Consider the following 115,343-nt stretch of genomic DNA (forward strand, 5'->3'; position numbering starts at 1 on the left):
AGTGGTTTGATTGGAACGCATACGCCTACTCAACTGATGAATACAGAAACACAACCGGGCCAAGATATCGCCCGCAACTGAGGCCATCCTGCGTGATCATGGTAAACCACCAGTTAAACTTCTTCACTTCCATGAACAATTTGCGCGAAATGCGACAAAATGTTTGTCAAAATCGGATTCTTATCGATAACAACTGATTAATATTAGTTACCAAAAGATTGATCTTAACGAATAGTTACTATGCTTGCGGAGGGACGGTCCCAACGCAATATACTATTCAGATCACCCCGGCCCGGATCAGCGAACCATCAGCCGCCCCAGAGACGAAATGAGATCGCAAAGAAGTGAAAAGACACGACAAGCATCTCGATCCTCAGGGGATTTTTATGTGTGCGGGCGAAAATTTGCCCCAATCTTCACCATATTTTACGCGGCCTCCTTGCGGACTCTGGCGCAAATCCGCAAATCAGCTTAAAACAGAATCTGGGGCGCATGATTTGGGATTAAGCATCCCGAAATGGGACCATCACGGGATTGATGGGGTCGACTGGAACATGAGCAAACAGAAAGACAATCGAGACGGAACGCGTAGGAACGCCGACATCGTGGCTTTGGAAAAAGCCCGAAAGAAAGGTGCGCGACCGCTGGGTGACCTGATTGGATCATCATTGACACCGCTTTGCCGCAAGCAGGGCTTTGCGTCCGCCGACATCCTGCGCTATTGGGGCGAGATCGTTGGGCCGCAATTTGCCGATTGTACCGAACCTGACCGCATCCGTTGGCCACGACGGGGGGAAGGCGATGGTTTCAAGCCCGGTACCCTTGTTCTGCATTGCGAGGGCGCACAGTCCGTCTTTCTGCAGCATGAGCAGGCAACGATCATCCAGCGCGTCAACGCCTATTTCGGTTATCCGGCAATTGATCGCATCCAGATCCTGCAGCGCCCCATCAACACCAAGAAATCCAGCCGTCCAGCTCCGTTGCGGTCACTGACACGCAATGAGGCCCAGACACTCGAGCATCAGCTTGAAGGGGTCAATGATGATCGGATGGCTGCCGCCCTGCGCCGTTTTGGTGCTGCCGTCATGGCCAAGGGCTGACGACCAGGCAATCAAACTGACCATGAACAACGGCGCCCAAAGGCGCCTTTCACTTGTGAGAGTTGCTCAATGCATAGCTCGAGGCTGTTTTGGGGCAAGGCGTCAAAAATCGTTTCGGCAGCTTGATTTTTTGCCGATTCTCGATTTACTTTGTGCGATAACTAAATAAGAACCACTGTGTTGCCTGCAAATCACCCAAACAAAACATCCATGCCGAACAACGAGACGCGCCCAATGGCTGACAGCATTCACGACGATCCATCTGCCGGCCCTGCGCCTTTGAGCAAGCAAATGTGTTTTGCGCTCTATTCCGCTTCGCTCGCCTTAACGCAGATCTACAAACCTCTGCTGAAACCACTGGGACTGACCTATCCACAATATCTCATCATGCTGATCCTGTGGGAGAAGGACGGGCGGACACTTAAGGAAATTGGCACCATGCTCGGCCAAAAATCCGGCGCATTGACCCCGGTCCTCAAACGCATGGAGCAGGAGGGGTTTCTGGAGCGTGTGCGCGATGAGGCGGATGAACGGGCGTTGAACATCCGGCTCACCGATCATGGACGGGCGCTCAAGGCTCAAGCCGCGAATGTTGGCACCGGTGTGGTTGGCGCCTGTGGTGTTCCTTTTGATGGCTTGATGGATTTGCATGGCCAACTGATCGAGTTGCGGGACAATCTGATCAACTCCATTGATGCATCACAGGAGGCTTGAACCGCCTTTTTGTGCAGCAAAAGCCCGAATAATGCCCTTATTCTGAAAACGACACCCATTCTCAAAAGGAGTGGCCGAGAGCGCTGCCGAAATAGTTATCGCGATAACAAATGTGTGGATTACAGGTTGTTCAACCGGGTTGCGCAACATTTATGGGTTGAATTAATTATCGCGATAACTAAATATCCGGTTCAAGACAAGTAACCACCGAATGAAAGAGGAACGAATATGGGCATTCTCTACACCACCAAAGCGATGGCAACAGGCGGTCGTGAAGGCAACGCAAAGTCTGAAGACGGAAAACTGAACGTCACCCTGAGCACGCCAAAGGAAATGGGTGGAGACAATGGACCGGGTACCAACCCAGAACAATTGTTTGGTGCCGGGTATGCGGCATGTTTCCTCGGTGCAATGAAATTTGTCGCAGCACAGGAAAAACTGGCTCTTCCATCCGAACCCACGGTTGCGGCGACTGTAGGGATCGGTCCGAATGACAAGGGTGTTGGCTTTGCAATTGAGGTAGATTTGGAAATCGATCTGGGCGATCTGGAGCGCAACGAGGCCGTTGCACTGGTGGACAAGGCCCATCAGGTTTGTCCATATTCCAACGCGACCCGAGACAATATCCGCGTCGGTCTGACTGTGAAATAACCTATTAGGCAGCACTCGTTTGTCCCCACACGAGTTGCGCTCGAGGCGGCCCAATCAAATTGGGGCCGCCTTTTTTATGTCTGAAGACGCCAACCGATGAACAAAACGGCATCAATTGCCGCTGATGGAATAAAGACCAAGCATACCGTCATTGTCGCGCGAGAAGGATACTTCAACCCAGTATCGCCGGCCGATACAGGAAAACTCCCATCGCTCGATGAAGGACAATGCATCCAGAACATAGGCTGGTTGATTGATCGTCTCGGTACGCTTCTTGCGGATCAGATCAATCTTTTCGACAAAGGGTTGGGTGCATTGCCGTGGGCTGTGGGATTTGGCAATGGACTTCAACACGACCTGCTGAAAGGCGGGCAAGGCGTAGCTTTTCAAGAGCTTGTTGCTATCCAGCGGCACGGGTTCAATTTTCACGTCAGACCGTGCAGCATAGGCGCGCAACCAACGACGGGTGTCAAGGCGCTGGAAGCTGGCAATGATTTTCAGCAACTGGCTGTTGGATGCCATGGTGCAGAGCCGGTAATCACTGGTGTTTTTGGCCTGACGACTGAGCCACATGCGCACTTGACCGGCGGCAGCATCACTGGTCAGGCCCGGCGACAGTTTGGTGGCCCTGCTGGCAAGGCTGTTGATCAGAAACTCCCCGAACTGGGCGATCTGGCTTTGCCGTCTGGTAATCCGCTCATCTGCTGACGCAGTTGGGCAGCGCTTCAGCATTTCCGATGCCATCAGATAGTTTCGAATGAGAGGTCGGGGTGAACCGATCTCCGCAGCAGAAACACGCGTCGATGTGGCTGGCAGACAATGAAGAAGAAACAGGGCTAGGAGGGAGATTTGAACAAAAGTGGGCTTCATGAATTTCATCTACAGGTTAGTGCGTAACCTCTCATAAAACCGATGGTGTGTCTATAAGCGGATGATTATATTCAGCGCTTCCATATTTATGCTGCCCCAGCCATGGCATGGGCAGGGAATACACCTATATATGGGGCATTGTTACAACCTGAAAGTAATTGCCCATGTCTGAAACCACGCCTAAATCTGCCGTTTTCTGGGATAAGCTGGCGCGCCGTTATGCTGCCAGACCAATCTCCAATGTCGAGGCTTACGAGCAGACCTTGGATCGGGTGCGACACTATCTCTCAACGGATGCGTCTGTGCTCGAACTGGGCTGCGGCACCGGTTCCACCGCTTTGCTTCTGGCGAGTCATGTCGGGCAATATCGTGCCAGTGACATTTCCGGCGAAATGATTGCCATTGCCAATGAAAAGCTGGCACAGTCCGATCAGGCCAACCTAGAGTTCGTCAAGGCCGATCTCTACGCCGAAAGCCTCGATGAGCAAGCGCCCTATGACGCGCTTCTGGCCTTCAACGTCATTCATTTGTTCGAAGACACGCCGGACGCCCTAAAGCGCATCAATGGCTTGATCAAGCCGGACGGTTTGCTGATTTCCAAAACCGTTTGCCTGTCTGGACTGTATGGCTTGTTACGCATTCCCATCTTCTTCATGCAATTGTTTGGCAAGGCACCACCCGTCCGCTTCATCTCGGCCAAGCGCCTTGCGCGCATGATGCGGGAGGCCGGGTTCGAGATTGTCGAAGAAGGCAATTTTGCCAAGGTGAAGATGGCCCATTTCGTGGTGGCCCGGAAGGTGCGTTGAGCATAGTTGCGATAGACTGAAAATTACAAACATGTAACGAAAAGAAATTGCTTGAACCTTGCCCTTTCATCGCCAAAATGTGATTGAAAAGTAGGAACATACCAAGGACTGACGGGCTCTGGCTCGCTAAGATGCCCCAAACCCGGCTGACCCAGTCGCCAATGATTAGGAAGAGACAATGGCCCTGACGCGTAGAGATTTTCTTGTATCGGCATCGAAATTAAGCCTCGGCGTGGCTGCCCTTGGCAGCTTCGGCCTTGCCACCAGCCTGCCCGCCCATGCCCAGAGTGTCGATCTCGATGCCTTGATGGAAAAGGGCACACTCGACGATATCGTGCTTGGGCCGGAAGATGCGCCGGTGACTGTTATTGAGTATTTCTCGATGACTTGCGGTCATTGTGCAAACTTCCACAACACCACTTTCAAGCATTTGGAAGAGACCTACATCAAAGAAGGCAAGATGCGCTTCATCCTGCGCGAATTCCCTCTTGATCCGCTGGCCGCAGCCGGAGCCATGCTGGCCCGTTGCACGCCGGGCGACAATGCGGTTGCCATGATCGATGTGTTGCTTGGCAATCAGAGAATTTGGGCCTACTCGGATAATCCGGTCTCGAGCCTGTTCAACTTTGCCAGACAGGCAGGTTTTACACAGGACAGCTTCAATGCCTGTCTGACCGACCAAAAACTGCTGGACGATATTACAGCAGTGCGGGAACGTGGTACGAAGGAATTCGGAATCAATTCAACGCCAACCTTCTTTGTGAATGGCGAAAAGCATGTCGGAGCCCTGTCGAGTGAAGAGTTCGACAAAATTCTGGAGCCTCTGCTCACTTAGGTCCGGCAACTTACCCAGTCAAGCCGCTTCAAAGGCGTGCCCGCAGCATGATGTGCTTTGCGCGGCGCGCCTTTTTGTATCCGTGCCTGAGGGCCGGAGGCGTGCGCGATGAAATTCACCAAACTGCGCCTGTTGGGCTTCAAGTCCTTTGTGGAGCCGATGGACTTTCACATCGAGCCCGGGCTGACTGGCGTGGTCGGTCCCAATGGCTGTGGCAAGTCCAATCTGGTCGAAGCCCTGCGCTGGGTCATGGGCGAGAATAGCTACAAGAATATGCGCGCATCGGGCATGGATGACGTGATCTTTGCCGGTTCAACCAATCGGCCGGCCCGCAACACCGCGGAAGTCACCGTCTATCTCGACAACAGCACCCGCACCGCGCCCGCCGGCTTCAATGATGCCGATGATCTGGAAGTCTCCCGCCGCATCGAGCGCGAGTCAGGGTCCAACTACAAGATCAATGGCAAGGATGTCCGCGCCCGTGACGTGCAATTGCTGTTTGCCGACGCTTCCACCGGCGCCCGTTCCCCGTCGCTGGTCGGGCAGGGCCGCATTGGCGAGATCATCAGCCAGAAACCAACCCAGCGCCGTGGCCTCTTGGAAGAAGCGGCTGGCATTTCCGGTCTTCACAGCCGCCGCCACGAGGCTGAATTGCGCCTTAAGGCTGCCGAGAGCAACCTTGAACGGCTCGAAGACATCATGGCGCAGATATCGACCCAGCTTGAAGGCTTGAAGCGTCAGGCCCGACAGGCCAGCCGCTATCGCAATTTGTCGTCCGATATCCGGTCCATGGAAGCGACGCTTTACCATTTACGCTGGCGGGAGCTCTTGGACGAGGAGGAGGCCGCACGGCAGGACCTGCGCAAGGCGGATCTGAGCGTTGCCGAAGCCACCACCGCACAGGCCACAGCCGCCCGCGAAGAAGCCATCGTCAGTCACAAGCTGCCCGAGCTGCGTGATGCCCAAGCTGCCAAGGCTGCGGCGCTGCAGCGCTTGACCCTTGCTGCCCGAGAGCTGGATAGCGAAGAAACCCGGATCCGTGAAAAGCTCGCCGATCTTGGTCGGCGTGTTGAGCAATTGAAGGCGGACGAGCTGCGCGAGCGCCAGCTGGTCGAAGAAAATGCCGATCTGTTAAGGGCACTCGATGACGAAAAAGCCGAATTGATGGCAGAAGATGCCGAAAGCTCCGAGGTTGAACAAGAGGCCAAGGAGGCACAGGCCGCAGCAGAATATGAGCTGCAAGAGATTGAAACGACAGCCAGTGAGCTGACCACACGTCTGGCTGAAGCCGAAGGGCGCGCGCGCCAATTGCATCAGGCAACCGAGGCCGCCCGCGGCCGGGTGGCCCGTCTGGCCAGCCAGTCGGCCCAGACCGCGCGCGACTTGCAAAGGGTCAATGACGAACTCAACAACGACGATGGTCTGGAGCCACGCCGCGAAGAAGTGGAAGTGGCAATTGCGCAGCTTGAAACCTTGGAGCTGGCAGCCGAAACTGCCAGCAATGATGTTGCAAAGGCACGCGACGCGGAAACCGATGCAAGGCGGGCCCGTGCCGACGCAGAAGCCGCCTTCAACCGACTGGACACCGAGGCCCGTACTTTGGCCAAAGTGGTTCATGCGGGGCAGGACGATCGCTTTCCGCCGATTGTTGGCACTCTCAAGGTTGATGCAGGGTTCGAAGTGGCTCTGGCCGCTGCCTTGGGCGAAGATCTCGACGCACCCATTGACGCCAATGCGGCGCGTCATTGGGGGGAAATGGATCCTTTGGAAACCGATCCGTCCCTGCCGCATGATTTGCCCTCCTTGGCCAACCATGTCGAGGGGCCTGAGCGGCTCACGCGTCGCTTGCAGCAAATCGGTATCGTTGCAGCGGATCTCGGTGCAGGGTTGCAAGCACAGTTGGCTCCGGGGCAACGGCTGATCAGTCGGGAAGGGGACCTGTGGCGTTGGGACGGGCTGGTGATCAAGGCAGGCGCTCCCACGCCCGCCGCCCAGCGGCTCGAACAGCGCAACCGGCTGGAAGAAGTGGAAGCCAGTCTCAATCAGGCCGAAAGCAGGCTCGATGCCGCCCGTCAGGCTTTCCAGATCATGCGAGACGTCGCCGTCGACAAGGCCAAGGCGGAGCAGACCGCCCGCATGCAGGCACGGGACATGCAAAAACGCCTGTCGAACCTGAGGGACATGCTGGCCAAAGCCGAACGTGAGGCCAACCAGTTTTTGGCCCGCAAGGCCACTCTGGAAGCGACATTGGCCCGCTTGCAAGAAGAGGAAGAGGAAGCCCGCGCAGCGCTTTTGGAAGCGGAAGAGCAACAATCTGACCTGCCGGATTTTGACCATTTGAAACAGGAACGCGACGAAGCTCGCTTGCTTCAGAGTGAACAACGCAGTCATCTGGCAGAAGTGCGGGCTCACGCCCAAGGGCTGCGTCGGGAAGCCGAATTGCGCGAGCGTCGCCTGTCGGCCATTGCCCGTGAGCGCAGCAGCTGGGAAATGCGCGCCAAGAATGCCGATGCACAGATCGCCACATTGCGCCAACGTCTGGCCGACACTGAGGCCGAAATCGAGACCCTCAAGGACAATCCCGATGCCATCGACGAAAAGCGCCGTGCTCTTTTGTCAGAAATTTCCAAGGCTGAAGACGCCCAGAGACAAGCAAGCGATGTGTTGGCCACCGCAGAACGAGCCGCGATGGAAGCCGGTGTCGCTGCAAAACTGGCGATGGAAACACTGGGCAGTACGCGAGAAGCCCGCATCCGGGCCGATGAACGGGTCAAGGCAATTGAGGGGCGCAAACAAGAGCTGACGCGCCAGATTGCCGAAGCACTCGACTGTTCTCCCGCCGCCACCTTCGGTCTTGCGGGCCTGAAGAAGGATGCGCCCCTACCCACCATGCAGGCCGTAGAGGGCAAGCTGGACCGTCTGAAGAACGAACGAGAACGCCTTGGCGGCGTCAATCTGCGGGCCGATGAAGAGGCCAGTGAAATTGCCGACCAGCTCCAGACCATGGAGACCGAACGAGACGACCTGATCGAGGCAATCAAGAAACTGCGGACCGGTATTTTCAACCTCAATAGAGAAGCCCGCAGCCGCCTCCTTTCCTCATTCGATGTGGTCAATGAGCATTTCAAGGCGCTCTTCTCCAAGCTGTTTGGCGGCGGTCAGGCCGAGTTGCAACTGACCGACGCCGATGACCCCCTTGAGGCAGGCCTCGACATCATCGCCCGCCCTCCGGGCAAAAAGCCACAAACCATGACCCTGTTGTCCGGTGGAGAGCAGGCCCTGACGGCAATGGCGCTGATTTTTGCGGTGTTCCTGACCAATCCGGCCCCGATCTGCGTGCTCGATGAGGTCGATGCGCCGCTGGATGATGCCAATGTGGAGCGCTTCTGCACCTTGCTCGAAGAAATGCGGGCGCTGACCGAAACCCGTTTTGTCACCATCACGCACAATCCGATCACCATGGCCCGAATGGACCGGCTGTTTGGGGTGACCATGGCCGAACGGGGCATATCGCAGCTGGTCTCCGTTAGCCTTGAAGCAGCCGAGGAACTGATCGCGGAAGATGAACAAAAGGCCGCTGTCGCCACCATCCCACCCAATCATCCTTCGGTAGGTTCCTGATGATCATTCGCCCGGCCCGCCTAGACGAATTGTCCGCCCTGTCGGATCTTTGCTTAAGATCCAAGAGCCTGTGGGACTATGAACCCGCGTTTTTGGAAGGCTGCCGCACGCCTTTGACCATTCATCCTGCGGACCTCACAACGGATTATGTCATGGTGGCCGAAGAAGGAAACCTGATATTCGGAGTCGTCCAACTAGGCATCGAGGGGGACGAGGCGGAGCTTGAAAAGCTGTTTATTGATCCTCAGTCCGTGGGCAAGGGCGTGGGAAAAATGTTGCTCGAATGGGCAATGGACAAAGCCCGGAGCGCAGGCGCCAAGCGCATGATGCTCGCCTCGGATCCTTTTGCAGAGCCATTCTATCGCAAATATGGCGCGCAACAAATCGGAGCCGTTCCGTCCGAAGTGGACCCGGATCGCTCGCTTCCACAAATGGAAATTACGCTGTAGCTGTAACGCCAACCGTCACTCTCCACCCGCTTTCCAAGGCAAAAATCCTTTGCTTTGAAGGGGATTCCCACTAGTCTGAGGTCCCAATGAGAAAGACGGGAGAAACAAATGTCCGATCAGGTTGCCTTGACGCTTTACATTGCCAACAAAAACTACTCTTCCTGGTCCATGCGTCCCTGGATGGCGTTAAAGACCAAAGACATTCCCTTTACTGAGCATTTGTCGCCCTTTGATGAATCCACCGGGCATGCCCATTTCATTGAATTCTCCCCGACCAAGAAGGTGCCTGCCCTCAAGATCGAGCGCGCTGGCAAGGACCCCGTCACGATCTGTGAGAGCCTCGCCATCATCGAGGCTGTTGCCGACCTGTTCCCGCAAGCGGCGCTCTGGCCATCTGATCCGATTGAGCGTGCCAAGGCCCGCGCTTTTGCAACGGAAATGCATGGCGGTTTCTTCGGTCTGCGCGGGTCCTGCCCGATGAATATGCGACGTCCGGTCAAAGCGCTTGATCTCGATCCCTATAGTGCCGCCGCAGTGGTCAAGAATGTCGAACGGATCGAAGACATCTGGTCCGAATGCCTTAACGCTTCGGGCGGTCCGTTCCTGTTTGGTGCGTTTGGGGCTGTGGATGCGATGTTCGCTCCGGTCATCAACCGGTTCGAGATCTATGCTCTTAGTGACAGCACAGTCTTTCACGCCTACAAGAGCGCCATGAAAGCGCTGCCATCCTGGCAAGCGTGGGAAGCGGCAGCGCTTGAGGAAAGCTGGATAGTGGAGGAGGATGAGGCATGAGGGGTCTGGGGTATGCCGCACCCTCCTCCTAAGGGGATGACTGTGTCTGGGATGCGAAATACAGCACAGTCTGTCCCCAATCTGGTTGAAAATAGTGAGCCTGGAAAAGAGATTTCTCGGGCATCTGTCTTACTGGCCCTCGGCTTGCCTGTCGGCACGCAGCAGCAGAGTGGCAGAGACACAAAGCCAAGCCAAATCACTTGGCGTCAAACAATTGTGAGAGGGATGCTGAAGAGAGATCGAAGCCAGACCGGCTAGGTCAGCATGCGTGTTCCTGACAGGATTTTTTCGATCACCGCCAGCGTGCCATCGGTCAGGGCATAGTCAGAAAGCGCATCTGGAGACACCCATCGCACGTCCATGGCATCGTCTCCAGCCACGACAGGGGGCAACATTCCGTCGGCGTCGCGCACCGTGCAGAAGAAAACCGCAATGACAAAGTGCCGCTCACAGCGCCCACTGGCATCATGGCGAAGAATTTCGACAAGGTCGGCAACATAAAGCGGGTCAATCTGTAGGCCAGCCTCTTCCATCAGTTCCCGCTTGATCGATGCTGAAAGGGCCTCGCCTGTTTCAACCGCACCACCGGGCAGGCTCCAGACGCCAATTGCTGGTGGGTTGCCGCGCTGAGCCAGCAAAACATGGCCATTGTGCAGAACTAGGGCAGACACGCCCAAGAAGGGACGAGCCGGATAGGAGCGATCATTGGCCATGGTGGCGATTCCTCTCATCACTCCGGTGACGTATCAGGATCCGAGAGGATCCAGCAGCATCATCCGAAGAGACGATCAACCTCATCCTGAGCGGTTGGATGATCAATGGCCAGCATCCAGTCGGTCACCGTATCCGCATCATTGATCAGCGCGCTTGCACGGTCAATCAAGGGGCGAATTTCCGTAGAGGCGGAAAAGGCCAATGCTTCAAATGAGTCCATCGTTGGCGTGCCATCCGACGCGCTGATTTTCTCGATCAGAAGCAAAACCTTGGCGTCGATATCCGCGATCAAGTTTTCGAACCGTTCCCGAATGGTCAGGACAACCGAATCGTAGAGCGAAATCGCCAGCTGCTTTTCTTTGAAGGTGGATTGGGCGAAATAGTCGCAATAGGTCATGGGCCGCCAGGAAAAAAGATCCTCGGCGCAATCAGGCATATCCGGTAGCATTTCAATCAGCATCAGAACTTCATTGAAATGATTGAGATAATCCGTCGCAAGCAACGTCGTCGGATTGATGTTTGCCGCGCGAAGTGTTGCTTCATCAGGAAGGGGTGCTTGTTCTGACATACTGGGCCCGCCTTGACCGTCTGTTGATTGACAAGGTGCAATCAGCCCTAGACTAAAAGCGCAAGGTTTCCAAATGCTTGACGAGATGTCGAAAATTGCCGGAAAAGGTGAGCAAAGTCTCAACAACACCAACAGGCTGCAATGATCCTGCAATCAGAACAGCATAGTAACAACAAAAAGGGCCCCGAGAGAATGAACTCTCGGGGCCCCTAGAAACTTACGTTTCTAAATCCAAGCTAGGCTTAGATTAGAAGTCACGCTGCAGGCGGATTTTGCCTTCCCAGCTGTCGGTGGTTTTAGCGCCATCCTGGTCTTTGTAGAGAACAGCAGCTTTAACCGAGAAGTTTTTCACTGGGGTGTAGCCAACTTCAGCAGTGATCTGCCATTCTTCGTAATCGGTACCAGCAGCGCCGTCATATTCGCCGTAGCCAGCAGCGATCAAGCCGTAAGCGTTGTCAGCGAATGCATATTTCAACATACCGGAGACGGACCATGCATCGTTAACGGTACCGGAGAGAGCGTCAACGCCGCCAACCCACTCGGTGTAACCCAGAGCACCATCAGCATAAACAGCGTTCAATGCAGCGGTCAGAGCGTCGAATTTGCCGGTGATACCAGCAGCAATTGCCCAGCCGAGATCGGAGTCAATAGCAGCGTTGGTGTAGTTGATCTGACGAACAACACCACCCAAGGAAGCGGAACCCCAAGCCTGATCAACTTTGATGCGTGCAGCAAATGCAGGCATGGACTGACCAGCTTCGATACCACCAACAACAGCGGAAGCACCTTCTACGATTTCGTTTTCAATTGCGAAGTGTGCAGATACACCGTTGCCCAGATCAGCATTGTAGCCGATTGCGCCAACAGTCTGGTCACCAAGGTCGAAATCGCCGAGATACATGCCGCCAACGTGGTCAACTACAGAAGCAGAAGTGATGTAACCAGCATACATGCCACCGAGGGACAACCATGCTTTGTCGATAGCTACATAACGGCCAGCGCCCTGATCGGTTGCGCCTTCGAGTTCGATGTAGGAAACGAGGGTGCCGAGTTCGGTTTCTTCTTTAGCGGTAACGGTTACAACGCCACGAGCCCAAATGCTGAACTTGTCGTCAGCACGTGCAAAACGCTCGTTGAATTTAGCTTCTGCACGAACGTAACCGCCGATTTTCAGGCAGGTGTCGGTGCCTGGGATGAAGTGGTAACCAGCGCCGTATGCGTCACATACTTTAACGTAGTCTACTGGCTCAGCTACAGGCAGATCTGCAGCCATTGCAGGAGCTGCTACGAGAGCAGCTGCGGAACCAAGGATAAGGCTCTTGATGTTCATGTTTCTGACCTTCATTTGTCATAAAAACTTTTTTAGGGCAGTGACCAGTCCAGTCAGACATTTGCGTTCACTGCTTGCGACAAGGGAGACAATACTCGTTTCCCACGGAGTTGCAATCTTCTCCACCCTTTGCCCGGATCGCTTTGCATCGACTGTTGCACAAAAAACACAAAAATGCCTCTAACCCCCGGATTTCTGCCAATTCGTTACCGAATGGTTAATGGAATTTACCTATATGATCGCCTTGAACAAAAGGCGACATTCTTGCATCAAGGCCGATCCGAGGGCCTTCACAAGAACGAATCCGAGAAACTTATCTACTTGCCAGGTACGGAATCACCGACCGAAAACCGATATGGGTATGGTGCGAGTCGCAAAATGCGCGCGGAGTGAGGCATACGGCAGTGGCGTTTCCCCCAAGGACTGCCTGACAATAAAAAACCTGCCGTGGTGATACCAAGGCAGGTTTGTTGTCGATCTGTGGCAGAGGGCGGGGCGACGCAATAGAACTTAGTTTCAGAAAGGCCAAAGGCGTCTCAGTCCACCTTTTTTCTCTTCCTTTTGTTCTTCGGTCGCAAGCTTGTCCAGTTCCTGCTGCACTTCCGGGCCAACTTTCGTCACGCGTGTTGGCGGCTGGGTCAGATACTTCCGGCCTTTTGTATTCTCGCCATTCCTCTCCTTGATCAAGGCGAGGCGCTCTTTCACCTGACGACTATAGGCCTTCGCCTGAGCGGGCGAGACATGCGTGCTATAGTCGGGTTCCTCGATCTGATTGGCAAATTCTGTTGACGCGGGGTCATTCTTGAAGATTTGGTCGCGCTGTTCCTTTGGAAGCTTGCGGATTTCGGCAAGCAAGGCTTTGCGTTCCTGCTCTGTCATGTTGGTCAGGCGGTTGTGATAGAGTTTCCGCAGCTTGTCCGGATCCTGTGGCCAGTCAGTCGCAACACTGTTGGAGGCGGGTTGGCTTGTCTGTGGTGTCGGCATCGGTGCGCCTTCAGGCGGTAGAACCAGTCCTCCGCGTGCGGAATAGTCGATCGGCTCTTTCTTTTCTTCATCGCCGAGAATGCCAAAACCGGTGGTGACCGTTTTTAGCAGTTCTGCTTCCTGGCTTTTGCCTGTGCCATAAGTGGTGCCGCCAATGCTGGAGCATGCGGTTAAGGCGATGCTGACCGAGCCGATGATAGCCAGAGTCGCAAAACGAGACGCGACCGGAGCGGTCTGGTCGGCCGACGCTTCGGCAGCAGGAGCACTTGCGCTCTGTTTCTTCACATTCAACATGTCACACTCACTTTACACACGCGCTGGCGAAACCGTCCGGTCGGCAGCATTTCGTCTTGGCGCTTCAAAGGCAGCAATCCCGTCTTAACGGGACATTGAGCCATGCAATGAACCAAGTGTCGCTAGACATACTGCGCATTGATGCTTGAGATCAAGACTGCAATCCGCCTGATTCATCGGCGGATGGGTAGTCAGGGCCGATTCTGCCTGCACTTGGCTTGCTCGTCGTCACCAATCACGACTTTGCGGCATCAATGCGGCGATCACTTTCCCGCCGCTTTTTCCGCCTTGGCGCTGGGGCCAAAGAAGCTGTCATAGACCAGCAACAGCACACCGAGGACAATCCACACATCAGCCAGATTGAAGACATACCAGCTGAAGTCACCCCAGTAGAAGTGAAACAGATCAACCACCGCACCATGCATAATCCGGTCAAAGGCATTGCCAATGGCTCCGCCAAGGATCAGACCGGCTGCGGCAGCCGGCAGACCAAACTGCATCCGGCGGATCCAGGCAACCAGAAGGCCTGCAGCCAGAGCAGCGACCATGATCAGCACGATCTGTCCCAGCGGATCATCCTGTTGGAACAGGCCAAAGGACACCCCTTTATTCCAGGCGAGAATAAGATCGAAATAGGATGTCAGATGAATTGGGCCGTTATTGGCGACCTTGTTGTACAGATCAAATTCCAGCAACAGCCACAATTTCAAAGCCTGATCGGTGATCAGCCCAAAGGCGGCAACGGCAAAGCCGATAATTCGTGCAGACATAGCGCACTCCAATTGATACCTGATCGCAGCCGGGCCGCTAGGCCCGGCGCAGAATCGTCGGCCTGATCAGGCCGCTTCGATCTCACGCATGGCTGCCGCATCGCGCAGGCAAAGATCTGGATAGTCCGCATCGCTGCCGACTTCTGGCAGGATCTTCCAGCTGCGCTGACACTTTTTGCCTTCCGCAAGAGCTGGCACCACACCGACACCAGCCACCTCATCAATCGTGAAAGCACCCTCTGGTGCATTGCCCTCGATCAACTCGGCTTGAGATGTGATGGCGATTTCCGCAAGATCAATGCCATCCATTGCCGTCACAATGTCCTTGTCTGTGACATAGACCTTCGGAGCGGCCTCCAGCGAAGAACCGATGCGTTTTTCCTTGCGCTCGACTTCCAGCGCTCCGGTGACGACACGGCGCAGAGCTTTGATCTTGCTCCATTTCGCAGCCAGAGCTGCATCGTGCCAATCGGCAGACACATCCGGGAACTGGCGGAAATGCACCGAATCGGTGTCGGATGGGAAACGGCTGAGCCAGGTTTCTTCCATGGTGAATGGCAGGATTGGTGCCAGCCAACTGGTCAGATGCATGAACAGCTCGTGGATCACATAGAGCGAAGCCTTGCGGCGGGCCGAGCTTGGCGCATCACAATAAAGGGCATCTTTGCGCACGTCGAAATAGAAGGCCGACAGCTCGATGCCCATGAAATAGTTCAACTCATGCATGATCCGCTTGAAATCGAAATTGTCATAGGCAGAGCGCACCATGGCATCAAGCTCGTGGAGCCGATGCAGCATCAGCCGCTCCAGTTCCGGCATGTCAGAAAGCGCAACCGCTTCGCCATCATAGTGGGCCAGCGAGCCCAGCATCCAGCGGATGGTGTTGCGCATCTTGCGATAAGCATCGGCGCTGGTTTTGAGGATTTCCGGCCCGATGCGCTGATCGTCCGTATAATCGCAGGTCGCCACCCAAAGGCGCAGAATGTCAGCACCATATTGCTTGATGATGTCCTGAGGCGCGATGGTGTTGCCAAGGGACTTCGACATCTTGCGGCCATCTTCTGCCATGGTGAAGCCATGGGTCAGAACCGCGTCATACGGCGCGCGACCACGGGTGCCACAGCTTTCCAGCAAGGACGAATGGAACCAGCCGCGATGCTGGTCAGAGCCTTCCATATAAAGGTCGGCTGGCCATTTCAGATCTTCACGCTGCTCAAGGCAGAAAGCATGGGTCGAGCCAGAATCAAACCAGACGTCGAGAATGTCATCGACCTTGTCCCATTCGCTCGCATCATACTCATCAGCAAGGAAGCGTTCCTTTGCTCCTTCAGCGAACCAAGCATCAGCCCCTTCCACGAGGAAGGCATCAAAGATGCGCTGATTGACTTTCTCATCCTGCAAAACGACGGTTGGGTCGTCTTTCTTGATGAAAATGGTGATCGGCACACCCCATGCCCGCTGGCGGGAAATCACCCAGTCCGGGCGGGTTTCGATCATGGAACGCAAACGGGTCTGACCGGTGGCTGGCACAAAGCGGGTCGCGTCAATCGCATCAAGGGCCCGCTTGCGCAGGGTGTCGCCTTCATCATCGATATTGCGATCCATCGCGATGAACCATTGCGGCGTGTTGCGGAAAATCAGCGGGGCTTTGGAGCGCCAGCTATGCGGATAGGAATGTTTCACCTTGCCGCGCGCCAACAAAGCGCCGACTTCCACCAGCTTGTCGATCACTGCCGAGTTGGTGGTGCCTTCGCCGCCCTTGCGGTTGAGGATGTAAAGGCCCTGGAACAGGGTGACATGCGGATAATAAGAGCCATCCTCGGCCACCGTGTGCGGTACTTCTGGCGTACCGCATTCGGCAAAGCGCTCGCGGTTGGCGATGAAGACATCATAATCTTCTGCACCATGACCCGGAGCGGTATGGACAAAGCCCGTACCTGCATCGTCGGTGACATGGTCGCCATCAATCACCGGCACGTCAAAATCATAATAGCCTTCTGCGCCTTCCACCCCGTTGAACGGGTGGGCACATTCGGAAATCAGGCTTGGATCGACATCGAACTTGCGCTCATAGCCATCGACGCGGGCGGCCTTGAAGATGCTCTCTGCCAGCCCGTCGGCCACGATCAGTTTGTCGCCAACCTTGCCCCAATTGTCATCCGCCGCTTGCGTGACTTCATAAAGACCATAGGAAATGGATTTCGAATAGCAGATGGCGCGGTTGCCCGGGATCGTCCATGGGGTGGTGGTCCAGATAACGACATCCGCATCGAGCAGCGCATCCAACTGATCTTCGGCCACCGTGCCATGCACGCCGGTCACTGGGAAGCGCACCCAGATGGTGTGCGAGGTGTGATCCTGATATTCCACTTCGGCCTCGGCCAGAGCGGTTTTCTCGACGATCGACCACATGACGGGCTTGGAGCCCTGGAACAGCTGACCGGACATGGCGAACTTCATCAACTCGCCAGCAATGCGCGCTTCCGCGTCATAGCTCATGGTCAGGTAAGGGGTCTTGAAATCACCGATCACGCCAAGGCGTTTGAATTCTTCGGACTGGATACCAACCCACTCCTGCGCAAACTCACGGCATTCATTGCGGAATTCGTTGATCTCAACGGCGTCCTTGTTCTTGCCCTTCTTGCGATATTTCTCTTCGATCTTCCATTCGATCGGCAGACCGTGACAGTCCCAGCCCGGCACATAGTTGGAATCGTAGCCGCGCATCTGGAAGGAGCGGACAATGATGTCCTTGATGGTTTTGTTCAGCGCGTGGCCGATATGCAAGTTGCCGTTGGCATAGGGAGGGCCATCATGCAGCACATATTTCTCGCGGTCCTTGGACTGGTCGCGCAGCTTGCGGTAAAGGTCCATCTCGTCCCAACGGGCGGTGAGCTTGGGCTCATTCTTGGGCAGGCCTGCGCGCATCGGGAATTCGGTCTGGGGCAGGTAAAGCGTCTTGGAGTAATCGCGTGCTTCAGTCATTTTTCTTTCACTCTCGTGAATGGATTGCCGGGGGTCTCATTGTATGGGACCATCACTCTCTGTTTGTAAGGGGACGGTCAGGCCCGGCAAGGAAATTGGGTTCGTCATCTGATGAGTTGGGGATGAGGGCAGCAGGCGCGCGTGATAAACGCTCCGACCCTTCTATCAATCCCGGTCCCTCGCGGGCGCAAGGCAATGCGCCGATCACGCGAAGGCCGGGCCAGTAATTCGACTGGCGGTCTGGCCTATGGCAATCGGGGAGAGCGGCGGCGGGCACCGCAAACTGGCAAATTTCATTTCAAACAGCGTGCAAGGCGCACTTTTCATCAGCATCATGTCTGCCTTCCGGTTCGGGCGCGACATTAATTCAAGCCTTTGACGAGCACAAGCCCTCTCTTTTGGCCCTTATACCGCCTTCCCCCCCTTATTCCCACTCGCTGCGGCCATGCAAGGCTCAAAGGCAATTGCCAACCGACAAAAGGGCCTGTCATGACCGATCTTTTCGCACCCAATCCCTACACGATCCGCAATCACCGCCTGTTCCATTTGGGCAATCCGATCCGTTTTCTGCGCTCCCCCAACCAGTCTGCAGACTTTGCCCCCCGCGGCATCATTCTCCATGACACTGCCGGACGGTTGGAGAAGGGCCATGCGGTCAACTGGTTCCTGAAGGCCGAGGCCCGCGCCTCCGCCCATCTGACCATTGAGCGCGACGGCTCGGTCACCCAGCAAGTGGGCTTTGATCGCCGCGCCTGGCATACAGGCAAGAGCCACTATCGCGACATGGACAATGTCAATGCCTTCGCCTTCGGCATCGAACTGGTCAATGTCGGCAAATGCGTCAAGTTGCGTGACAGCCACCTGCAAAGCTGGTTCAAGGAGCGCTATCGCGATGGCGCCGATGGCCTGTCCTTTGCCTTTGCTTCCAGCAAGGCCCATGGCAAAGGCTGGTGGCTTGATTATACCGAGGCACAGTTGCGCACCCTCACTGCGCTCTGTCAGGTGCTGATTGCGCGCTATGATCTGTCATTTGTTGCAGGGCACTGGGAGATTTCGCCGGGTCGCAAGATCGATCCCAACCCGCTCTTCCCGCTGCAAAACCTGCGTACCACCTTGTTTGGAGAGAAAGACGATCAGGCCGGACCACTTCTGATGGCCGACGCCAATCTGCGCCGCTGGCCATCCTATCACGACAATATCATCAAGGTTCTGGCGAAAGGCGCGTCGATCCATATCATCCGCTCGGGCACCTACAATGCCCTCGGCCATCCGGAAATCTGGCATCTGGTCGAAGCCGATGGCCAGCAAGGCTGGCTTCACCATTCACTGGTCGATCTCGGTGGTTGATCCGTGGAGACAAGGCCTGAAGCAAGAAGGCGTGGCAGTTTTTCCCGCTGGCCACGCCTGCGCTTGCGCTAGAGCCAGAGACGCTGCTCCAGCTCGGACAGGGGAGGGACGGCAGACAGCAGACAACGAGCTTGGGCGCTGTCGCGGTCCATTTGCTGGACCAACGCATCAAGGCTGTCAAATTTTGCCTCTTCCCGCAGATGGCCAAACAGGATCACCTTGACCTCTTCGCCGTATAGATCATCGGAAAAATCAAACACATGGACTTCAAAAATACGCGGTCCGTTGTCAAACATCGGCCGCCGACCAAAGCTGGCAACGCCATTATGCATCTCGCCATTCTCTCGCACCAGTCGCACCGCATAGACACCCTCTCGCAGACGGCTATTGTCCGGTAGGGTCATGTTGGCGGTGGGATAGCCGAGTTTGCGGCCATTCTTGGCGCCATGAACGATGGTGCCGGTAAAGAAATGCCTGTAGCCAAGCAATCGGTTGGCGGTGTCAACCGCACCATCTTCCAGCGCCTGCCGAATCCGCGTTGAGGAGACCGCGTCCCCTGAACGATCGGCTTTCATGTCGACAATGGTAACGCCAAACTCCCGTGCCTTGCCAGCATCGCGCAGATAGTCAGGCGTGCCGGCCCTATCCTTGCCAAAATGGAAGTCATAACCGGAAATCACTTTCTTCGCAGCCAGCCCGTCGATCAGCATGTCTTCGATGAAGCGATCAGGGGATTGCTGCGAAAAGGCAGTTGTGAAGGCCAGTGAGACCATGCCGTCAAGACCGAGCGCCTTGGCCAGTTGGGCTTTTTCCGCGTGCGGTGTCAACCGGAAGACCGGATGGTCCGGGCGAAAGACCGAGCGCGGGTGCGGCTCGAAGGTCAGCATGATGGCTTTCAGGCCCGCATCGCGGGCTTCCAGCATGGCATCTTCCAACACTGCCTGATGGCCGCGATGCATGCCATCGAAATTGCCGATCGCCACGACTCCGCCGCGCAAAGCTTCAGGCAGCGGCTGCTGGGGATGCTGGAGATCGATGAAAGAAGGGGCTATGGCCATCATGCGGGCAAGGTCCGTCCTGCCGACTGTGTCGAAAAGGCTGTCGATTGAGTGGGATGACGGACAATTCGGCCATTGGCGGCCCGGACTCTCCATCCTGTTTCTGGCGGGACGTTGCCCAACTCGCAAGGCAACGTCAAGGGAGGACTTCTATTTAGGCGCTTTTCCACGCACATCAAGGCAGCCGATTGGGGAAAGCGCAGACTTGCTCATTCCGATGGGCTTTCAGGATCGCCTTGCTGGGTCTCCCCAGCGGTGGTGAGAACGATCCGCACCTTGCCACTGCTCTGGTAGGCGGCCTGACCGCTCGCCAGCACCTGTTCACCACGCGTCAGGCGCGCCGAATAGGCGCACAGACCCTGCGCACAGTTTCGGGCATCCGCATTGGCGGGGACCAGATCAAATGGCACATGCTTGGCACCGGGGGTGGGTAGCAATTCCTGCGCGACCAAAGTGCGCGAGCCATCCTGAAGCGAGAGATAGACCACGTCTCCCTGCGAAGCCGCAAACAACCATTGCACCTCGCCGGAAACCCGCGTGCCGCTCGGGAACATCGAGCCAACGCCCTCGGTTACGGTCTGACATGCCGACAGTCCCACGATCATCAGCAGGGAAAGCACTGGGAGAAATCTGGTGTTGAGCATGAAATCCTCTTGCGTCGGTTTGAAAATAAACTGGTCACTATGGGGTCTGGTCTTTCGATTAAAGCGCGGGTGAAACGCCACGTTCAACCCTGCGACAGCAACGTGCCAATGTCCAGTCACGCTGTCGTAAAGCAGCAAACTTTATGCCTGTACTTCTGTTGGCAACATGGATAGTGTGTCGGCTCAAGTTACAGTTCCGGTGCTGCCGGATTATGGCGCCCTTTGGCAGGCGAGCCGATTCACTTTGATGGATGGGACCTGTCGCCAAGCGTTTGGCCCCCAGATCACGCAGTCATTCCGGATCTTCAGTTCAATTGGTGATACATTATGCTCGACCAGTCCAATGGGCCTGAAGGGCAAGGGAAATCTGTCTTTGACGCATCCCTTGCTTACACGCCCGATGAAAAAGGCACCTATATATCTGTCGGCGCAGAGTTCCGCGCGACATTGGCGCTTGCCTGGCCGCTGGTTCTGACCCAAGTGGCCCAGTTTTCCCTGCAAACCACCGACGTCATCATGATGGGGTGGCTGGGGCGTGATCATCTGGCCAGCGGCTCGCTGGCCAGTGCCTTGATGCACCCCCTTCTGGTCTTCGGCATCGGGGCTGTGACCGCAGTTGCCCCGATGGTCGCTCAGGCGATTGGGGCCGACGATACGCCATCCATTCGCCGCACCGCCCGGCAGGGCATCTGGATTGCTTTCCTGATTGCGGTCTTGCTGATGATAATCCTGTTTCAGGGTGAGAAGATCTTTCTTCTCGCAGGGCAGGAACAGGACACCTCGGCCATGGCCCAGTCCTATCTCAATTATGCGGCCTTTGCCCTGTTTCCGGCGCTCGGCTTTCTGGCGATGCGCGGACTGGTGGCTGCCCACAGCGAAACCGCCGTCATTCTGTTGATCACCATTGTCAGCATTTTTGTCAATGCGGCGGGGAATTATGTGCTGATGTTCGGCCATTTCGGCTTTCCGCGCATGGAACTGGCTGGCGCTGGTTTGTCGACCTCCATCGTCAACAGCTTCGTCTTTGTTGCAATCCTGTTCTATGTCGCCAGAAAGAAGACCTACCGCCCCTATGATCTGTTTGCCCGTTTCTGGAAGCCCGACTGGCCGCGTTTTTGGGAAATGCTGCGCATCGGGATTCCAATCGGTCTGATGATCATGATTGAGGTGGGGCTGTTCGCTGCAGCAACCATGTTGATGGGATGGCTGGGTAAGGATGCGCTCGCCGCCCATACGGTCGCCATGCAATGTGCCGCCTTTGCCTTTATGGTGCCGCTTGGGCTCAGTCAGGCCACAACCATCCGGACCGGATTGTCCTATGGCCGCAAGTCCCGCCACGGCATCAAGGTTGCTGGCTGGGTGTCTATTGTCATGGGCACCGGCTTTATGGTCGGCACCTGCGCTCTGTTCCTGACCATGCCAACCTTCTTTATCGGTTTGTTCCTCGATCCGAATGAAGCGATCAATCTGGTGCCTTACGGCCTGGCGGTTACCTTTCTTGCTTATGCTGGCCTGTTCCAGATCGTCGATGGATTGCAAGCCATGACAGCAGGGGCGCTGCGTGGTTTGGGGGACACGCGTGGGCCGATGCTGATTGCCCTGTTTGGCTATTGGGGCTGTGGCTTCCCGATCGCCTATCTGCTCGGTTTCAAGTTTGGCTGGCAGGGTGAGGGGATCTGGGCCGGTTTGGCCATCGGACTGGCCGTGACCGGCATCATTCTGGCGTTCCGCTTTCAATACAGAGAAAGACTGGGACTGGTCAAATTCTGATGGTCAGCATTGGCTTCAACATAAAAGGCCCGAACAACCGGTTCGGGCCTTTTGCATAAGATATGAATGATCAGGTGTCGGTGTGCCTATGCGGCAAGGGGCTTTTTCGGCGCCAACACGGTTGCCTCACCGGTCAGCACCTCCACATCCCCCACCTTGGCCAGACAATCGAGAATGACGCGGCGACCACGCGGCACCAGCTCGCGGATGGTCACCGAGACGACCAGCTCGTCACCGGGACGAACGGGTGCCTTGAACTGCATGGACTGACCCAGATAAATCGTGCCGACACCCGGCAGCTGCATGCCCAACAGGGTGGAGACGAGGCTGGCGGTGAAAATCCCATGGGCAATGTTGCCTCCAAAGCGACTTGCTTCGCCAAAGGCTTTGTCCACATGGATTGGATTATAGTCGCCGGACAGGTCCGCGAACGAGGCGATGTCCCGCTCGGTCACAATCCGGGTCAGGCTGACACTTTGGCCAACAGACATATCCTCGAAATAGACGGTGGTTGCTGGCTGACTGGTTTCTTGCACTTTCATGGGTGCCCCTCCTTCTTTTTTCTTGTTTGGCGATGATCTCAACAGGGCAACAGGACCATGGATGACTGATTGCATGGTCAGCCTGCTTTTTTTTACAGCGCCGTTTGATTTGAGCTTAGGCAACAATAGGAAATGGTGCAATGCAACAAACTGTCAATAAAACCAAAAAAGAGCGCTTGCCAACCTGTTTCTTGGCAGAAACCCGCCGTCAGCGCATGTACGTAAAGACACGTATTCGCACCTGTGGGGCGAAGCGGTGAATAACATCGCTGAAACATGGTTAATCAAAATAAAGGTTATGAAAGACTAAACAAAACCCTACAGTTGAGTAAATATTTGAGCAATTTCAGCCTGTTTGACAGTATTTCGGGTCAATTTCGTATAATTTCTACTGACAGCACGAGAGGCCAGTTAACCGCTTTTTTAAATCCTTGAGCTAGTCTCCAATCTTGATCAGGGAGGCGATTGACCCTGATGACATCAAAGAGACCAACAGTCTGAAAAGTCGAAAAGTCCGCTATTAAAGGCGGCAAAGCAGTGTGAGTTTGGAGTAAATAAATGGCCCTCGATCTTTCAATGCCGGTACTGGTTGTCGACGACTATAAAACCATGATCCGGATCATCAAGAACCTGCTCAAGCAGCTGGGTTTCGAAGATGTAGATGATGCAGCAGATGGCACCGAAGCGCTTGCGAAAATGCAGGACCGTCGTTACGGCCTCGTGATTTCCGACTGGAACATGGAACCGATGACCGGCTATGAGCTGCTCAAACAGGTGCGCGCAAGCGACAGCCTGTCCAAGACCCCATTCATCATGGTCACGGCCGAGTCCAAGACCGAGAACGTAATCGCTGCGAAAAAGGCCGGTGTAAACAACTACATTGTGAAGCCATTCAACGCGGCAACGTTGAAAACCAAAATCGACGCTGTTTTCGACAACTAAGTCAAACCAGTGCGACATCGCATCAACGCCAGACTGTTGATGTGATCATGTCGCCATTTCGATTGGTTGGTCGGGCCAGGTGCCGGGCGATATGCCCGGCCCAACGCCCCGGACAGGACCAGACAGATCGGATGGACGGTAAGCGCGCAGTTGCAGACCCATTCAACACAAAAACGGCAAGCCATTTCGTACATATCCCGTGCGAAAAAAGAGCCGGTGTAGCTGTTGAATGCGAGATTGTGCGGCCGATAACGACGATAGTGTCTTGGGCGCCGGATAGGGTGAAGCCTTTTCGTCAGCAAGGGCTGACACGCAACAGACGAACCGACCTGTGAGGGCATAAAATGTCGAAGGCAAAACAAATCAGCGCGGACAAAGTTGCGCAACTGGTCGCCTTTCTTGAACAGAATAAGGGCGAGGACGTCTCCCTGACAGACATCATGTCTCTGGCAGAGGTCATGGCGGACAGTCTGGATTCCCATCTTAAGAGCATGGACGGCACGCTTTACAACGAGTTTTTGGCAATTGCCGCTGAGATTTCGAATATGAAAGACGAAATCGCGGCGCTTCGCCCAGCGCAAATGCGCCACAATGCCATCCCCGAAGCCGGCCGTGAGCTAGATGCTGTGGTCGAGGCGACGGAAAAGGCTACCAATGTCATCATGTCCTCGGCTGAGGAAATCATGTGCGCCGATCCCAGTGACTCAGATGCCTATCAGGCTCTGGTCAATGACAAGGTGATCGAGATCTTCGAAGCCTGCTCGTTTCAGGATATCACCGGTCAGCGCATCAGCAAGGTTGTCCATGCTTTGAATGTCATCGATGAGCGTGTGTCCACTTTTGTAGATCGCATGAAGATGCAGAATATCGATGGCGATGACTTTGAAGAAAGCGAGCATGATCGCCGCAAACGCGAGCTAATCCTGCATGGTCCGCAGCATGACGGCGAAGGTGTCAACCAGAACGACGTCGATGCGATGCTGGCCGATCTCGATTTCAACGCCAAGCCGAGCAAGTCAGAAGAGGCGACCGCTCAGGATCAGATCGACGCCCTGTTTGACTGAGTGTTGATCGGCGTAGCGATTATTCAGACAAAATGCCACTTGGAGCCGCGCTTTGCGCGGCTTTTTCGTGCTGGCCGGAAATCCCTCAGCCCGACAGGGACAAGCAACAGACCAAGAAAGACAACAAGCCGCATAGGACCCCATATGCGGCTTGCTCGTTCGGGATGACGGAATCAAATCACATGTTCGGATAGGTCGGCCCACCCGCGCCTTCCGGCACGGTCCACATGATGTTGCCATTCGGGTCCATGATGTCACCAGATAGGTCATGAGCGCTAGGCGCTCATGACAAACCTATCGGCAGGAATGCGTGTGACATCCTTACATGTTCGGATAGGTCGGCCCACCCGCGCCTTCCGGCACGGTCCACATGATGTTGCCATTCGGGTCCTTGATGTCACACGTCTTGCAGTGGACACAGTTCTGGGCGTTGATGACATAGTTGACCTTGGACGGATCCTGCTCGTCTTCAACCCATTCATAGACACCGGCCGGGCAGAAATTCTTCGACAGACCGGCATAGACATCATGCTCCGACGTCTTCTGCAGCTCCATATTGCCGACCACCAGATGGCAAGGTTGGTCTTCCTCATGATTGGTGCCGGACAGGAAAACCGAACTTAGACGATCAAAGGTCAGTTTGCCGTCCGGTTTTGGATAGTTGATCGGTCGGCATTTCTCGGCGGGCAGGGTGCTTTCCGCATCGGTTTTGCCATGTTTCATAGTGCCAAATGGCGAGAAGCCAAACAGGCTGTTGAGCCACATGTCGAGTCCCCCAAGGGAGACGCCGAACGTCAGGCCATATTTGGCCCACAAAGGCTTGACGTTGCGCACCTTGAACAGATCCTTGCCAATCGGTCCTTTGCGCCAGCCATCTTCATAGGCGGTCAATTCATCATGGCTGCGCCCTTCGGCTACAGCACCCATCAAAGCTTCAGCCACCTCGATGCCGGAATCCATTGCGTTGTGGATGCCCTTGATCCGCGGTACATTGACGAAGCCTGCCGAACAGCCGATCAGTGCGCCACCCGGGAAAGTCAGGCGCGGCACAGACTGGTAGCCACCCTCGGCAATACAGCGGGCACCATAGGATACGCGCGTGCCGCCTTCAAAAGTTTCGCGCACAGCCGGATGGGTCTTGAAGCGCTGGAACTCCTCAAATGGTGACAGATGTGGGTTCTTGTAGTTGAGATAGACCACGAAACCGACCACCACCTGATTGTTTTCAAGGTGATAGAGGAAGGAGCCTCCGCCCGTGCCTTCAGACAGAGGCCAGCCAAAGGTATGCTCGACCAGTCCTTCTTCATGCTTGGCCGGGTCGATTTCCCAGAGTTCCTTGATGCCGATGCCGAATTTCGGCACGTCGCAATCCTTGTCGAGGTCATATTTGGCAATCAGCTTCTTGGCCAGCGATCCGCGCACCCCTTCACCGATCAGGGTATATTTGCCCAGCAATTCCATGCCGCGCATGTAGGTGTCTTTCGGCTGGCCATCTTTGCCAACGCCCATATCGCCCGTGGCAACACCGCGCACGGCGCCATTCTCGTCAAAGAGCACTTCGGCAGCGGCAAAGCCGGGATAGATCTCGACGCCCATGGCTTCTGCCTTTTCGGCCAGCCAGCGGCACAGATTGCCCAGTGAAATGATATAATTGCCGTGATTGTTCATCAGTGGCGGCATCAGGAAGTTCGGCAGGCGGATCCCGCCAGCAGGTCCAAGCAAACGGAACGTGTCTTTTTTGACGGCAACTTTCAGCGGGCAGCTGTCATCTTCGCGCCAATCGGGGATCAGGCGGGTCAGGGCAACCGGGTCAATGACCGCTCCGGACAGGATGTGCGCACCGACCTCGGAGCCTTTTTCAAGCACGACGACGGAAACATCCTCGCCCTTCTCTTCAGCCAGTTGTTTGATTCGAATGGCCGCCGACAGGCCCGCAGGTCCGGCTCCGACGATCACAACGTCGAATTCCATGCTTTCGCGTTCGGGGAGTTCGTTCATATCTGCCATCTGCAGGTCCTCTTCGTTCTTGGGTCGAGCGTCTTGGCGCTTCATGCATTTTCAAGTTGGCCGATGGTCACTTGTTGCCCTATAAGATATGTCTAGCGGAAAACGAAGCCGGAATCCAAGTGCACAAAATGCTAAACACTGTCACATCTGCTCATGACCTCGCTGCCCTTATCGAATGGTATGGCGCCATGGGGGCTGATTGCGCCTTGGATGACCTGCCTCAGGATCGGTTCGAGGAAAGTCAGCGTCAGGCCCGTGAGCGAGCCTCTGCGCGCACCGCCAGGGCGGCTGCTTCCGACAACAGGGCAAATGCGTCTCCTTCCCAACCTGTTGGATCGACGCTTACGTCAAAGTCATCGTCAAATCAATCCCGTCCTTCGTTGAATGCACCGCAGCATGGCCAACAGGAGGGGCAGGCGCCAGCCTTCCTCAATCCCGGCAGTGCCTCTGTGGTGGAAGATGCGCGACAGATGGCAGCTCAGGCTCAGACCCTTGCCGATCTGCGACAGGCGCTGGCAACCTTTGAGGGCTGCAGCCTGAAACTATCTGCCAAATCACTGGTCTTTGGGGATGGCAATCCCGACGGTGAGGTGATGTTCATTGGCGAAGCGCCGGGTCGGGATGAGGATTTGCAAGGCATTCCCTTTGTTGGCCGGGCCGGGCAATTGCTCGACAAGATGATGACAGCGATCAAGCTTGACCGGTCCAATAGCTATATCACCAACATTTTGCCGTGGCGTCCCCCGGGGAACCGCAAGCCCAGCATCGATGAACAGGCGATGCTGCAGCCCTTCATTCATCGCCATATCGAACTGGTCAATCCCAAACTGCTGGTCTTCCTTGGGGGAACAGCGGCGCAGCAATTGCTCGACAGCAAAGAGGGCATTATGCGGCTGCGGGGCCGCTGGCGGACCTATACGGTGTCCGGGCGTGAAATCCCGGCCATGTCGACGCTTCATCCCGCCTTCCTGTTGCGGACTCCCGCTCAAAAACGGGCGGCATGGCAGGATCTGCTCGAAGTGGCCGCCAAACTCGACAGCTTGCGATAACCATCCGCTTCGCTCAGCGAAACAAAAAGCCGCTCCCCCGAAGGAGAGCGGCTCTAATGGCTTGTCTTTGTTGGACTGACTTAAGCAGCAGCAACATCATTGAGGAAGCCGGAAACCAGCTCTTGCAGATCGTCCGCTCGTGCCGACACGTCGCGTGCTGCAACCAGAACCATTTCGGAGGCTTGCAAATTGCTGGCCGCGGCATGGGTGACGCCGTCAATATTGTGGTTGACTTCATTGGCCCCATCGGCCGCACGCTGCACATTGTGGGAAATTTCGATGGTTGCCTGTCCTTGCTCCTCGACCGAAGAGGCAATCATCGTGGCAGCGGACCCGACATTCTGCATTGTGGTGGCAATCTCGCGAATGGCGTTGACTGCATGGTCGGTTTCCGATTGGATCCCAGAAATCTGCTGCGAAATGGCTTCAGTGGCTTTCGAGGTCTGATTGGCCAGCTCCTTCACTTCGGCAGCCACAACCGCAAATCCCTTGCCAGCATCGCCAGCGCGCGCCGCCTCGATGGTGGCATTGAGCGCCAGCAGGTTGGTCTGTTCAGCAATCGACTGGATCATGGTAACCACTTCACCCACCTGTTGCGCGGCATTGGCCAGACTAGCCACCTTGGCATCGGTTTCCGAAGCCGCATCAACGGCACTTTGAACAACCTGCGAGGTTTCCGAACTGCGCGCTCCGATCTCGGCGATGGAGTTGGACAATTGCTCAGCAGCTGCGGCAACGGACTGAATGTTGTTGCTGGCCTCGCTCGATGCACGCGCTGCTGCTTCGGCTTGGGATGAGGTCTGGGTGGAGTTTGACGACAGGCTGGTGGCTGTGTCTTCCAACCCGTCGGTTGTTGCGACGACGCCATTCAGCATCGATTGCGAGGCCTCACGGAACCGGCTGATCAGGTCTTCAATCTGACTCTGACGCATGGCACGGGCTTCCTGCTCCTTCTCGGTCTCGGACATCAGGCGACGCCGTTCGACGGAGTTGGACTTGAAGACCTGCACCGCCTTGGCAATATCTCCGATCTCATTGCGTCGATCTCGGAAGGGGATGTCTGTTTCAATGTCACCAGACGCCAGACGGCTCATCGCCGAGATCAACTCACCAATTGGACCGATGATGCTGCGGCTGATGACAATGCCCAGAGCAATCGCGCACATCAGGGTCAGGCCACCAATCCAGAGAAAGGACCGATTGACCAGATTGCTCGCAGCCTGAAGATCCTGATTGGCTTTGTCGAACCCGTCATGGGCGATCGTGAGCAGCTGTTGAAAGTCCTGATCAACTTCGACAAACAACTGATGCAGGGCAGCCTGTTCCGCACTCGCAGTCAGTTGTAAATTGCGCCAGGCATCCAGAGCTGCCTTATACTCCGTCAGCAATGCGGAAAAACCCTTCTTGTCCTTGCTCGACAGCATCGCATATTTGAGCTGGCCGAGAAAATCGTCATGCAGCGTGTTGAACTGCTGCCAGTTGGCATCTTCCTGACTGATGACAAAGGATTTTTCCTGTTCGCGCATGGCCAGCATGGGAATGATCAGCTTGCTCTGCGATGATTTCAGCACGGATTGCTCCAGCGCCGCCGCCGACTGATTGACCGCCCCGAGCAATCCATCCTTGCCGTGGGTGCCAAGGGTGTTGATCTGCGCGACCAGTCCGTCGAAGGCTTGGTCGTAATGCGCGAAATCCTCGTCCACTTCCTTCAGATCGGCGACCACATGAGTAGCCGCGCTATGGTTGATCAGATCCGCAAGTGTTGATCGGATGGTTGCCATCTCGGCCTTGAAGTTTTTCAGTCTGGCCGCATCGCCACTGGTCAGGAAGGATTGCTCAAACTTCCGCAAATGCAAGAAATCAATCTCGATATCCTTGACTTTGGAAACCATGTAATTGTTGTCTTGCATCGTCGCCAGGGCCTGACTTTTCATCGTCATGCCGTAATAGTAGGTTCCCCCCAAAATCAGGACTGACAGCACCGCCAACAAGGTTAGACCGGCGATGCGATAATAGATTTTCATGTTTGTCAGGAAACCGAAACGGGTCGGAGCGGAGGCAATCTTGGAGGCCTCTTCGGGGGAGGGGACATAAGCGGACTTGAGCATGTGGATACCTTGCTGCGGGCAATCATTGATGCGCACCCCTGCAGCAACAGTGGATCACTTGATCGGGGAAGCCATTCAAAGTCGGGCATCAAACAAGGATCGGGCGCAAACGGCCTCGTTGCCGCGCGGGGAAGCGACTTCTGTCAGCACTATCCAAAAAGTCTGAACAGACAGTTATCATTCGTATAATGCGACAATATGCAGCGTGGCTGTGCGGCTGTTGCAATCATCAAGAGAAAAGGCGGATTGCTAACAATCCGCCTTTTAACGTCTGACTGGTCCTGTGGGGAGCCTTAGCTCCAGCCGCCGCCATAGGTCTTGTAGAAGACATGCAGGCCAATTTTTTTCAGCCGCTTCATGGTGCGTGCCCAGCGCGGGCGCACATAGGTGGCATGATAGTGGGTCGAAGAGCCGATCGACTTCATCCAGACCTCGCCATTGACCACCTGATTGGCAACTTTCCAAGCGGTATCCCAAGCTTCTTTCGAGCGGATGCGATCAGGAATGCGATCGCAGGCAAAGGAGAACTGACAAGCATTGCGACGGTGCTTGTTCTGATAGACAACCCCGCAGATTGTGTTCGGATAGGTCGGATTTTTCACCCTGTTCATCACGACCTGTGCGACCGCAGTCTGGCCTGCAACAGGCTCTGACCGGCTTTCGAAATAGATTGCGTTGGCAAGGCAGGTTTTCTGTTTTTTCGAGAAAGAGGATTTCGGCAGAGGATTGGTGACCCATGCATGCTCGCCACGCGCATCGATCTTGGCAACTTTCTTCTTTTTGCTTGAAAAGTTGAACCAGCTAGCGAAGGGAGATTTCTTCTCTTCGACTACATCCTTGTCACCGGACAGAGAGGCCAGTTGCAGCTCGGCCCGTACGGCCTTGCTCTTGGCCAGCGTCAAGCCTTCATTCTTGGTCTGAGCTGTCTGTTCCTGCTGTATTGCGGCCTCGTGCTTGGCCTCAAGAGCGGCAACCACAGGGGTAACATCAAGGGGCTGGGACACTTTGTTTTCTTCCTCGCGCGGCGCACGCATGCGAGGCAGGGTGGCAATGGTCACGGCCTCGGACGTGGCATCGGCAGGCGCAGACTTGGCCGGTGTCTCGTCGCCATCCAGCTGGCGATTGAGGTCTTCTACGGCGCCCAGAATGGTCACCTGATTGTCTTCATGAATTCGACCGGTCCGCTGTTCTGTCAGGATCGCATCAAAGGGAGCATCCAGCCCGTCCGCGGAATTGGGCGCATAGGCAAGCGCAGTATTCTCATTGCCTGTGGTGGCAGCAATCTGCTGAACAGGCTGTTTGGCATCATTGCTCTTATTGCTGGCGAAGAGGATCTCCGGGGCCTGTTCAATCACTTCTGGCAACAGGAAGCGGGAGGCGTCCGCCATCACCAGCTTCAGATCATCAGAAGGAGCAAAGGCTGCTTTGGGCAGTTCGACATGGGAGGCCTGTGAAAAGGGTCCACTCATCGTCCAGACCGACCCGGACCAATTGAGAGCGATGGCGCGGCGGCCATGGCTGACCCGATAAGGTTCCCAATGCCAGCGCAGGCGCCGGGCGCCCTTGGCCGAGCGATCGACTGCCAGCGTTTCGGGGAGCATGGCTGCGGTTGGATCTACAAATTGCGTGTCGCTGTTGATCTCGCCTTTGCTGGTCGTCGCCAGTTTGACAATGGCACCATCCAGTGACGCCTGCTCAACAGGACCATTGGTTCTGAACCGGGAGACCATCGATCCGGTGATCAACTCATCCTCTCGCGCTTGAAAAGCAAGGACGTCCTTGTCGCCACCGCGCAAGCGCGGCGTGTGGCCTGCGAGAATTTCCTTTGTCCATGCTTCCTGCCGAAGCTCGGCCAAAGACTTGCCTGCCATGCCTCTTTCGTCAAGAGATTGCGTGATGGAAAGGACCAGCCCGGATGCCAGCAACATGCGGGTGGTAAGACCAAGGCTCTTCTGGCCAAGCGTGGTTTTGGACATTCTGTCACCAATTTACACAACGCAACTACACAACACACTCACGCCGCCAAACAGGGCGGTTTGAGCCGGGGAACACCAAGACACACGGGTCCCGTTGGAGTTATAATGCGCTATTAACCTTGAAAGAGCGTTAACGCCGCTCTTTCCCACCGGGAGGCTCTTAAGGGGACATTAAGGCGAGGGCGTGGCGAGCGAGGAGGCGTGGTGCATCCCGCTTGGCGTGTGTTCCTACGAGCGGATAAAGGCTCACGCACACCCGCCATCCAGTAACGAGGTTGAGCGGCATTTTAACGGGGAGCTTTCTGGATGGGCTGCCAGCAGGAGTGATGTTCAGAATCGGGACGTCATTGCTTAACGACTGCGAAAGGATCTCTGCAAATTGAAAAGGCACATATGCAATTTGCAAAGCCGCGTTGATGAGAGGCACGCAGGGAATGTCGTCAAAGGAATGCTGAATGAAATACGCTGACTGAGGGAGGGTTTTGGGGGAAGGCCTCAGAAGGAAGGCGACTGTGGTCCAGACGTAAAAATGCCCGGACCTATATGATAGGCCCGGGCAAGTGTGTCTGCATATCGGCTCACATATCGGATTCAAACCAGCAAAGAATTCCGACATCAGGAGCGAAAGAAGAACAGTCCCCGCAGAATGTCCAAACGGCACCAAGAGCCAAAGCGGTGCCAAGCTCCGAGCCTTGCTGCAGACTTGACAAACTTAGCTCGAAATGGCGATGAAATCACCTGAAAAGTGTGCATTATTAGGGGTGGGTTATCAGATTATGGCAAATTTCCATATGTGATTGTGACTATCATAGGTGCAATTTAAACGCTTGTTAGGTTGCTTGGTTGCCTGAATATCTACGCATTTGCGGGCGTAATCGGTCATTTCTGCAACTGTACGAAAATAGGCAAATCGCGCTTGTGAGTGATGTAAATTTCTTGTGTATAGGCGTGTATTGCCGCCTGAATTTCGGGTCTGAGCCGCCACGACGTGTCTTTTACGCACCCGTCAAACGGTCGGAAAGGGTCTTTGTAATATTTGAATCGGCGGAAAAGGGACCATTGGATCGCGATAAAACGGCATCTGCATCAACCACCGTCAGGCCAAAACTTCCGAATTTGCAGCGGATCCGGTCAATCAACCATGCTCTGGTTTGTGACGCTCGTTGCCTCGCCAGTCGGCCCCCTTCACATAGATGATGATAATGGTGCTGAACCGCTTTGACCAAGGCTTCCAAACCCTCCCCTTCGGTGGCGGAGACCAACAGCACCGGCACGCTCCAGCTTTCTGCCTTGCGCAGGGCCAGAGACAAAGCACCTTCGACATCTGCGGCGGCGCGCCGGGCAGGCGCTCCCATGTCCGCCTTTGTTACAGCGACAATATCGGGCAATTCCATCACCCCGGCCTTCATGAACTGCAAACTGTCGCCTGAGCCGGGCTGGATGCACAAAATGATCGTATCCGCTGCATAGGCAATGTCCGCCTCCGACTGACCGATGCCGACGCTCTCCACAATCACCCGATCAAACACGGCCCGCATCAGCACGATGGCAGCCAGTGCCTCGTGAGAAAGGCCGCCAAGTCGATCCCGCGCCGCCATCGAGCGAACGAAAATCTTCTGATCCCCCGGATCGGTATCGAGCCGCGTTCGGTCGCCGAGCAAGGCCCCGCGGGTGAATTTCGAAGAGGGATCGACAGCAATCACCCCAACGCTCAGGTCTGCGGCGCGCCAATGACGAATGAGTGCATTGGTCAGGGTCGACTTGCCCACGCCGGGCGGTCCGGTCAGCCCAACCACATGCGCTGCAGCTGCTCTGGTCGCGTCATCCAGCAAGGCGGCGACATCCGGACTGCCGTCGCGGGCCTCGATGTCGCTGAGGGCACGGGCAAGAGCCCGTTTGCCGCCTTGTCGGATGCTGTCAAGCGTGAGGGGGTGGGGCTTTGCCACGAGGGTCTGACCTCTGCTGCTGGAATGGCCTTGAAAATGTGCTGTCTTCAACCTCTAGCACATGTGGAAAGGCGCTTCTAATCTACCATAGGCTTAAGGCCGAACTCCCTTGCCAAGCCATCCATGCCCCCCAGACAGCAAGGATCGCACCGGACAGAAAGTCGATCATCCGCATCAGCCCATCGGACACAAAGTGGCGCATCATCGCTGTCATCGACACCAGAAACAGCCACCAAAGCGCCGATCCGCTGAAGACGCCGAACACCAGCCAGTAAGCAGCCCCTTTCCCTGCCGCTGCCCCCACGGTCAGACCTGAAATCATGCCGACAAAGGCGAGGATGGTTGACGGGTTCGACAGGGTGAGAAGAAAAGTCGTACCATAGGCTTTCAATGGGGCATGCCCTGCGGGTGCTTTGGCCGGATCATGCGGCTGGACGTCAAGGCCACGCCGAAAGGTCGCAATACCCAGATAAAGAATGAGCAAGCCACCGCCGATCCGCATCCAGTCTCCGTGGCTGATCAACAGTCCGGACACGGCCAGCCCGGTTGCTGCCACCAGTCCGTAAAACCCGTCCGCTGTGGCAGCCCCCAACCCGGTCGCCAGTCCGACCAGACGCCCGTCACGCAAGGTTCTCCTTATACAAAGCAATCCGATTGGCCCGACTGGTGCAGCAATCGCCAGACCGATCAATCCGCCTTTCAGGAATATTTCCATCATATTGCCGTCCAATTGATTAACTTGACTGAATTTCTCTCTGCGTCAATAAATTATGTCAAAAAATATGAGGTAGTCAATAATTATTACTGAATTTTAGCTTCGTGAAGCGAGAAGAACGCGCAACCCCTTGTCCACATAGGGTTTGGATGATTTCAATATTCCACGCTGGTCCGAACAAGTGCAGGATTGCTCATCTCGATCCAAAATGTATGATGACCGGATATTTTGTTAGAGATGGTTTTGTATGTTTAGGCTCCCCTCAGTCCCCGGCTGGCCCTCTTCAGAGGCGCGCCGATCATGGCTAGATGTCGGGTTTTCAATTGTCTTGTTGCTGTTTTCCGCAATGGCTCTGACAGCCTGCAAAACCCTCTCGCATGGGGAGGGTGCGCTCAAGCCAAGAGCGTGGGTGGCCGAGCCGCATGAACTGGATGAGGATGAAACGCTCTACCGCAATATCGGCGCAACCTATCAGCCCACCGCAACCAAATTTGATTGGGCTCGCCACAGCCTGAAGCTGTTCTTCGGAGGCTATCCGGGCAAGGAAGGATTGCCTGATCATCATGTGATGGACGAAGAGACGGCCAATCAGCAGTTCCGGCAAGCCCTGCATCAGCCGGACAGTCTCACATGGTTCGGCCATGGAACTTTTCTGATCAATATCGGCGGCAAGCGCATCCTGACCGACCCGACCATTGCCCGCCGCATTGGCCTGTCGCCTGCTGCCATTGGACGCCTTGTGCCAACCCTGCCCAACTGGCGCGATCCGATTCTGGGGCTTGATCGTCTTGATGCGGTGCTGATCACCCATGCGGACTATGATCATCTTGATCTGACCAGCCTGAAGATGTTGAGGCAGAAATTTCCGCGCATGCAGATCATCGTGCCCGAAGGGACTGCACGTATGATGAGGGCTATCAAACATACCCCCATCAATGAAGTGGCATGGTACGACAGGCGGCAGATCGGGGCTGTTGGGATCGATTTTGTGCCCGCCATTCATGGTGTCCGGCGTCCGCCATTCGACCTCGATACAGCCCTATGGGGGGGCTATGTCCTGAGCCACAACGGGCGCAAGCTCTATTTGTCGGGCGATATTGCACTTGGCAGCGTCTATGAATCCATTGCCCGTCGCTACGGGCCGGTCGATGTCGCCATCGTGCCTGTCGGTGGCTACCAGCCGCAGCACTTCAATCGCGCCTTTCACACAACACCCGGCGGCGTCATTGGCATCGCCCGCAAGATGGGGGCCCGCAAGATCATTGCCAGCCATTGGGGCACTTATGCCCTGTCCGAAGAAACGGGGCGCACACAAAAAGCGGCCTTTCAGGCTGCAATGGCCAGCCAAAAAGGCCGCTCTGAAGGCGTGATTTTCAAAATTGGTGAGAGTCGACCGCTTTGGTCGCCCGGTCAGTGAAGGGTCGCGAACTGACTGTCATCCAGCAGGCTTAAGGGATCGGACGGATCCAACTGGATCGTCCAGGACGAAATATAGTCCACCTCTACAATTGCCCCGCTCTCGATCATCTGGCACTCGCCATCCTCGGCGATCTCCATGCCTTCCGGGTCATTGGGAATGGCAATCAGTCCCTCACCATTGGCCTGCTCGATGATCACATTGTCCGACTGGATTTCGGTAATCGGGCCATGGGTCTCCAGCCAGTCGATGACTTTGCCGTCTGCATCGACATAGGTGAGGCTGATAAACAGTTTTTTGCCTACAAGATCTTGCTCGGCCATGGTTTCAATCCGTAAGGCTCACGTCCGCTGGTGCCGTCTCAGCGTCGCTTGCGCGGCCGCCAGACGGGCAATGGGCACGCGGAAAGGCGAGCAGGAGACATAATCAAGCCCGATCTTTTCGCAGAAGTCGATTGAAGCCGGTTCGCCCCCATGCTCACCACAAATTCCAATCGTCAGATCTGGCCGGGCAAAACGACCCCGCTCGACGGCGATTTCCATCAATTCGCCAACCCCATCCACATCAATCGAGATGAACGGATCCTGCTCGACCACACCAGCCCGCAAATAATCCGAGATATAGCGCGCCGCATCATCGCGACTGATGCCATAGGTGGTCTGGGTCAGATCATTGGTGCCAAAGGAGAAGAATTCCGCAGACTCTGCGATTTTGCGCGCCTGCAAGGCAGCCCGAGGCAACTCGATCATCGTACCGATCTTGTAGCTGAGTTCCTTGCCGCTCTTCTTCATCACCTTTTTCGCCGTGGCATCGATCCGGGCCTTGACGAATTCCAGCTCTTCCTTGATCGAGACCAGAGGCACCATGATTTCCGGCTGCACGGGATTGCCGGTTTTCTCGGCAGCCTCAAGGGCAGCTTCAAACAGGGCGCGGGTCTGCATTTCTACCATTTCGGGATAGGAAATGGCAAGGCGACAACCGCGATGACCAAGCATCGGATTGAACTCATGCAATGCGTGGATCCGACTGGCCAGCACATCCTCGGCCACCCCAACAGCGCGCGCCACCTTGGCGATATCACCTGGCTCACTTGGCAGAAATTCGTGCAATGGAGGATCGAGCAGACGCACGGTGATCGGGAAGCCTGCCATGGTTTCAAACAGCGCGGCAAAGTCGGCTCGTTGCATCGGCAGAAGCTTGTTCAGTGCCCGTTCGCGATCATGGGCGTCGGTGGCGATGATCATTTCGCGCATCACCGAAATCCGGCCTTCCTGCAGGAACATATGCTCTGTGCGGCAAAGGCCAATGCCTTCTGCACCAAAATCCCGTGCAGCCTTCGCATCCTGAACGGTTTCGGCATTGCAGCGCACCTTGAGGCGACGGATGCCATCAACCCATTCCATCAGGGTGGCAAACTCGTCGGTCAGTTCCGGCTTCTCCATCGGAACTTCGCCCTTGAGCACCTCGCCGCTGCGCCCGTCAAGGGTGATCAGATCTCCTTTGTGCATCACTTCTGCGCCAACGGTCAGGGTTTCATCCTGATAGTTGATGCGGATCATGCCCGCACCGCTGACACAGGGAATGCCCATGCCACGGGCAACCACTGCCGCATGGCTGGTCATGCCGCCACGCGCGGTGACAATGCCTTGCGCCACATGCATGCCGTGCACATCTTCAGGGCTGGTTTCTGTTCGTGCCAGAATGACCCTCTTGCCATTGCTGGTAAAGAGTTCCGCATCCTTTGTCTCAAAGACCAGATGGCCCGATGCCGCGCCCGGTGAGGCTGCCAAACCCTTGGCAATGACGATCCGTTCGGCGCTTTCCGACAGGGTTGGATGCAACAATTCGTCCAGTGATCGCGGATCGACCCGCATCACGGCTTCTTCCTTGGAGATCAGTCCTTCGAGCGCCATATCGACCGCAATCCGCAGCGCTGCCTTGGAGGTTCGCTTGGCGGTGCGTTTTTGCAGGATCCACAGCTGACCACCCTCGATGGTAAATTCCAGCTCCAGCATGTCGCGATAATGATGCTCCAGTTGGTCGCAGATTGCCCGGAAGCGGGCAAAGGGCTCAGGCATCAATTCTTCCATGCTCGGCTCTGGTGAGCCATTGGCAAGCCGGGCGTCCAGCGTCAGTTCATACGGCGTCCGGTTGCCTTCAAGGACGTCTTCCCCTTGCGCATTGAGCAGATATTTGCCGGTCAGGCGTTTTTCGCCGGTATCCGGATCACGGGTATGGGCGACGGCCGTGGCCGAGCTTTCGCCCAGATTGCCAAACACCATCGCCTGAATATTGACTGCTGTGCCCCAATCCTCGGCAATATCATGGACCCGACGATAAGTGATGGCCCGCGCACTCATCCAAGAGGAACAGGCCGCTCCGATCGCGCCCCACAATTGCGCCCGAACATCTTGCGGAAACGGCTCGTCGAGTTCCTGCAGGATCAGCGCCTTGTAGCGCTCAATGATGCCTTTCCAGTCGTCTGCGCTCAGTTCGGTATCATAGAAAAGCGCGCGCTCGTCCTTGACCTCTTCGACAATATCCTCGAATTCATTCTGATCGATGCCCAGCACCATGTCGCCATACATCTGGATGAAGCGGCGATAGCTGTCATAGGCAAAACGGGCATTATCGGTCTCTTTCGCCAGGACCTCGACGGTTTCGTCATTCAGGCCAAGATTGAGAATTGCCTCCATCATGCCGGGCATGGTTTCCGGAGCGCCCGCACGGATAGACAGAAACAACGGCTGCTTGATGCAGCCAAAGCGCCGCCCGGACAGCTGTGCCAGCCGTTCAAGCGCTTCTTCGATCTGTGGTCCAAGGTCATCAGGATAGGAATGGTCGGTGGCCAGATAATGGGTGCAGAGCGCGGTGGTAATGGTAAAGCCCGGTGGCACTGGCAGTCCCAGATTGCTCATCTCAGCCAGATGCGCGCCCTTGCTGCCGAGCAACGCACGCATGTCAGCGCGCCCGTCGGCTTGCCCACCGCCATAGCTATAGACCCATTTGGTCGGCCCGTTGGTCGCCCCGTTGGTCGCCCCGTTGGTCGCCCCGTTGGTCGATTGACCCATGCCACATTCCTCTCTGCTTCCGAGACTTGTGTACCCGCCTGACCGACCAGATCAAGACGAAAGTCGTGAAATTCTCTTTTTTCTGCCGGTTTCGCCAAGTTTGGCCTTGGTCGTGCACAAGCAAGGTTGGCGGCAACGGTCGGGGCAGAGCTGCGGATTGGTGACTATAGTCAAGCGATTGCTGCAATGCAATATGACAAACTGCCCTCATCCGCATCTCTCCAATAGGCTAGATGCTGCGATCATCAAGACGGGGATGCAGGTCTTGCCGTCTGCTTTTGTCATGGGACTGTCATTAATCGTCGATAAATGTCGACAAAACGATCGCAAATGGTGGGGCAACAAGATGGCAGAACGCCAACGACAGGCAACCAAGACAGCAAATGAGGCCGCGCAGACAGACCTCGTGGATCAAGCGCGCCTTGAGGCGGACTGTCGTGAAGAAAATGCCCTGGTTGCGCAGCAGCAGGCCTTGATGATCCTCTCGGCCCTTGGACAGGAAACCCGGCTCAAAGCGTTCCGCCTTCTATCGGTGGCGGGAGACGAGGGGATCGGGGCAGGGGGACTGGCCAAACATCTGGGCACCCCGCACAACACCCTGTCGACCCATCTGGCGATCCTCAGTCGTGCCGGACTGATTACTTCTGAGCGTTCAGGGCGCAACATCACCTACCGGATCGTGCCGGAAAGCCTTAGCAACCTGCTGCTTTTCCTACTGGATGACTGCTGCAACGCCATGCCCGAGGCCTGCATGCCAAAGAGTCTGCTGGAGAGCTTGCGCCTGGGTGCTGGCTCGTCTGCCTGATTGGCGCTGATTGAGCGAAAAGACAGAACACAAAGATGATGACAGTCCGGGTTGGCCCAAATGGCGGACCACCCTTTTTCGGAACCAAGATGATGCAGAACATTCTTTTCCTTTGTACCGGCAATTCAGCCCGGTCAATTCTGGCAGAAGCCATTCTGAACCGGGTTGGTGCAGGTCGCTTCACGGCCTTTTCCGCCGGCAGCCAGCCAAAGGGCGAGCCGAACCCATGGGCGTTGGGTCTCCTGCAAAGCCAGCAGTTCGACCTTTCTGACTTTCGCTCCAAGAGTTGGGATGAGTTCGCTGCGGAAACTGCACCCCAGATGCATCACATCATCACAGTCTGCGACAATGCCGCAGGCGAAGCCTGCCCAATCTGGCCCGGCAAACCCGCCACCGCCCATTGGGGCATTCCCGATCCGGCAGCCGCCTCCGGTGATGACAAGGACATGAAATTGGCCTTTCTCACCGCTTATGCGCAAATGTCCGACCGGATTGGCCGCTTTGTCTCGTTGCCAATTGAACAGATGTCCCGTCAAGAAATAGCCGCTTCCATGGCTGATATTGGCAGCTTTTCCGGCGCAACCGGAGGGCCGCGCTAATGGCATCGAGCAACAGAGCGCAATTGGCAGCAGAGTGCCTTGGCACCGGAGCGCTGGTCTGCACCGTCGTTGGCTCCGGCATCATGGCGGAAAATCTGGCAGGCGGAAATGTCGCCATTGCCCTTCTGGGCAACACCATTCCCACCGGGGCGATCCTGTTTGTCCTGATCACCATGCTGGGGCCGATCTCCGGTGCGCATTTCAATCCAGCAGTGACGCTGGTCTTCACCTTGCGCAAGGAACTGGCCCTTTCCAAAGCCGGGGCCTTTGTGACAGCCCAGATTCTTGGTGGCATTCTGGGTTGTTGGCTGGCAAATTATATGTTTGAGCTGGATGTCTTCCAGATCTCGGAGAAACTTCGCACCGGCCCCAGCCAGTGGGTGTCCGAAATCACGGCGACTGTCGGTCTGGTGCTGACGATCCTTGTTTGCCTGCGGTCCAGACCAGAGGCCATTCCGGTAGCTGTCGGGCTCTACATCACCGCGGCCTACTGGTTCACGTCTTCGACCAGCTTCGCCAATCCTGCGGTCGCGATCGCTCGGATCTTTTCCAACACCTTTGCGGGCATTCGACCTCAGGACGCGATGCTCTTCATTCTCTGCCAGATTGTGGGTGCGGTCCTTGCCCTTGTTGTCAGCCGCTTGCTGCTCGAAGAGGACAAGGACACCGTCTCGGACGTTATCTAGGGGATGCGGGGCGCAAGGCCTGAACAAAAGCGATGCCCGCCACAAGCGCCAGCATGCCGCCAAATAGCCCGAACGCCCCCTGAAAGCCAAAGGCGGTAATCACCGGTATGCTGGCCAAGGGTGAGAGCAACTGACCCAGAAAGATTGATGTGCTGAGGATGCCACTGGCCCGTCCGCGATGGCTTTCCGGCGCCAGTTGCAGCATCAGAGTGACAAAATTGGGCATCACCAGAGCAAAGCCAAATCCGACGCTTGCCGCACCCGATGCAAGCCCCCACACGCCTCCATCCAAAGCCATCAACCCCATGCCGAGCGCCATCAGGGCATAGCCGCTGCCAAAGACGATCACATAAGGGACGCGCCGCTTGAGCCAGCCATACCAAAGCGCAGCAACCCCTCCGAAGAACATCAGCACGGCAAGCAGAATGCCGGTCATCGCGCCGCTGTCATAGCCCAGATCCTGAAGATAAAAGGGCAGCTGGGTTGGCATCAGGAAAAAGCACAGGCTGGTAAAGCCTTGCAAGGTCGCCAACGCCAGCAATTGTCCGAACCAGCCTGCATGATCACTTTCGCTGTCCCTCTCTTGTGGATCGGTGTGCGGCCTGTGCGCCGCGCCGTCTTCTCTCTGATGAGCTGAGCTGATGTCATGCAGGCTGAGCGCCGCCAGTGGCAAGAGCAGAATCGCCAGCCCATAGACCAGAAAGGGCAGGTGTGGTGACAGTCCGGCCAGCCATCCGGCCAGCGCAATAAAGACCAGACCGCCAAGGTTCCGTGCCGATATCTGCAAACCATTGAGCGTGGCCCGACGGGAGCCTGTAAACAAATCTCCAACAAATGTTGTTTGCGCTGTCATGATCAGAGCCACGCCCACCCCCAGCAGCAACCGAGTGCCAAAGATCAGCGATAGATCCTCAAGGAAATAACCGGCAGGTCCCGCCAGCACGAACAGGACAAGCCCGAGCATCAGCACTCGTTTGCGTCCATGACGATCCACCGCCATGCCGGCCATGGATGCAAAGAGGATGATCGACAGAGATGGTGCTGGCACCAACAGCCGGATCAACAGGGCTGCATGGGGCTGATCGCCATAGGCGGCTTCCAGCCCGGTCAGCGCCGGGGCGATGGTGGCATTGGCCATGGTCGTCAGACTGGCGGCAAACAGCAAGGCCCAGACGCGAGGGTCGCGGGCAAGGGATGGCGAGTGGGCTGGATAGGCTATTGTCATGACACGTCCTCTTGCATGAATTGGTCTTCGATGGCAGGCTACAAGTTCAAGTCAACTTGAGGTCAAGCATGAAATTTCTCGATATCGGCACTGTCTCCGAACAAACTGGATTGCCCTCGTCCACACTGCGCTATTATGAAGAAATCGGCCTGATCGAAAGCGTCGGACGCAACGGGCTCCGGCGACAATATGAGCCGCGTGTGCTGACCCAGTTATCGCTCATCGCTCTTGGCAAGAGCGCCGGATTCTCTCTTGAGGACATAGCCAGAATGTTTGGCCCGGAAGGCCAGCCGGACCTGCCGCGTGACGAGCTACATGCCCGGGCAGATGCCCTTGATCAACAGATCAAACACATGACCGCGCTCAGCAAGGCGCTTCGCCATGTTGCCGATTGTCCGGCCCCCAGCCACATGGAATGCCAGACCTTCAAGCGGATGGTGCGCATTGCAGGCAAACGCAATCCCGCTAGGAAGACATAGGACCGGGATGCCGGTTCATGCGCATAGCTACTAACCCTGCGACGCAATGTCCCACCTGTCCCGAATGGTTGACCCGGCCGCGCGCCTCGGGCTTAGTGACAGGGTGAGCATGGCTTGCAAGTGCAGGGAGGGGAGTGCCAAGATGACCGGAAAGATCCAACAGGGTGAGCGCAATTGGCAGCATTCCCTGCGCGAGCCAATGATCGATGAACTGCATGCCCGGCCATTTTTGCGGTTGAAAGCCCCTTGCCGGCTTGCCTATATCGCCTTGAAGCCGGAACAGGATGGCAGCCACACGGCCGATCTGTCCCGGGCACAGCTTGTGGCCTTTCTGGCGCGATTTGGTGCCGCCCCTCCGGATGAAGACGCCGTCTATCACTCCGCCGATTTGGGGGATATGGTGCTCAAATGGGAGCATCATTCAGAGTTCGCCACCTACACCCTTTTCGGTTGCAAGACGGTTGAGCATGAAGACAACTTTGCCCATTTTCTCCATCGCCATTTTGCGGCTGAATGGCTCAACGCCTTTGACGGCAAGATCATCAGTTCTGTGACTGCCCGGATTGACCTGGTGCCCGATGAGACAGCCCTTGATGCCCATCTGTCTGAACGGGCGGAAGACTGGTTCGGGGTCAACGCGACATATTCCGCTGCTTTCGTCACCGATCAATCCGCCGCCATCGCCGCGGACTTCACCACCGACAAAGACGGTCATATGCGGATCGCCATGCTGGCAAATGGCGGTATTGGTCCGGGTCGGACCGGCCGTGCCATGCAGCGGATGCTTGAAATTGAAACCTATCGCGCCATGTCAATGCTGACGCTGCCCGTCGCGCGCCACATTCTGGGCCAGTTGGGACGGTTGAACCAGTCGCTGTCAGAGACGGTCGAGGCCATGAGTGCCAAGCAGCGCGACGCTGGCGAGAGCCTTGAGGATTTGCTGCATATCTCGTCCGATCTGGCTTTGCTGTCGGCCCGCTCAGCTTTCCGCTTCAGCGCTGCACGGGCCTATGAGACATTGGTCAGGCAGCGCATCGAGCTGCTGCGTGAAGAGCGGATCCTTGGACGGCAAATGTTCGCGGAGTTCATGAAACGTCGCTATAGCCCCAGTATGCGCACTTGCCATTCCGCCCATGCCCAATTGGAAGACATCTCTGACCGCACGGCCCACGCTGCCGATTTGCTCAGTACCCGCGTGTCGGTCACCACGGCTGAACAGAACCGCAATCTGCTTGCGAAAATGGATACAAGAGCCGCCCAGCAGGCCCGTTTGCAGGAGACGGTCGAAGGTATCTCGGTCGTTGCCATTTCCTATTATGCAGTCAGCCTGTTGAGCTATTTGCTGGCGCCTCTGACCAAAATGCTGCCCGTGAGCAAAACCATGCTGTCAGCCGCGCTTGTCATCCCTGTGGCGCTTTTGGTCTGGACTGGCATGCATCGCTTGAAAAAGAGGCTGATCCGCGAGCCGAATGGCAAAATCGACAAGACCCAATGACGGCGTCACTGAACGCCTCCATGGCTCACCCACCAGTTGGGATGGGTGAAGGACAGACGGCGGGCGGCATATTCCGCATGCTTGACGCTGGCGAACAACCCAAAGCAGGTTGCACCAGACCCGGACATCCGGGCGAACAAACAATCCCCGTCGTCATTGAGGGCTTGTAGCACCGTCTCGATGATCGGGGCCTGCTCCATCGCCGACATTTCGAGGTCGTTGCGTTGGTCTGACAGCCAATCCGCCAGCGCTTTGGCAGACAGGAAAGCCGATGGCACAGGGCCCATCGGAGAATTATCCTTGCGCTTCAGACGTTTGAAAATACTAGGCGTCGAAATCGGCACCCGTGGATTGATCAATACCAGACCAAGGTCTCGTGGCATCCGGGGGCCGGGTTGCATCTCATCGCCGATTCCTTCGGCCCTGAGGCAGCTGCCTTCCAGACACATCGGTACATCGGCCCCCAAGCTCAGCGCGATGGCCCGCAACTTGTCATCCTTGATGGTCCGCTCCCAAAGGCGCAGCAGACCAAGCAGAGCCGCTGCTGCATCCGACGAACCACCCCCAATGCCAGAGGATATCGGTAGCCGTTTTTCCAGCGTCAGGGCTGCTTGTGCCGGCAGCTTCAACTCCTTGGCCAAAAGACGGGCGGCTCGGACAATCAGATTGTCCGGTTCTTGCCGCAGCCCTTCGGCGAAGGGACCCACGACCGAGAGATGAAGATGCCCTGATGGTTCAAAAACCAGTCGATCCGAAGCGCCGCCAAACACCACCAGAGAATCGAGCAGATGATAGCCATCTTCCCTTTGTCCAGTGATATGCAGCGTCAGGTTGACCTTGGCCGGGGCGTCCAGAACAAGTTTTGCTTGTTTCGTTGATTGAACACTCATCCTTGCCTTGTCCCCCCGTGTCTTCAGGCCTATGGGCCATGCGGTGCAGATGGAAATTGCTATTGGACAGTTTGCAGTGCGACGGGTTCGCTGAATTCTCAGCCAAATCATCGGCGAAGCAGTGTGTCTCTTTGTCATCAGTGTAAGGCTATGATCGGCGCCATGACAACCGTTCGTCTTTCTCTGATGTCGAAAAAAAAGCCGACCCCGCAAAGGGATCGGCTTGATCTGGCATTGCTCTAGGCAGATGTCAGTTCTTTTTCACTTCTGGCAGTTTGCCTTCATCAAGGCCATTGGCGATTTTATTCTCCACCTGCACCAGCAATTCCGGCTTCGGAGACATGGTCTTGACTCGCTGCCACTGGAACCGCGCTTCGTTCTTGCGGCCGGTCATCCAGTAGGCATCGCCCAGATGGTCGGTGATGGTTGGATCCTCCGGGCGCAGCTCAACCGCACGCTCAAGAAACTTCACGGCTTCTTCAAACTGCGACAGGCGGAAGTGCGCCCAGCCGAGGGAATCGACAAAGAAACCATCATAAGGACGCAAGGCCACGGCTTGCCGGATCATCTCGATTGCCTGATCCAGATTGAGGCCGCGATCCACCCAGCTATAGCCGAGATAATTCAGCACGGTGGGCTGGTTTGGAAAAAGCTCGAGGGCCTTTTGCATGTCCTTTTCCGTGTTGTCCCAGTCCTTGACCTGATCATAGGCCGAGCCACGCAGGAAGAAGAGAGACCAATGAATGTCCCGTAAGCTTTTGATGCTGTCGATGCCGGCGCTCAGCACCTTGATGGCATCGCGATAGCGATCTTCGGACTGATAGACGCGCGAGAGTACGGACACGGTTTCCAGATCGGATGCATCGCCCGCCAGCAAGCCGTTCAGCCGCTCGATCGCATCTTCCGGGCGCTTCAGGCGGGTCAGCACGAACCCGGACTGACGCACGGCACGGCGATGGATCGGGCTTTTGGCTGTGACCTGATCATAATGCTCAAGTGCAACGGCATCCTGTTTCATCCGCTCATGCAGTCGAGCCAAAGCATATTCAGTGCGGTCGAAATCTGCGCGCAGAAAGTCCGAAAACTGCAGATATAGCGCACCGCCCTCAATCGCGTTTTCTTGCGCAAGAGCATCACCCAGCGTGCCGAACAGTTCCGCGGCGCCATCCTGCGGCGTGCGGACCATGCTGGCCGCGGGTTTCATTTCGGCAAAGGCACTTCGAATCCAGTCCTTGTCCGCTTCATCGGCTGCGCTCTGGTCAAATTCCGCCAAAACCTCCGTTGCGCGTTCGGTATTGCCACCCTTCAGCAGGCTGTTGATCAGCGCATAGGCAGTGATTGGCGAATTGGGGTCCGCATCAAGGCTTTGCTGCAAATGCTGGGCTGCCTTTTCATAATCTTTGGCATAGGCAGCAATCAGGCCGGAATGCATCGAGAAGAAGAACTGATTGACCTGGCCCTCATCGACCGTGTCGAGAAGAGCGAGCGCTGCGTCAAGGTTTGCCCGATCCTGGCCGATCAGTGACCAGGCTTTCAAGACAGTCTGGGAAATCACCGCAAAGGGACCAAACTGCGCCGACGCACTAAAGAGCCGCGGATTGTTCAAAGAGCGCCGAAAAGGGGCGGGGCCAAGCAGATCAACCGGGTGATTTTGCATCACGTCAAGGCCATCACCAAAGCTCTTCACGGCACTGGCATAGTTCTTTCCCTTCAGCGCCTTGACACCGAGCGCCATCGAGATCATCGGTTTGATCCGGTATTCCGCTTCCGATCCGGTAAAGATGGAAGAGGGAGCGTCGCCTTGATCATCCTTTTTGGACTCTGTCTGCGTCTTGTCAGGCAGGTTGGCCGCTTCCCGCGCGGTGATTTCTTCCATCCGGTCGGCCAGTTTGAAGGCAAGGTCATGCTGCCCGGTGGCCAGTGTCAGGGCAAAATTTCGCTCTAACAGCAGAGGATTGGTCGGATCCAACTCCATGGCCTGTGCGAAGAAGTGCGCGGCGAGGCCCAGATCCTGATCCTGCTGGGCGATGCGGGCGGAAAGATAGCTTCCCGTCAGCGTGACCGGAAGGTCGGCCAGCGTCTCTGTCAGCTCGGTCATTGCCTGTTGCGCAGCCCGGCCAGAAGCAGGATTGCTGAGCAATGCAAGGCCACAAATGCCGGCAAGCAGAAATTGGCGGAACAGGGACGAACGACGTGGATGCTTCATATAAATGGCCTTGATGTCTAAGACTTTGACGGAACAATAATGGATGCTGCCTGTTTTCTAGGAATGCAGAATGGCTTTTTTAGGGCTGACGGGCAAGCCCTGTCGGGCGGGAAATTCGGATAAATTCGATCCCCTGAAACCAGATTGCCAGAAGGATCAACCAATCGTGAAAATAGATGGCAAAACACCGCCTCGCGGGCGGTGTTTATTGGCTGGAATGTTTGAGATGCTCGGCCACAAAGAGGCGTGTCTGTTCAAGGTCCCGATCAGTGCGCTCGGGAAATGCAGAACTCGACCGCATCGATCAGGGCGGACTTGATCGGCCCGTCCTCAAAGGCATCGAGTGCCTTGATCGCGGCGGCCCCGTGATTGCGGGCCTGCTCCAGCGTGTCTTCCAAGGCATTGCTTTTCTTCATCAAACCCATGGCAAAATCGAGCGCGCCGTCGGTGACATCCTTGCGCTCTTCCATGACCCGTTTCCAGAAAGCCTGCTCTTCTGCATCGCCCCGTTCATAGGCCTTGATCACCGGCAGGGTGATCTTGCCTTCACGGAAATCATCCCCGACATTCTTACCCAAAGCAGCCGCCGAACCACCATAATCCAGCGCATCGTCGATCAATTGGAAGGCATTGCCCAGCTCCATGCCATAGGCGCGCATGGCGATGATTTTGTCTTCTCCGCTGCCCGCCAAAATCGGCCCCACTTCGCAGGCTGCGGCAAACAGGGCGGCGGTCTTGGATTCGATCACTTTCATGTAATCTTCGGTGGTCGTGGCCATATTCTGCGCGACAGATAGCTGCAACACTTCCCCTTCGGCGATCACACAGGCCGCCGTCGAAAGCACATCGAGCGCCCGCAGCGAGCCAACATCGACCATCACCCGAAAGGCCTGACCGAGCAGGAAGTCACCGACCAGCACACTGGCCTGATTGCCCCACAGCATGCGAGCGGCCAATTTGCCCCGGCGCATGTCGCTTTCATCGACCACATCATCATGCAACAGGGTCGCTGTATGCATGAACTCCACCGCCATAGCAAGCTTCACATGGCCGATTTCGTCTGCACCATAGCCGCACATATTGGCCGCAGCCAGCGTCAACATCGGGCGCAGGCGCTTGCCACCGGAATCGATCAGATGCTTGGCGACTTCGGGGATCATCTCAACGTCCGAGCCGGCTTTCTCGAGGATCAGATCATTGACGCGACCCATGTCGCTTTTGACAAGATCGATAAGAGGCTGAATGCTGGCTTGGGACTTGTTGGTCTCGTCCAGAGAAGGGACAACGCTCACGCGGCGGCTCCAGATGTTCGTATGGGTCAAATTCGGGGGCGAGAATAGGGGGCTGACCAGATAACGACAAGGAAAAAGCGAGCCAATGCGCACAAATTCAATGGCAATTGGTCTTGAGTCCCCGGCCAAGCGTTGTTGGATTGGCATTTTTGTCACCAAACAGCCTGTCCGGTTGGCAAGCAGAATCGCATTGACACCGACAGGCCTTCCGAACGATGCCCTCTTTTCATCGCGACACCAAATCACTATCTTGACCACGCATGGTTTGCTTGGACCTGGATCAGGAATAAGGAACGTTCCGATGAAATTGCTGCTCAAGACCAATGACATGGTGACCCTGTCCTTTGCCGAAGCCTTGTTGCGGGATGCGGGCATTGAGCATCAGTCTCTCGACCACAATATGAGCATCATGGATGGTTCGATCGGCATTCTGCCGCGCCGTCTGCTGGTCGAGGAGGAACGCGAGGCCGAAGCCCGCCGTCTGCTCGAAGATGCAGGCCTTGGCGCAGAAACCGAAATCCCCAAGAAATCCTCCTGACCGCGACCCCGCATTAAAAGATCTGTCTCATGCCCCAAAGCCCGGCCCCTCTGCTGCCTGACAGCCCCAATCTGTCCTCTGCCGCCCTGCCCGAGAATCTGGCGGTCAGTGAGGATGACTTTCTCGGTGGCCGGATCAATCTGCTGCAGCCCAAAAAAGGCCACCATCGCTCAGGCACCGACGCGGTTCTGCTGGCTGCCTGCTGCCCTGCCAAATCGGGGGAGCTGGTGGTTGATTTGGGCTCTGGCATCGGTGCGGCGGGACTTTGTGTTGCTGCCCGCGTCAGCGGGATCAAGCTGTTGGCGGTGGAACTCGAAGCCGAGGTCGCTGCCATTGCCGCGGCGAACATGACCCGCTGTGCGGAACACCTGGCCGAAAGCAGTGTCATCAATGCCGACGTTGCCTTGCGTGGAGAGGCCCGGATAGTGGCTGGCCTGAGGGAAAATATGGCTCATCACGTGATTGCCAATCCACCCTATTATCGCCCTGAGCGTTTTCAGACTTCGCCCAACGAGGCCCGTGCAACCGCCCATATGCTGACCGATGAGGGGATGGAGCCATGGTTCCGCACGGCAGTGTCGATTCTGAAAAAAGGCGGCACTTTCACAGTGGTCCAGCGCGCTGACGAGTTGCCCGAACTGCTGCAATTGATGCAGGGGCGCTTTGGCAATATCACAGTACAGCCATTTTCCGCGCGGCAAGGAGAGGCAGCCCATCGGGTTGTCATTCAGGGCAAGAAACAGTCCCGTGCACCCTTCCGCCTGTTGCCGACCATCGCGCTGCATGATGCTGGCAGCGACGTGCCTGCCGCCCGCATCGAAGCGGTGCACCGCCACGGAGCGGCGATTGATCTGTCCTGAAACGGGGAGGGGTTAGCCAAGGGTCTGGCGAATGATCCGCTCGAAAATCTGCACGCCGCTTGAAAGCAAACTGTCCGGGAAATCGTAATCCGGATTATGCAATTGCGGATGGGATTTGCCTGCCCCCAGCAAAAACAGGGTGGCCGGATGGCTCTGACCAAAAATGCCAAAATCTTCTGAAAAACGCATCGGGTCCGGCTGGTGTGCATGGGGAATGTCTTCCTCTTCCAAAGCCTGACGCACCATCTGGGTGGTTTCAGGGGCATTGGTGCAGGCGTCAAAGACGTCATCTTCGCTGATCGTAAGGGCAAGGCCTTCCGCTTTGGCGGTCTCAGTGGCAAGGGAATGGGCTGCCTCCACCAAACCGGCCATGGCGTCATCGGTCACCGTGCGCAGGGTCACCCAAATCTCTGCCCTTGCGGGAGAAACGCCAAAGCAGGCTTCCCCCATCTCGATATGGGTGATGGTGACCAACTTGAAATCCGCATCAAGCTGCTGGCCTTCATCAAGGCCATTGGACAAAGCCTTCAGCCCGGCAACAATCCTCATCACTCCATCAAGTGGCGAAATGCCGTCTTGTGGCAGAGAAGCATGCGATGTCTTGCCTTCCAGCGCGATGCGCATGCCGCGCGATGCGCAACACATGGCGCCGTCCTTCAACCACACCGTCCCAAGGCCAAGCCCCGGCAAATTATGCAGCGCGAAGGCCATGTCCGGCTTTAAGGCCTGAAAGGCCGGATCCTTGGCAACGGCGAGCGCACCCTTGCCGGTTTCCTCGGCTGGTTGGAACAGCAGGATCACCCGGCCACGCGCCGGCCTGTTCGTGGCAAGGCGCATTGCCAGTCCAAGCATGATCGCCATATGGCCATCATGGCCGCAGGAATGAGCCTGTCCATCAATCGCCGAACGATGCGCCGCTTCAGACTGCTCGCTGATTGGCAACCCGTCCAATTCGCACCGAAAGAGCAGCGTGGGACCGTCTTCAGGGTGCTCGCCTTCAAAAAGAGCCGCAATGCCCGTGCCACCCCATTGACTGCCGTCTGGTTCCTGCCAAGCGCCAAGACCAGTGACGAGCCGGTCAGGTGTCAAAGCAGTCAGTGCTGCCTCGACCCTGTTGGCTGTTCCGATTTCAAGTCCCGGCAAATCCGGGTGGCGATGGATGGTGTGACGAAAGTCGACCAGTTGGTCGAGCATGCTGTTGCTCAATTGAAACGACATGGCCGGAGAGTGTCCCGATGATCAATGGCGATAAAGGCGCGTCATCGCTGGCATTTGCAATGATGGCGACGGATGAGAGTGTCCACCATAAGCATCGGGACCAGAGAAGACAAGCGCGGCAGGGGGAGGGACTTCAAAAGGTCGAGCAATGACATTTTCAGGGCCTTTCTTGATTGATTTGGGCGATTGGGTGAAGCCAATCAGTCATATTGGACCAGCTCGAACTCAATGCCGTCATGATCGTCAAAATAGAAGCGGCGTCCCGGCTCATAGTCGCCATGATTGTGGGTCTGGTAGCCAAGGGCCTTCACCTTCGCTTCCATGGCATCAAGGTTATCGACGACAACGCCGATATGATTAAGGCCACCGATTGTTTCGTAGGTGTTGTCCATGGTGCTATCGGACCCTTTGGAATAAAGCGCGATATACTGATCGTCCGAGCCGACATGGGCGGTCGTGCCGCCATCCTTGGATGGTCCTTTCCAGCGCACATGCCAGCCGAACAGATCGATCAGCATTTGCGTGCTGCGCTCGAGATTGGCGACAGTGATGTTCGCGTGTTCCAGAGATGCGGGTGCCATTATGTCAGATCCTTTCAAGCAAGCGCTCTTGCAGGAAGCGCTCCGTTGCTCTTGACCCTTCAACGCACGAAGGCCCTGTTGGGTTCAAAATGGGTTAACTTTTTGTTTGCCTGCAGTAAGCCTAATTGCTAAACCTAACTTCAGGTCAAGCCTTTGCTTGGGGCTGTTGAAAAGCCTGCTGTGGCCGATTTCATTCTGGGGAAATATCGAGCTATGCCAAGGGTTTGATGTTTATTAACGGGCAAAGGATTCAGATGACAAGGAGCTGGAAGGAATGAAGAAAAGTGACGTCATGTCCATCGGAATGCTGGCAGAGCGCACAGGCATTGCCATCTCCGCCATTCGCTATTACGAGCGAGAAGGCCTCATTCATCCGGCCCGCAATGCAGGTGGCCAGCGGCGCTTTTTGCGCTCGGATATCCGTCGCCTGTCCTTCATCCGTCTTGCTCAGCAATTCGGTCTGACCCTGCCGCAAATCCGCGACGAGCTTGGCCGACTTCCCAACCATCGCACGCCAACGGCAAGGGACTGGAAACGCATCAGTGGCAGCTTTCGCGATCATCTGACGGAACAGATCGAGACCTTGACCAAGCTGCGAGATAATCTGGATGGCTGCATTGGCTGTGGTTGCCTGTCGCTCGACAAATGCAAGCTCTACAACAAGGGCGATGTTGCCGCTTCTCTGGGAGCGGGGCCCCGCTATGTGATGGGCAACTCGTTCGCAGATGTGAAGGATCTTGCACCGCAATCTGAAGAGAATTCCTGATCAGCACCGCTAAGTCTGGAAATTCCCTGCCAACCATCCTAGATACTAAGCAAGCGTCGGGCTTTGCCTGACAGGACCAATGACCCGAGGACGTCTGTCGTGAGCGTAAAAAAGACCATCCGTAAAGTTCTGCCGAACAAGCTGCTGCCGAAATCCTTCACCGAAGACGCTGCGGTCATCCCGGTCGTTCGGATGCATGGACCGATTGCCGCTGGGCAGCATATGCGCCCAACGCTCAACCTCGCCTCGGTGGCGGGGCAGTTGCAAAAGGCCTTTTCCGTCAAGGAAGCCCCGGCTGTTGCCATCTCGATCAACAGTCCCGGTGGCTCGCCGGTGCAAAGTCGCTTCATTTACCAGCGCATTCGCCAACTGGCGAAAGAAAAAGACAAGGAAGTGCTGGTTTTTTGTGAGGATGCTGCCGCGTCCGGTGGCTATATGATTGCCATTGCCGGCGATGTGATCATCGCCGATCCCAGCTCGATTGTCGGCTCCATTGGCGTGGTGTCCGGTGGCTTCGGCTTTGTCGAGGCTATTGAGAAACTTGGCATCGAACGCCGTATCTATACCGCAGGCACCCAAAAGGGCATGCTCGATCCATTCCAGCCGGAAAACAAGGACCATGTCGCCCATCTCGACGGTTTGTTGCAGGATCTGTTTGAAACCTTCAAGGACATGGTGCGTGACCGTCGCGCCGACAAGCTGACGCAAAGCGAAGATGTCCTGTTTACCGGTGCTTTCTGGACCGGTAACAAGGCGCTGGAATATGGACTTGTTGACGGCCTTGGCGACATGAGCACCTATGTTAAGGAACGCTTTGGCGAGAAAACCAAACTGAAGCTGATCGCGCCGCCTTCGGGCTGGTTTGGCTGTGGTCGCAATGGCGGCATCGGCTTGGCAATGGGCGATCCCGTTGACCGCATTGCCGCGGGGCTCTCCGCCGATTCCATGCTCAGCGCCATGGAGGAACGGGCTCTTTGGTCGCGGCTTGGCCTCTGAATGTCGTAACCCGTCGATCAGAAGAAATTGGCCTCGCTCTCCCACTATGCTAAGCATGGGCGAGGGGGGCTTTTTGTTTGGATGAGCGACCGGCCCCAAAAAACAAAAGTGTCAAGAGAACAAGTGGTGCCGCATAAGGCCTCCGGCGGAGACAAATTACGTGATTGGCAAAATACTGGTGTTGGTGTCGGCCCTTGGCAGCATCTGGCTTGTGGTCAAGCTGTTGGCCAAGGTGGGGGAGCAGAACAAGGAAATCCTGGTCCGACGCCAGAAAGAACAATTGGTGAAGAAGCGCGAGCATGAAAAGCGCGAAGCCGACATCATCGATCTGGAAATGGATCCCGATACGGGTGAGTTCGAAGAACGCAAAGACGGGCGCAATTCCGGCAAGTGACCGGACATGCGGAGCAAAAGGCTTATCCCAGATCTGCCGAGATATAGCTTCTGTCATCAAATGACACCCTACCGGGTCCCAAGCCCTTGCATTGCAAGTTGATGCCGATGCAAAGCGGATCTTGCGTTAACAAGGCGGCCAAATGCGCCTCACTGTCCGCAAGGGTGTCAAACAATGCCGGATAGCCATCGGACGTGATGACCAGCCGCCCCGACTGGGCCGGATAGCGTTCGATGAAAGGCGCTGGCACCGCAGTGCCAATAATGGCCCCAAAGGCCGCATCATCGTCGTCACGGTTCAGATAGTTGGCCTCACAGGACAGCGGCGCTGCAATCAGTTGGTCATACGCCTCATGCGCCATGATTTCCGCCTCTGACAAGCCATCATATCGCATCGAACGGATCATCATCGCCCGGGTTTCAGCACACAATTCTTCTGTCCGCCAGAATTTTGCATTCGTTTCGCCCCGCAGGCGGAACTTGCAGTCGCCAACCCGCCAGATTTCGTGGTGATGGGCAGAGTAAAGGCAAAAGACAAAGCCTCCCGTTCGCCGCAGATCGTCAAATCGAGCCTCGATCTTGCGCGCTCGCACCAAGGCGGTGAAGGCCTCGACCAGAGCTTCGAGTGTGATGTCTTTTGGCACGGCTCCCATCATCGACACGGCGTCATCCATGATTGCCGTAATCACATCCGCCTCGCCATAGCCCGGGCCACGCGAGCCGTCGAGCACTCCAAAGTGATGTGCGGTCCGGATCAGCCGATCTTCGCTATAGCCATCCTCGGCCTTGCCAAGACTGAAGGCTTCCAGATGGGTGATTTGCATGGATATTGTCCTTGTTGCTCATCCCCAGAGGGGTTCGACGATGGTGGGGGCGAGGAAACCGTCATCGCCCAGACGGCCATTTTCCTCAAGCCAGTCGAGAAAAACAATGGCATGCTTGCTCGGCCGTGGCCGTTCTCTCGAAGGCCGGACCAGCAGCCCCTCGCGAAACAGGACAAAGCCTGCAGGGGCGATCAGCGATCCTTCTTTCAACTCCCGCTCAATGAGGAATTTCGGTGCCAGCGTCACCCCCATTGCCCGCTCTGCCGCTTCATAGGACAGGGCAGACAGATCATAAATGGTCTCATGCGACGACACGATGTCGATGCCACTCAGTTCCGACCATTTTCCCCAGGCTTGCTCAAAGCCGCGTCGGCTGATCCGGGTCTGAAATCTGAGGCTCCCCCCGTCATAGGCATGATCATAGACCGGTGAGAGAACCGGGCCGATATGCACATCGCCAAGCGAGATGGCGTTGGGATGCTCCGCAAGGGGGCTTGTCAACCGATCCCACGACAGCACCAGATCCACCCCGCCATCACCGTTGCTTGCATTTTCAACCGTGGTTAGTTTGATTTGCACCTCGATTTCCGGATGATCGATATTGAAGCGGGCGACCGTCGGCACAGCCCAAAGCCGCGCAAAGGTGGAACTGACCTTGATGGTGATCCGCTGTGCGCCATCATCACCGCAAAGCTTGTGATAGGCCTTGCGCATGTCCTCAAGGCTGTTCGAGACCACTTGCGCAAAAGCCCGCCCGTCCGGTGTGAGCTGGATGCCCGCGCCGCTTTTCTCGAACATGGTTACCCCGGCATGATCCTGCAATTGATGCAGTTGTTTGCTGATCGCGCTATGCGTCCGTCCGAGCATCGAAGCTGCCTTGGTGACGGATCCTGTGCGATAGACCGCATCAAAGGCGATCAGGGATGCGAGTGGTGGCAGATTGTCCATCAGATACTCCAACTGGATGTAACGGGTGTCATGTCACTTTTTCTCACATGATCCGTTCATATTATTCAATTTTTTTCCTTTCGAAAAGGCGTCATAGTAACGACCCAGAAAAGGAGTCCCCCCAAATATGGATACACGCCCGACGCGTCCATTCCGCCGCATCGACGAAAAAGAACTGCGCCGCATGATGAAGGGCGCCCCTGTCCGCTATATCGGGCTCGGCACCCCGATGGCGCTCATTGCGCTCTGGTGGAACAGAATCAGGGAACGGCGGCAAATGGCCCGTGACCTGCAAACCTTCCCGCCCGAAGTGCTTGAGGATTTCAACATGACCCGAGAGTCAGCCCTCAAGCTTGTCAACAAGCCTTTCTGGCGCGCCTAACAAGGCGCGCCTTGTTTTTCTCCCTCCCACTCTTTCTTCCTTCTCCATTACTTGAAAATTGTTCTTGCTATGTTCCATATCATTCGGCAAAGTCGAGAAGAACAAAAGTGAAGCAAAACACGTAATGCGAATGCAAGCGACCGAGCAACCAGAGGTGCGGTGGCACCATCGTCATGAGGGAGAGAAGGGACATGGCAACCCGCCGTTCCAATGCACAATTGGATGTCACTGAAGATGCCGACCCGTTCGTCGGCTTTCAGGTTGATCCAGATCGCCACAAGGGCCGTCGCGTCAAGGGGCGTGGCACGCGCTCCAATCGGGCAGGGCGGTTCGAGTCCTATCAGCGCGAGGCGGTTGATGATGGCTGGAATGTGGATTTTGACGAGGAGGAGCTGCCACCGCTGCGCACCAGTGTGCAGGAGGAAAAGTCGCGCACCATCATCACCCGCAACGACTCGCCCGACATATCCTTTGATCGCTCGATCAACCCCTATCGGGGCTGCGAGCATGGCTGCGTCTATTGTTTTGCCCGCCCGACCCACGCCTATATGGGCCTGTCCGCCGGGCTCGATTTTGAAACAAAATTATTCGCCAAACCCGAAGCGGCGACGCAGCTGCGCAAGGAATTGTCGGCACCCGGCTATCGCCCCAAGGCCATCGCTATCGGCACCAACACCGATCCTTATCAACCCATCGAGCGCCGCTATCAATTGATGCCAGCCATTCTGGATGTGTTAATCGAAACGGGCCATCCTGTTGGCATTGTGACCAAGTCGAACCTGATCCTGCGGGATCTCGACCGCTTGAAAGCACTTAATGAACGCAATCTGGTCAAGGTCGCCTTATCGGTAACATCTCTGGACAACACCTTGTCCCGCCGTCTGGAACCACGAGCAGCCAGCCCGCAAAAGCGTCTTGAAGCGATTGAGAAACTGTCCGAGGCGGGCATTCCGACTTGTGTCATGGTGGCGCCCATCATTCCGGCACTCAATGATGAGGAAGTGGAAGCCATTCTGGCCGCTGCCTATGATGCTGGCGCTCGTGAAGCGGGCACCATTCTTCTGCGCTTGCCAAATGAAGTGAATGCCCTGTTTCAGGAATGGCTGTTGAAGCATTATCCAGATCGCTATCGCCATGTGATGAATGTGCTGCGCTCAATGCGCGGCGGCAAGGACTATGACAGCCGTTCTGGTCATCGGATGCGTGGCAATGGTCCCTATGCAGATATCCTGCACAAGCGCATGGCAGTCGCGTGCCGCAATCTCGGCTATGCCACGCGCCGCACCCGTTTGGCGCTCAAGCATTTCAAGCCACCGGAATGTGAGGTTGCCCAATTGTCCCTTTTTTAGGAGCGATGACTTGATTCGATTAGGCAAGGGAGGTGTCAAAAGCCCGCAACAGCACCCGAAACGGCGCAAATATCAAAGTTTCCACCATTTCTTCCATGATTTTTCATGTGAGGTAAGCATGTAGGTAACGGAAAAATCGGAGGTTTTTTACACTGACGTTTAAAATTCGTTGGATGGCCGTTGATTTTGATGAAACTCCAATTTTCCCAAATTGATTTTGGTTAATTATTTGTTTAAGCAAATGTCACAATTCGAAGCCTGAGTCTTTGGACTAGTATTCGAAAAGCATAGCAGGAACCCGCCGCATCGTTCCTGCTGCGCGATGACGATGGCCTTCCTGTCATCGCGCCTAACGCTGCCCTGTTCTGATCTCCGCCAATTTTGATCAGGCGGGGCAGCCTTTTCTTTCCCAATTGATTGGCTGTCTCCTGCCCCCCTCATGCCGAGATGCGCCCTGCATGGGTGTGAAATTGTCTGCACTCATGGGTGAAAGGCTGGCCAATCGGCGTAAATAGCCCACACCCGGCGCGAGAGCTCTTTTACATCTCAGCGCCACGGATTAGGTTAAGGATAGGTCAAATGCTTGATTCGTCGGGCATGTTGTTGATTGTCGTGATCCATAAAACCGGTCAAACATCAGGACAGTCGTCGCGTTCGGATGAGATCTGGTGGCTTGAAATGTTGCAGCCATCGGAAAATTAATCCGAGAATCCAAATGCATGGCAGTGTCATGCCGAACTGGAGCAGAGCAAATGCAAAGGCTTGGAGCCATATTCATCGCCGTTTGTATGGTTGCGATCTCCACCTCTGTTGGCGCGATGTTGTATTTCCGGTTTGGCCTTTCCATCCCGGAAGCCTCACCGGTTGCCTTCGGTATTCTGCTCACCCTTCTGCTCGTCCACTATCAGATCAGCCGCGTGCGCGATCGGATGATGATCGAAGAGCAGATGGATGACCTGACGCGCCTTAAGCTAACCCTGACCAAAGAGGTTCAGGATGTCCGCGAATTGGCCCACCGTCTGGAAAGCGATCTCGATGAACGGGTCAATCGAGACATCGAGCCGGTGCTGGCGGAGCTCGATATCATCGGCTCGCTGGTCAAGCAACTGGCGGAAAGTTGCGCCGAGTTGGATGAACGGGTGCAGGAAGGTGATAGCAAGGTCGAAGCAATCAATGCCACTGTCCAGTCCGCCAAACACTCGGTTCAGGAGCTGGAAAGCCTGCTGCGCTCATCCGTCCGTGCGATGCCGCAGCAATCCGAACAGGCAGCGTCTTTCTCCGAGGGTCCTGCATCTCATCCAAGACCGTCCCAGCCGAGTGCCCATGACATGGGGACAGCGCCTTACGGCTATCCCGAAGATCAAATGCCGGAACCGGAAGAAGAAATAATCCGGCCTGAAGATGAGGCCGCCGTAAGACGTGCACTGGCATTGGGGCAGATCGAGATGTTCATGCAGCCGATCGTCACGCTGCCCATGCGCAAGCCACAATATTATGAAGCGCTTGCCCGTCTGCGGTCGGAGGATGGCAGTCTACTCACGCCAGACATCTTCCTGCCGGTCTGCCGCAAGAATGGCTTCCTGCCAATGCTCGACCGTCTTGCCATCAACGAAACCTTCCGCATGCAGCGGCGGCTGGCCGACCGGGGGCATATGGTCGATTGCTTTTGCAATCTGGCGCTGGCAAGTCTGGCGGATGGTGACTTCTTTGCCCAGTTGCGTGGCCTGTTCGAACAGAACAGAGATTTGGCCGAACATGTCATTCTGGAATTCTCCCTCGCTGACATGAACGCGTTTGGCGTTCTGGAAGACGAAACCCTGCAACTGCTGCGCTCGATGGGCTTCCGTTTCTCGGTCGATCAAATGACAACGCTGAATGCGGACTTTGATAAATTCGCCCGCAAAGGGGTGCGCTTTGCCAAAATCGCCGCGCCGATCCTCACCAGCCGCGATGTCGGCCACGGGCTCGACATCCATCCTGCCGATTTTTCCCGTGTTCTGGCCCGCAAGGGGATCGATTTGGTGGTTACCCATGTGGAAACCGAAAGCATGTTGGTCGGCCTGATCGACTTCAATGTCCAGCTGGCTCAAGGCAATCATTTCGCACCGGCCAAAGCGGTCAAGGGAGCTGGCAGTGGCGGGGATGGCGGGACATCCGACAATCGATCTCAAGCGGTCGGTGCGCGTGTCGGTGATAGTCCCCCTGTCCGGGTGCATGGTCAAAGGAACGATGCTCAAAGAGGCGAGGGTCCAAGGGGTGCGGGGCAAGTGAACGAGCGCCTGACGAATGGAGCCGTCGCTCAGCCTCAAGCGCTTCAGGCCCAACAGGCCCCCATGCCGACGCCGGACTCTGAAGCCAGTCAGCGTCGACTGGGTGACAATCCTCGTGTCGCTCAGGCCTTACGTGCCATGGCAAAGCGGGAGGGCGGTCAGAATTCCAGCACGCGCGACCATTTCCGCAATGTGCTGGCCGAAGCCGCTGGTTTGATGGATGACGGGCCCGCTCGCTCTGGTCAGTCGTTGCCCGGTGCAGCCAATGGCCAACGCGCCTCTGCAGCGCCCGATCGGCTGCCGGTCTCCGATGACTATGGCGTGAAGACCAGCACAGATCGTGGTCAGTTTCTGGATCTGGGCAATCAGCCTGCCCGCGACCAGCAGACCCGTGATACACGCCCCGATGCAAGCGGTGGTGGCGCTGGTTTCGAACGTCTCATCCGTTAAAGAAACCCGACCCAACTTATCCAAAAGCTGTAAGGGTCTGTGTATGGGCCTTGGCCTGCCCCGGTCCTTTCGCTCAGTGGCTGCAAAACAAGCTTATCCTGTGTTTTGACGCCCCTGCCTCTTGACCTAGCAAAAGGGAGAGGGGAGAAGTGTTCAGCAAGACGCTGTCATTGCCTGTCAAACTATTTTTGATCCGTCCTGTTTTCCAGTGTCCAAAGCCATGGGGTCTGTCATGTCGTCCCGTCTTAACGGTCTGTCCGAAATCGCACCGCGCTATAAAGGCATCCTGTCAGATATCTGGGGCGTCGTTCACAACGGGGTGACACCCTTTACAGGCGCGGTCGATGCACTGACGCGTTATCGTGAAAGTGGCGGCAAGGTTGTTCTCATTACCAACGCACCACGCCCGTCGGCTCCTATCGCCGCCCAGCTCGAACAACTGGGTGTGGGGCGTGACAGTTACGACGACTTGGTGACCTCGGGGGATATTACCCGCAAAATGCTGGTGGATAGTGGCAAGACCAAGCTCTACCATCTGGGACCTGAACGCGATTTACCACTCTATGATGGCTTGGGCCTGTCGCTGGTCGCGCAAGAAGAAGCCGAAATGATCTGTTGCACCGGTCTGTTTGACGACACCAAGGAAACGCCGGATGATTATGATGATTTGCTCAAGAATCTTGCCAAGCGCCAGCTGCCGATGATTTGCGCCAATCCGGACCGGGTGGTTGATCGTGGTAACACGCTGATCTATTGCGCCGGATCGCTGGCCGGTCGTTTTGAAGCCTATGGCGGGGAAACAATGCAGGCCGGGAAGCCGGAAGCCGCAATCTATGACGCCGCTCGGGCGGCACTGGACAAGGCAGCCGGGTCCGCAATCGACAAGGCTGACATTCTCGCCATCGGGGATTCGGTGCCAACCGACCTGCGCGGTGGACATTATCAGAAGATCGATGCCCTCTTCATCACCTCAGGGATCCACGCCCAGATGTTTGGTGATCCTGATGCACCTGATCATGAGCGGGTCCAGCATCGCCTCGACCATGAAGATGTCGAGACTGTCGGTTATATGCCCCGGTTGATCTGGTAATCACACCTCACTCCGACCTTGCAATGCCAGCCGCCGGCAACTGCAACCTTGTGCATCCACACAAGGCTGCCTATCTGAGATGGGTCGGCTGGCTATCGCGGCCGTTCGCTTGTGCTCGGGCTTTCATCCTTCCGCATCTGGCCTACCAAGCAGTTCCTGCATTGTTCCATAGAGGAAAGTGTCCATGTCCATCACCCTTCTAGAAGACCGCAAACTGGTGCGCATGACGGGCGCTGACACCGAGGCCCTGTTGCAGCGATTGATCACGACCAATCTCGACAAAGTCTCTGTGGGTGAAGCAGGCTATGGTGCCTTGCTGACACCGCAAGGGAAGATCCTGTTCGATTTTCTTGTCACGCGCCTGCCTGATGGCTTCCTGTTTGATCTTGACGGGCGCGTGGTCGAAGACTTCATCAAGAAAATGACCCTCTATCGTCTGCGCTCGGCCATTGCAATTGATCTTCTTGAGGATCGCGTTGGCTATAGCTTCGAGCCGCAATCCGATGGTGTTCTGGATCCACGATCAGAGGCCCTTGGCTGGCGCCTTTATGGCCCGGCAAACGGTTGGCAGCCAGACGGAGGGCACGAGGACCTCAAGGCCCGTTTTGTCGCGGAAGCAATCCCGCAGGCCGGTGTCGATTTCGAGTTTGGCGACGCTTTCCCGCATGATGTCAATTTGGACTGTCTCGGCGGTCTTGACTTCGCAAAGGGTTGTTATGTCGGTCAGGAAGTTGTCTCCCGCATGCAGCATCGCGGCATTGCGCGCAAGCGGCTGCTGCATGTTGAGGGGGCAGCGACGCTGCCTGCGGCAGCTTCCCCAGCCGAGGTCTCGATAACAGCGGGTGGCAAGACTGTCGGTACACTTGGGCAGGTATCGGGCAACAAAGGTCTGGCGCTGGTTCGCCTTGATCGGATTGCCGATGCCTTAGAGGAAGGTCAAGTAGTTGAAGTAATGGGCATTGGTTTGAAATTCTCCGTTCCAAGCTACGCAAATTTCTCTATATAAAGCAGCGATTATTATAGTTTAAAACCCTGCCTTTTCTGGATGGTTATGTGTTTATAACTTGCAGTCATGTTGTGTTCCACTTGGCAGAATGCAGTATTTTTATGATTAACCAAGCATAAAACGACCGCCATTTTTAGCTTTTGTTAAGACTGTTTCGGGCAAACTGCCCCTATTGGGGAACGACTTTGGGGGTCATATTATGCCATCGGATATCTTGGCATTGGAGTTGCTCGTCGCAGATATCGCGGCATATGCCAAACATCAAATTGACAACGGAACCTTGTGCGGGCCGCGTTTTGCCGCCTATGTCAAACTGGCATGGTTTGGTCAATCGGGCAGCCCTTGCTATTCCGACTGCAAGAATTTGCTCGACGCCCTGCAGATCCTGCGCGATCTCGACAATGACAGCGAAGTCGATACCTTCTATATCGCCATGACAGCCGCCTTGATGGAATGCTATCCGGAGCCGGATCAGGTGTTGTCTGACTTTGACGCAATCCGTCGCATGTCTGCAGAATTGAGACATGTCGCCTGACGAGAAATCTTCCTCAGATTCCAATAGGACAAAGCGCGCCTCGAAGCCCGAAGCGCGCTCTTTTTTTGCCATTGAGCGGATAAGCGCAAGCACTAAGCTTCAGGTTTGGTCTGCAACTTGGAGCGTTTGAGATGCTCGTCAAGGCGCGGCATCATCTCGACAAAATTGCACGGCATGTGACGATAATCGAGTTGATAGGCGAAAATACCGTCCCAAGCATCCTTGCAGGCCCCCGATGATCCGGGAATGCAGAAAATATAGGTCGCATCGGCAACCCCGCCCGTGGCGCGGGACTGGATGGTCGATGTACCAATCTTCTCAAAGGAAATCTTGTGAAACAGCCAGGAGAAGCCGTCCATTTGCTTCTCAAACAGAGGGATCATGGCTTCCGGCGTGACATCGCGGCCAGTGAAGCCCGTGCCACCCGTTGAAATGATCACATCAATGCCTTTGTCTGCAATCCAGGCCTTGGTCTGTGCCTGAATGGCGTCGACATCATCCTTGACGATTGCCCGGTCTGCCAAAGCATGTCCGGCCGCCTGCAGGCGATCCACCAGCACCTGACCGGATTTATCATCCGCCAGACTTCTGGTGTCGGACACGGTCAGGATGGCGATATTCATTGGAATGAAGGAACGGGGGCCGGATGTATGGGCCATGCTACTCTCTCTTGATTGGCACAAAGGCGAGACTTGTCATGAAGACAGCATAATGCAGATCTTGTGACAAATCCCCTTGTCTTTCGTCAAGAGAAGCCAAGCGCATGAAAGGGCCACCTTACCGCCCGATATAGCGATCCCGGCGGTGATTGATGGCAATGATGGCATTGAGGATAATCGAGCCGAACAAAGACCAGCCAATCACATGGAGTGGAAGCAGGAACAGGGCTGTGCCGAAAATGCCCACATCAAACAATTGCTGGACATAACCGGCCCGAAAACCGGTTGCCTCCTGCACGGTCAACGCCAATGCCCCAGCGCCACCAAGGCTGCCTTCATGACGGATGATGGCCAACAGCCCCGTGCCCGTCAGCGCTCCAAAGGCGAGTGTGCCAATGAAGGGATTGAGCGTTTCAAAGGTCATCAGCGGCGGTAAAATCTGCATCAAGACCGACAAGGCTGCGACACAAAGGGCGGATTTAACCGTAAAGCGCCAGCCAAGGCGCTGATAGGTGAACCAGTAGAATGGCAGATTGACCAGAAAGAAGACAATCCCGAGATCATAGCCGGTGACATAGGAGATCAGCAGGGCCAGACCTGCGGTTTGTCCGGTGATAAAACCAAGCTGGGTAAGAAAGACCAGACCGACGGCGGCAATCAGCACGCCGAAGGAAAGACCCTGAACATCTTCAAGCAAAGAGTGCTTTTCCAGTGTGACCAGAGGTTCGGTGTTGGTGACTGCGCTCATTTCATCTCGCATTTACTTCCAAAAAGGTGGGTATGGTCCGATAAATTGCAAAATAGAGGTATATTTGTCCTTCTATCATCGTGCCAGAGGGAAAATGTTATATCCAGATTAGACTTTGTGCAGTGAGGTGAAATTTCAGGCAAATTGCGCCTGCATCGGCATGCCTGAGCGCGACAGCCAAGTTTGACAAGGCCAAGGCGCTTGAAACGAGATCCGCCTCCGCACGCCAGGCTCGTCATGAACCCGGCCTGCTGGTGCGCCGAAAGGGGCGAACCCATTGTGGGGACGAACAGGTTGGCCCCGGCGCACCGACGCAAGGTGCGGAGGCGGATCCGAGACCTGCGCGCAAAGGATTGATCGCGCATGGCCCCTTCACGCAATGGCGAACAGGATGTCTTGGTTCCGTTTGCCTTATACGCGACACAAACCAAAAGAGATCAGGGGCCTGGCGTGTGCAAAAGCGGCGCATTATCGCTGTCGAGGGAGGTGCACCAATCGGTGCGGATTCATGTCGCGGTGCGGGATTGTTCTTTGAACTGTTTGCGCGATTGCGTCCATCTGTTGCAAGCATGACTGAACAGGACCAAAAACCCGCTTTTCTTCTGCTGCCGATTGCATTAGGGTCCGCCCCAAAGCCGGGCCTTTGCCCGAAACAATCTGATGCAACCATGATGCAATAAGAGACTGACAGGAAGATGACCGACATTCTAGCCCCCCATATGCAGCCGGAACGCTCGTTTCAGGGCATGATCCTTGCGCTGCAGAAATATTGGGCCGATTACGGCTGCGCAATTCTCCAGCCCTATGACATGGAAGTCGGTGCCGGTACGTTTCACCCTGCCACCACTCTGCGTGCCCTTGGGCCGCGTCCATGGCAGGTTGCCTATGTTCAGCCATCGCGCCGTCCAACTGATGGTCGCTATGGTGAAAACCCGAACCGTCTGCAGCATTATTACCAGTTTCAGGTGTTGCTGAAGCCAAGCCCGAAAGACCTTCAGGATCTTTATCTTGGTTCGCTAAAAGCCATTGGCATCGACAGTGCCCTGCATGACATCCGCTTTGTCGAGGATGACTGGGAAAGCCCGACCCTCGGCGCTTGGGGCCTTGGTTGGGAATGCTGGTGCGATGGCATGGAAGTCAGCCAGTTTACTTATTTCCAGCAGGTCTGCGGCATCGAATGCGCCCCGGTTGCCGGTGAGCTGACGTATGGTCTCGAACGTATCGCCATGTATGTGCAGGGCGTCGATAACGTCTATGACCTGAACTATAATGGCCGCGAAGGCGATGAGAAGATTTCTTATGGCGATGTTTTCCTGCAGGCCGAGCAGGAATATTCCCGCCACAATTTCGAATATGCCAATACGGAGAAACTCTTCCGTCATTTCAAGGACGCGGAAGAAGAATGCAAAGCCATTCTCTCACAGGGGGCAAATGGTAATCTGCATCTCTGCGTGTTGCCTGCCTATGACCAGTGCATCAAGGCATCGCACCTGTTCAACCTGCTTGATGCCCGTGGCGTGATTTCGGTTACCGAACGCCAGAGCTATATTCTGCGCGTCCGTGAGTTGGCCAAGGCCTGCGGCGAAGCCTTCCTGCTGACCGAAGCGGGCGGTGTCGGCTACGAGCCTCGGTGACAAGACTAAGAGCGATTTGAGGCCGTATCTACCTGTTGGTCAATGCAGCTTGGTTGCATTCCACCGGCCCACAAACGACAAAAACCGCCCTGCTGGGCGGTTTTTTTATGAACGGCATCCTGCCTAGCACTCAGATGTGTGCACATGGTCACAATGTGATCATGATCGCGTCTTGTCAGGAATTGCCTTTTCCGTTGTTTGAGCTGGAATTATTGCTCGAATTGTTGCTGCTGTTTGAGTTGGAATTATTGCTCGAATTGTTGCTGCTGTTTGAGTTTGAATTGTTGCTCGAGTTGTTGCTGCTGTTTGAGCTGGAATTGTTGCTCGAATTGTTGCTGCTGTTGGCATTGGCGTTGCTGCTCGCGTTGCTGCTGCTGTTGGCATTGGCATTGCTGCTCGCGTTGCTCTTGCTGTTGGAGTTCGCGCTTGCTGTTGCGGATGCGGCCGCCGATTCTGCTTTTGCGGCTTTGGCTGCAGCAGACTTTTTCTGTGTGAGGCTCAATCGTGGATTTCGTTGTACGGCAAGCGCCCATTGTTTGACGCGCTCGGCATAAGCCCGTTTTGCTGCAGCACGTTTTTGTGCTGCTGTCATCTTGCCGGTGCGCAGATTGCGAGAGGCTTTGTCTTTCCCAACAGTCTGCTTGCTGGCTTTGGCGGTTTTCAGGCTGCCCGGCTCAAGGGTTTTCTCGACACCGCTAACTTTTCTGGTCGCACGGAAGTTGGCTTTGGATTTACGCTGCTTGGTTTTCCGAAGATTCAATGCTCTTGTGGCCGCAGGCGTGGCGGCCTTCAAGGTCAGCCCTGTGCTTGTTCCATTCACCGCACGTACGCTCGCTTGCTGCCCACGGGTGATGTCTGCACTTTCTCCGCTCTGGTGGTCTGACACGCCAACCGTGCCTTCAGAGACCGACACACGGGCACCACGCCCATTGACATTCACAGCAAAGGTCGTGCCTTTGACAACAGCAACAAGGAATGGAGTGCGGACCGAGAAGTGTCTGACATCCCTCTTATTGACCGTCAGGTCCAGTCGACCACTTTGATGCAGGATCGTCGTCTTGCCGGCTTCATTATACCGCGCGGGCGGGATCGCCATGATTGCGCTTGGCCCGACCTGAATCCGTTCCTTGCCCCTTTTGAGCATGATCCGGGTTTTTGCATGCGTTGAAAGCGTTTGACCGGGGCGCAACATCATGCCGCGTTTCACCCTCTGCGCATTTTCATGCTTGGCGGCGATATAGGCTGAGCCAGTCACCTTCGTAACCATCCAGCTATGCTCGTCTTGTGACATGGCTGTCTGAGGTGCCAAGAATGCAAAAAGAACGGCAATGCACAAAATGAGAGAGCGCATGATAAAGGATCCTCGATAAAAAACAGTCGCGCGATCAATATAGGGTGATGCGCTGAATGAACCCTTAAATGTTTGAATTTTCGAACCAAAGGGCTAGAAAGTCTTAATATTCAATTAATTGAATTTATTGAAATGTTGTGACCTTGGCCATGGTCTTGCAAATTGCAACAATGCAAGCTTTTGTTAACCATACTTGCTTACTACTGGTTAAGACATGATGCCCCGAATCCGAATGGAGCGGGGTCTGTCTTGGACAGGTGCAAAGCGAGGCAAATGTTGTGACGGTGCGGCGCAAAAATTGGAAGAGGGTGGCTTCAAGGGCCGCATGTCTGGGCGCAGCCATTCTGGTATCCGCCTGCGCAACCAAGCCCGATCGTCCCCAAGCGCCGCTCACCCAGCCGAATGAATCCTACATTCAAGTGACGAAGCAAAAGTCGACCTGGTGTTACACGCGGGTGATCGAGGGACTGCCGAAAGATGAAATTTGCCAGAAGGGGGATTTTATCCGTTACAGCCCGGACCCGCATCCAATGACTGTCTACCGACCAATCCCTAATTATGTGCTGGCCCTGTTCGGAACCATGTCTGCCATGGAATCTGGGACGGCAAGATCATCCTACCAATCTGAATCGGCGGAAGCCGAAGCCATGCGCAATTGGGCCATCGCACTTCAGAATTGAGATCCGAACGCGCGTTAACCCTTTGGCTTGTCTGGCACATCCTCGCCCGGCTTGTCGGAAGGGGGCGTTGTGAAGGTGACATCGACGCCGTTCAGGCGATAATCCCCCTCATCAAGAGGAATGTCGAAGAAGAGTTCGTTGTTGATCAGGATTTCCACCCCGTGCGGTCCGGCGCGATAAGAATAGAGATCCTTGTCACATTGGACTTGCTGCGGATAGGGGGGTTCACCTGTGGCATAGTCAAGTGCCTTGCAAGTTCCGATTTGCAGCTCAAAGCTCTTGCCTGACACAGGGTGCAGAATATAGGCCGCCAGGCTGTGATCCCTCAACATTGCCGTGCCGGGGGATATGTCATTGGCGTCAAGCCGTTTCAATAGGTCACTTCCCGAAAGCAAGTCTCCATCGGACAGATCTGGGATGTCCTTGTCTTGAGAGTCCAGCTCACCGTCTTCATCGCTTCCCAAGGTTGTTGTGAAAGCGAATTTCAGATCGCGCTCGTCCGGTTCGTCCTGACCTTCTTGGGCTTGCTGTTGGGCAAGGGCCTGAGGGGAAGGAAACATCACCAAGGCAGCGAACAACAGCGTAGCCGCACCAACCCAGCGGGTCTTAACGGGGGAGCGTTCGGCTGAGGAACTCACGCGCTGTGGGGTGTTCATCCGATTGGCGAACAGGGCCGGGATGTGCTTGCAATGCAGCTTGGCAGTCATGGAATGAAAATGGGCAATAAGCATAAACAAATCTCTCCACCCAGTGATTGATGCGGCTACCGGAACAGGCAGCATGGACGAGAGCATATGCCCCGGGCACCAGACTGGCGCCCGGGGCAGTCAATGGATTAACGGCAGCTGGTCGGGATCAGCGTGTAATGCTGATCTTCAAGCACGCGAACAGTGCGGATATAGACCGGGTCATTATACTTGTTGGTCACGATGGAACCACCCCGGCGCATGTTGCCTGACCAGGAACGGCTGGCACCACGAACAAAAATGCCCTTTGTGTCATATTCGATAAGCTGCGGAATTTTTTCCACTTTGTAGCATTTGTCACGGTTGACGTACCGATCGGCCGTGAAAGTGCGAGCTTCAGCGTCGGACGAAAAGCCAACGGCGGTTGCGACAGTAGCTGCTGCCAGAACGGCAGCCAAAGCGAGGTTGGTAGTGTGAATGGTCATATCGGTTCTCCCAAAAAAAAATTGTGCCCTTATAATTTTCGTTGGGCCGCAAGATGATAAAAGCTAATAATCGAGACGTTGTCAAAGAAAATTAATTAATATTATATTAAGAGATAGACGTGTTTTCTGTAATTTAGACAAATATAGACTAAATCATGGGAATATTATCACATTTACATGTTTGAGATAAATTTAAACTATAAATCCAAAGGTTTTTATTGAATTTTGAAATTATTATAAATTTCAATACGTTAAAGACGAAGTTTTTGGAAATATGGAGGCAAATCAGGGGTTTTCAAAAAAGTTTCAACAACCAAAATTGCACAGAATGAACCCAGTTAGGTTGACACCTGAAAAGTCCCGGTTTGTCTGAAAATCAAGGTGTCGGTGACGGCAATTTGCAGAGAATTTTGCATGAATTGCGGAAATTTTATACACAACTTTTAATTTGCATTTGTACAACTTAGGATTGGATCTTCGCCCTGCAAGGAGGCGAGCCAACAGAGTTGGCGATCTATGCTAGTGGATTTTGTCCGCCTTGCTGCCCCCGGCATTTGTCCCATTTGCCTTCATTTTGGACTTCATCGCCTCCAACTGCGCACGGAACTTTTCGCACGGGTCAATTTCATCCAAACGCGGGGTGAACCAGACATGATCATACAGGGCAGGGTCAAAGGAGGGGTAGCTTGAGGCATCGGTCTCACCTCTGACCACTTCGATCAGGGCAACGGAGACGACTTTGTCTGCATCGTCAAGGAACATTGCGACGCCGCGATCCTTGCGGGTGTGCCCATTGCCGGCAATCAGGATGGCAACATCGCCTGCCTCTCGCCCCTGACGCAGGGCACGGGCCATGAAAGCATCCTTGAGCTTTTGCATGGTCACCAGCGGCTGCATGGCATCCCGACCCATCATGCCGCAATGGGCATCGACCAACTCATCGAGCAGATCATCCCGTTGAGTCTGAGCATAATCGCGCTCCCACCTCAGATCTTTGAGCAAGGCGGCGTCCAGTTCCTCTCCCTTGCCCGCATCCATCAGGGTCGCCCGATCCGGGTTGCCTGCCTTCAGTGCCATACCCGCCTTTAGGGCCTCGGCAAAAATTGGTTGATAGAGGGTCCAGGCGGGCCAGCCTCTTTTCTCCCACTCGATTGCGTCACCCAATTGATCAAGATGGTCGGGCAAAGCCGTGTCGAGAGCCGACTGATGGCGCTGTTCGGCCATTTCCGCAACAAGTTGCCCCTTCGCGCCGGTCTCTCGCAGATGACGCACCAGCATGGTCTGCCTTTGGTGATGCAGCGGATTGTCATGCTTCTCGCCTATCATCACATAATCCTTGGCCTTGATGGCTTCGAACAGGGCTTGTTTGTCGATCTGCTTGCCTGTGGCAACTGACCAGATCGTGTCGGCAAGTGGATGATCTTCCAGCAACATGGCAGGTTCTCCGGTCGTGGCGGTAAAAGTGAACAATGCCAGTGACAAAATAACCATACAGGCCGTGCCGGCTCTCTGGAAAAGGCGATGCAACCTAAAATGTGACCTGAAAAGTGGACGGTGATTCTGTTTGGTTTGCTGGATCATGCTCTCTCTCCCCGACGGTGCTTCCCACAAGCTTTGCCTTCCTTGCCGATGTTGCTTTTTATGATACGAAGGCAACCGCATTTCCGATCTATGCCATAGAAAAGCGGCGAAAGGAAAGGCGCTCGGACAACCGCTGCAGGGTTTTGAGAGTGTCGGTCAACTGTCACTTGCACTTTGCTCCGTGTCCGTTAATCTCCTTGGCACGATTGACCCAATGGGTCATGCAATAAAGGGGAGAAAAGAAATGTCCATCAGTTGGGTCTTGCTAGGCGTGCTTGTGCTCGTGGGCTTCTATGCGGTTTCAATCTACAACAAGCTGGTGAAAAACCGCCAGATGGCTGATGAGGGTTGGTCCGGGATCGATGTCCAGTTGAAACGGCGGGCCAATCTCATTCCAAATCTGGTCGAGACCGTAAAGGGCTATATGGGGCATGAGCGTGAGACTTTGGAAAAGGTCACCGAAATGCGTGCCCGTGCTGCAGGTGCGGCATCCGGTGGGGCCGCCGAGCGTTCGCAGGCAGAAGGGGATCTCTCCAAGGCGCTGGTCAATCTGATGGCAGTCGCTGAGAATTATCCTGACCTCAAAGCCAATGAAGGCTTTCAGAATTTGCAGAAGGAACTGGCGAGCGTTGAAGATGAAATCCAGCTCGCACGCCGCTATTTCAATGGTACCGTTCGCAATCTCAATGTGCTGGTGGAATCTTTCCCTTCCAATCTGATTGCCAAATTTTTCCAATTCTACAAGCGTGACTATTTTGAACTGGAAAATGAGGCCGACCGGGCAACACCACAGGTCCAGTTCTGACACACAACAAAGGGGCAAGGATCCGCATTGCGGCCCTTGCGTCTGTCATTTTGCTTTGCCGGACGAGACGGGCGAGCCAATGTGAATTTTTGACAGGTCCGCATTGGCTCAATGCGGGTCAATAATCCTTTGCAGGGAGAGGGGCTTGGTCCCTATCTTGCCATGTTTCCAACAACAGCTCGCGCGATGCGTTCCTTTTTGCCACTGATCGCTCTGGTCCTTGCGTTTCTTGTGGCCCCATTGGATGCTCATGCCCAACGGGGTGAGCGGATCACCAACTACAAGGTATCCCTGTCGGTCAATCAGGACCGCACGGTCGATATTGTCGAAACCATCACCATCAATGTCGAAGGCAACGTCTTCAAGCGCGGTCTGTTGCGGGACATTCCGGTGCGCTATCGCGGCAAGCTGGGCGAAACGGTCTATATCGATCTCGATGTGAAGAGCATTCAGCGTGACGGTCGCCGCGAACCCTATCACTTGTCCCATGAAGGCCGATATGTGCGCCTGAGGATCGGTAGCGCCGATGTCTTTTTGCAACATGGCCTGCACACCTATGAGATCCGTTACAGCGTATCGGATTCCATTGGCTTTTTCGACAATTATGACGAGATCTACTGGAACGCCATCGGCACCGAATGGCCCTTTGGTATTGATCAGGCCCAAGTCTCGGTCCAGCTGCCAGATGGGGCCAAAATCCAGCGACAGGCCTTCTATACCGGTGGTCAAGGGGCGCAATCCGATCACTATGAAGTCGTCAATCGTTCAGACCGCCAGGTCACGGTCCGCTCCACCCGTCCCTTTGCGGCCCGTGAGGGCATGACGATTGCTGTCGCTTGGCAAAAGGGCATTGTGCCCGCTCCCACAGAGACCGAAAAGATGGTCGAAACGGCGTATGACAACAGCCCATTGGCGATCCTTTTGGTGGCGTTGGTCACCCAGTTGCGCTGGCTCTACTATGCTTGGAAGAAGGTCGGGCGCGATCCGCAAGGCGGCGCGATCATTCCGCTCTACCACCCACCCAAGGGCATTTCTCCGGCCATTGCGTCTTATGTGTCAGGCCTTGGGTCCTTTGCCAAAAGTCAGCAGGCCAGTTTCATGGCGGCCCTGGTGGATCTCGCCATCAAGGGCTATCTGACCATCGACAGCACCAGTGATGACGTGGCCGTTGAAAAGACCGGCAAGGGTGATCCCAACCGCTTGCCCGCCGGGCAGAAGGCGCTGTTTGCCAAACTGTTTGAATCCGAGACGCGCCGGACCTTTGCCAATTTGTCCTATAAGACCATGGCGGGCATCATGTCTGCCTTCATCAGTGCCGTCGATGCGGAAACCGATCAGGTCTATTTCCGTCGCAATAGCGGCTACATGGTGCCGGGTTTCATCATCGCCATTCTCGGACTGGTGGGCTATTGCGTGGCGTCTGTTCTCTGGGCGCCGCCCTTCAATTTTCCGCTGCTCGAACTGGTTGCCGCTGGCTGCACCACCGGTGTGCTGGCAATTGTCATTGGCATCACCAAAGTTCTCAAGGGCAAGAAGAAAGTCAGCTCACTCTTTCAGCTTCCCTTCTTTGTCATCATCTTCTTTGGCACCATTTTTACCGTGGTGACGGGCGATGAAACCGTCAACATAATCAATATTGACTGGCTGCCCGTGCCGTTCATCGTGGCGATGATCATTGCACTCTATCTGTTCAACGACTGGATGAAGGCCCCCACCAAGCAGGGCCGTGAAGTGCTCGACGAGGTGGAAGGTCTGCGGCTCTTCATGACCGTGACTGTCGCCGAACAGGCGGAGCATGCCGACATGCCAGACCTCACACCCCAGCTTTACGAGGACCTGCTGCCTTATGCGATTGGGCTTGGGGTTGAGAAAAGCTGGTCCAAGGCGTTTGAAGACAAGGTCTTCTCGCAACTGCCACCGGACAAGACCTATCGTCCGCGCTGGCATAGCGGTCGCTTCGATACCGCTCGACCAACCGCGGCACTGGCAGCCATGACCACAACCCTTGGCACCAATCTCGCCAGCGCCATGACCCCGCCTGCTTCCTCGTCATCTGGCTCCAGTGGTGGCGGTTTTTCCGGCGGCGGCGGTGGCGGTGGTGGCGGCGGCGGTTGGTGAGGGCCTTACAGCTTTTCATTCTCCAGCGGAGTCAACCGATCGGCAATCGGCTTGAAGGATCGGCGATGGTGCTGGCAAACGCCAAGCCGATCCAGTGCTTCCATATGCGCCTTGGTGCCGTAGCCCATATGGCTCTCAAAGCCATAGCCGGGAAATTGTCTGCCAATCCGCATCATCATCCGGTCGCGGGCCACCTTGGCAACAATCGAGGCGGCCGCAATCGACAACGACCGTCCATCGCCCTTGATCACCGCTTCGCCGGGGCAGGGGGCTCCGGGGGCAACGTCCCGTCCATCAAACAAAGCATAGGCAGGCGACAGGCTCAGACCATTGAGCGCCCGAACCATCGCCCACAAGGTCGCTCCGCGAATGTTCAGCGCATCAATCTGGCCCGGCGACGCCGAGGCAATTGACACATGGGCACTAAGGCAGATCTGGTCAAACAGGACGGCGCGTTTCTTCTCGCTGAGTTTCTTGGAATCATTGAGTCCCTTCGGGATGGCATTGGGATCAAGGATCACGGCTGCGGTCACCACTGGCCCTGCCAACGGGCCGCGCCCTACTTCATCCACGCCGGCGACGGAGCCGCCCGAGCGTTTCATTGCTGCCTGCTCAAGGCTGAAATTCGGCCCGTCTGCCAGTAGATCGAACAAGGCACCTTGCGATGGTTTGCGGGCTTTCTTCATGAACTGACCCTCATACGCCCCCCGAACTGCCTGAGCTACCAAGCCGTAGACCCGGGGCAGGGCGTTCTGCCATCACCGACCGGCGGAAGCGAAACAATTTGGCCGGACGCCCGCCCGTGGCGGTGGCACTGGCCCCGGTCGGTTCCACCAACTCCGCCTGCTCCACCAACCGGCGGAAATTCTGCTTGTGCAGGCGACGCCCGGAAATCGCCTCGACCGTGCTTTGCAGCTCGGTTAGGGTGAAACTGCCCGGCATCAGCTCGAACACGACCGGGCGATATTTCAATTTGGCCCGCATTCGCGAAATAGCCGTGGCGAGAATGCGGCGATGATCCATTTGCAGCGGCTGACCGAACAGCAATCCCTCGGCAGTTGAAGGCGACAGACCCCGGTCCCGATAATGCTCTTCCACCAGCCCCGCTTCATAGAGCAGCTCATAGCGGTCGAGCACCCGTTCCTCATCCCACACAGCTCCATCAAGTCCGAAGGACAGGCGTAGGCGCTGCTTTGGGCTGAGGCCCTTGTTGCCATCATCTGACGCCCCTTTTGCCCATTGCTGCAGAGCTGGCAAAATCTGGGAATCCAACAGGGCCGGGCGGGCCTCACGCCAATCTTCCCAAGGGAAATAGCGATACCAGCTGTGCCATCGCCCTCCGACAGGGGCCTGCAAATCACTGCGTTCCTCTGCCGCACTGTCATCCCTGTCCCGATAGAGCTGGGTGAGCGCCAGATATCCAATGGATACTTCGTGCGGACTGTTGCTGCCTTCCTCGGTGCGCCGTCCCCTGTCCCCAAAGGTATAGAGCTGTTCCACATAGCCAAGCTTAAGGCCCGTTTGTTGTTCAACCCAGCTGCGCAGACCGGTTTCCAGTGTGCGGTGGTGCAAAGGGTCGAACGGGCCAAAGGGAAGGCCACCACGTCTTTCTTTGTCATCTTGGTGGAGTGGAACAGCGGCAGGGGGTTTTGCTGGCTGACCGACCAATGCCGGATCGACCTCCAGAATCAACGGCATGGTGCCATGCATGGCGATGATTGCTGCATTCAAACCCACCGAAATCGGATGGGTCGGTGAAGAAGGGACTGGATTGGTCACAATGCGTATGGCCTCTTGCATATGCGATCCGCCCAGCGCCGAAGCGGGGCGAATCCATATCCCAAACTATAAGCAAAAGCATGGGCAGGAAAAGGCAAAGATCGATGATCAGCTCATACGGTGGATGCGAGCAAAGGAGCTTGGGCATCTGCTGCCGAGGCGATTGTTACACCCGATGCCGGAATGTGTGGCATGGCAAAGATATTGCCTTCATAACAATCCGCACCGCGACCAATCGATTCAATCGCATCGACCATGCGTCCGTCGCGCCCCATCAACGCATCGGCCAGTGCGATCAGATGCGAATTGGGGGTCGCGCGTGGTGAGGCTTCGCGCAAGGCCTTGGCCAGCTCCATTTCGCTCAGATCAGGTCGCAGGCTGCAAGCGGCAATATAGGCCGACGCCGTCGAGCGGCTGACCCCGGCCCAGCAATGGACAACCAGTGGCGTGGTCCGGTCCCATGCGTGAACAAAGTCGATCAGTTGCTGCACCTGCTGTTCAGACGCCAGCTTGAAGCCGGGCAGGGTGGCAGCAATGTCATTCAGACTGAGACGCAAATGCCGTTCAGGCGCAATGCCGGTCGGGCGCTCCATATCCATTTCCGGGTTGAGCACCGTAACCAGATGGGTCGCCTTGACGTCATCGACAACTTGCTGAAGTTTCGACAGCGAGCAGACATAAAGCATGGTTTGGCCTCCGGGCTCAGGCATCAATCGGGTTGGGCAGCTTTCCGGGACTGGAAAAAGCACCATACTGCTTTTCTACGACAATCGCCCAAGATGGAAGTTAGCCCTTTGGTCGCATCAAGCTTCATGCGGCGTCGAGCGGCGCTCGATGGGAGGTCAGATCAGAGTCCGACAAGGGCAAACGGCTACTTAAGCTGATCATGCAATTGGTGGAACCGCTCAACAAAAGCTGTCTGGGCCTTTTGCGTGCTCCAGGGGGTAATCGGCAGATCGCTGGGGTCAATGCCATTGGGGGAGCCAAAGAGTATTTCCGCCTCGGCCTTATCAAATCCGGCCAAATGCACCGCCTCAAAATAGGCAGACACATGATCGGCACTCTTGATCTGGCGCTTCAGTTCCCGATTGGGATGGGCAGGCAAGCCAAACCGCAAATGGATTGCAGCCTCCAGTTTGGCTTCAATGGCTTTGTAGCCTTCCCCGATGGCGGATTTGAAGGGAGAAATCATATCGCCGATGACATATTCCGGGCCGTCATGCAACAAGGCCAGCAGCGCTGCGTCAGCGGGCATGTCGGGAAATTTCTGTCGCATGACCGCCTCGACAATCAAGCTGTGCTGGGCGACAGAGAAGGGATGATTGCCAACCGTCTGTCCATTCCAGCGGGCAACGCGCGCCAGACCGTGCGCGATGTCCTCGATCTCCACATCAAATGGAGAAGGGTCGAGAAGATCAAGGCGTCGTCCAGACAACATCCTTTGCCATGCTCTTGGGGGCTGTTTGGGTTTGGGCATCAGAGTCTCCGCATTCAATTGGTCGTTGCTTACCGCAAATGCTTGTCAATGCCTATGACAAAATTTTTCGTCCTAACCGTCTTTGCCTGCGGGTTTTCTGCGATCTACGTAGAAATGCGGGGAAGTGTGAAGTGATTTATGTCGTAAAGACTGCTACAAATCTCTAAAAATTTCTACGCTTGTCAAAATTGCGTAAAAAAATGAAAGAAATTGAACAAACGATCTTGTTGAAGGAGATTCTTCAGAGTAAATTCATCTCCCATGATCATTTTAGGATCATCGAACCAATATTGCGCCGGAACAGGCTGCATTTGGTTTGGAAGGAATTTAAGTGGGGACCTAAATTCCTTAGAGAAGGGGCGCGACCTTGGTCGCGCTCCTTTTTTTGTTTTGTCGGCCTTCAACCGCATTTTTCTTGCTAAAGCGGCTGTGGCTTTGACACGCTTGGGGTGACAAATGTCCGAGGGAAATTAAATCTGAGTATGTTTTTCAACAATTAATCCGACACCTGTCGACATGGATAACTTGAAAATGAAACCCAACAATCAAAAGGGTTTATTCAACTTACTTGGAAAAATTTTAATATGTTTCTCTTTCTTAATATCGTAACTTACTGTTTTGTTAGAACTTTCGATTTGACTTTGAGAACCATTCGCATCAGTTTGAGGCCATAACAATTCAGGTGAGAGCCAATCGCCAAACCAAACTGGCAGGCTCAAGCATCCGATCTTGGGCCTTTAACCCATTCGTTGGAGAGAGACATGAAAAAGACAATGCTTGCAGCACTGGCTGCGACACTGGGGGTGAGTGCATCCCTGCCTGCATTGGCCGCTGGCGAGGTCAATATCTATTCCTACCGTCAGCCCTTTCTGATCGAACCGATTCTGGAAGCCTTCACCAAGGAAACCGGTATCCAGACCAACGTTATCTTTGCCAAGAAGGGTCTGGAAGCCCGCATGAAAGCAGAGGGCGAGAACAGCCCTGCCGACCTGCTGCTCTCCGTCGATATTGGCAAGTTGAATGGCGCCAAGCTTGAGGGCGTGGCCCAGCCGGTAAAAAATGCCGTGCTGGAAACCAATATTCCCGCTCAGTATCGCGATGTCGACGGCCAATGGTTCGGCCTGACCACGCGTGCCCGTGTGATTTATGCCTCCAAGGAACGGGTTGAACAGACCAGCATCACCTATGAAGAGCTGGCAGATCCGAAATGGAAAGGCCGTATTTGCACCCGCTCCGGTCAGCATGTTTATACCATCGGCCTGATTGCCTCGATGATCGCCCACAAAGGCGAAGAGGAAACCAAGACATGGCTTGAAGGGGTGAAGGCCAATCTGGCGCGCCGCCCAACCGGCAATGATCGTGCGCAGGTCAAGTCCATCTATGCAGGCGAGTGCGACATTTCTCTGGGCAACACCTATTATATGGGCCAGATGCAAACCAACGACAAAGAGCCTGAACAGAAAGACTGGGCCGAGTCGGTACGCATCCTGTTCCCCAACAGTGAAGATCGCGGTACCCACGTCAACATTTCCGGCGTCCTGTTGGCCAAATACGCTCCCAATAAGGACAATGCCATCAAGTTGATGGAATATCTGGCCTCGGACGCAGCTCAGCATCTCTATGCGGAAGTCAATTTCGAATATCCGGTGCTTGAAAGCGTCGAACCTTCGAAGTTGGTCAAGTCATGGGGCTCATTCAAGGCTGACACGATCTCTTTGAACAAGATTGCAGATGCGCGCACAAAGGCATCCGAGTTGGTCGACATTGTCGACTTTGATGCGGGGCCGAACTGATCGGTCACGCTTCTTCACTCCACCATTCCTGCTGTCCTTTGTTGCCTCGATGACAAAGCCGGCGGGAATGGGGAGACAAGAACGGCAATCAAAGGAGTTTTAAAGAATTGGAAAAAAGAGTTTGTGTCACGCTTTGTGACAGCCCCGATGTCATACTGGTCCTATGATCACGGGGGTATGAGCTCTTTTTCTCCAATAGCGCTTGACAGATTTGGATGCATTTCTGGTCCTCTTGCATCCAGTCGTCTGGAAAGCGCACTTCCCCGAAGTCCCGCATGCGGTGATGAATAGCAGAGCTGGTCCCTTTGCCCTTCAACCGATCACCGTACTGGCAGCATTCGCAGCACATATCTCACCTCGGTGAGATGACTTGTGGGATTTGCACATGAACTTGTCCGGCCAAAGGTCTTTGAAAGCTGGTCCCTTTCAAACACTCCCTCCGGCAAGCGTTTTGTGTAAGTGCCACGATGTCTCCCGACATCGTGGCACTTTCTTTTTGGCCACCTTCTCGAACTTATTGTTGAGGTTTGTTTGATCGCAAAAAGGATCGGCCTGCCTTGATCTTTCTTTGCAAATATCCCTATAAGATGTATGTAACAATCAACAATAGTCGCGACGAGACCGGCCTGTGCCCCACTTTTCTCAAGATCCCGTGCCAGACGCTGTCGATCAGCCCGCCGTGGCAACGCCCGGCCTCTGGCGACTGGTCGCTGTGACACGGCAGAGCGCGGTGGGGTGGGGCCTTTTGTGCCTGTTGACCCTGTTGGTCGTCGCTCCGATCCTGTCGCTTGTCATCATTGCCTTTGGTGATGCCGGGGATGTCTGGCCGCATCTCGTGTCTACCGTCTTGCCGCGTTCGGTGATGACCACCTTCTGGCTGATGCTCGGGGTGGGCAGCCTGACAATGCTGATCGGGGTTTCGACCGCCTGGCTGGTGACCATGTGCCGCTTTCCCGGTCGCGCCATCTTTCAGTGGGCCCTGTTGATTCCACTGGCCATTCCCACCTATATCGTCGCCTATGCCTCGGTCGAGCTGTTGGACTATTCCGGCCCGGCCCAAAGTGCCTTGCGCTGGCTGTTTGGCTTCAAGAATGCCCGCGATTACTGGTTTCCCGAAGTTCGTAGCCTACCCGGTGCGATCCTCGTGATGAGCTTGGTGCTCTACCCTTATATCTATCTGACCACCCGGGCGACCTTTCTGCTTCAGTCGGCCTGTGCGCTGGATGTCTCGCGCACCTTGGGAGCGGGGCCAATCCGTCTGTTCTTTGCTGTTGCTCTGCCGCTTGCCCGCCCGGCCATCGTGGTCGGGGTGACGCTTGCCATGATGGAATGCCTCAATGACATTGGAGCGGTCGAGTTTTTCGGGGTCAAGACCCTGACTTTCAGTGTCTATGACACATGGTTGAACCGCTCCAGCCTTGCAGGAGCTGCGCAGATTTCGACCGTGATGCTGCTGTTTGTGCTGATGCTTTTGTGGTTGGAACGCAATGGCCGACGACAGCAGCGCTTTGCGGTAACCACCCGTCGCTATCAGGCCTTGCCCAGCTTCCACCTGACCGGGCTTCGCGGCGCCTGCGCTGTGGCAATCTGCGCTCTGCCGATTTTTCTCGGCTTTCTCCTGCCTGCGATGGTGCTGACCCGCTCGGTATTTCTCAATTGGCAAGACAATCTGACAGCCGATTTTCTTTCGGCAATGGGCAACTCCCTGTTTCTGGCGACAGCTGCGGCGATCCTGACTACCATGATCGGCACCAGTCTTGCCTATGTCGCGCGCATCCAGAAAAGCCAACTTGCCGAAGCCATCACCCGCACCTCGGCCATTGGCTATGCGGTGCCCGGCACCGTGCTTGCCGTGGGCATTCTCATTCCGGTTGCCATGCTGGACAATTTTATCGCTTCGACCATGAAACAATGGTTCGGCATCGCCACCGGGCTGATCATCATCAGTTCTGGTGCAGCGATGCTCTATGCCTATTGCGTGCGCTTCATGGCTATGTCTTACGGGGCAGGGGAAACCGGATTGCAACGCATATCGCCCAACCTCGAGGCCGCAGCCAGAACCCTTGGTCGCTCGCCCATGCGTACGCTGATCGAAATCGACCTGCCAATGATCCGTCCGGCTTTGATCTCCGGCGCGTTGCTGGTTTTTGTCGATGTGATGAAAGAACTGCCCGCCACCATCTTGCTCCGCCCGTTCAATTTCGACACATTGGCCACGTTGGTCTATGGTCAGGCGTCGCTTGAAGCCTTTGAGAAGGGCTCGTTGGCCGCGCTTTCCATCGTGCTGGTCGGCATCGTGCCGGTGATCCTTTTGTCACGCACAGCCAATAGGTCGCACGCGAACTAGGTCTTTGGCGCTGCAGTGCAGAGGTGGCACCTGCTTGGCCATCAAGGGAACTGGCGGGAAAAAGGCAACCCGGCAAAGCCGGGTTATTGAGTTGACGGAATGCACGACCTTATCGCCAGCCGCTTCACAAGTCAGGTCATATTCCTCACCATTCCTCTAGGCGCTTGGGGACCAGAATGCGCCCTGACATTGTAGTTCCAGTTTATATGTATTCTCGCTTGCGGAGAACATAAAATTTTATTTGATTTCTAATATTCGAAACAATTTGTTACTCGGTTCACCTAGCGAAGGGAAAAAGGTAAACCGTCTCGGCCTTTAGATGAATCTGGATCAATCCGGGCTTGTAAATTGGACAAACACTTGTAAGTCTGTCACCGCTCCGGTTCGCAAGTCATTTTGCCTCTTTTGCCGCCGGGATGGACGGTTGGGGACAACAAAGGACAAAGCAAGTGAGCGGGAAATTACCACTATGACAAGAGCCTTCGTTTGTCATCTTGGGCTGTCACGCTGGCTTCCATCATCGTATCTCGATGAGCGGCTGAGTCCAGTGAAACGTCAATGAACCGGAAACAGGAGTTAGATCCGGCAAGCTCCGCTAGCAGGAGCGCCGGGTCGAATGTGGGAGAACACAATGAAAAAGGTTTATGCCAGCGCTGCTGAAGCGCTGGAAGGGCTGGTATTCGATGGCATGACAATCGCTGTCGGTGGTTTCGGCTTGTGCGGCATTCCGGAGAATCTCATTCTGGCCTTGCGCGAAACCGGCGTAAAGGACATCACGGTTGTCTCAAACAATTGCGGCATTGATGATTTTGGCATGGGCCTGTTGCTCAAAACCCGCCAGATCAAGAAGATGGTGTCTTCCTATGTTGGGGAGAATGCCGAATTCATGCGCCAATATTTGTCTGGCGAGCTGGAGCTTGAATTCAATCCCCAAGGCACGTTGGCCGAGCGTCTGCGCGCTGGCGGAGCCGGGATTCCGGGCTTTTACACCAAAACCGGTGTCGGCACGATCATTGCCGAGGGCAAGGAACACAAGGACTTTGACGGCGAAACCTACATTCTCGAGCGCGGCATCAAGACCGATCTGGCTTTGGTCAAGGCATGGCGCGGTGATGAGAAGGGCAATCTGACCTACCGCAAGACCGCCATGAATTTCAATCCCGAATGCGCGACGGCTGGCAAGGTGACCTTGGCTGAGGTCGAGGAAATTGTCGACACCGGCTCTCTCGACAAAATGGCCATCCATACCCCTGAAATCTTCGTTCAGCGCATCATTCAGGGTGAGCATGAAAAACGCATCGAACAACGCACTGTACGTGCCAGCTAAGGGGAGAGACGGATATGGCATGGACACGCGATCAAATGGCCGAACGCGCAGCGCAGGAACTGCAGGACGGCTTTTACGTCAATCTCGGCATTGGCATTCCCACCCTTGTTGCCAACTATGTCGGCGACAAGGAAATCACCCTCCAGTCGGAGAATGGCATGCTCGGCATGGGGCCGTTCCCGACCGAAGATGAAGTGGATGCCGACCTGATCAATGCGGGCAAGCAGACCATCACCGAACTGAAGCGCTCATCCTATTTCTCCTCCTCCCAGTCCTTCGGCATGATCCGTGGCGGTCACATCGACCTGTCGGTTCTGGGGGCAATGGAAGTGGCGGAAAATGGCGATCTCGCCAATTGGATGATCCCCGGCAAGCTCGTCAAGGGCATGGGCGGTGCGATGGATCTGGTCTCTGGCGTCAAGAAAATCGTCGTCGTGATGGACCACACCAACAAGAAGGGTGAGAGCAAGATCCTCAAGCAATGCACTTTGCCACTGACCGGCAAGGGCGTTGTCGATCTGATCATCACCGATCTTGGTGTGATGCAAGTGCGCCCGGACGGGCTTGCGCTGATCCAGCTGGCACCAGACGTCACTGTCGATGAAGTCGAGGCGAAAACCGACGCCAACCTGATCATTGATTTGAAGAACTGACACGGCGTTCCCACATTCTGACCAAACTTGGCCCGCGCTGCTCCTGCCGTGCGGGCTTTTGCGTTTCCAGAAAGGCAAAAAGCGAGAAAACTCACGCATTCGTGACCAGAAACAGCAGCCGCTTGTCTTTACCCATCATGTTTTTTGCCGGTTAAATGAAAGACGGCATCGGGAGAGGGCCGGCGCATGATGACCAGATCAATGCCAATCAGTGGCTCGACAATGGGTCTTCGCTTCAAGTTGGGCCAGACATTGAGTCAAACAATGAACCGGATGGGGCTCTGGGCTTTTTGGGGTGTCTTGCACTGTGTCTTTGCCACCTTTGTATCGCTGATATCGCCTTCGGCCGCCTTGGCCGCAAAAATCGAAGAGAAGACCGAGGTGCGGGACTATCGTGTCTATGGCACCACGCCGGGGCAGCTGGTCTCATACATGAAAAGGCGCCCGTTCCGCGGTGACAATGGCCCTGCAATGGCCAACATCAGGCCACGTTACAAGCTGAAAACCGCAACGGCCAAATCTCCCAAGGGGTGTAAGGTCAAGCGTGTGCATCTCAGCATTCGCTTCATCATGACGCTGCCCCGTTCCATGGAGGCACGCAAACAGGATCGCAAAACAAAATATGCCTGGCGCAGTTTTCGGGCATTTGCTCGCCGTCACGAGGAGCGGCATCGCCAGATCTATCTCTCCTGCGCACGGCGCTTTGTGCGTCAGGCCACCCGTCTTGCCCCGCAGCGACAATGTCGAACATTGACCCGTCAGGTCAAGAAACTGCTCAAGGAGCAGGAGAAGGCATGTGATCGCAAGCATCTTGCCTTTGACCGTCGCGACTTCCCAAGAGTGCCATCTCTACCGCTCTTCCGGCATGCCCGTTTCGAAAAGACCCTCAACAGCCGCGCCCGGCACCGCGCGTCTCGCACCAGCACTCGAACACCTCGAATGCGTCGGGCTGCCCGCCGGTAAGCAACCGCAAAATGCCCGGATTGCTCCACAAATTCAGCACTATATCGCCCCCGACAGGGCTTTGCGCTTGTATCCCTGAAAGCGGAGCGCTATTGAGTCAAGAAGACATCCTTGCCTTGTCTGTCCTTGCATCCGCATCCGACTCTTGGCAGCCTGTTTTGCACCAGAGTTGCAGCAAGCAGCCGGGCAGGGCAGGTCAGAAGGAGAGAGGCTGCGATAGGCGTCGGTACTGAGGATTTGCGGCTACCGATTGCAGCACAGTGGGGAAAGGACGGCAGTTCCATGTCGCGGACGTTGCGTATCAGGATTTTTTGGACATTTTCGGCCTTCCTCATCATGTTGATAGGGCTGATTGTCGCAACGCCTCATCTGATCAACACGCAGGTGGTCAAAAACCAGATTTCGCGCCAGATTTCCGACTGGATGGGCCTGCCGGTTATTGTCCGCGGCGAACCCATCGTAACGGTCTTTCCCTATATCACCTTCAAGCTGAAGAATGTGCAGGTTGCCTCCCGCATCGGCCTTGATGAGCCCGATTTGGTTTCGATGGAGGTGTTGCGGGCTGAAATGTACTGGTTGCCGATGCTGATCGGCAAATTTCAGGTGCGGCGTTTCCATCTGGACAATCCGAAATTCGAGTTTGTGCGCAATCAAGCGGGGCAAACCTCATGGGACATGACCGGCGGTTCGCTGATTTCCAACGACCCCGACGATGGTCGCCTGAAACTGTCCGACATTTCCCTTGGCCGCTTTGTCATCACCAATGGCAGTGCCCACATTCAGGATCACAAAACCGGATGGGACGAACAGCTCGACGCGATCAATCTTTCCTTTGATTGGCCAAATACCGGGGAAGCCGCGTCTTTGAATGGCTCCGTTGTATGGCGTGAGCAGCCAGTGAACTATTCCGTTCGCTCCGGCAATCCGATGGATCTGTTTGGAGGTGGCCTGTCTCCGGTCTCGCTGGCAATCAAGTCGCCCATGTTTGAAGCGTCCCTTGATGGCTCGGCCGCCACCATGGCGCAATTGCAGCTGGAGGGTGATTTCGCCTTCGAGACCACTTCGTTGCGCGCATTGCTCAACTGGCTGGGCAAGCCGTTGCCTCCCGGTGCAGGCTTTGGGCCTGCTGCCTTGAAGGCGCGGGCCAATTCCGTCGATGCATCCGTGTCTTTCTCGGACATGACCTTGAGCCTCGATGATCAGCGTGCCGATGGAGTGATACAGCTTGATTTCCGCCGTGATCGCCCGATGGTGCAAGGCACGCTGGCCAGTGATCGACTGGATCTCGGCCCATATCTGGCCTATTTTGATCAGGACCGCTCGTTGCTCGATATCAGTGTCTCCGCTGAGGATCTGTTGCGCACCGATCTCGATATACGCCTCTCCACGGACAACCTTCTGGCCGCACCTTTGCGCTTTGGCCGGACGGCGGCGTCGCTTGTCACCCGCAACAGCCAGCTGGCTTTTTCCATCGGGGAAACCTATGCCTATGGTGGCCGTCTGGAAGCCAGCCTCGATTTGCATCCTGCCAAAAGCAATCCCGAAAGCATGTATGGCCATCTTCGTGCCAAGGCCAATGGAGTGCTGGCGGGCACCTTTGCCCGCGAACTTGCCAACACTGAATTTGTCACCGGCACGACGCTGGTCGAACTGGATGTCGAGGGCGAAGGGCAGACCGTGCGCGAAATGGCCAATCAGGCTGCGGGGGAAATATCCCTTGTGGTCACCGAAGGCGGTTTTGAGCACTTTAATCTTGATCGCCTTGAGACCAGTTTGAAGAATGCCGCAGATCCCTTGAGTGAACAGGCGACCAAAGACCTCTATCAGGGTGGCACTGAATTTGATGTTCTCTCGGTGCGAGCTGCCTTACAGGGCAAGGCGCTCAATCTCAATGATGTCCGGCTAACCTCTGGCAAACGGGCGATCAAGGGAGATGCACGTATCTCTCTCTCCGACATGGCTGTTGATGCCCCTGCGACCCTGTTGCTTTATGACAGCGCGGATCCAGCAACGCACGCCACGGATGAGGCCGCGACAAAGCTTCCGTTTCGCCTCAAGGGTCCGCTGGCAGAGCCGGTTCTGAGCCGACCGACTCAGGCACAGCCTCAGGCCCCCGCGCAGCAAGAGACAACCGCAACATCTCAGACGCCAGCCTCAGATTTGGAACCGGCCTTGACCTCTGCGCCAGAGACAGAAGCAAATGACGCTTCCCGCCAGCCGTTGACATCACCAACTGATCAGGCGCCTGCCCCTGTTATTGTGGTCGAGGAGACCCCGCCAACAGATGCAGGACAGGCCGAACAAAGCACCACAGAGAAGCTGAAAGAAGCCATCGGAGATGCTGTCAACGGGCTGTTTCAGAGCGATAGCGCGTCGGATGGTGATCGCCTCACTCCCAAGGGTGATTTCTGATATAGGGGTGGCCTTCATCGTTAACCGATGGTTACCTCTTCGCTGGTACGCTACCTTGGCAATGGCACGAAAGGCCCAAAGACAGCATCAGCGTTTCTCTGGCCTCTGTCCAATCCCACTGTGGTTTGGACTGACTGCCTTTGACATCAATTTCTGATCAGAAAACCGCACGAGAGGAGAGGACCATGCGTTTTGCCAGAATGCTGTCCAATTTGGGCAAGGCCCTGCTCGCGTCGCTGGTGACCGGAACCGTACTGACATTTCTGGGCATTACGACAAAAGACATCTTTCCCGGCATGTCGAGCTATATCGACCAGCTCACAGATGCCCTCGAACTGACCATCAACTGGTTGGTGATCTGGGCTGTACCCAACACGCTGGTTGGCATGGTGGTGATCATGCCGATCTGGGTGGTCCTGAGCCTGTTTGGTCCCAAGAGCTGACGCATATGCGCTAAAAGGGAGACGTGTCCGCTAGGCGTTGTCGCCTCGCTTGGACGGGTCAATCCAACGCTCCATCACCTGCGTTTCGCTCACATTGTAGCCCAGATCCTCATAGAAGCGGATCACCTTTTCATTGCCCGTGCGCACCATCAGGTGGGCTTTCCAGATGCCTTTGGCCAACAGCCACTCTTCGGCGGCCCGCAGTAACTGCTTTCCAAATCCCTGTCCCTGCTGGTCCGGAGTAACTGCCAGATAATAGAACCATCCCCGGTGGCCATCATGGCCGACCATGATGGTGCCGATAGCATGCGTCGGATCACAGCCGTTCTCCGGCGTGAAGGCGATCAGGATATGAGATGATGGCTTGTCGAGCGCAAAGCCAAAATCATTGTCCGGGTCATTCCATGGCCGTGTCAGGTCACAGGCACGCCACAGGGCAATCACCGCGTCTCTGTCTTGCTTTGATGCTTCACGAATGATCAGGCTGGTCATTGGTATCTTCACTTGTCTTTGATTGGGGAGGCTGCAAGCATCTTGCCCGGATTGAGCAAGCCCTTCGGGTCGAGCAGGTCCTTGATCTGGTGCATCAGTTCCATTTCAACCGGGTCTTTGACATCGGGCAGAAGATCCCGCTTCAAGGTGCCGATGCCATGTTCGGCGGAGATCGAACCGCCCATCTCCATCACGATGGCATGGACAATCTCGTTGATCTCTTCCCAGCGGTCCAGAAAGGCCACCTTGTCCGCCCCCACGGGCTGGGAGATGTTGAAATGCAGATTTCCGTCGCCCATATGACCGAACGCCACCGGACGGCAACCCGGAATGGCTGCTTCGCACGCTGCCAGAGCCTGATCAAGAAAAGCCGGAATGGCGCTGACAGGCACGGAAATATCGTGCTTGATCGAGCCGCCTTCTTCCTTTTGCACTTCGCTCATGCCATGGCGAACATGCCAGAAGTCCATCGCCTGCTGTTTATTTTCAGCCAAGGCTCCATCAACCACATGGCCCGCCTCAAAGGCCTCGGACAGAATGGCTTCGATCAGAGCGCGCCCGTCAACCGCGTTTGAGAAAATGGACAATTCCAGCAGACAGTACCATGGATAGCTGTCGCTCAGCGGGTCCCGTGCTCCCTGCAGATGGCGAATGGCAAACTCCACCCCCATACGGGGCATCAATTCAAATCCGGTCAACATCGACCCGGCATGGGACTGCGCCAGATTGAACAGTTCGAGAGCCTGCTGCGGGCTTTCAACCGCCACGAAGCCGACCTGCTGGTCGCGCGGGCTGGGATAGAGCTTCAACGATGCAGCCGTGATGATGCCCAATGTTCCTTCCGCTCCGATGAACAGATGCTTGAGGTCATATCCAGTATTGTCCTTACGCAGACTGCGCAACCCATTCCAGATCCGGCCATCGGGCAAGACCACTTCCAACCCCAGCACCAGATCGCGGGCATTGCCGTAGGCCAGAACGGCTGTGCCGCCTGCATTGGTCGACAGATTGCCGCCGATCTGGCAGGAGCCCTGCGCCCCGAGTGAAAGTGGAAACAACCGGTCAACTTCTTGTGCTGAAATCTGGACAGTTTCCAGTATCACCCCGGCTTCGGCGACCACTACATTGCTCAGGGGATCCATTGACCGGATGCGGTTCAGTCGCTCGGTTGACAGAATAATCTGACGCCCCGTGCGATCCGTGATCTGTCCACCAACCAGCCCGGTATTGCCCCCCTGTGGCACGATGGCAACATCAAGCGCATTTGCGAGTTTGATGCAGGCACTGACCTGTTCAGTGGTTGTTGGTCTGAGAACGAGAGGGCAGACGCCAAAAAACTTGTTTCGCCATTCCCGGCAATAGCTTTCTATGTCGCTTGGGTCCGTCAGGCAGTTGGCAGTACCCAGCAGCGTTTGAAACTGGGCAATGATGGCTGGATCCAAAGAGGATACAGCTTGGCAGGAACGGGAAGTATCTGTCACGGATCTGATCACTCGGTGGGCACGGATGGGTGCCGGAGAAGGGAGGGAACAGGCAGACCTGAGGATTGCCTTGCGTCTGCCCCTGATTGGTTTCAAATGTAGCAGAAGCAAATTACAGTAAGCAATCCATGGCGAAAGCCCTTCGTCATTGGGAGCAGTGTCAATGGCGGGCAGGTCCGGATAATTGACTAGGGTGAGCGCCTGCTTTTGGGTCCAAGGATTGACCTAAAGGTATGTTAATAGCGAGTTAAACTTTTAAAACTTTTTCTTCCGCCGCGACATATGGCCTAGGGTCGCTAGATTTTGGATGTCAAGTCTTTTAACGCACCGGAGAATGTGTCACTTCTAGCTAAGTTAAAATCGAATCACTTATGACCAATATGATGAAGTGGGCAACCCGCAATTGTTCGATAGTGGAAAACCCTTATGAGTGTAATCGATTTTGACCCAGTTACGCACAGAAGGACGCGTAATTTGTTCTACAAATGATGCGATTATTACCAAATTTAGACGGATTGGTACGAAAAGTTGGAAAAGTTGCCAAGATTGTCTATACAATTGCGTTGCACAATATAACTGCATCACAGCAAGGGGACAGCTGGATGCCTACATTAGGTATATCAAATCGAAAGAGGCCTGTTCAGCGTATGAACAGTGCTCATCGACAGGTGGAAATTGTCAATGCGGCCTTTGACTGCATCGCGACAACTGGCCATTTGTCACTCTCAACAACGGAACTGGCTTACAAGGTTGGCATTTCTCAGCCTGCCATTTTCCGTCACTTCCGTTCGAAACAGCAACTTCATCAGGCTATTCTGGACGAAGCCAATAAGCGTGTGATCGAGGACTTGAAAAGCCTGATCGGTCATTCCGAACGTTGGAATGATCCATACGATCTCTTGCAGGATGTCGTCGTTCAAATGGGCGTTGGTTTTGAACGCGCTCCGGGCGTCTGGCTCACATTGATCTGCCAACGCAGCATTGCTGCGGAAGCCGAGATTGCCAGCGAAGAACGGCGACCGACTGGCAACAAATGCGCCATCACGCAGCTGTCTTTCGCCCTGCAGCGCCTTTGCAATGCGGCCATTGAAAACAAGCAGCTTGTTGCTTCCACACAGCCGGAAATCATGAGCAATACGTTCATTTCTTTGCTGTTTGGTATCGGTCAGCTGTGGCTCAACAACGGATGTGACTTCAACATCAAGGAGCATCTGGAATTGTCGGTAAAGGGCATTCTTGCGGGCCATATGGTAAAGTTGGAAAGCCCAGAGCGCCGGATGTCAGCGATCGCTTGATATCTTCGCGAAGGGGGCGACTTTACCCAAGTGAAGTTGGCTTAAGATCTCAAAAGCCGGGTGCAGGCCGCACCCGGCTTTATTGCGTTTGTGGCTGCGTTCTCCCTCGCTTTCATCGCTGCTGAGACGAAGTGTTTCACTTGTCTATTTCCTGTCCCTCCCAATTTAAGGGCAGTTGCCAAACCTGTTTCACGGACCAGTCGATTGTCTCGTTCCTTTGCCTTTTTTGTGGCTCGACCATGACGCGGTTAAGAAACTGTAACAAAGATTGAGCATAGCTCTTCATCGGCTGTCCATTTTGGCATTGCTTTTTCGGCATCACATGATGGATAAAAGCCGGACTAAAGGCGAAGTGGTTCACACCGGAATCATCCAGCGCAGCTCCTTCTTTCAGAAAACTGCGTATCTCGCACACATTACCAAGGTGACTTGACCTTGAGCACTGCGCCCGTGCTGTTGCAGCTTTGGCGTGTCTCAAGTTTGGTGTCATTCCATCAGTGGCAACAAATGCGCCACGCCGATGCGACTGAACCGCTCGCATATGACGTTAAGAGGATTTCTATGTCTGATATACCGCAATTGATGAAGGGTAAGCGCGGCCTGATCATGGGCGTCGCCAACAATCGCTCCATTGCCTGGGGCATTGCCAAGGCCTGCAAGGACGCCGGTGCCGAACTGGCCTTCACCTATCAGGGTGATGCGCTGAAAAAGCGCGTGGAGCCGCTCGCCGATCAATTGGGCGCCTTTATGGCTGGGCATTGTGACGTGACGGACGCCGCTTCCATTGATGCCGTTTTTGAATCGATTGAAAAAGAATGGGGCAAGCTGGACTTTGTCGTGCATTGCATCGCCTATGCGGACAAGGAAGAGCTGTCTGGTCGCTATGTCGACACGTCACCTGAGAATTTCTCAAAATCCTTGTTCATTTCCTGCTACTCCTTCACCGCCATCGCCCAGCGGGCCGAGAAGTTGATGACGGATGGCGGCTCGATGCTCACCCTGACCTATTATGGTGCTGAGCGTGTGATGCCACACTATAACGTCATGGGTGTCGCAAAATCCGCGCTGGAAACCTCCGTGCGCTACCTGGCCGAAGACCTTGGCAAGCAGAATATCCGCGTCAATGCCATTTCCGCAGGCCCGATCAAGACCCTGGCCGCATCGGGCATTGGTGATTTCCGCTATATTCTGAAATGGAACGAATATAACTCTCCTCTGCGTCGCACCGTCACGATTGAGGAAGTGGGGGATTCCGCAGTCTATTTCCTGTCGGACTATTCCCGTGGTGTGACCGGCGAAGTGCATCACGTCGATTCCGGCTACCATATTGTCGGCATGAAGGCTGTTGACGCACCGGATATCACCACCGGCTGACGGAAAAATGATATCCTGCCCGCCATAGCTTGCCAGCTGGCATGCATGGGCAAGGGATGAGAAACGAAATGACCCGTGGTCACGGCAAACTGCCTGTTGACCACGGGTCTTTTTTTTGGCCTAAAGTGGGGCGCGCTTAACCGGCAGACGAAAGACATGCCGGGATCCGTTCTTGTTGATGCTAGGAGAGACGATGTCCATCCCGCCACTCTATTTCATCCGCCATGGTCAAACCGACTGGAACGCACAATATCGCTTTCAGGGCCAGCGAGATATTCCGTTGAATGAGAAGGGACGGGGCGAAGCGCGTCGAAACGGCAAGCGTCTGTCCGAACTGGTATCCGACCCCAGTGCCATGGCGCTCTATTGCAGCCCGATGACCCGCACCCGCCAAACGCTGGAAGGCATCCTTGAAGCCGCTGGTTGGCAGGATCTTGCCTGGGCTAACAGTGCGGTTTTTGATCCAAGGCTTGTCGAAATCACCTTTGGTGACTGGGAAGGGTGGACCAAGCAGGAAATCAAGAAAAACGATCCGGTCAATTACAAGGCTCGCGCCAAGGATAAATGGTCTACTTGCCCTCCCAACGGCGAAAGCTATGCCCAATTGTCTGACCGCATTCGTCCATGGCTGGAAACCCTGACCGGCCCCTCGATCGTCGTTGCCCACGGGGGAACGTTTCGGGTTTTGCGCCAGATTCTGGAAAATATTCCCATCAATGAAGCTCCGCTGCTCGAAGTGCCTCAGGACAAGGTCTATTGTTGGACCGGCAGCGAGGCAACGTGGCAGTGAGGCCTTATGGCGACGGGTGACCGGTGGCGCCTTTTGCCTACAATTTTAGTCAAATTCTCTGCAAATTCTCTGCAAATTCAGGGCAAATTTGCCACAAACCTCACGTTTCTTTCTGACGAAAGTGAAAGATTCCTCTGCTAGGTTGCCGATTGCGAAACCAGCGATGACTGTGCGGCGCTGGGTCAATAAATCCGTTGACCCATCAAAGAGGACGGTGCGCCGTTCAGCAGAAAAGGGGATTGGACAATGAGAGTTTGGAGCAAAAGTCTTGCCATGGTGGCCTTTGGCTTTCTCTTCATGTGGGCTGGGCCCGGCAACGCCACGGGGGGCGTGCTGAAGGCATTCGAGAACCGCAATTTCTACTGCAAGGGTGGCAATGAATCCGCAGGCCACTATTATCGTTTCAGCGTGCATGGCAGCAGCATTGAGCGGATTGACTATCGCTTTCCAGACAAAAAGGTTCGGTTTGAAATCGGTCAGGCCACCAAGGGCCAGTTGGACAGCAAATGGAGCTTCGAAACCCTGAGTGAAGTCAGAGGCGACCGGATGCATCTGTATGAGCGCGTGTCGCTGCGGGATCCAAAAGAAAGCAAACATGTCTACCGTACCTATGAGATGTATAGTCGTGGCAACCAGATGTTCATGGTGCTCTATGACGGCGTCAATGGTGCGCGGGACTGGAAAATTCGCATGACACGGACCTGCGGTTACCTGCGTGGTAACCGCATCGTCCAGAATGGCAACCGCTACTGGTCCACCACCTTCACGAAATAACGAACCCCAAAGGGAAGGTCGACGCGGTGCTTGCCCGATGGCGGCAAGAACACCTTGGGCGTTGGTTTTTATTTCCCCTGATATGTCAGGTTCAAGAGCCAGCAATGGCGAAAGTCGGTCAACTGATGATTTGACCTTTGCGCCACCGCTCTTTAATACATCCGTCAGCAGAACTTATGAAAAGCGTCGAGCAGGGCGTTGCAATCCCCTGTCTTGCGCCTGAATGACGGGAACAAAGCCATCCATGTCGCATAACAGTTTCGGACATCTTTTCCGTGTCACCACCTGGGGCGAAAGCCACGGCCCGGCCATTGGCTGCACCGTTGATGGATGTCCATCCCTGATCGAAGTGACGCGCGAAGAAATCCAGCAGGATCTTGATCGCCGGCGGCCCGGTCAGTCTCGCTACACCACCCAGCGACAGGAAAAGGATCAGGTTGAAATCCTGTCCGGTGTCTTCCCCCATCCGCAGACCGGCGCGCAAGTCACCACGGGCACCTCCATCGGTCTGATCATTCAAAATACCGATCAGCGCTCCAAGGATTATGGCGACATTTCCGAACGCTATCGTCCCGGCCATGCAGACTATACCTATGACGCCAAATATGGCGTGCGTGATTTTCGCGGTGGTGGTCGGTCTTCGGCCCGCGAAACCGCCATGCGCGTCGCTGCAGGGGCGATTGCCCGCAAGGTCGTCCCTCACATCACCATTCGCGGTGCGATGGTCCAGATGGGGCCACACAAGATCAATCGCGACAATTGGGACTGGAGTGAAGTCAATAACAATCCCTTCTTCTGCCCCGATGCTGAGGCAGCAAGCCTCTGGGCTGAGTATCTCGACGGCATCCGCAAGGCAGGCTCCTCCATTGGTGCAGTGATCGAAGTGGTTGCTTCCGGTGTGCCGGTTGGGCTTGGCGCGCCGATCTATGCCAAGCTTGATCAGGATATCGCCTCGGCCATGATGTCGATCAACGCGGTCAAGGGGGTTGAAATCGGCGATGGCTTTGAAACGGCAGCCCTGACCGGTGAAGACAATGCCGATGAAATGCGGATCGGTCCGGACGGCAAGCCGGTCTTCCTGTCCAATCATGCGGGGGGGATTTTGGGGGGCATCTCCAATGGTCAGGACGTGGTCGTACGGTTTGCGATCAAACCGACCAGCTCAATTCTGACGCCAAAACAGTCCATCACCCGCTCCGGAGCAGAAGTGGATGTGAGGACCAAGGGGCGCCACGATCCATGTGTCGGTATCCGTGCCGTGCCTGTTGGAGAAGCCATGCTGGCCATCGTTCTGGCGGATCATACCCTTTTGCATCGTGCCCAACAGGGCTAAGCCTCAACAGGACCGGTCAAACGGGGACGAAGGAGCGTCGGGGGCTTGATAAACAGCGCCCGATCCCTAAATCGGATTTTCCCGCTAGAACAATCGGGACACAAATAAGACGGCCCGCAGAAGCACTATGCCGTCATCAGTTTGGGAGACTAGAAATGTCCAAGATGGAACGCGTCGCGAACGCCATCCGTGCCTTTGAAAAGGGCGAGATGGTGGTTGTCACGGATGATGATGATCGTGAAAATGAAGGTGACCTGATTGTCGCCGCCAGCAAGGTGACTGCTGAACAGATGGCCTTCATCATTCGCCACAGTTCCGGCATCGTCTGCACCCCGATGACGGTGCAGGACGCTGCGCGCCTCAAGCTTGACCCGATGGTGGCGAACAACAATGCCCCCTTGTCGACAGCTTTCACCATCTCCGTTGATTTCAAGCATGGCACCACCACCGGCATTTCCGCTGAGGAACGCTGCACGACGGTGCATGGCCTTGCCAGTGGCAACACCCAGCCTGATGACTTTGTACGCCCGGGCCACATTTTCCCGCTGGTCGCCAAAGATGGTGGGGTGTTGGTGCGCTCCGGTCACACCGAAGCCGCCGTTGATCTGTGCAAGCTGGCCAACCTGCCAGCCGTCGGCGTGATTTCTGAACTGGTCAATGACAATGGCTCCGTCAAACGGGGTCAGCAGGTGCTCGATTTTGCTGAAGAGCATGGCCTGCAACATGTGTCTGTCGCCGATCTCATCGCTTATCGTCAGCGCACTGAGCGTCTGGTAGAGAAGGTGGAAGAGTTCACCATCCAGACCCGCCATGGGGACGCCAAAGCGATTACCTTCAAGGCCCAGTTCGACGATATGGAGCATCTGGCGCTGATCTTTGGTGACATTCGCGACGGCACGGACATTCCGGTGCGCCTGCATCAGGAAAATGTCATCGGCGACGTGTTTGGCAAAACCGATACCCTCGACAACATCGTCGCTCGCTTTGCTTCGGATCGTGGTGTGGTGGTCTATTTGCGTGATGGTTCTCCCGGTGTTGTCACCGGCTCCATGCGCCCGCGGGAAGGCCTGGAACTGGCCGAAGCCGAAGAGCATGTCAGCGCGAAAGGTCGCGACGAAGATTGGCGTGACATCGGTCTGGGCGCTCAAATCCTGACCGAACTCGGCATTTCCTCGATCCGCCTCTTCTCTTCCAAGGAACGCCACTATGTGGGCCTTGAAGGCTTTGGTCTGGAAATCACAGGCACCGAACTGATCTAGGATCAGCACCTGCACTGAGACAACAAAGGGGACGGTTTATCACCGTCCCCTTTGACATTTGAGAGGGGCCTGCTGGTGAGAGGGCCCGCTGACTTTCAGCTCTATACAGCGACCATGGTTTCTGTTTCACGAGGCGGGAAGGCGACAATCGGCGAGACAGACGTCTCGCTTGGCCGGCTCTCATGGCTGCGCAGCGAACTGATCAGGTAATCATGCAGCGGATTGGTCGGCATCGGATTGACCAGAGCGCGGGGCAGGATTGTCGGGCTCTTGGCAATGCCGCGTTTGAGCAGATCGTCGATCCGGTCATAGGTGGCGAAGGATCCCTTGCCGATCAGCAATGGTTCCCAACTCTTGCCAGATCGTGCATGGGCAGCAGCCTTGGCTAGTCCGCGCAAATAGACAAAGTCCTTGGTAAAACCACCTCCACGGAAAACCCGCACAGCGACCATAAAGGCCTGCTCCGGCTTGGCACCGTGATCCTCGGTCAGACATTGCCATGTGCGCACGAAGCTGTAACCATCCAGCAGGCAGCGCACGGCAATCACCCTGAGGGCAAGGGTTTTTAGCCGCATCATGGTCAGGTTGCCCGAGAGATACTCCACCAAAACCGCAAGACCTTCCTGCGCTTCGGTCGAGCCGGACATGCCCAGTCGGAACAGCTCAAGCGGTTGACGACGGGCAATCGCTGCGGTGACCAGATGCAACCCCACCTCATGGTGACACAGGGCACGGGCCGCCCGCTCCGACGATGTGTGGCCCTTGCGCACCAACACCCGATAGCGATTATTCTCAACCATCGCCCCGGCGATGATCCGGTTGGACAACAGCACCTTGGCGTCAAGTTGGTAATAGTCTACCTCATCCTGAATCATCGCCAGGATCTGATGGTCATTCAATTGTCGACCTTTCACTCTTTCTGCATCGGGGATCGCTGCGTGAATGAGAAAGCCTGCATTGGCCATGTCGAACCGGTCCGGCTCGCCATAATAGCGCAAGGAATTATACAGGCAGTCCTTGCTGCCAATCACCGACATCAGGTCGACCTTCATGCTCAGGCTGTTGATGGCATGACGATAAAGGCTCTGCAGGGTTGGGTCTTCAATCTCCTCGAACGGCAGACGAAAGAGCTGTTCCTTGACCAGAAACGGGTCGATATCCAGATGCCGATAGCGGAACTGCGGTTCATAATGACCTTTGCGAGCGAAGAATTTCTTCCGCTCGCTGTCCAGATTGACCGGGTTGATATAGAGCAGCGGATCCAGATTGCCTGCGATCCGGTAAAGTGTCTTGTCCAGCTCCCGCACCCGCTTTGACAGGCCGTTGGCCAAAAGCTCGTGGCGTAGGAACTGGCGGATTTTCGACCGCTTGTTCGCCGCATAGGCAGCGTGCGACGTGATCGAACGGGTCAGCTCCTCCTTCAATGCTTGCACCATCACCGGCCAGGCAGCACCGCTTTTCTCGTCGCAGAAGAATTTGCGCACTTCCAGCGGTACACACAGCACCAGATTGGAATGGGCTCGGCAGAAGCTGGCGAGATAGCCGCGCCCCTCAAACACTTCATCAATGCCAACCCGGATCGGTTCGGTTCCGACTTCACTCTTTTCGAGTTGGCGCGCCAGATACTGGATCGATGCCCGATGCCGCCGCATGTCGACCTGAGCGGTGCCAATATTGAAGGCTGGCGCAGCAGAACCGCCCCGCCGTTCGCCATTATAGGAATGGAGATCATAGACGACACAGCCCCCATGACGCCGCGAAAGCGCGGACAAGACCGCTGCCACCATGTCATAAAAGCGGGTATGCTTGGCAAGCGAACGCTCGACCAAAACGTCCGGCAGGCTGTCCTTCCAGACCACCTTGCCCCAAGCCGTGCCATAAATGGCCTGATCGGGCGCGCGGTTGAGGTCATATTCATAGCGGCTGTCGAGCCCGACAATCCGTGTCGGCAAGGCCGAAATCAGCTCTGCCGTGTGCGGGTCCTCTTCATAAATCCGCTCTGCTTCGTCCAGATTGCAATGGGCTTCCAGATCCGCAGAAAAGCTGTGACCATCATGGATGGCGGTGCAGAGATACGGCATCGATGGGTCGAAATGCAGCTCGAAGCAGCCCTCCTGCTCCCGTGCCTGAAAGGGGTCCCCCGCCTCGATTTTGGCGAGGATCGCATCAAGACTCAGTGACTGCATCTTCGATCAACCTTTGATATTGCGAGCGGCGCGCCATCAGGACTTCCCGCGTGGCGATGACCGATTCCACGAAATCGATGACTTTGACCTGCAAGCGCGTGCGATTCAGCTTGTTGATGCGGACGATGCCGCCCGGACTGAGGACATTCACCTCGATCAGCTTGCCGCCGATAATGTCGAGCCCGACAAAGAACAGCCCGTCCCGCACGAGCTTGTGCCCGATATGCTTGCAAAGCGCCTTTTCTTCCTTGTTCAGAACATGTTTGACCGCTTTGCCACCCTGATGAATGTTGGAACGCAGGTCCCCGTCTGCGGGCACGCGGCGCATGGCGCCAATCGGCTCACCATTCAGCATCATCACCCGGACGTCCCCCTGTTCGGCTCCGGGGACGAATTCCTGCAGGATCACATATTGATCATTGCTGGCACCAAGATAGAAATCGAGCAGCGAGCGGAAGCTGGCGCGTGATCCTTTCTCGACAATGATCACCCCTTGACCGCCATAGCCGCGCAAGGGCTTGAGGATCATCCTGTCCCCTTCGGATTCCGCCAGCACGCGCTCCAGATAGTCCCTGTTCTTGGACACATGGGTGACGGGGACGAAATTGTTCGCCGGATCATAGAGTGAAGCGGTGTAGATCTTGCTGCTCGCCAGTCGCAAGCCGTTGACATCATTGCAGATAAAGACATCCTCCTTGACTGCGTCAAGGAAGTTCAGCACCGTCGGATCAAGCGGTGGATTGGCGCGCATGAAGATGGTGTCAAAGCCTGCCAGTGGCAGCATTTTCTTGGTCAGAACAGCTTGTTTGTAGAAATGCACCGCAGTTTTCGGGGTGCCGTTGCAGCGGATCACCTGACAAAAGCCATAGGCTTCGGTATCGCGCAGCGTCAGGCTGGTCTGGGTCGCCATTGTCACGATATGGCCGCGCTGCCACGCCTCGAAAATCAGGCGAAGAGTCGTGTCCGTTTCCGGCTCGATCTGCTCCCACGGATACATGAGAAAGCAGATTTTCATTGGACGAGAGAGAGTTGTCACCGTTGGTGATCCTGACATCAAGGCAGCGCCTCTGAGATCCATGCTCAAGGCCTGCTTGCAGTTAAGAAGACGGGCGGCTTCTCGCTCTTCTGTGAGCGGAAAATCAAGGCACGCCCTCGATAAAGGTTCGCCATCCTAGTGGAGCCAAGGGGCAATCGCTATATAGAAAATGAGACCTCAACTTGTAAAGTGTGGATATTGGAAGAAGTGATGAAGTGTTCATTCTGGTTCATTATGGATTCTGTGGGTAATATTTAATTTTTATTGCGAAATTCGATATTTTAGATCCAATGGTAAGTTCAGGTTTTGCAATCGCCTGTCCGGGTTTCTCGTGCTGCCCCGGATGATCAAGCTGCAGTCGACCCTCGGAGACATTTTGGAAATGATCCTTCCAAGTGACGGTTCGGCATCGTGTCGACGCGCGTCAGCGCGTGCGCGATTCCGTGTGCCGGTCGTGCCGGGTTTCTCCCTAACTCCATCGATGAGGCTTTCCGATCATGACGGAAACACATGCCGAAGCACAACCTTTGCAAGGTACTAATATACTGAATTGTAATAATAAAAATAGATATCTTGGAATGGATGCCGTGCGTGGATTCGCGGTCTGTGGTATCCTGATGCGCAACATATTTGCCTTTGCAATTCCACCCTACGCTTATTCTTTTCCAACCATCTGGAACAGTGGCGAATATCGCGACATTCTCAGCTGGGCCTTTGTTGAGGTGTTTGTCGACGGGGTGATGCGCGCGCTGTTTGCCTTGTTGTTCGGTGCAGCGGCCATGTTGGTGTTCTCAAGTATTGATAAAGTAAATGTAGAGAAGATTGATTTATACTTCCGTCGCTCCATGTGGCTCATGGCGTTCGGGCTTGTGCATTCCTTTCTGTTGCTCTGCTCATTTGACATTCTGTTTATTTACGGATTGTTGGGCCTGTTTCTCTTTCCATTTCGAAATATGTCGCCAAAAGCCCTGTTAGGCATCGCAGTCGCAGGGATGGTGGTCTCCGCAACTATGCTTAATCTGCAGAATGGCGATCTTTTTACTGCCAGCCCGACGCAGAATGAGAGCGTTGAAAGCGCACTCAATGAAGCCGAAAATGCGACCGAGCAATCCCCTGGTGACATTGGCGCAAACTCTGGAGCCGAGACCGACGGTCAAGCAGCGCCTACCGCGCCACAGGCGGCTCAACCGGATGCAAATCAGCCAGAGCCAAGCCAGCCCGAGAGCAATACCGAAACCAACGAGGAACTGCTGACTGGCTATTTGGGTACGATCTGGGCCGGTGAGGTTGACGAAATGCAACAGGGTTACGGCGTGATCATGCGCAACTTGTCTCAGACCAGCCTTGCAAACTACTCATCCGAGTTGCTGACCAACCATTTCACGGATATTGGCATCCTGTTTTTCATCGGCATGGCCTTCTTCAAGCTTGGCATCATCACCGGGCAGAAATCGCTATCCTTCTATCTCAGCCTCTGTTTGGGAGGCTATGCCGTCGGATTGCTGGTCAATGGCTTTGAGACCTTCTCCGATCTGCTGCAGGTCACTTTGAGCCTTGAGGCACCGCTTTGGACCAATTTCAGCTATGATGTGGGCCGGATCGCCATGGCAATGGGTCATCTGGGGCTGATCATGACCTTGTCCAAGGTGCGTCTGTTCAATCTGGTCACCCGCCTGTTTGCCGCCGCGGGCCGCATGGCACTGACCAACTACATGATGCAGACAATCATCTGCACCAGTTTGTTCTTTGGCTATGGGCTGGGGCTATATGGCCAAATGGGACATTTTGATCTGCTCATGATGGCCTTTGGCATTGCCTTCGCGCAGCTGATTTTCTCTGCCATCTACCTCAGATACTTCCGCCTTGGTCCGGCGGAATGGCTCTGGCGTCGCCTGTCCAAGGGCAAGGCAAAGCCTGCAAAGGATGCTGTGTCCAAGCGCAAGGCAGACGACAATCCGATAGCGGTGCAAACTGCCTGAGGGTCATTCATGGCGTTCAAACATCTGCGGTGGCGCTTCTCCGGCGTTGCCGCGGATGTTGAACTTGTAGCGGATCGCAACACCGCGCAGGATCAGCGCTGCACTCATGCCCACAAGGGCACTGACCGAGCGATCCATGTCAAACTGCTGCAGGATCACATAGAGGGTCGATCCCAGCATGGCCGCCGTGGCGTAGATTTCTTGACGCAGCACCAGTGGCACCACATTGCAAAGAATATCCCGTACCAATCCACCGAACGTCGCGGTGATCATGCCCATCATGATGCAAATGACCGGATGCAATCCCATTTCCACCGTCAGGGCGGCGCCGGTGATGCAAAAAACCGACATGCCGATCGCGTCGATCCAGTTGAAAATCTGTCGCTGCTCCCAGCCGATCCGCTGAATGCCGTAAGCGGTCAGCGCGGAAGGCAGAATGATGGCCAGAGGCATCGGATCCACCACCCAATTGACCGGCACCGAGCCGATCAGGATGTCGCGCAGGGTGCCGCCACCGGCCGCTGTGACAAACCCCACCATCAACACACCAAACAGGTCCATCTCGGCCTGAATGGCTCTGAGGCCCCCAGACATCGCGAAAACGATGATACCGGCATAGAAAAAGACCGGGGCGATATTGTCGAATATGAAGGCGGGGCTCGGGATCATGGGCGTCAAATGTGTTTGGAGGTGGTAGAAGCGGTTGGTGCTGCTCTGCCATGGCGCACCAGTGCTTGCAGCAGAAATCCGATGAACAGGCCATTGAGGCTGTGCCATAGAAAGTGCGTCCCAAGAGGAAGCGCATCACAGACCATCATGTCAATGGTCCGGAAGAAAATAGAGGTGGTGAAAGTCACCGCAGCGGCCAAAATCCAACCCATGGCCGGGTGACGCCGGATCAGCATAACCAGTGCAAAACCGTAAAGGGCGATCATCCCCGGCAGATATTGCGTTGAACCATTCAGCCCGTCGCTGCTGGCCTCGGTCCCGTCGGATGCCAGCAGAACCGTGGAAACCAGCCAGAGGGTCGCGGCAATGGACACAAGTGTGATTCCATAAACCCGAACCGCCCGCCAAAACGGCAATCCGACAATCCGGTACATCGACAAAAACAGATAATAAGCAACGAAAGTCCAGATCGGGATCACATCGGCAAGGGACGACCAGACCGTGGCGTGGGTGTGGAACAGATAGGAGCCAATGCCGATCAGACCTGCCATGACAATTGCAACCAGAACAAGCATGTCCGGACCGCCGGTTGGGCCTTGTTCAGCCTTGATCTTGCGATAGGTCCAATAGGCCCACAGCGCAGCAAGGACAAAGGACAGATTGGTCAGGGCATTGATCGGCTCTGACCAATAGCTCGCATCGGTGCGTTCGCAATAGATGTCGACAGAACTGAGCATATTCATGGGGATGTCCAAAACCTCGGATAAGGGGGATTGTCAGAAGAAGGTTAACACGCTCTTAATCGGTTAACTGAGTAACAAATAACAAAGAAATTTCAACGTCGTTTCAAATGCCCTGATCACTCTTTGTTCCATCTAGGCATTCAAAGGTAAAAAAGCGACTCGTTTGTTTGATTTTTGTTCTGTCTATGTCTCGACAACCATTAAATGGATCAAACCAGTTTTACCCGCTTGATTCAGGTTACTACATATTGGTCACCAATATATCGAACAAATGACAAATTCTCCCAATGGCGGGAATGTGGGAAAAGGGGACTTGTCCGGCGTTGTTTTTGGACTGCTGCGCAAAATCAATCAGTGGTTGCCCGGTGACCGATACCCTTTGATACATTTCGATAGGCTGAGATTACACTTCGCCTTTTTCTGTCGACATTTGATCGCCATTCTCTGAGCATCGGACGAAGCAACAAAGGGAGAGCAGGGCCCTTGCCGGACAATGCGAAATTGGCCAAGAAGCGGACCTGCCTCCCGAGGCAACGCCTGAAAAGGGAAAATCTGATCCGGCATATTGAAATTGCCGTAATAAAGCCTAAATGACCGATTAGGTCATGGTTAAGACACGTTAGAGATAGAATCCAGTCACTTTGACCCGTTGGGACGCCCGTTGTGGCGAAGAATTATTTGGGGGCAGACATGCGCACGATGCTTTTTTTGACCGCTCTTTCAGCTCTTTTTGATCACACCATCTCGGCACTGGCTGCCTTGAAGGACCGTTGTTCCTGCGAATAGGATCATGCATGCGGATTGTTGGCGCGCCTCGCAGACGGCGATGCGCTGCCCTTTGACGCGCCTGAATGGCGTGTGACTCCTGCCATTTGCAGCCTGTTTCACAGCAAGACGAGCACAAAAAAGCCCGGCATAGGCCGGGCTTTTGCGTTTGTTTTTGGGCGTCTGATTATTGGGCGCTATGGCGTTAGCCTTTTCCGAACAGTTTGGCAGGAGCCAGCGCTGCAATGGCAATGAAGGCAATGCCAAGTCCAATGCCGATCACTTCACCCGACAAGCCGCCAATCAGGAATGGATAGTCGGTGTCCGTCACCATCCCCAACGTGGCCTTGCCGCCTGCAATTTTGTCCAGCAGGCCCGTGGCTTTGACGCCGCTATAGGCCAGCATATAGGCCGCTGCACCAAACAGGCCGCCAAGCACGAAGAACAGCGCGTCCTTGCGCCCGGTTGCGGCCGCGGTGACGCTGGTGCCCGGACAATAGCCTGCAATCGCAAAGCCTGCCCCAAGCAGCAAGCCGCCAACAAACACCCCGCTATAGGCATCCTTGACCGATAGGTGACCGGGATCGACCAGACCTGCCAGAATGCCGGCAAACATCAGCACCGACGATGTGCCGATTGCCAGCATGATCGTTTTGAGCAAATGCAGGTTCGACAGGTTGAGCATGCGAATGATATAGCCCGGATTGGTCGCGCCGATCCGGTCAAGGGTGAAGCCAAACAAGCCGCCAATGACGAGTGCGAGGAAAATGGCCATGGATCAGTTCCCCTTTTTAAAGACGAAGAGAGCAATCGGGAAGGCGGCAAGAAAAGCACCCGCGGTGAAAATATAGCCCGACAGAGCGGTCTGCATCATGCCGCTCATCATGTGTCCCGACGTACAGCCGCCAGCCAGACGCGCCCCAAACAGCACCAGAAAACCGGCAATGAAGGCCCAGACATAGCGTTTGGTGGTCGATGAGCCGAAATTCTCCCGCCAGACTTCTGGCATTTCCCGCTCCTCAGCCGACACGCCGCCACGAAGGAATGCGGACAGAGCGGCGCCACCAACCATCGCCAGAACGAATATGAAGCTGTAATTCATCGGTTCGGCGACATTCTTGGCATATTTGCCGCCGCTCTTGTTCAAATAGGCGTTCGGGCTCGCATAGCCGCTCTTGGCGGTTTCATCGACCACCACAATTGCCGGATTGACGGCATCCCACAAGATGCCATCAAGGATGACGAACTGTGTCGAAACCCCAATGGGCTTGACCAGCAGGACCGCGAGAAAGAACACGCCCCCCAGCAAGAGCCCACCCACTTTCCAGTTGAGAACCATCTCACACCTCCGAATATTTCTGGCGCCCTTCACCCATCCATAGAGGAAGACACGCCAAACCAACCTTTGTCAGCGGAGCATCAATAGGCGTCCGTCCGATCTTATTTTAGTATTTTCTACTATTCGAAAATAAAGAATTTAACCCTGTTGGCAAGGAGAATATGGTCGCAAGTGCAAAGGAATGGGGAAGAAGCGTGCGAACGTGACAGACTGACCGGAAAGAAAAGGAGCTCAGGGACGCAAACGCCTAGCTGGGATGCCGTGCGCCGATTGGTCCGTGAGCCCCTATAAAAGAATGGCAACATGATCAACACCAGATTGCTGCCCGTAGGAAATGCGAAAGAGCGGTGTCAGGCTGAATAGTTGAACAGAAATGAAGACTCGCCCGAGACACTGCCCGAGGAGGCATAACTCGTCGCCGATTGCTCCTGAAGATTCTGCAGAAACTGTTCGAGCATCGCATTGGTGTCGCTCTCTTCGGAGTTGCTTCCGCTCGGAGGAGGGCCGCCAGCGCCGGGGCCACCAGGTCCACCCGGAGGCGGGCCGCCTTGCGGAGCAGCGGCCTGAACGCTTTCGAACACGTCACTGAGGGTTTCTGCCTGCTCCTCCGTCAGCGTCCCGGCTTCGACCTGTTCGCTGATCAGGCTGTCGATTTTCTCGCTGATTTCGTCCCCTGTTGGAGGGGTTGAGCCGCTTTCGGGGCGCGAGCTGTGCAGTTCATTGCCAATTTCATAGACAGCGCTTTGAAGCGCTACCTTGTCCTCGGAGCTGATTTCACCGCTTTCGGCCATCGACTGCAGCTCTTGTCCGATTTGTGCTCCCGGACCCATGGGCTGCATGCCGCCATAGGCCTGAGGGCCTCCAATTGCAAACATGCTATCCTTCCTTTCCGGTCTGGCGAGACTGATTCTCTCCCAGACCCAAGTCGCGTTGCTTGTGACAAAACTGACCCTGCGCCCCATTCGTTAACAGCCATTTACCTTAGCATTTCGGGGTGTTTCTCATTGCGTTTGAAGGGCTTCCCAGAAATATCGAGAAACAAAAAAGTCGAAAAATGTGCGTGAAGCAGAGGATCTTCTTTGCTTTTCCGCCAGTGCTGACAGACATTTGCGCCATGCAGAAGAGTGTTCACATCCTGATCATCGAAGATGATTCCGAGATCCAGAAATTGTTGGCCGGGTTACTGGTACGCAATGGCTGGCATGTCTCTCAAGCCACGGACGGGCGCCAGGCCGACGCCATATTGGCCTCCAGCAGGATCGATCTGGTGCTGCTCGATATCATGCTGCCCGGCGAGGATGGCTTGAGCATCTGTGCCCGGTTGAGGGCGATCTCGACGATGCCAATCCTCATTCTCTCGGCCAAGGGCGATGACATTGACCGGGTGGTGGGACTGGAAATGGGGGCGGATGACTATCTTTCCAAACCGTTCAATCCCCGCGAACTGGAAGCCCGGATCAAGGCCTTGCTGCGGCGCAGCCGCATGGCCCAGAAAGAAAGCTGGCTGAAGGCAACCATCCTCTATTTCGCTGGCTGTTGGCAACTCGATGTGCGCAAACGCGAACTGTATGACAATGACGGCGTACAGACCTATCTCACTCCGGCGGAGTTTGATTTGCTGCGGGTTTTTTGCGAACGCCCCGGCATCACTCTGAGCCGGGAACAGTTGATCGAGCTGACGCAGGGCCGCAAGGTGGTTAGCGCTGAACGCTCGATCGATATTCTTATTTCGCGCTTGCGACGCAAACTCGAACGCGGGGAAAAAGCCGAAAAGCTGATCCATACGGTGCGCTCGGGCGGCTATGAGTTCATTGCCACGGTCAGCGAGATCCCGCAATGAGCCTGTCCCTTCACCGTTGGCGTTTCTTTCTCAACTCAATTGCCGGACAATTGATGTTGCTGCTGTTGCTGGCCACCGGTTTGCTGGTAGCCGGTACGATCATACTGTTGCAACTCGTCTTCGAAGAGCGCACGCCGCCGCCGGTGATTATTTTCGTCGAGCGGCAACTGGTCATGGCGGACATGCTGCGGCGACAGCCACCCGAGGACCAGGTGGCTTTGTTGCAGGAATTGTCTGACGACCACAAAAGCATCATCTACCGATGGGAAGAGACCGGCTTCACCCTGCCAGAAGGGCTCGCATGGGGGACGAGAATGGGCCCGAAGCATCCCCCGGCATCGCGCGGAACCGAGCCGTCGGTGGCGGCCAGAAGCCCGAATTCCGAAAGACCTGTCGGGGGACCGATGATGCAAACTAGCCACATCCCCTTTGCCCCCCGGATTGAAACGATCGACAAGCAGCATCTCAAGGTTACCCTGTATTTCAAGTTGCCGGATGGGCGGATCTTCAGCATATCGACGCGGATCGAGCATCGCCCGCCAATCCGCTATCCGATCATCACCATTCTGGGGGCCGTTGGCATTTGCATGATTCTGCTGATGCTTTGGGCCTTCTTCTTTCTGGTTCGACCGATCCGCCAGATTTCACAAGTTGCAGACCACATCGCTCTGGAAGGGGCGACGCCGCATCGGGCTGAAGTGAGCGGGCCGTCTGAGCTGCGCGGTGCGGCCAAAGCGATGAACCGGATGCAGGATCGCATTCATCAGCTGCTGGAGGATCGCACCCGGATGCTGGCTGCGGTCGGGCATGATTTGCGCACCCCGGTGACCCGCCTGCGCTTGCGCGCGGATCTGGTCAAGCCCGATGACATGCGCGACGCTTTCCTGCGCGATATTCATCAAATGGATGATCAATTGTCCCGCCTTTTGACCTTCTTCAAGGGTGGCCAAAGCCGAGATGATGCCAAGATTCTGGAGCTGTCGAGCCTTGTGGAAAGCCTCGTCGATCAATGGAGCGATGCAGGATATGAAGTCAGTCTGGCTTTGTGTGAGCCTGTTCGGCTGAAGGCGCAATCCGGTGATCTGGCACGGATGATCGACAATCTTATAGACAATGCCATCAAATATGCCGGCCAATGTGCTCTCTCCCTCACCGATGAAGACGACAGTGCCAGTCTTTGCATTATCGACCATGGTCCGGGCATCGGCGACAAGGAGAAGGGGCTGCTGACCGAGCCTTTCGCGCGCGGCGATGAAGCACGCACTCTGGATGAGAAATCCGGCTTCGGCCTTGGCCTTGCCATTGCCCAGCAAGTGGCTGATGCGCACGATGCAGAACTTCTCCTGCGTGACACGGTGGGAGGTGGTCTGACGGTCGAGATCCGCTTTCCCAAAATCAAATAAGGGCAGCTTGGACGCTAGACCTCCAACTTGCCGGTATGCTTGACGGCGCGCAAGGTGAGTGTTGAGTTGACGCGCACCACACCGGGCAGATTGGTCAGGATATCGTGGTGGATGCGCTCCAGATCGGCAGAATCGCGATAGATGATCCGCAGCAGATAGTCATATTGCCCCGCCAGCAGGTAGCAGTCCTGAATGACACTGATCTGTTTGATGGCGCGCTCAAACCGGTCCAGCGTTTCCCGTCCCTGACCATCCAGTGTGACAAACACAAAGGCCGTGCCGGTCATGCCGCAGGCTTTCATGTTTAGCTGCATTGCATATCCGGCAATCAGCCCGCTTTCCTCCAGTTGTCGCACTCGGCGCAAGCAGGCAGACGGAGACAGATTCACCGCTTCGGCCAGTTCGGCATTGCTCAGCCGCCCATTATCTTGAAGCAAATTGAGGATGGAACGGTCGCGTTTATCAAGATCTTTCAAGTTCATGAAATTCACCGAATTTTGAAATTCTTGAAATTTTATTCGAAACAGGGGGCGTATAGCAAGGCAGTTTCGCGACACATTGCGCAAAAATTCCGCCATCATCGAAAGATCGTTTAATTTCCGGAAGCGTCGTCGGTTCTCCCTGTGATGCCATTCATATCGGGGCTGAAACCAGAAAAACAAGGCGCGACGGTCGCAACGCCCAAACAGAGAAAGTATCACATATGCTGATCGGATGCCCCAAAGAGATCAAGGATCACGAAGACCGTGTTGGCCTTGTGCCATCCTCCGTTGAAGAACTTGTCATGCATGGCCATCAGGTAATGATGGAAACCAATGCCGGTCTTGGCATTGGCTGCTCCGACGAGGATTACATCGCGGCAGGCGCAACCATCGTCGCTAACCCGGACGAGATTTTTGCCAAGGCCGATATGGTTGTCAAAGTGAAGGAGCCACAGGCTGTGGAACGCGCCAAGTTGCGCGAAGGTCAGGTTCTCTTCACCTATTTGCATCTGGCTCCGGATCCGGAGCAGACCAAGGATCTGGTTGCCTCTGGTGCCACCTGCATTGCCTATGAAACCGTGACCTCGCGCACCGGTGCGCTGCCTTTGCTGTTCCCTATGTCCGAAGTGGCTGGGCGTCTTGCCCCTCAGGTTGGTGCGCAGGCGCTGGAGAATAACGGCGGTGGTATGGGCATCTTGCTCGGTGGTGTCCCCGGCGTTGATCCCGCCGAAGTCGTCATTATCGGTGCTGGCGTCTCTGGCACCAATGCAGCCCGCATCGCACTGGGCATGGGGGCCGCAGTCACCATGGTCGATCGCAACACCGACGCTCTGCGCGCCGCTGTGGATCGCTTCGGTACGGCCGTTAAAACCGTCTATTCCAACAAGGGCAACATTGCCCGTCTGGTGGAAAAAGCCGACATGGTCATCGGAACGGTTCTGATTCCGGGTGCGGCTGCACCAAAGCTTGTTACCCGTGAGATGATCAAAACCATGCGCAAGGGCTCTGTCATTGTCGATGTGGCGATCGATCAGGGCGGCTGCTTTGAGACCTCCAAGGCAACCACGCACTCCGACCCGACCTATGTGGTTGATGGCGTGGTGCACTATTGCGTTGCCAACATGCCGGGCTGCGTGGCCCGCACATCTGCCTTCGCGCTCAACAATGCAACGCTGCCTTTCACCCTCGCTCTGGCTGACAAGGGATGGCAGCAGGCACTCAAGGATGATGTTCATTTGCGCAACGGCCTCAATGTCCATGAGGGCAAGGTGACCTATGAAGCCGTGGCGAAAGACCTTGGCTACGACTATTTCTCCGCAGAAGGTGTTCTGGGTCTGTAATAGTCCCTCTTGATAGCGGGATCGGCACAATCCCGCGCTTTACAGACACCAGATTCTGCATGAAGGGCTCGGTATTTCGCTATATCGAGCCCTTTTTTTATTCTAAGCCCGTGGGGCGGCCGAATTTACAGGCCGTGACTTGAGATATCTCAACGATTGGAAAAGTGAGGCGGGATATAGAAAACCCGCCTTGGGCGTCTACTCCAAGGCGGGCCTCATATTGCTCTAGCGCGATCAATATGATGAATGGCGATCACCGATATGCAAGCATGTCACGGTCACCATGTCAGTCTGGTCTGCAGCAATCATGCTCGTTGGCGCGAGGATGATTGCTTTAGCACACTAGAACCTAGTCAGTGCTTCTCGGCACGTCTTGCCGGAATTACCGGCAAACAGGTTCCAGACCCTGGCATGCAGTGTTAGCTAGTTCCACCTAATTCCTACGCCACACGCCTGTAGACCATATTTGGTCATGCATGGCTTGGTTTCAAGATCTGCAATACGAAATTATCTACTTTTTTGTATCCGACTATTGCTGTCGCGCTGAAATGCCCCACGATGATTTGCATTCATTGCGTCTATGGGTAAGGTTAGTACGTGTTTGACCGGGGCCTGTGCACAGAATTCCCACCTATTAGGCAGGCCGAAGCATAGGCATTGACGAAGATATCATCCCACCCATTCTCGTACCCTTCGCGCATGACATGCGACAGCGCGCCATAGCTTTCCCACCCCGTGTGAACCAGCTTGACCATCGTCGCTTCATCGCCCAGATCGATGAAGGCAATTACCAGATGGGTGGCATGTTCCTTGGGGTGGCCCATATGAAAGTCGATTTCGAGAGAGGCAGGGGCATCGCAGTCTGCAAAGACACCCCAGACATGGCGTGTGTCATCCGCCCCGATCTCGACAATCGCGCCGCCGGGCTTTGGGTCAATATCGATCCGTTTGGCTGGCAGGTTGGTTGTATGGAATGAGATCGACCGTGTCTGCAACGGCCACCAGCTGTTGATATCGACAAAGACATCATAGGCTTGAGCAGGACGTAGCGGGACTTCTATCACCTTGACAATTGGTTTGAGCATCTGGGACCTCGCTGAAAACACGGCCTGAGGATAGGTCATGAAGGCTACCCTTTTCCGGCATTTGTCACAACACGCCAATGGTCGGTCTTGATGGGAGAAAAAGCTGGTTCACAAAGCGTCAAAGCCAGACCGCCAGGGACGAAAACGGCAGGATCCGGGGACTTTGGTCCTGTCTAGGCTGGCCCGTCTTCGGTGTCATGCTTGATGGTATGGGCTGCGTCAGCCGGTATACTCCGGATGGCTTTCTGGTGGGCTTTTTGTCTGTGGCGGGTCACCAGAGGGCGGGTGGTCTTCAGAACACGGCCAAAGGTGCGCCCGGCCCGCTCTTCCAGCCACAACGCGCTGCAATCCAGCCAGCCGATATGCTTGCGCAACCTTCGGGCATAACTGCGCCCGATCCGACTGTTGGCAATCACCAGAAAGCTGCCCAGTGCCAAGAGCGGCACTCCGGTTGGAATTGGCAACCAGACCGTGGCCAAACCACCAATCAGGCAAAGAATTGCGAAGCTCATGATGACCCAGTGCTTGAGATTGGCAATCACGAAACGCTTCCTTTGTTAGTGACACGAACCACCAGACCGCGTCAGGTCATCCGTCTGCAATAAGCTGCACAGATCTTTCCATTAGGCGGCATCTGTAACAGTTTGAAGACAGTTCGATGACGCTCAGGTCAGGTCCAACGGGCATTTCAGAAGGGGGCACCATACAGGCGAGGGATCAATTGGGCCCGAGCCGTCGTTCCAGCGGGCGAGTTGTCTTGAGAACGCGCACCATCTTGATCTTGCTGCGTGCCTCGAACCATGCCATCCGCGCATCGACAAAGACAAAGCGTCTGCGAATGTTGCGGACAATCTGGCGCCCCTTGCGGCTGTTGGTGATCAACAAAACCGTCGCGAAGGTCATCAACACCGCGCCAATGGGAAAGGGGGTCCAGACCGACGCCAAGCCGAGCAGAAACAGCACGATCGCAATCGTGATGATTAGCCAGCGTTTGATTCGACGCATATAGAGCATAAAAGCGGTCCGTTCCTAAAGCCTAAGGCCTGTGCTTGCGGGTAACTCGTTAAATAAGAAGAAGAATGGCGCAATCAAGGCATCCGCCGCAATTTCAGCTGTTGCGACGGGCTCACCCCAGATTGTCCTATATGCTGCTAACGGCGTAGAACTGCAACACATTCAACGTGATGCGAGAAAAGAAACTGATCGACCGGCGTGACATGATCAAGTCGATAGCCGCCATCGACCAGAAGGCGCAAATCCCGCGCCAATGTGCCGGGATTGCACGAGACGGCCACAACGACGGGAACCTTCGACTTGGCAATTTCCTCGGCCTGCGCTTTGGCCCCAGCCCGTGGCGGGTCGAACAAGACCGCATCGAACTTCTTCATTTCCATCGCCAGAACCGGTCGTCGGAACAAGTCGCGCCGCTCGATCTGGATATCCTTCAGGCCTTGCCCGAAGCGCCAGCCACGTTCAAGCGCCTTGAGTGCTGCTTCATCGCCTTCCAAGGCCCAGATCTTTGCCTTGCGCGCCAACCGCAGCGCGAAGGTGCCTGAGCCGCAAAAAAGATCAATCACCTTTTTTGCGTCACCGATCGCCCTGATAGCCAGTTCAACCATCGCCAGTTCTGCTTTGCGATCCGCCTGAACAAAGGCAGCAGGTGGTGGGGAAACTTCAGCGGTGCCCATCTTGAGCAAGGGAGAACGACGCTCCAACAAGACATCGCCATTGGCAGACAGCCGAGCAATGTCGAGTGTTTCCGCCATTTCCACTGCTTTGAGATAATCCGGGCCGCCGGTCATGTTTTTGACATCTTCCAGACAGACATCCACCCCGGAGCGGGTGGCCAGAAGGGTAATGCGCGCCTCGCCCTTCTTGGTCATGAAGAGGGGCAAATAACCAGCCAGTTTTGGCAATATTGCATTCAGGGGAGCAGCCAACAGCGGGCAATGCTCGATGTCAACAATCCGGTTCGAACGCGTCTCATGATAGCCAAACAGCAACCGCCTTCCAATCAGCCGGGCGGTCAGTACCGCACGCCGACGCCCACCTGCCTCGGTGGTGATGGTCGGACGAATGTCGACATCATCAAAGCCACGAGCAGACAGGGCCTCGCGGACAATGTCGCGCTTCCAGTTGTCATAGGGCTCTTTGGCCATATGCTGCATGGTGCATCCACCACAGGTGCCAAACAGAGGGCAAATCGGCTCAATCCGGTCAACAGAAGGCTCGATCACCTCTTCTAGGTCACCCCGCTCCCCCATCGGTGTAACCAACACCCGCTCGCCTTCCAGCGCAAAGGGAACATAAAGGCTCTTGCCATCGTGATAGGCAACGCCATCACCTTTTGCGCCGAGGTCGTCAATGATGATTTCTACGGGGTCTGTCAATGGTCCAAGGTCCTTTTGGAGGTCGTTTTGCTCAAAGAGGGGTGGTGCATTGGTCCTCTTGGGCAAAGAAGCTGCGATTGTCTGCGCAGTCAAGTCTTTGCTGTGTATCAGGCAGTTGATCGGTTGGAAATGGCCGATATGCATGGATGCGGTGTTGAAGGTGGAAAACACGCATACAAAGAGCCCGTGTGGCCCAATCCCCCTTCGCATCTTGTTTACCTTTGATGAACCACAAAACAATAATATTCAGGATTAGCCAAATAAAGCGGTTAACTTTCACCACCGGTTTACCCTCGATTGCTAGCTTTGCGGGCACGTAAAGCAAAAGTTGCCCAAAGGTTCAGGAACGGGTCGGAAACAGGGTTCCGACTTGATATGCGATGCCAGCGCAAAGCACTGTGGGCGACAGGGGGCGCGACCATGACCAGATTTCCATTCCTCGCTGCATTGATAAGCGCTGTTTTTTGCCTGACACAGCCAGTCTGGGCCAAAGATGACATCAAGGCGTCTGACACCGCATGGCGGATCAGCAAGGTCAGCGGGGACGCTTGGATCGAGGTACCCAACCGGGAAAAAATGCGACTGATGCGCAACCGGGTGTTGTTTCCCGGTCAAACCCTGATCACTTCTGACAGAACCCGCCTGCAACTGGTCCATGGCAAGCAGCGCATACAGGTTGGGTCGAACACGGTTCTGGCTTTGCCTTTGTTGCAAGAAACAGATCCCAGCCACACCAGGATCCTGCAAACGAGTGGCACAATCCATTTGTCGGTCGATAAGCAGAGCACGAAGCATTTCTCGGTCGAAACTCCATACATGGTCGCCGCCGTGAAGGGCACCCAGTTCACCGTATCGCTTGGCAGCGGATGGGCAGATGTGCGCGTTCATGAAGGTCTCGTCGAAGTGTCAAACAAGTTGGCAAAGGAAGTCTTCGACGTTGCCGCCGGGCAGGCTATCTCGATGGATTTAACTGCTCTGGGGCGCAAAACCCAGCATGCGGTCAAAATGGCCTTTTTTGATCGTGGCGAAGACATTGTTCAAGGCAGTTCGCCTTCTCATCCAGCGGACCAGCCGCAAGCGGTGATGGATGAGCCGCAAGGCATTGTATCAATGATTGGCGGGATGATTGCTGCCATGACGCTCTATGTCGGCGGAATGATCAATGCGGTCGTTCAGTCGGTGACTGGCTCGATCACCGGATTGGTGGTGCCATTGGCCCAGAAAGTTCAGAGCGACGGTACGCTGCACTTCCTGATTTTGGGGCTGCTGGCCGCCGTGACGCTGGTCTGTGTGATCGGATTTATCCTCTATCGCCGCAAGCGCTTCCGGGTCGACCTCTCCCGAACCCGGCTCTGAGATCTGCCGCACAAATTGCCAAACGTAAAAAGCCCGCTCGGTTCTGCCCGGCGGGCTTTGTCTTTCAATCGGACTGTCGGGCCAATCAGCTGCCCTGCTGTTCACGCTCAACGGCCCGCCAGCCAATATCGCGGCGGCAGAAACCATTCTCCCATCGCACCGCATCGACAGCCTTGTAAGCAAGCGCCTGCGCTTCGGTCACGCTCTTGCCACGGGCACAGACATTCAGCACCCGGCCACCTGTGGCCACCAACTGACCCTCCTTCTCGCCCGTGCCTGCATGGAAGATGGTCACGCCGTCAAGGGCTTCTGCTGCGCTTAGATCCTCGATCACGGTGCCTTTCTCATACGATCCGGGATAGCCCTTGGAAGCCAGCACCACATTCATCACCACATCATCGGACCATTTGGTTGTCATGCCTTTGAGCGTGCCGCGCGCCGAGGCCAGCAGCAACTCCAGCAGATCGCTTTCCAAACGCATCATCAGGGTCTGGCATTCCGGGTCTCCAAAGCGGACATTATACTCGATCAGTTCAGGGCCTTGCTCGGTGATCATCAGTCCGACAAACAGCACGCCCTTGAAAGGAGCGCCACGGCTGGCCATGCCCTTGATGGTGGGCTCGACGATCCGCTGCATCACGGCATCCGTCAGGGTGTCTGTCATGACGGGAGCCGGGGTATAGGCCCCCATGCCACCGGTATTTGGGCCGGTATCGCCTTCGCCAACCGGCTTGTGGTCCTGAGCGGAGGCTAGCAACAGAGCGCTTTCTCCGTCACATAGCGCAAACAGGCTTGCCTCTTCCCCTTGCAGGAAGGCTTCAATCACCACTTCGGCACCGGCCTCGCCAAAGGCGCCGTCAAAGCAATCCTTGATCGCCGCCTCAGCTTCCGCATCGCTCATGGCAACGGTGACACCCTTGCCTGCGGCCAGACCATCGGCCTTGATGACGATCGGGGCCGGGTGGGTTT

At 55.5% G+C, this 115,343-nt stretch carries 104 protein-coding genes and 1 pseudogene (2 of these 105 only partly in view); 52 read left to right on the plus strand and 53 right to left on the minus strand.

From position 1 onward, the window contains the following. A protein-coding gene (locus DSD30_RS11510) for a site-specific DNA-methyltransferase (RefSeq protein ID WP_114009850.1) crosses the window boundary here: on the minus strand, positions 1–21 show its beginning. Its footprint begins 1,101 nt before the window's first position; only the first 21 of its 1,122 coding nucleotides appear in the window; it begins with the start codon at positions 19–21; the stop codon falls past the left edge of the window. 533 nt (positions 22–554) lie between these two features. On the opposite strand from DSD30_RS11510, the gene DSD30_RS11515 reads away from it, so the two are divergent. The 3 genes from DSD30_RS11515 to DSD30_RS11525 all read left to right on the plus strand — a co-directional run bounded on the left by DSD30_RS11515 (position 555) and on the right by DSD30_RS11525 (position 2,465). After that, positions 555–1,100 (plus strand): DUF721 domain-containing protein, encoded by a 546-nt coding sequence (locus DSD30_RS11515; RefSeq protein ID WP_157967665.1) that lies wholly within the window; start codon positions 555–557, stop codon positions 1,098–1,100. A gap of 234 nt (positions 1,101–1,334) precedes the next feature. Further along, positions 1,335–1,814, plus strand: a complete 480-nt coding sequence (locus tag DSD30_RS11520) for a MarR family winged helix-turn-helix transcriptional regulator (RefSeq protein WP_198662925.1) — start codon at positions 1,335–1,337, stop codon at positions 1,812–1,814. A gap of 228 nt (positions 1,815–2,042) precedes the next feature. Next, positions 2,043–2,465: an organic hydroperoxide resistance protein gene (locus tag DSD30_RS11525; protein WP_114009853.1), complete on the plus strand. Its 423-nt coding sequence runs from the start codon at positions 2,043–2,045 to the stop codon at positions 2,463–2,465. Between the two features lie 111 nt (positions 2,466–2,576). On the opposite strand, the gene DSD30_RS11530 is transcribed toward DSD30_RS11525, so the two are convergent. Further along, entirely contained in the window at positions 2,577–3,209 is a 633-nt protein-coding gene (locus DSD30_RS11530) for a hypothetical protein (protein WP_157967666.1), read from the minus strand. Between the two features lie 290 nt (positions 3,210–3,499). Between DSD30_RS11530 and DSD30_RS11535 the strand changes: the two genes are divergently transcribed. The 5 genes from DSD30_RS11535 (at position 3,500) to DSD30_RS11555 (ending at position 9,838) form a co-directional block, all read left to right on the plus strand. Continuing rightward, a complete protein-coding gene (locus tag DSD30_RS11535) occupies positions 3,500–4,141 on the plus strand; it encodes a class I SAM-dependent methyltransferase (RefSeq protein WP_114009855.1) in 642 nt (213 codons plus the stop codon). A gap of 178 nt (positions 4,142–4,319) precedes the next feature. Beyond that, positions 4,320–4,976, plus strand: a complete 657-nt coding sequence (locus tag DSD30_RS11540) for a DsbA family protein (RefSeq protein ID WP_114009856.1) — start codon at positions 4,320–4,322, stop codon at positions 4,974–4,976. Positions 4,977–5,084: 108 nt separating this feature from the next. Continuing rightward, on the plus strand, positions 5,085–8,597 hold the full coding sequence (gene smc / locus DSD30_RS11545; RefSeq protein WP_114009857.1) for a chromosome segregation protein SMC: 3,513 nt from the start codon (positions 5,085–5,087) through the stop codon (positions 8,595–8,597). Beyond that, complete coding sequence (locus tag DSD30_RS11550; protein WP_114009858.1) at positions 8,597–9,046, plus strand: GNAT family N-acetyltransferase; 450 nt, start codon at positions 8,597–8,599, stop codon at positions 9,044–9,046. Before smc ends, DSD30_RS11550 begins: the two co-directional genes overlap by 1 nt. 108 nt (positions 9,047–9,154) lie before the next feature. Next, complete coding sequence (locus DSD30_RS11555) at positions 9,155–9,838, plus strand: glutathione S-transferase (RefSeq protein ID WP_114009859.1); 684 nt, start codon at positions 9,155–9,157, stop codon at positions 9,836–9,838. Positions 9,839–10,092: 254 nt separating this feature from the next. Here the strand turns inward: DSD30_RS11555 and DSD30_RS11565 are convergent, their stop codons facing one another. The 6 genes from DSD30_RS11565 to ileS form a co-directional block, all read right to left on the minus strand. Continuing rightward, positions 10,093–10,551 carry an NUDIX hydrolase gene (locus tag DSD30_RS11565; protein ID WP_157967668.1) on the minus strand — a complete coding sequence of 153 codons (459 nt, stop codon included), beginning with the start codon at positions 10,549–10,551 and terminating at the stop codon, positions 10,093–10,095. Positions 10,552–10,610: 59 nt separating this feature from the next. Continuing rightward, positions 10,611–11,120 (minus strand): hypothetical protein, encoded by a 510-nt coding sequence (locus tag DSD30_RS11570; RefSeq protein WP_198662926.1) that lies wholly within the window; start codon positions 11,118–11,120, stop codon positions 10,611–10,613. 247 nt (positions 11,121–11,367) lie between these two features. Beyond that, the gene (locus tag DSD30_RS11575; RefSeq protein WP_157967669.1) at positions 11,368–12,450 is read right to left on the minus strand and encodes a porin; all 1,083 of its coding nucleotides are present in this window, start codon (positions 12,448–12,450) and stop codon (positions 11,368–11,370) included. Between the two features lie 516 nt (positions 12,451–12,966). Further along, positions 12,967–13,728: a hypothetical protein gene (locus tag DSD30_RS11580; protein WP_114009863.1), complete on the minus strand. Its 762-nt coding sequence runs from the start codon at positions 13,726–13,728 to the stop codon at positions 12,967–12,969. A gap of 263 nt (positions 13,729–13,991) precedes the next feature. Next, positions 13,992–14,498 (minus strand): signal peptidase II, encoded by a 507-nt coding sequence (gene lspA, locus DSD30_RS11585; RefSeq protein WP_114009864.1) that lies wholly within the window; start codon positions 14,496–14,498, stop codon positions 13,992–13,994. Between the two features lie 66 nt (positions 14,499–14,564). Beyond that, positions 14,565–17,483 carry an isoleucine--tRNA ligase gene (gene ileS, locus DSD30_RS11590; RefSeq protein ID WP_114009865.1) on the minus strand — a complete coding sequence of 973 codons (2,919 nt, stop codon included), beginning with the start codon at positions 17,481–17,483 and terminating at the stop codon, positions 14,565–14,567. Between the two features lie 489 nt (positions 17,484–17,972). Here ileS and DSD30_RS11595 point away from each other — a divergent pair, with 489 nt between their 5' ends. Then, positions 17,973–18,830: an N-acetylmuramoyl-L-alanine amidase gene (locus tag DSD30_RS11595; RefSeq protein ID WP_114009866.1), complete on the plus strand. Its 858-nt coding sequence runs from the start codon at positions 17,973–17,975 to the stop codon at positions 18,828–18,830. 68 nt (positions 18,831–18,898) lie between these two features. On the opposite strand, the gene DSD30_RS11600 is transcribed toward DSD30_RS11595, so the two are convergent. Continuing rightward, complete coding sequence (locus tag DSD30_RS11600) at positions 18,899–19,891, minus strand: bifunctional riboflavin kinase/FAD synthetase (protein ID WP_245418451.1); 993 nt, start codon at positions 19,889–19,891, stop codon at positions 18,899–18,901. Positions 19,892–20,097: 206 nt separating this feature from the next. Next, positions 20,098–20,532 (minus strand): hypothetical protein, encoded by a 435-nt coding sequence (locus DSD30_RS11605; protein ID WP_114009867.1) that lies wholly within the window; start codon positions 20,530–20,532, stop codon positions 20,098–20,100. 327 nt (positions 20,533–20,859) lie between these two features. Here DSD30_RS11605 and DSD30_RS11610 point away from each other — a divergent pair, with 327 nt between their 5' ends. Further along, positions 20,860–22,302: an MATE family efflux transporter gene (locus DSD30_RS11610; protein ID WP_114009868.1), complete on the plus strand. Its 1,443-nt coding sequence runs from the start codon at positions 20,860–20,862 to the stop codon at positions 22,300–22,302. 86 nt (positions 22,303–22,388) lie between these two features. On the opposite strand, the gene DSD30_RS11615 is transcribed toward DSD30_RS11610, so the two are convergent. Continuing rightward, positions 22,389–22,844, minus strand: coding sequence for a MaoC family dehydratase (locus tag DSD30_RS11615; RefSeq protein ID WP_114010401.1), 456 nt, complete (start codon positions 22,842–22,844; stop codon positions 22,389–22,391). A 558-nt stretch (positions 22,845–23,402) separates the two neighbouring features. Between DSD30_RS11615 and DSD30_RS11620 the strand changes: the two genes are divergently transcribed. Together DSD30_RS11620 and DSD30_RS11625 are read left to right on the plus strand one after the other, a co-directional pair. After that, on the plus strand, positions 23,403–23,786 hold the full coding sequence (locus tag DSD30_RS11620) for a response regulator (protein ID WP_114009869.1): 384 nt from the start codon (positions 23,403–23,405) through the stop codon (positions 23,784–23,786). Between the two features lie 344 nt (positions 23,787–24,130). Next, on the plus strand, positions 24,131–24,850 hold the full coding sequence (locus tag DSD30_RS11625; RefSeq protein WP_198662927.1) for a protein phosphatase CheZ: 720 nt from the start codon (positions 24,131–24,133) through the stop codon (positions 24,848–24,850). Positions 24,851–25,028: 178 nt separating this feature from the next. On the opposite strand, the pseudogene DSD30_RS22025 reads toward DSD30_RS11625, so the two are convergent. Both DSD30_RS22025 and DSD30_RS11635 read right to left on the minus strand, forming a co-directional pair. Next, a pseudogene (locus tag DSD30_RS22025) lies at positions 25,029–25,106 on the minus strand (4Fe-4S dicluster domain-containing protein); the annotation flags it as partial. A 65-nt stretch (positions 25,107–25,171) separates the two neighbouring features. Then, on the minus strand, positions 25,172–26,857 hold the full coding sequence (locus tag DSD30_RS11635; protein WP_114010404.1) for an electron transfer flavoprotein-ubiquinone oxidoreductase: 1,686 nt from the start codon (positions 26,855–26,857) through the stop codon (positions 25,172–25,174). Positions 26,858–26,985: 128 nt separating this feature from the next. On the opposite strand from DSD30_RS11635, the gene DSD30_RS11640 reads away from it, so the two are divergent. Further along, on the plus strand, positions 26,986–27,906 hold the full coding sequence (locus DSD30_RS11640) for a uracil-DNA glycosylase (RefSeq protein WP_114009870.1): 921 nt from the start codon (positions 26,986–26,988) through the stop codon (positions 27,904–27,906). A gap of 80 nt (positions 27,907–27,986) precedes the next feature. On the opposite strand, the gene DSD30_RS11645 is transcribed toward DSD30_RS11640, so the two are convergent. The 4 genes from DSD30_RS11645 to DSD30_RS11660 form a co-directional block, all read right to left on the minus strand. Further along, the gene (locus DSD30_RS11645) at positions 27,987–30,014 is read right to left on the minus strand and encodes a HAMP domain-containing methyl-accepting chemotaxis protein (RefSeq protein WP_114009871.1); all 2,028 of its coding nucleotides are present in this window, start codon (positions 30,012–30,014) and stop codon (positions 27,987–27,989) included. A 293-nt stretch (positions 30,015–30,307) separates the two neighbouring features. Further along, the gene (locus tag DSD30_RS22030; RefSeq protein ID WP_425359461.1) at positions 30,308–31,990 is read right to left on the minus strand and encodes a cell wall hydrolase; all 1,683 of its coding nucleotides are present in this window, start codon (positions 31,988–31,990) and stop codon (positions 30,308–30,310) included. Between the two features lie 995 nt (positions 31,991–32,985). After that, positions 32,986–33,936 (minus strand): methylmalonyl Co-A mutase-associated GTPase MeaB, encoded by a 951-nt coding sequence (gene meaB, locus DSD30_RS11655; protein ID WP_198662928.1) that lies wholly within the window; start codon positions 33,934–33,936, stop codon positions 32,986–32,988. A gap of 82 nt (positions 33,937–34,018) precedes the next feature. After that, on the minus strand, positions 34,019–34,654 hold the full coding sequence (locus tag DSD30_RS11660; protein WP_157967670.1) for a LysE family transporter: 636 nt from the start codon (positions 34,652–34,654) through the stop codon (positions 34,019–34,021). A 406-nt stretch (positions 34,655–35,060) separates the two neighbouring features. Between DSD30_RS11660 and DSD30_RS11665 the strand changes: the two genes are divergently transcribed. Beyond that, positions 35,061–36,068: an MBL fold metallo-hydrolase gene (locus DSD30_RS11665; RefSeq protein ID WP_157967671.1), complete on the plus strand. Its 1,008-nt coding sequence runs from the start codon at positions 35,061–35,063 to the stop codon at positions 36,066–36,068. Here DSD30_RS11665 and DSD30_RS11670 read toward each other — a convergent pair. Beyond that, a complete protein-coding gene (locus DSD30_RS11670; RefSeq protein ID WP_114009874.1) occupies positions 36,062–36,391 on the minus strand; it encodes a hypothetical protein in 330 nt (109 codons plus the stop codon). The two genes, DSD30_RS11665 and DSD30_RS11670, sit on opposite strands and share 7 nt — an antisense overlap. A gap of 18 nt (positions 36,392–36,409) precedes the next feature. Then, a complete protein-coding gene (gene ppdK / locus DSD30_RS11675) occupies positions 36,410–39,139 on the minus strand; it encodes a pyruvate, phosphate dikinase (RefSeq protein ID WP_114009875.1) in 2,730 nt (909 codons plus the stop codon). A 346-nt stretch (positions 39,140–39,485) separates the two neighbouring features. Between ppdK and DSD30_RS11680 the strand changes: the two genes are divergently transcribed. The 3 genes from DSD30_RS11680 (at position 39,486) to DSD30_RS11690 (ending at position 41,229) form a co-directional block, all read left to right on the plus strand. Then, positions 39,486–39,944, plus strand: coding sequence for an ArsR/SmtB family transcription factor (locus DSD30_RS11680; protein ID WP_245418452.1), 459 nt, complete (start codon positions 39,486–39,488; stop codon positions 39,942–39,944). Positions 39,945–40,036: 92 nt separating this feature from the next. Then, on the plus strand, positions 40,037–40,543 hold the full coding sequence (locus DSD30_RS11685; RefSeq protein WP_245418453.1) for an arsenate reductase ArsC: 507 nt from the start codon (positions 40,037–40,039) through the stop codon (positions 40,541–40,543). Continuing rightward, positions 40,543–41,229, plus strand: coding sequence for an aquaporin (locus tag DSD30_RS11690; protein WP_114009876.1), 687 nt, complete (start codon positions 40,543–40,545; stop codon positions 41,227–41,229). Before DSD30_RS11685 ends, DSD30_RS11690 begins: the two co-directional genes overlap by 1 nt. Here the strand turns inward: DSD30_RS11690 and DSD30_RS11695 are convergent. Continuing rightward, positions 41,222–42,454, minus strand: a complete 1,233-nt coding sequence (locus DSD30_RS11695; protein WP_114009877.1) for an MFS transporter — start codon at positions 42,452–42,454, stop codon at positions 41,222–41,224. The two genes, DSD30_RS11690 and DSD30_RS11695, sit on opposite strands and share 8 nt — an antisense overlap. Positions 42,455–42,522: 68 nt before the next feature. Between DSD30_RS11695 and DSD30_RS11700 the strand changes: the two genes are divergently transcribed. After that, positions 42,523–42,933, plus strand: a complete 411-nt coding sequence (locus DSD30_RS11700) for a helix-turn-helix domain-containing protein (protein ID WP_114009878.1) — start codon at positions 42,523–42,525, stop codon at positions 42,931–42,933. 142 nt (positions 42,934–43,075) lie between these two features. Beyond that, positions 43,076–44,428, plus strand: a complete 1,353-nt coding sequence (locus DSD30_RS11705; RefSeq protein ID WP_157967672.1) for a DUF3422 family protein — start codon at positions 43,076–43,078, stop codon at positions 44,426–44,428. Between the two features lie 5 nt (positions 44,429–44,433). Here the strand turns inward: DSD30_RS11705 and DSD30_RS11710 are convergent, their stop codons facing one another. The 3 genes from DSD30_RS11710 to DSD30_RS11720 all read right to left on the minus strand — a co-directional run bounded on the left by DSD30_RS11710 (position 44,434) and on the right by DSD30_RS11720 (position 48,816). Next, a complete protein-coding gene (locus tag DSD30_RS11710) occupies positions 44,434–45,318 on the minus strand; it encodes a 4-(cytidine 5'-diphospho)-2-C-methyl-D-erythritol kinase (protein WP_114009880.1) in 885 nt (294 codons plus the stop codon). Positions 45,319–45,568: 250 nt separating this feature from the next. After that, positions 45,569–47,524, minus strand: coding sequence for a tetratricopeptide repeat protein (locus tag DSD30_RS11715; RefSeq protein WP_114009881.1), 1,956 nt, complete (start codon positions 47,522–47,524; stop codon positions 45,569–45,571). A gap of 266 nt (positions 47,525–47,790) precedes the next feature. Then, the gene (locus DSD30_RS11720; RefSeq protein ID WP_114010409.1) at positions 47,791–48,816 is read right to left on the minus strand and encodes a polyprenyl synthetase family protein; all 1,026 of its coding nucleotides are present in this window, start codon (positions 48,814–48,816) and stop codon (positions 47,791–47,793) included. Positions 48,817–49,117: 301 nt separating this feature from the next. On the opposite strand from DSD30_RS11720, the gene DSD30_RS11725 reads away from it, so the two are divergent. Beyond that, positions 49,118–49,354, plus strand: a complete 237-nt coding sequence (locus tag DSD30_RS11725) for a putative signal transducing protein (protein WP_114009882.1) — start codon at positions 49,118–49,120, stop codon at positions 49,352–49,354. Between the two features lie 29 nt (positions 49,355–49,383). Continuing rightward, complete coding sequence (locus tag DSD30_RS11730) at positions 49,384–50,214, plus strand: tRNA1(Val) (adenine(37)-N6)-methyltransferase (protein ID WP_114009883.1); 831 nt, start codon at positions 49,384–49,386, stop codon at positions 50,212–50,214. Between the two features lie 12 nt (positions 50,215–50,226). On the opposite strand, the gene DSD30_RS11735 is transcribed toward DSD30_RS11730, so the two are convergent. Both DSD30_RS11735 and DSD30_RS11740 read right to left on the minus strand, forming a co-directional pair. Continuing rightward, positions 50,227–51,432, minus strand: a complete 1,206-nt coding sequence (locus tag DSD30_RS11735) for an amidohydrolase (RefSeq protein ID WP_114009884.1) — start codon at positions 51,430–51,432, stop codon at positions 50,227–50,229. A gap of 200 nt (positions 51,433–51,632) precedes the next feature. Further along, a complete protein-coding gene (locus DSD30_RS11740; protein ID WP_114009885.1) occupies positions 51,633–52,013 on the minus strand; it encodes a VOC family protein in 381 nt (126 codons plus the stop codon). A 274-nt stretch (positions 52,014–52,287) separates the two neighbouring features. Here DSD30_RS11740 and soxR point away from each other — a divergent pair, with 274 nt between their 5' ends. From soxR to DSD30_RS11755, 3 genes are all read left to right on the plus strand, one after another. After that, entirely contained in the window at positions 52,288–52,779 is a 492-nt protein-coding gene (gene soxR, locus DSD30_RS11745; protein WP_114009886.1) for a redox-sensitive transcriptional activator SoxR, read from the plus strand. 99 nt (positions 52,780–52,878) lie between these two features. Continuing rightward, positions 52,879–53,775 (plus strand): S49 family peptidase, encoded by an 897-nt coding sequence (locus tag DSD30_RS11750; RefSeq protein WP_245418454.1) that lies wholly within the window; start codon positions 52,879–52,881, stop codon positions 53,773–53,775. A 160-nt stretch (positions 53,776–53,935) separates the two neighbouring features. Continuing rightward, positions 53,936–54,169, plus strand: a complete 234-nt coding sequence (locus tag DSD30_RS11755; protein WP_114009887.1) for a hypothetical protein — start codon at positions 53,936–53,938, stop codon at positions 54,167–54,169. 22 nt (positions 54,170–54,191) lie between these two features. Here the strand turns inward: DSD30_RS11755 and DSD30_RS11760 are convergent, their stop codons facing one another. Further along, entirely contained in the window at positions 54,192–54,992 is an 801-nt protein-coding gene (locus tag DSD30_RS11760; protein WP_114009888.1) for a hypothetical protein, read from the minus strand. A gap of 18 nt (positions 54,993–55,010) precedes the next feature. Continuing rightward, entirely contained in the window at positions 55,011–55,940 is a 930-nt protein-coding gene (locus tag DSD30_RS11765) for a LysR family transcriptional regulator (RefSeq protein ID WP_114009889.1), read from the minus strand. Positions 55,941–56,067: 127 nt separating this feature from the next. Between DSD30_RS11765 and DSD30_RS11770 the strand changes: the two genes are divergently transcribed. The 6 genes from DSD30_RS11770 to DSD30_RS11795 all read left to right on the plus strand — a co-directional run bounded on the left by DSD30_RS11770 (position 56,068) and on the right by DSD30_RS11795 (position 63,022). Continuing rightward, positions 56,068–56,322 carry a DUF1127 domain-containing protein gene (locus DSD30_RS11770; RefSeq protein WP_114009890.1) on the plus strand — a complete coding sequence of 85 codons (255 nt, stop codon included), beginning with the start codon at positions 56,068–56,070 and terminating at the stop codon, positions 56,320–56,322. Between the two features lie 173 nt (positions 56,323–56,495). Further along, entirely contained in the window at positions 56,496–57,671 is a 1,176-nt protein-coding gene (locus tag DSD30_RS11775) for a PA0069 family radical SAM protein (protein WP_114009891.1), read from the plus strand. Positions 57,672–58,423: 752 nt separating this feature from the next. Then, entirely contained in the window at positions 58,424–60,391 is a 1,968-nt protein-coding gene (locus DSD30_RS11780; RefSeq protein ID WP_157967673.1) for an EAL domain-containing protein, read from the plus strand. Positions 60,392–60,623: 232 nt separating this feature from the next. Further along, entirely contained in the window at positions 60,624–61,481 is an 858-nt protein-coding gene (locus DSD30_RS11785) for a TIGR01459 family HAD-type hydrolase (RefSeq protein WP_198662929.1), read from the plus strand. A gap of 184 nt (positions 61,482–61,665) precedes the next feature. Further along, positions 61,666–62,487: a CAF17-like 4Fe-4S cluster assembly/insertion protein YgfZ gene (ygfZ, locus tag DSD30_RS11790; RefSeq protein WP_114009893.1), complete on the plus strand. Its 822-nt coding sequence runs from the start codon at positions 61,666–61,668 to the stop codon at positions 62,485–62,487. A 199-nt stretch (positions 62,488–62,686) separates the two neighbouring features. After that, entirely contained in the window at positions 62,687–63,022 is a 336-nt protein-coding gene (locus tag DSD30_RS11795; RefSeq protein ID WP_114009894.1) for a hypothetical protein, read from the plus strand. Between the two features lie 92 nt (positions 63,023–63,114). Here DSD30_RS11795 and moaB read toward each other — a convergent pair whose 3' ends face one another. Together moaB and DSD30_RS11805 are read right to left on the minus strand one after the other, a co-directional pair. Continuing rightward, positions 63,115–63,681, minus strand: coding sequence for a molybdenum cofactor biosynthesis protein B (moaB, locus tag DSD30_RS11800; protein WP_114009895.1), 567 nt, complete (start codon positions 63,679–63,681; stop codon positions 63,115–63,117). Positions 63,682–63,799: 118 nt separating this feature from the next. Continuing rightward, positions 63,800–64,429 carry a YitT family protein gene (locus DSD30_RS11805; RefSeq protein WP_114010412.1) on the minus strand — a complete coding sequence of 210 codons (630 nt, stop codon included), beginning with the start codon at positions 64,427–64,429 and terminating at the stop codon, positions 63,800–63,802. A 695-nt stretch (positions 64,430–65,124) separates the two neighbouring features. On the opposite strand from DSD30_RS11805, the gene DSD30_RS11815 reads away from it, so the two are divergent. Next, positions 65,125–66,063, plus strand: a complete 939-nt coding sequence (locus tag DSD30_RS11815; protein ID WP_114009897.1) for a glycine--tRNA ligase subunit alpha — start codon at positions 65,125–65,127, stop codon at positions 66,061–66,063. A gap of 175 nt (positions 66,064–66,238) precedes the next feature. On the opposite strand, the gene DSD30_RS11820 is transcribed toward DSD30_RS11815, so the two are convergent. Next, positions 66,239–67,414 carry a FecR domain-containing protein gene (locus DSD30_RS11820; protein WP_114009898.1) on the minus strand — a complete coding sequence of 392 codons (1,176 nt, stop codon included), beginning with the start codon at positions 67,412–67,414 and terminating at the stop codon, positions 66,239–66,241. A 308-nt stretch (positions 67,415–67,722) separates the two neighbouring features. Here DSD30_RS11820 and DSD30_RS11825 point away from each other — a divergent pair, with 308 nt between their 5' ends. Next, the gene (locus tag DSD30_RS11825; protein ID WP_157967674.1) at positions 67,723–68,094 is read left to right on the plus strand and encodes a hypothetical protein; all 372 of its coding nucleotides are present in this window, start codon (positions 67,723–67,725) and stop codon (positions 68,092–68,094) included. A 14-nt stretch (positions 68,095–68,108) separates the two neighbouring features. On the opposite strand, the gene DSD30_RS11830 is transcribed toward DSD30_RS11825, so the two are convergent. The 3 genes from DSD30_RS11830 to DSD30_RS11840 all read right to left on the minus strand — a co-directional run bounded on the left by DSD30_RS11830 (position 68,109) and on the right by DSD30_RS11840 (position 70,699). Continuing rightward, complete coding sequence (locus DSD30_RS11830) at positions 68,109–68,825, minus strand: hypothetical protein (RefSeq protein ID WP_114009900.1); 717 nt, start codon at positions 68,823–68,825, stop codon at positions 68,109–68,111. 104 nt (positions 68,826–68,929) lie between these two features. After that, the gene (locus tag DSD30_RS11835; protein ID WP_114009901.1) at positions 68,930–69,265 is read right to left on the minus strand and encodes a hypothetical protein; all 336 of its coding nucleotides are present in this window, start codon (positions 69,263–69,265) and stop codon (positions 68,930–68,932) included. Between the two features lie 519 nt (positions 69,266–69,784). Beyond that, positions 69,785–70,699 (minus strand): ChaN family lipoprotein, encoded by a 915-nt coding sequence (locus tag DSD30_RS11840; RefSeq protein WP_157967675.1) that lies wholly within the window; start codon positions 70,697–70,699, stop codon positions 69,785–69,787. 391 nt (positions 70,700–71,090) lie between these two features. Between DSD30_RS11840 and DSD30_RS11845 the strand changes: the two genes are divergently transcribed. Beyond that, entirely contained in the window at positions 71,091–71,651 is a 561-nt protein-coding gene (locus tag DSD30_RS11845; RefSeq protein ID WP_114009903.1) for a LemA family protein, read from the plus strand. A 186-nt stretch (positions 71,652–71,837) separates the two neighbouring features. Next, positions 71,838–73,769, plus strand: coding sequence for a DUF2207 domain-containing protein (locus tag DSD30_RS11850; RefSeq protein WP_157967676.1), 1,932 nt, complete (start codon positions 71,838–71,840; stop codon positions 73,767–73,769). Positions 73,770–73,774: 5 nt separating this feature from the next. Here the strand turns inward: DSD30_RS11850 and DSD30_RS11855 are convergent, their stop codons facing one another. The 4 genes from DSD30_RS11855 to DSD30_RS11870 all read right to left on the minus strand — a co-directional run bounded on the left by DSD30_RS11855 (position 73,775) and on the right by DSD30_RS11870 (position 76,986). After that, on the minus strand, positions 73,775–74,455 hold the full coding sequence (locus DSD30_RS11855) for a ribonuclease HII (protein WP_114009905.1): 681 nt from the start codon (positions 74,453–74,455) through the stop codon (positions 73,775–73,777). A 10-nt stretch (positions 74,456–74,465) separates the two neighbouring features. After that, a complete protein-coding gene (locus tag DSD30_RS11860) occupies positions 74,466–75,569 on the minus strand; it encodes an NUDIX hydrolase (protein WP_114009906.1) in 1,104 nt (367 codons plus the stop codon). A 92-nt stretch (positions 75,570–75,661) separates the two neighbouring features. Beyond that, entirely contained in the window at positions 75,662–76,300 is a 639-nt protein-coding gene (locus tag DSD30_RS11865) for a tyrosine phosphatase family protein (RefSeq protein ID WP_342635047.1), read from the minus strand. Between the two features lie 119 nt (positions 76,301–76,419). Next, entirely contained in the window at positions 76,420–76,986 is a 567-nt protein-coding gene (locus tag DSD30_RS11870) for a YfbR-like 5'-deoxynucleotidase (protein WP_425359462.1), read from the minus strand. Between the two features lie 800 nt (positions 76,987–77,786). Between DSD30_RS11870 and DSD30_RS11880 the strand changes: the two genes are divergently transcribed. From DSD30_RS11880 to DSD30_RS11915, 7 genes are all read left to right on the plus strand, one after another. After that, on the plus strand, positions 77,787–78,818 hold the full coding sequence (locus DSD30_RS11880; protein WP_114009909.1) for a Fe(3+) ABC transporter substrate-binding protein: 1,032 nt from the start codon (positions 77,787–77,789) through the stop codon (positions 78,816–78,818). 628 nt (positions 78,819–79,446) lie between these two features. Further along, the gene (locus DSD30_RS11890) at positions 79,447–81,165 is read left to right on the plus strand and encodes an ABC transporter permease (protein ID WP_245418455.1); all 1,719 of its coding nucleotides are present in this window, start codon (positions 79,447–79,449) and stop codon (positions 81,163–81,165) included. A gap of 631 nt (positions 81,166–81,796) precedes the next feature. Next, positions 81,797–82,492 (plus strand): CoA transferase subunit A, encoded by a 696-nt coding sequence (locus tag DSD30_RS11895; protein ID WP_114009911.1) that lies wholly within the window; start codon positions 81,797–81,799, stop codon positions 82,490–82,492. Positions 82,493–82,506: 14 nt separating this feature from the next. Then, on the plus strand, positions 82,507–83,145 hold the full coding sequence (locus DSD30_RS11900; protein ID WP_114009912.1) for a 3-oxoacid CoA-transferase subunit B: 639 nt from the start codon (positions 82,507–82,509) through the stop codon (positions 83,143–83,145). Positions 83,146–83,331: 186 nt separating this feature from the next. Then, positions 83,332–84,108 carry a DUF922 domain-containing protein gene (locus tag DSD30_RS11905; RefSeq protein WP_114009913.1) on the plus strand — a complete coding sequence of 259 codons (777 nt, stop codon included), beginning with the start codon at positions 83,332–83,334 and terminating at the stop codon, positions 84,106–84,108. Positions 84,109–84,390: 282 nt separating this feature from the next. Beyond that, positions 84,391–86,520 (plus strand): AsmA family protein, encoded by a 2,130-nt coding sequence (locus tag DSD30_RS11910; RefSeq protein ID WP_114009914.1) that lies wholly within the window; start codon positions 84,391–84,393, stop codon positions 86,518–86,520. A 185-nt stretch (positions 86,521–86,705) separates the two neighbouring features. Next, a complete protein-coding gene (locus DSD30_RS11915; protein ID WP_114009915.1) occupies positions 86,706–86,963 on the plus strand; it encodes a hypothetical protein in 258 nt (85 codons plus the stop codon). A 30-nt stretch (positions 86,964–86,993) separates the two neighbouring features. Here DSD30_RS11915 and DSD30_RS11920 read toward each other — a convergent pair whose 3' ends face one another. Together DSD30_RS11920 and DSD30_RS11925 are read right to left on the minus strand one after the other, a co-directional pair. Beyond that, entirely contained in the window at positions 86,994–87,455 is a 462-nt protein-coding gene (locus DSD30_RS11920; protein ID WP_114009916.1) for a GNAT family acetyltransferase, read from the minus strand. A gap of 8 nt (positions 87,456–87,463) precedes the next feature. After that, a complete protein-coding gene (locus tag DSD30_RS11925) occupies positions 87,464–88,936 on the minus strand; it encodes an FAD-binding oxidoreductase (protein ID WP_245418456.1) in 1,473 nt (490 codons plus the stop codon). Positions 88,937–89,421: 485 nt separating this feature from the next. Here DSD30_RS11925 and DSD30_RS11930 point away from each other — a divergent pair, with 485 nt between their 5' ends. Continuing rightward, positions 89,422–90,231, plus strand: coding sequence for a TetR/AcrR family transcriptional regulator (locus tag DSD30_RS11930; RefSeq protein WP_114009918.1), 810 nt, complete (start codon positions 89,422–89,424; stop codon positions 90,229–90,231). 136 nt (positions 90,232–90,367) lie between these two features. Here the strand turns inward: DSD30_RS11930 and DSD30_RS11935 are convergent, their stop codons facing one another. Then, positions 90,368–90,709 carry a hypothetical protein gene (locus DSD30_RS11935; protein WP_138148717.1) on the minus strand — a complete coding sequence of 114 codons (342 nt, stop codon included), beginning with the start codon at positions 90,707–90,709 and terminating at the stop codon, positions 90,368–90,370. An 83-nt stretch (positions 90,710–90,792) separates the two neighbouring features. On the opposite strand from DSD30_RS11935, the gene fabI reads away from it, so the two are divergent. The 5 genes from fabI (at position 90,793) to ribB (ending at position 95,761) form a co-directional block, all read left to right on the plus strand. After that, positions 90,793–91,605, plus strand: coding sequence for an enoyl-ACP reductase FabI (fabI, locus tag DSD30_RS11940; protein ID WP_114009920.1), 813 nt, complete (start codon positions 90,793–90,795; stop codon positions 91,603–91,605). A 193-nt stretch (positions 91,606–91,798) separates the two neighbouring features. Then, positions 91,799–92,395, plus strand: coding sequence for a histidine phosphatase family protein (locus DSD30_RS11945; protein WP_245418457.1), 597 nt, complete (start codon positions 91,799–91,801; stop codon positions 92,393–92,395). 246 nt (positions 92,396–92,641) lie between these two features. Continuing rightward, positions 92,642–93,169, plus strand: a complete 528-nt coding sequence (locus tag DSD30_RS11950) for a hypothetical protein (protein WP_138148715.1) — start codon at positions 92,642–92,644, stop codon at positions 93,167–93,169. Positions 93,170–93,413: 244 nt separating this feature from the next. Further along, entirely contained in the window at positions 93,414–94,502 is a 1,089-nt protein-coding gene (gene aroC, locus DSD30_RS11955) for a chorismate synthase (RefSeq protein WP_114009923.1), read from the plus strand. Between the two features lie 155 nt (positions 94,503–94,657). Beyond that, positions 94,658–95,761, plus strand: coding sequence for a 3,4-dihydroxy-2-butanone-4-phosphate synthase (gene ribB, locus DSD30_RS11960; RefSeq protein WP_114009924.1), 1,104 nt, complete (start codon positions 94,658–94,660; stop codon positions 95,759–95,761). 101 nt (positions 95,762–95,862) lie between these two features. Here the strand turns inward: ribB and DSD30_RS11965 are convergent, their stop codons facing one another. Together DSD30_RS11965 and DSD30_RS11970 are read right to left on the minus strand one after the other, a co-directional pair. Next, on the minus strand, positions 95,863–97,947 hold the full coding sequence (locus DSD30_RS11965; RefSeq protein WP_114009925.1) for a tyrosine/phenylalanine carboxypeptidase domain-containing protein: 2,085 nt from the start codon (positions 97,945–97,947) through the stop codon (positions 95,863–95,865). After that, positions 97,928–98,983, minus strand: a complete 1,056-nt coding sequence (locus DSD30_RS11970; protein WP_198662930.1) for a glutathione synthetase — start codon at positions 98,981–98,983, stop codon at positions 97,928–97,930. The genes DSD30_RS11965 and DSD30_RS11970 overlap by 20 nt, the downstream gene beginning before the upstream one ends. A 587-nt stretch (positions 98,984–99,570) precedes the next feature. Here DSD30_RS11970 and DSD30_RS11975 point away from each other — a divergent pair. Continuing rightward, positions 99,571–100,962 (plus strand): DUF418 domain-containing protein, encoded by a 1,392-nt coding sequence (locus tag DSD30_RS11975; protein ID WP_157967677.1) that lies wholly within the window; start codon positions 99,571–99,573, stop codon positions 100,960–100,962. A gap of 3 nt (positions 100,963–100,965) precedes the next feature. On the opposite strand, the gene DSD30_RS11980 is transcribed toward DSD30_RS11975, so the two are convergent. The 5 genes from DSD30_RS11980 to DSD30_RS12000 all read right to left on the minus strand — a co-directional run bounded on the left by DSD30_RS11980 (position 100,966) and on the right by DSD30_RS12000 (position 105,353). Beyond that, positions 100,966–101,631, minus strand: coding sequence for a trimeric intracellular cation channel family protein (locus DSD30_RS11980; protein WP_198662931.1), 666 nt, complete (start codon positions 101,629–101,631; stop codon positions 100,966–100,968). Positions 101,632–101,636: 5 nt separating this feature from the next. Beyond that, complete coding sequence (locus tag DSD30_RS11985) at positions 101,637–102,374, minus strand: ceramidase domain-containing protein (protein ID WP_114009929.1); 738 nt, start codon at positions 102,372–102,374, stop codon at positions 101,637–101,639. A gap of 970 nt (positions 102,375–103,344) precedes the next feature. After that, on the minus strand, positions 103,345–103,914 hold the full coding sequence (locus tag DSD30_RS11990; RefSeq protein ID WP_114009930.1) for a DUF6691 family protein: 570 nt from the start codon (positions 103,912–103,914) through the stop codon (positions 103,345–103,347). Positions 103,915–103,917: 3 nt separating this feature from the next. Continuing rightward, positions 103,918–104,478 carry a YeeE/YedE thiosulfate transporter family protein gene (locus DSD30_RS11995; protein WP_114009931.1) on the minus strand — a complete coding sequence of 187 codons (561 nt, stop codon included), beginning with the start codon at positions 104,476–104,478 and terminating at the stop codon, positions 103,918–103,920. Between the two features lie 350 nt (positions 104,479–104,828). Beyond that, positions 104,829–105,353 carry a hypothetical protein gene (locus DSD30_RS12000; RefSeq protein ID WP_245418458.1) on the minus strand — a complete coding sequence of 175 codons (525 nt, stop codon included), beginning with the start codon at positions 105,351–105,353 and terminating at the stop codon, positions 104,829–104,831. A 239-nt stretch (positions 105,354–105,592) separates the two neighbouring features. Here DSD30_RS12000 and DSD30_RS12005 point away from each other — a divergent pair, with 239 nt between their 5' ends. Together DSD30_RS12005 and DSD30_RS12010 are read left to right on the plus strand one after the other, a co-directional pair. Then, positions 105,593–106,318 (plus strand): response regulator, encoded by a 726-nt coding sequence (locus tag DSD30_RS12005; protein WP_114010415.1) that lies wholly within the window; start codon positions 105,593–105,595, stop codon positions 106,316–106,318. Continuing rightward, on the plus strand, positions 106,315–107,721 hold the full coding sequence (locus DSD30_RS12010) for an ATP-binding protein (RefSeq protein ID WP_114009932.1): 1,407 nt from the start codon (positions 106,315–106,317) through the stop codon (positions 107,719–107,721). The genes DSD30_RS12005 and DSD30_RS12010 overlap by 4 nt, the downstream gene beginning before the upstream one ends. Positions 107,722–107,735: 14 nt before the next feature. Here the strand turns inward: DSD30_RS12010 and DSD30_RS12015 are convergent, their stop codons facing one another. Then, entirely contained in the window at positions 107,736–108,203 is a 468-nt protein-coding gene (locus DSD30_RS12015; RefSeq protein ID WP_114009933.1) for an Lrp/AsnC family transcriptional regulator, read from the minus strand. A 221-nt stretch (positions 108,204–108,424) separates the two neighbouring features. Between DSD30_RS12015 and ald the strand changes: the two genes are divergently transcribed. Next, positions 108,425–109,543, plus strand: a complete 1,119-nt coding sequence (gene ald, locus DSD30_RS12020; protein WP_114009934.1) for an alanine dehydrogenase — start codon at positions 108,425–108,427, stop codon at positions 109,541–109,543. A 590-nt stretch (positions 109,544–110,133) separates the two neighbouring features. Here the strand turns inward: ald and DSD30_RS12025 are convergent. From DSD30_RS12025 to DSD30_RS12040, 4 genes are all read right to left on the minus strand, one after another. Next, positions 110,134–110,628: an SRPBCC domain-containing protein gene (locus tag DSD30_RS12025; RefSeq protein WP_157967678.1), complete on the minus strand. Its 495-nt coding sequence runs from the start codon at positions 110,626–110,628 to the stop codon at positions 110,134–110,136. Positions 110,629–110,801: 173 nt separating this feature from the next. Then, positions 110,802–111,170 carry a hypothetical protein gene (locus DSD30_RS21740; protein WP_198662932.1) on the minus strand — a complete coding sequence of 123 codons (369 nt, stop codon included), beginning with the start codon at positions 111,168–111,170 and terminating at the stop codon, positions 110,802–110,804. Positions 111,171–111,345: 175 nt separating this feature from the next. After that, positions 111,346–111,642 carry a hypothetical protein gene (locus DSD30_RS12035; RefSeq protein WP_114009936.1) on the minus strand — a complete coding sequence of 99 codons (297 nt, stop codon included), beginning with the start codon at positions 111,640–111,642 and terminating at the stop codon, positions 111,346–111,348. Positions 111,643–111,779: 137 nt separating this feature from the next. Next, on the minus strand, positions 111,780–113,018 hold the full coding sequence (locus DSD30_RS12040) for a class I SAM-dependent RNA methyltransferase (protein ID WP_114010416.1): 1,239 nt from the start codon (positions 113,016–113,018) through the stop codon (positions 111,780–111,782). Between the two features lie 420 nt (positions 113,019–113,438). On the opposite strand from DSD30_RS12040, the gene DSD30_RS12045 reads away from it, so the two are divergent. After that, positions 113,439–114,374: a FecR domain-containing protein gene (locus tag DSD30_RS12045; RefSeq protein ID WP_157967679.1), complete on the plus strand. Its 936-nt coding sequence runs from the start codon at positions 113,439–113,441 to the stop codon at positions 114,372–114,374. Positions 114,375–114,459: 85 nt separating this feature from the next. Here DSD30_RS12045 and purD read toward each other — a convergent pair whose 3' ends face one another. After that, on the minus strand, positions 114,460–115,343 hold the 3' portion of the coding sequence (gene purD / locus DSD30_RS12050) for a phosphoribosylamine--glycine ligase (protein ID WP_114009938.1). 412 nt of this gene lie beyond the right edge of the window; only the last 884 of its 1,296 coding nucleotides appear in the window; its start codon lies off the right edge, out of view; its stop codon occupies positions 114,460–114,462.

Origin of the sequence: Cohaesibacter intestini (genome assembly GCF_003324485.1) — a bacterium.
GTDB lineage: Bacteria > Pseudomonadota > Alphaproteobacteria > Rhizobiales > Cohaesibacteraceae > Cohaesibacter > Cohaesibacter intestini.

Bases quoted from the DNA above. Each gene is read 5' to 3' on its own strand.
- DSD30_RS11580 (WP_114009863.1), bottom strand. From the start codon at position 13,728: ATGTTGAATGTGAAGAAACAGAGCGCAAGTGCTCCTGCTGCCGAAGCG.
- DSD30_RS11660 (WP_157967670.1), bottom strand. From the start codon at position 34,654: ATGATGGAAATATTCCTGAAAGGCGGATTGATCGGTCTGGCGATTGCT.
- DSD30_RS11595 (WP_114009866.1), top strand. From the start codon at position 17,973: ATGACCGATCTTTTCGCACCCAATCCCTACACGATCCGCAATCACCGC.
- DSD30_RS11740 (WP_114009885.1), bottom strand. From the start codon at position 52,013: ATGGCACCCGCATCTCTGGAACACGCGAACATCACTGTCGCCAATCTC.
- DSD30_RS11520 (WP_198662925.1), top strand. From the start codon at position 1,335: ATGGCTGACAGCATTCACGACGATCCATCTGCCGGCCCTGCGCCTTTG.
- DSD30_RS11530 (WP_157967666.1), bottom strand. From the start codon at position 3,209: ATGGCATCGGAAATGCTGAAGCGCTGCCCAACTGCGTCAGCAGATGAG.
- DSD30_RS11515 (WP_157967665.1), top strand. From the start codon at position 555: ATGAGCAAACAGAAAGACAATCGAGACGGAACGCGTAGGAACGCCGAC.
- DSD30_RS11645 (WP_114009871.1), bottom strand. From the start codon at position 30,014: ATGCTCAAGTCCGCTTATGTCCCCTCCCCCGAAGAGGCCTCCAAGATT.
- ygfZ (WP_114009893.1), top strand. From the start codon at position 61,666: ATGTCCATCACCCTTCTAGAAGACCGCAAACTGGTGCGCATGACGGGC.
- DSD30_RS11865 (WP_342635047.1), bottom strand. From the start codon at position 76,300: ATGGTGCTTTTTCCAGTCCCGGAAAGCTGCCCAACCCGATTGATGCCT.
- DSD30_RS11725 (WP_114009882.1), top strand. From the start codon at position 49,118: ATGAAATTGCTGCTCAAGACCAATGACATGGTGACCCTGTCCTTTGCC.
- DSD30_RS11535 (WP_114009855.1), top strand. From the start codon at position 3,500: ATGTCTGAAACCACGCCTAAATCTGCCGTTTTCTGGGATAAGCTGGCG.
- DSD30_RS11990 (WP_114009930.1), bottom strand. From the start codon at position 103,914: ATGGCCATTTTCCTCGCACTCGTCATTGGCGGCTTGTTTGGCTTCACC.
- DSD30_RS11980 (WP_198662931.1), bottom strand. From the start codon at position 101,631: ATGATCCCGAGCCCCGCCTTCATATTCGACAATATCGCCCCGGTCTTT.
- DSD30_RS11845 (WP_114009903.1), top strand. From the start codon at position 71,091: ATGTCCATCAGTTGGGTCTTGCTAGGCGTGCTTGTGCTCGTGGGCTTC.
- DSD30_RS12000 (WP_245418458.1), bottom strand. From the start codon at position 105,353: ATGTTTGCAATTGGAGGCCCTCAGGCCTATGGCGGCATGCAGCCCATG.
- DSD30_RS11820 (WP_114009898.1), bottom strand. From the start codon at position 67,414: ATGCGCTCTCTCATTTTGTGCATTGCCGTTCTTTTTGCATTCTTGGCA.
- DSD30_RS11880 (WP_114009909.1), top strand. From the start codon at position 77,787: ATGAAAAAGACAATGCTTGCAGCACTGGCTGCGACACTGGGGGTGAGT.
- DSD30_RS11850 (WP_157967676.1), top strand. From the start codon at position 71,838: ATGCGTTCCTTTTTGCCACTGATCGCTCTGGTCCTTGCGTTTCTTGTG.
- DSD30_RS11715 (WP_114009881.1), bottom strand. From the start codon at position 47,524: ATGAAGCATCCACGTCGTTCGTCCCTGTTCCGCCAATTTCTGCTTGCC.
- DSD30_RS11685 (WP_245418453.1), top strand. From the start codon at position 40,037: ATGCAGAACATTCTTTTCCTTTGTACCGGCAATTCAGCCCGGTCAATT.
- DSD30_RS11680 (WP_245418452.1), top strand. From the start codon at position 39,486: ATGGCAGAACGCCAACGACAGGCAACCAAGACAGCAAATGAGGCCGCG.
- DSD30_RS11995 (WP_114009931.1), bottom strand. From the start codon at position 104,478: ATGGTTCTCAACTGGAAAGTGGGTGGGCTCTTGCTGGGGGGCGTGTTC.
- DSD30_RS11625 (WP_198662927.1), top strand. From the start codon at position 24,131: ATGTCGAAGGCAAAACAAATCAGCGCGGACAAAGTTGCGCAACTGGTC.
- DSD30_RS11765 (WP_114009889.1), bottom strand. From the start codon at position 55,940: ATGGACAATCTGCCACCACTCGCATCCCTGATCGCCTTTGATGCGGTC.
- DSD30_RS11815 (WP_114009897.1), top strand. From the start codon at position 65,125: ATGACCGACATTCTAGCCCCCCATATGCAGCCGGAACGCTCGTTTCAG.
- DSD30_RS11860 (WP_114009906.1), bottom strand. From the start codon at position 75,569: ATGCAAGAGGCCATACGCATTGTGACCAATCCAGTCCCTTCTTCACCG.
- DSD30_RS11780 (WP_157967673.1), top strand. From the start codon at position 58,424: ATGCAAAGGCTTGGAGCCATATTCATCGCCGTTTGTATGGTTGCGATC.
- DSD30_RS11705 (WP_157967672.1), top strand. From the start codon at position 43,076: ATGACCGGAAAGATCCAACAGGGTGAGCGCAATTGGCAGCATTCCCTG.
- DSD30_RS11795 (WP_114009894.1), top strand. From the start codon at position 62,687: ATGCCATCGGATATCTTGGCATTGGAGTTGCTCGTCGCAGATATCGCG.
- aroC (WP_114009923.1), top strand. From the start codon at position 93,414: ATGTCGCATAACAGTTTCGGACATCTTTTCCGTGTCACCACCTGGGGC.
- DSD30_RS11760 (WP_114009888.1), bottom strand. From the start codon at position 54,992: ATGCAAATCACCCATCTGGAAGCCTTCAGTCTTGGCAAGGCCGAGGAT.
- DSD30_RS11550 (WP_114009858.1), top strand. From the start codon at position 8,597: ATGATCATTCGCCCGGCCCGCCTAGACGAATTGTCCGCCCTGTCGGAT.
- DSD30_RS11605 (WP_114009867.1), bottom strand. From the start codon at position 20,532: ATGCTCAACACCAGATTTCTCCCAGTGCTTTCCCTGCTGATGATCGTG.
- ileS (WP_114009865.1), bottom strand. From the start codon at position 17,483: ATGACTGAAGCACGCGATTACTCCAAGACGCTTTACCTGCCCCAGACC.
- DSD30_RS11615 (WP_114010401.1), bottom strand. From the start codon at position 22,844: ATGAAAGTGCAAGAAACCAGTCAGCCAGCAACCACCGTCTATTTCGAG.
- DSD30_RS12005 (WP_114010415.1), top strand. From the start codon at position 105,593: ATGCAGAAGAGTGTTCACATCCTGATCATCGAAGATGATTCCGAGATC.
- DSD30_RS11730 (WP_114009883.1), top strand. From the start codon at position 49,384: ATGCCCCAAAGCCCGGCCCCTCTGCTGCCTGACAGCCCCAATCTGTCC.
- DSD30_RS11830 (WP_114009900.1), bottom strand. From the start codon at position 68,825: ATGCTTATTGCCCATTTTCATTCCATGACTGCCAAGCTGCATTGCAAG.
- DSD30_RS11855 (WP_114009905.1), bottom strand. From the start codon at position 74,455: ATGAAGAAAGCCCGCAAACCATCGCAAGGTGCCTTGTTCGATCTACTG.
- DSD30_RS11775 (WP_114009891.1), top strand. From the start codon at position 56,496: ATGAGGGAGAGAAGGGACATGGCAACCCGCCGTTCCAATGCACAATTG.
- DSD30_RS12045 (WP_157967679.1), top strand. From the start codon at position 113,439: ATGACCAGATTTCCATTCCTCGCTGCATTGATAAGCGCTGTTTTTTGC.
- DSD30_RS11915 (WP_114009915.1), top strand. From the start codon at position 86,706: ATGCGTTTTGCCAGAATGCTGTCCAATTTGGGCAAGGCCCTGCTCGCG.
- ribB (WP_114009924.1), top strand. From the start codon at position 94,658: ATGTCCAAGATGGAACGCGTCGCGAACGCCATCCGTGCCTTTGAAAAG.
- DSD30_RS11575 (WP_157967669.1), bottom strand. From the start codon at position 12,450: ATGAACATCAAGAGCCTTATCCTTGGTTCCGCAGCTGCTCTCGTAGCA.
- DSD30_RS11785 (WP_198662929.1), top strand. From the start codon at position 60,624: ATGTCGTCCCGTCTTAACGGTCTGTCCGAAATCGCACCGCGCTATAAA.
- soxR (WP_114009886.1), top strand. From the start codon at position 52,288: ATGAAGAAAAGTGACGTCATGTCCATCGGAATGCTGGCAGAGCGCACA.
- DSD30_RS11620 (WP_114009869.1), top strand. From the start codon at position 23,403: ATGGCCCTCGATCTTTCAATGCCGGTACTGGTTGTCGACGACTATAAA.
- DSD30_RS11835 (WP_114009901.1), bottom strand. From the start codon at position 69,265: ATGACCATTCACACTACCAACCTCGCTTTGGCTGCCGTTCTGGCAGCA.
- DSD30_RS12010 (WP_114009932.1), top strand. From the start codon at position 106,315: ATGAGCCTGTCCCTTCACCGTTGGCGTTTCTTTCTCAACTCAATTGCC.
- DSD30_RS11910 (WP_114009914.1), top strand. From the start codon at position 84,391: ATGTCGCGGACGTTGCGTATCAGGATTTTTTGGACATTTTCGGCCTTC.
- DSD30_RS11635 (WP_114010404.1), bottom strand. From the start codon at position 26,857: ATGGCAGATATGAACGAACTCCCCGAACGCGAAAGCATGGAATTCGAC.
- DSD30_RS11985 (WP_114009929.1), bottom strand. From the start codon at position 102,374: ATGAATATGCTCAGTTCTGTCGACATCTATTGCGAACGCACCGATGCG.
- moaB (WP_114009895.1), bottom strand. From the start codon at position 63,681: ATGGCCCATACATCCGGCCCCCGTTCCTTCATTCCAATGAATATCGCC.
- DSD30_RS11610 (WP_114009868.1), top strand. From the start codon at position 20,860: ATGCTCGACCAGTCCAATGGGCCTGAAGGGCAAGGGAAATCTGTCTTT.
- DSD30_RS12025 (WP_157967678.1), bottom strand. From the start codon at position 110,628: ATGCTCAAACCAATTGTCAAGGTGATAGAAGTCCCGCTACGTCCTGCT.
- smc (WP_114009857.1), top strand. From the start codon at position 5,085: ATGAAATTCACCAAACTGCGCCTGTTGGGCTTCAAGTCCTTTGTGGAG.
- DSD30_RS11700 (WP_114009878.1), top strand. From the start codon at position 42,523: ATGAAATTTCTCGATATCGGCACTGTCTCCGAACAAACTGGATTGCCC.
- DSD30_RS11565 (WP_157967668.1), bottom strand. From the start codon at position 10,551: ATGGCCAATGATCGCTCCTATCCGGCTCGTCCCTTCTTGGGCGTGTCT.
- DSD30_RS11770 (WP_114009890.1), top strand. From the start codon at position 56,068: ATGGATACACGCCCGACGCGTCCATTCCGCCGCATCGACGAAAAAGAA.
- DSD30_RS22030 (WP_425359461.1), bottom strand. From the start codon at position 31,990: ATGTCCAAAACCACGCTTGGCCAGAAGAGCCTTGGTCTTACCACCCGC.
- DSD30_RS11930 (WP_114009918.1), top strand. From the start codon at position 89,422: ATGATGCGATTATTACCAAATTTAGACGGATTGGTACGAAAAGTTGGA.
- ald (WP_114009934.1), top strand. From the start codon at position 108,425: ATGCTGATCGGATGCCCCAAAGAGATCAAGGATCACGAAGACCGTGTT.
- DSD30_RS12015 (WP_114009933.1), bottom strand. From the start codon at position 108,203: ATGAACTTGAAAGATCTTGATAAACGCGACCGTTCCATCCTCAATTTG.
- DSD30_RS11950 (WP_138148715.1), top strand. From the start codon at position 92,642: ATGAGAGTTTGGAGCAAAAGTCTTGCCATGGTGGCCTTTGGCTTTCTC.
- DSD30_RS11690 (WP_114009876.1), top strand. From the start codon at position 40,543: ATGGCATCGAGCAACAGAGCGCAATTGGCAGCAGAGTGCCTTGGCACC.
- DSD30_RS11895 (WP_114009911.1), top strand. From the start codon at position 81,797: ATGAAAAAGGTTTATGCCAGCGCTGCTGAAGCGCTGGAAGGGCTGGTA.
- DSD30_RS11805 (WP_114010412.1), bottom strand. From the start codon at position 64,429: ATGAGCGCAGTCACCAACACCGAACCTCTGGTCACACTGGAAAAGCAC.
- ppdK (WP_114009875.1), bottom strand. From the start codon at position 39,139: ATGGGTCAATCGACCAACGGGGCGACCAACGGGGCGACCAACGGGGCG.
- DSD30_RS11840 (WP_157967675.1), bottom strand. From the start codon at position 70,699: ATGTTGCTGGAAGATCATCCACTTGCCGACACGATCTGGTCAGTTGCC.
- DSD30_RS11555 (WP_114009859.1), top strand. From the start codon at position 9,155: ATGTCCGATCAGGTTGCCTTGACGCTTTACATTGCCAACAAAAACTAC.
- DSD30_RS11525 (WP_114009853.1), top strand. From the start codon at position 2,043: ATGGGCATTCTCTACACCACCAAAGCGATGGCAACAGGCGGTCGTGAA.
- fabI (WP_114009920.1), top strand. From the start codon at position 90,793: ATGTCTGATATACCGCAATTGATGAAGGGTAAGCGCGGCCTGATCATG.
- DSD30_RS11710 (WP_114009880.1), bottom strand. From the start codon at position 45,318: ATGAGTGTTCAATCAACGAAACAAGCAAAACTTGTTCTGGACGCCCCG.
- DSD30_RS11870 (WP_425359462.1), bottom strand. From the start codon at position 76,986: ATGTTGTCTGGACGACGCCTTGATCTTCTCGACCCTTCTCCATTTGAT.
- DSD30_RS11640 (WP_114009870.1), top strand. From the start codon at position 26,986: ATGCTAAACACTGTCACATCTGCTCATGACCTCGCTGCCCTTATCGAA.
- lspA (WP_114009864.1), bottom strand. From the start codon at position 14,498: ATGTCTGCACGAATTATCGGCTTTGCCGTTGCCGCCTTTGGGCTGATC.
- DSD30_RS11920 (WP_114009916.1), bottom strand. From the start codon at position 87,455: ATGACCAGCCTGATCATTCGTGAAGCATCAAAGCAAGACAGAGACGCG.
- DSD30_RS12035 (WP_114009936.1), bottom strand. From the start codon at position 111,642: ATGCTCTATATGCGTCGAATCAAACGCTGGCTAATCATCACGATTGCG.
- DSD30_RS11570 (WP_198662926.1), bottom strand. From the start codon at position 11,120: ATGTCAGAACAAGCACCCCTTCCTGATGAAGCAACACTTCGCGCGGCA.
- DSD30_RS11905 (WP_114009913.1), top strand. From the start codon at position 83,332: ATGATGACCAGATCAATGCCAATCAGTGGCTCGACAATGGGTCTTCGC.
- DSD30_RS11965 (WP_114009925.1), bottom strand. From the start codon at position 97,947: ATGCAGTCACTGAGTCTTGATGCGATCCTCGCCAAAATCGAGGCGGGG.
- DSD30_RS11600 (WP_245418451.1), bottom strand. From the start codon at position 19,891: ATGATGGCCATAGCCCCTTCTTTCATCGATCTCCAGCATCCCCAGCAG.
- DSD30_RS11670 (WP_114009874.1), bottom strand. From the start codon at position 36,391: ATGGCCGAGCAAGATCTTGTAGGCAAAAAACTGTTTATCAGCCTCACC.
- DSD30_RS11900 (WP_114009912.1), top strand. From the start codon at position 82,507: ATGGCATGGACACGCGATCAAATGGCCGAACGCGCAGCGCAGGAACTG.
- DSD30_RS11695 (WP_114009877.1), bottom strand. From the start codon at position 42,454: ATGACAATAGCCTATCCAGCCCACTCGCCATCCCTTGCCCGCGACCCT.
- DSD30_RS11735 (WP_114009884.1), bottom strand. From the start codon at position 51,432: ATGTCGTTTCAATTGAGCAACAGCATGCTCGACCAACTGGTCGACTTT.
- DSD30_RS11540 (WP_114009856.1), top strand. From the start codon at position 4,320: ATGGCCCTGACGCGTAGAGATTTTCTTGTATCGGCATCGAAATTAAGC.
- DSD30_RS11945 (WP_245418457.1), top strand. From the start codon at position 91,799: ATGTCCATCCCGCCACTCTATTTCATCCGCCATGGTCAAACCGACTGG.